Origin of the sequence: Paenarthrobacter nitroguajacolicus (genome assembly GCF_029952445.1) — a bacterium.
Classification (GTDB): Bacteria; Actinomycetota; Actinomycetes; order Actinomycetales; family Micrococcaceae; genus Arthrobacter; species Arthrobacter nitroguajacolicus_B.
In genome coordinates this window covers 1-115,343 of record NZ_JAQPPK010000002.1, presented here as the reverse complement: position 1 = coordinate 115,343, position 115,343 = coordinate 1, and the positions used below count along the sequence as shown (strand labels likewise).

At 63.6% G+C, this 115,343-nt stretch carries 96 protein-coding genes, 5 tRNA genes, 1 pseudogene and 2 riboswitches; of the genes and pseudogenes, 46 read left to right on the top strand and 56 right to left on the bottom strand.

Annotated elements, in window-relative coordinates; all coding sequences use genetic code 11:
• Positions 1 to 37: 37 nt before the first annotated feature.
• From PJL15_RS01900 to PJL15_RS22680, 6 genes and pseudogenes are all read left to right on the top strand, one after another.
• Positions 38 to 319, top strand: a complete 282-nt coding sequence (locus PJL15_RS01900) for a hypothetical protein (protein ID WP_026547649.1) — start codon at positions 38 to 40, stop codon at positions 317 to 319.
• A gap of 170 nt (positions 320 to 489) precedes the next feature.
• The gene (locus PJL15_RS01895) at positions 490 to 4,560 is read left to right on the top strand and encodes a DUF6531 domain-containing protein (RefSeq protein ID WP_281449516.1); all 4,071 of its coding nucleotides are present in this window, start codon (positions 490 to 492) and stop codon (positions 4,558 to 4,560) included.
• Positions 4,557 to 6,131: an RHS repeat-associated core domain-containing protein gene (locus PJL15_RS01890; RefSeq protein ID WP_281449515.1), complete on the top strand. Its 1,575-nt coding sequence runs from the start codon at positions 4,557 to 4,559 to the stop codon at positions 6,129 to 6,131. Before PJL15_RS01895 ends, PJL15_RS01890 begins: the two co-directional genes overlap by 4 nt.
• A complete protein-coding gene (locus tag PJL15_RS01885; protein ID WP_281449514.1) occupies positions 6,132 to 6,512 on the top strand; it encodes a hypothetical protein in 381 nt (126 codons plus the stop codon).
• 701 nt (positions 6,513 to 7,213) lie between these two features.
• Positions 7,214 to 7,774 carry a DUF805 domain-containing protein gene (locus PJL15_RS01880; RefSeq protein WP_281449513.1) on the top strand — a complete coding sequence of 187 codons (561 nt, stop codon included), beginning with the start codon at positions 7,214 to 7,216 and terminating at the stop codon, positions 7,772 to 7,774.
• A gap of 192 nt (positions 7,775 to 7,966) precedes the next feature.
• Positions 7,967 to 8,191 (top strand): annotated as a pseudogene (locus PJL15_RS22680) (alpha/beta hydrolase); the annotation flags it as partial.
• Positions 8,192 to 8,359: 168 nt separating this feature from the next.
• On the opposite strand, the gene PJL15_RS01875 reads toward PJL15_RS22680, so the two are convergent.
• The 4 genes from PJL15_RS01875 to PJL15_RS01860 form a co-directional block, all read right to left on the bottom strand.
• The gene (locus PJL15_RS01875; protein ID WP_281449512.1) at positions 8,360 to 8,932 is read right to left on the bottom strand and encodes a hypothetical protein; all 573 of its coding nucleotides are present in this window, start codon (positions 8,930 to 8,932) and stop codon (positions 8,360 to 8,362) included.
• Positions 8,932 to 9,813 carry an alpha/beta hydrolase gene (locus PJL15_RS01870; RefSeq protein ID WP_281449511.1) on the bottom strand — a complete coding sequence of 294 codons (882 nt, stop codon included), beginning with the start codon at positions 9,811 to 9,813 and terminating at the stop codon, positions 8,932 to 8,934. Before PJL15_RS01870 ends, PJL15_RS01875 begins: the two co-directional genes overlap by 1 nt.
• A 44-nt stretch (positions 9,814 to 9,857) precedes the next feature.
• Positions 9,858 to 10,631 (bottom strand): hypothetical protein, encoded by a 774-nt coding sequence (locus tag PJL15_RS01865; protein WP_281449510.1) that lies wholly within the window; start codon positions 10,629 to 10,631, stop codon positions 9,858 to 9,860.
• Between the two features lie 201 nt (positions 10,632 to 10,832).
• Positions 10,833 to 10,922: transfer RNA gene (locus tag PJL15_RS01860), tRNA-Ser, on the bottom strand.
• Between the two features lie 137 nt (positions 10,923 to 11,059).
• On the opposite strand from PJL15_RS01860, the gene PJL15_RS01855 reads away from it, so the two are divergent.
• The 4 genes from PJL15_RS01855 to PJL15_RS01840 all read left to right on the top strand — a co-directional run bounded on the left by PJL15_RS01855 (position 11,060) and on the right by PJL15_RS01840 (position 14,756).
• Positions 11,060 to 12,061 carry a zinc-dependent alcohol dehydrogenase gene (locus PJL15_RS01855; RefSeq protein ID WP_281449509.1) on the top strand — a complete coding sequence of 334 codons (1,002 nt, stop codon included), beginning with the start codon at positions 11,060 to 11,062 and terminating at the stop codon, positions 12,059 to 12,061.
• Positions 12,062 to 12,064: 3 nt separating this feature from the next.
• On the top strand, positions 12,065 to 12,463 hold the full coding sequence (locus PJL15_RS01850; RefSeq protein WP_281449508.1) for a 6-pyruvoyl trahydropterin synthase family protein: 399 nt from the start codon (positions 12,065 to 12,067) through the stop codon (positions 12,461 to 12,463).
• A complete protein-coding gene (locus tag PJL15_RS01845) occupies positions 12,464 to 13,465 on the top strand; it encodes a glycosyltransferase family 4 protein (RefSeq protein ID WP_281449507.1) in 1,002 nt (333 codons plus the stop codon).
• Positions 13,466 to 13,541: 76 nt separating this feature from the next.
• Positions 13,542 to 14,756 carry a DNA glycosylase AlkZ-like family protein gene (locus tag PJL15_RS01840; protein WP_281449506.1) on the top strand — a complete coding sequence of 405 codons (1,215 nt, stop codon included), beginning with the start codon at positions 13,542 to 13,544 and terminating at the stop codon, positions 14,754 to 14,756.
• Positions 14,757 to 14,774: 18 nt separating this feature from the next.
• Here PJL15_RS01840 and PJL15_RS01835 read toward each other — a convergent pair whose 3' ends face one another.
• Positions 14,775 to 15,155 (bottom strand): VOC family protein, encoded by a 381-nt coding sequence (locus PJL15_RS01835; RefSeq protein WP_281449505.1) that lies wholly within the window; start codon positions 15,153 to 15,155, stop codon positions 14,775 to 14,777.
• Positions 15,156 to 15,179: 24 nt separating this feature from the next.
• The gene (locus PJL15_RS01830; protein WP_281449504.1) at positions 15,180 to 15,740 is read right to left on the bottom strand and encodes a nucleoside deaminase; all 561 of its coding nucleotides are present in this window, start codon (positions 15,738 to 15,740) and stop codon (positions 15,180 to 15,182) included.
• A 22-nt stretch (positions 15,741 to 15,762) separates the two neighbouring features.
• On the opposite strand from PJL15_RS01830, the gene upp reads away from it, so the two are divergent.
• Genes upp through PJL15_RS01810 form a run of 4 tightly spaced genes read left to right on the top strand, consistent with a single transcriptional unit; the run spans position 15,763 to position 19,012 of the window.
• Positions 15,763 to 16,398 (top strand): uracil phosphoribosyltransferase, encoded by a 636-nt coding sequence (gene upp, locus PJL15_RS01825; RefSeq protein WP_026542238.1) that lies wholly within the window; start codon positions 15,763 to 15,765, stop codon positions 16,396 to 16,398.
• A gap of 45 nt (positions 16,399 to 16,443) precedes the next feature.
• A complete protein-coding gene (locus PJL15_RS01820) occupies positions 16,444 to 16,821 on the top strand; it encodes a VOC family protein (protein ID WP_281449503.1) in 378 nt (125 codons plus the stop codon).
• A gap of 45 nt (positions 16,822 to 16,866) precedes the next feature.
• On the top strand, positions 16,867 to 17,568 hold the full coding sequence (locus tag PJL15_RS01815; RefSeq protein ID WP_281449502.1) for an HAD-IA family hydrolase: 702 nt from the start codon (positions 16,867 to 16,869) through the stop codon (positions 17,566 to 17,568).
• Between the two features lie 52 nt (positions 17,569 to 17,620).
• On the top strand, positions 17,621 to 19,012 hold the full coding sequence (locus tag PJL15_RS01810; protein ID WP_281449501.1) for a pyridoxal phosphate-dependent decarboxylase family protein: 1,392 nt from the start codon (positions 17,621 to 17,623) through the stop codon (positions 19,010 to 19,012).
• Between the two features lie 31 nt (positions 19,013 to 19,043).
• Here PJL15_RS01810 and PJL15_RS01805 read toward each other — a convergent pair whose 3' ends face one another.
• The 7 genes from PJL15_RS01805 to PJL15_RS01775 form a co-directional block, all read right to left on the bottom strand.
• Positions 19,044 to 19,796, bottom strand: a complete 753-nt coding sequence (locus PJL15_RS01805) for a MerR family transcriptional regulator (protein ID WP_281449500.1) — start codon at positions 19,794 to 19,796, stop codon at positions 19,044 to 19,046.
• Positions 19,797 to 19,838: 42 nt separating this feature from the next.
• Positions 19,839 to 21,923, bottom strand: a complete 2,085-nt coding sequence (locus PJL15_RS01800; protein WP_281449499.1) for a glycosyltransferase family 39 protein — start codon at positions 21,921 to 21,923, stop codon at positions 19,839 to 19,841.
• 2 nt (positions 21,924 to 21,925) lie between these two features.
• On the bottom strand, positions 21,926 to 23,947 hold the full coding sequence (locus PJL15_RS01795; protein ID WP_281449498.1) for a glycosyltransferase family 39 protein: 2,022 nt from the start codon (positions 23,945 to 23,947) through the stop codon (positions 21,926 to 21,928).
• Entirely contained in the window at positions 23,944 to 25,293 is a 1,350-nt protein-coding gene (locus PJL15_RS01790) for a glycosyltransferase (protein ID WP_281449497.1), read from the bottom strand. Before PJL15_RS01790 ends, PJL15_RS01795 begins: the two co-directional genes overlap by 4 nt.
• A gap of 185 nt (positions 25,294 to 25,478) precedes the next feature.
• A complete protein-coding gene (locus tag PJL15_RS01785; RefSeq protein WP_281449496.1) occupies positions 25,479 to 26,345 on the bottom strand; it encodes a hypothetical protein in 867 nt (288 codons plus the stop codon).
• Between the two features lie 5 nt (positions 26,346 to 26,350).
• Positions 26,351 to 26,504, bottom strand: a riboswitch (cyclic di-AMP (ydaO/yuaA leader).
• 137 nt (positions 26,505 to 26,641) lie between these two features.
• Complete coding sequence (locus PJL15_RS01780) at positions 26,642 to 28,138, bottom strand: sensor histidine kinase (RefSeq protein ID WP_281449495.1); 1,497 nt, start codon at positions 28,136 to 28,138, stop codon at positions 26,642 to 26,644.
• Positions 28,139 to 28,141: 3 nt separating this feature from the next.
• Positions 28,142 to 28,882: a response regulator transcription factor gene (locus tag PJL15_RS01775; protein ID WP_281449494.1), complete on the bottom strand. Its 741-nt coding sequence runs from the start codon at positions 28,880 to 28,882 to the stop codon at positions 28,142 to 28,144.
• Positions 28,883 to 29,824: 942 nt separating this feature from the next.
• On the opposite strand from PJL15_RS01775, the gene PJL15_RS01770 reads away from it, so the two are divergent.
• From PJL15_RS01770 to PJL15_RS01760, 3 genes are all read left to right on the top strand, one after another.
• On the top strand, positions 29,825 to 30,877 hold the full coding sequence (locus PJL15_RS01770) for a hypothetical protein (RefSeq protein WP_281449493.1): 1,053 nt from the start codon (positions 29,825 to 29,827) through the stop codon (positions 30,875 to 30,877).
• A gap of 543 nt (positions 30,878 to 31,420) precedes the next feature.
• A complete protein-coding gene (locus PJL15_RS01765) occupies positions 31,421 to 32,287 on the top strand; it encodes a winged helix-turn-helix domain-containing protein (protein ID WP_281449492.1) in 867 nt (288 codons plus the stop codon).
• A 148-nt stretch (positions 32,288 to 32,435) separates the two neighbouring features.
• Positions 32,436 to 32,960 (top strand): SixA phosphatase family protein, encoded by a 525-nt coding sequence (locus tag PJL15_RS01760; protein WP_144661558.1) that lies wholly within the window; start codon positions 32,436 to 32,438, stop codon positions 32,958 to 32,960.
• Between the two features lie 6 nt (positions 32,961 to 32,966).
• Here PJL15_RS01760 and PJL15_RS01755 read toward each other — a convergent pair whose 3' ends face one another.
• Positions 32,967 to 33,878 carry a LysR family transcriptional regulator gene (locus PJL15_RS01755; RefSeq protein ID WP_281449491.1) on the bottom strand — a complete coding sequence of 304 codons (912 nt, stop codon included), beginning with the start codon at positions 33,876 to 33,878 and terminating at the stop codon, positions 32,967 to 32,969.
• Between the two features lie 72 nt (positions 33,879 to 33,950).
• Between PJL15_RS01755 and PJL15_RS01750 the strand changes: the two genes are divergently transcribed.
• The gene (locus PJL15_RS01750) at positions 33,951 to 34,874 is read left to right on the top strand and encodes an EamA family transporter (protein WP_281449490.1); all 924 of its coding nucleotides are present in this window, start codon (positions 33,951 to 33,953) and stop codon (positions 34,872 to 34,874) included.
• A 30-nt stretch (positions 34,875 to 34,904) separates the two neighbouring features.
• Here PJL15_RS01750 and PJL15_RS01745 read toward each other — a convergent pair whose 3' ends face one another.
• The 12 genes from PJL15_RS01745 to PJL15_RS01690 all read right to left on the bottom strand — a co-directional run bounded on the left by PJL15_RS01745 (position 34,905) and on the right by PJL15_RS01690 (position 49,062).
• Complete coding sequence (locus PJL15_RS01745) at positions 34,905 to 35,528, bottom strand: hypothetical protein (RefSeq protein WP_281449489.1); 624 nt, start codon at positions 35,526 to 35,528, stop codon at positions 34,905 to 34,907.
• A gap of 134 nt (positions 35,529 to 35,662) precedes the next feature.
• A complete protein-coding gene (locus tag PJL15_RS01740) occupies positions 35,663 to 36,295 on the bottom strand; it encodes a TetR/AcrR family transcriptional regulator (protein WP_281449488.1) in 633 nt (210 codons plus the stop codon).
• Positions 36,292 to 38,328, bottom strand: coding sequence for a YhgE/Pip domain-containing protein (locus PJL15_RS01735; RefSeq protein ID WP_281449487.1), 2,037 nt, complete (start codon positions 38,326 to 38,328; stop codon positions 36,292 to 36,294). The genes PJL15_RS01740 and PJL15_RS01735 overlap by 4 nt, the downstream gene beginning before the upstream one ends.
• The gene (locus PJL15_RS01730) at positions 38,325 to 39,095 is read right to left on the bottom strand and encodes an ABC transporter ATP-binding protein (RefSeq protein WP_281449486.1); all 771 of its coding nucleotides are present in this window, start codon (positions 39,093 to 39,095) and stop codon (positions 38,325 to 38,327) included. The genes PJL15_RS01735 and PJL15_RS01730 overlap by 4 nt, the downstream gene beginning before the upstream one ends.
• 70 nt (positions 39,096 to 39,165) lie before the next feature.
• Positions 39,166 to 40,623 (bottom strand): dihydrolipoyl dehydrogenase family protein, encoded by a 1,458-nt coding sequence (locus PJL15_RS01725; protein WP_281449485.1) that lies wholly within the window; start codon positions 40,621 to 40,623, stop codon positions 39,166 to 39,168.
• Positions 40,624 to 40,791: 168 nt separating this feature from the next.
• The gene (locus tag PJL15_RS01720; RefSeq protein WP_281449484.1) at positions 40,792 to 41,478 is read right to left on the bottom strand and encodes an N-acetylmannosamine-6-phosphate 2-epimerase; all 687 of its coding nucleotides are present in this window, start codon (positions 41,476 to 41,478) and stop codon (positions 40,792 to 40,794) included.
• Between the two features lie 9 nt (positions 41,479 to 41,487).
• A complete protein-coding gene (locus PJL15_RS01715) occupies positions 41,488 to 42,438 on the bottom strand; it encodes an ROK family protein (RefSeq protein ID WP_281449483.1) in 951 nt (316 codons plus the stop codon).
• Positions 42,439 to 42,467: 29 nt separating this feature from the next.
• A complete protein-coding gene (locus tag PJL15_RS01710; RefSeq protein WP_281449482.1) occupies positions 42,468 to 43,385 on the bottom strand; it encodes a dihydrodipicolinate synthase family protein in 918 nt (305 codons plus the stop codon).
• Positions 43,386 to 43,423: 38 nt separating this feature from the next.
• Positions 43,424 to 44,239 (bottom strand): ABC transporter ATP-binding protein, encoded by an 816-nt coding sequence (locus tag PJL15_RS01705; RefSeq protein WP_281449481.1) that lies wholly within the window; start codon positions 44,237 to 44,239, stop codon positions 43,424 to 43,426.
• On the bottom strand, positions 44,236 to 46,359 hold the full coding sequence (locus tag PJL15_RS01700) for a dipeptide/oligopeptide/nickel ABC transporter permease/ATP-binding protein (RefSeq protein ID WP_281449480.1): 2,124 nt from the start codon (positions 46,357 to 46,359) through the stop codon (positions 44,236 to 44,238). Before PJL15_RS01700 ends, PJL15_RS01705 begins: the two co-directional genes overlap by 4 nt.
• A gap of 3 nt (positions 46,360 to 46,362) precedes the next feature.
• Complete coding sequence (locus PJL15_RS01695; RefSeq protein WP_281449479.1) at positions 46,363 to 47,319, bottom strand: ABC transporter permease; 957 nt, start codon at positions 47,317 to 47,319, stop codon at positions 46,363 to 46,365.
• Positions 47,320 to 47,424: 105 nt separating this feature from the next.
• Complete coding sequence (locus tag PJL15_RS01690; RefSeq protein ID WP_281449478.1) at positions 47,425 to 49,062, bottom strand: ABC transporter substrate-binding protein; 1,638 nt, start codon at positions 49,060 to 49,062, stop codon at positions 47,425 to 47,427.
• A gap of 318 nt (positions 49,063 to 49,380) precedes the next feature.
• Here PJL15_RS01690 and PJL15_RS01685 point away from each other — a divergent pair, with 318 nt between their 5' ends.
• Positions 49,381 to 50,109, top strand: a complete 729-nt coding sequence (locus PJL15_RS01685; RefSeq protein ID WP_281449477.1) for a FadR/GntR family transcriptional regulator — start codon at positions 49,381 to 49,383, stop codon at positions 50,107 to 50,109.
• A gap of 85 nt (positions 50,110 to 50,194) precedes the next feature.
• Here the strand turns inward: PJL15_RS01685 and PJL15_RS01680 are convergent, their stop codons facing one another.
• Positions 50,195 to 50,827, bottom strand: a complete 633-nt coding sequence (locus PJL15_RS01680; RefSeq protein ID WP_281449476.1) for a TetR/AcrR family transcriptional regulator — start codon at positions 50,825 to 50,827, stop codon at positions 50,195 to 50,197.
• A gap of 152 nt (positions 50,828 to 50,979) precedes the next feature.
• Between PJL15_RS01680 and PJL15_RS01675 the strand changes: the two genes are divergently transcribed.
• The 3 genes from PJL15_RS01675 to PJL15_RS01665 are packed head-to-tail and all read left to right on the top strand — an operon-like array spanning position 50,980 to position 53,949.
• Complete coding sequence (locus tag PJL15_RS01675) at positions 50,980 to 52,218, top strand: MFS transporter (RefSeq protein ID WP_281449475.1); 1,239 nt, start codon at positions 50,980 to 50,982, stop codon at positions 52,216 to 52,218.
• The gene (locus tag PJL15_RS01670) at positions 52,211 to 52,996 is read left to right on the top strand and encodes a cyclase family protein (protein WP_281449474.1); all 786 of its coding nucleotides are present in this window, start codon (positions 52,211 to 52,213) and stop codon (positions 52,994 to 52,996) included. Before PJL15_RS01675 ends, PJL15_RS01670 begins: the two co-directional genes overlap by 8 nt.
• Positions 52,993 to 53,949, top strand: coding sequence for a fumarylacetoacetate hydrolase family protein (locus tag PJL15_RS01665; RefSeq protein WP_281449473.1), 957 nt, complete (start codon positions 52,993 to 52,995; stop codon positions 53,947 to 53,949). Before PJL15_RS01670 ends, PJL15_RS01665 begins: the two co-directional genes overlap by 4 nt.
• 133 nt (positions 53,950 to 54,082) lie before the next feature.
• On the opposite strand, the gene PJL15_RS01660 is transcribed toward PJL15_RS01665, so the two are convergent.
• Positions 54,083 to 54,156, bottom strand: a tRNA-Arg gene (locus tag PJL15_RS01660).
• A gap of 285 nt (positions 54,157 to 54,441) precedes the next feature.
• On the opposite strand from PJL15_RS01660, the gene PJL15_RS01655 reads away from it, so the two are divergent.
• Positions 54,442 to 56,268, top strand: coding sequence for a phosphoenolpyruvate carboxykinase (GTP) (locus PJL15_RS01655; protein WP_281449472.1), 1,827 nt, complete (start codon positions 54,442 to 54,444; stop codon positions 56,266 to 56,268).
• A gap of 136 nt (positions 56,269 to 56,404) precedes the next feature.
• On the opposite strand, the gene PJL15_RS01650 is transcribed toward PJL15_RS01655, so the two are convergent.
• From PJL15_RS01650 to PJL15_RS01635, 4 genes are read right to left on the bottom strand one after another with little or no spacing between them, the layout of a single operon-like run.
• Positions 56,405 to 56,872 carry an RrF2 family transcriptional regulator gene (locus tag PJL15_RS01650; RefSeq protein WP_281449471.1) on the bottom strand — a complete coding sequence of 156 codons (468 nt, stop codon included), beginning with the start codon at positions 56,870 to 56,872 and terminating at the stop codon, positions 56,405 to 56,407.
• Between the two features lie 22 nt (positions 56,873 to 56,894).
• The gene (locus PJL15_RS01645) at positions 56,895 to 57,350 is read right to left on the bottom strand and encodes a hypothetical protein (RefSeq protein ID WP_281449470.1); all 456 of its coding nucleotides are present in this window, start codon (positions 57,348 to 57,350) and stop codon (positions 56,895 to 56,897) included.
• Positions 57,347 to 58,261, bottom strand: a complete 915-nt coding sequence (locus PJL15_RS01640) for a hypothetical protein (RefSeq protein ID WP_281449469.1) — start codon at positions 58,259 to 58,261, stop codon at positions 57,347 to 57,349. The genes PJL15_RS01645 and PJL15_RS01640 overlap by 4 nt, the downstream gene beginning before the upstream one ends.
• Before the next feature lie 10 nt (positions 58,262 to 58,271).
• On the bottom strand, positions 58,272 to 59,690 hold the full coding sequence (locus PJL15_RS01635) for a phosphomannomutase/phosphoglucomutase (protein ID WP_281449468.1): 1,419 nt from the start codon (positions 59,688 to 59,690) through the stop codon (positions 58,272 to 58,274).
• Positions 59,691 to 59,830: 140 nt separating this feature from the next.
• On the opposite strand from PJL15_RS01635, the gene PJL15_RS01630 reads away from it, so the two are divergent.
• A complete protein-coding gene (locus tag PJL15_RS01630; RefSeq protein WP_281449467.1) occupies positions 59,831 to 61,996 on the top strand; it encodes a RecQ family ATP-dependent DNA helicase in 2,166 nt (721 codons plus the stop codon).
• A gap of 110 nt (positions 61,997 to 62,106) precedes the next feature.
• Positions 62,107 to 63,546 carry an MFS transporter gene (locus PJL15_RS01625; RefSeq protein ID WP_281449466.1) on the top strand — a complete coding sequence of 480 codons (1,440 nt, stop codon included), beginning with the start codon at positions 62,107 to 62,109 and terminating at the stop codon, positions 63,544 to 63,546.
• A gap of 94 nt (positions 63,547 to 63,640) precedes the next feature.
• On the opposite strand, the gene PJL15_RS01620 is transcribed toward PJL15_RS01625, so the two are convergent.
• Positions 63,641 to 63,728: transfer RNA gene (locus PJL15_RS01620), tRNA-Ser, on the bottom strand.
• Positions 63,729 to 63,792: 64 nt separating this feature from the next.
• On the bottom strand, positions 63,793 to 66,042 hold the full coding sequence (locus PJL15_RS01615) for a prolyl oligopeptidase family serine peptidase (RefSeq protein ID WP_281449465.1): 2,250 nt from the start codon (positions 66,040 to 66,042) through the stop codon (positions 63,793 to 63,795).
• Positions 66,043 to 66,102: 60 nt separating this feature from the next.
• Here PJL15_RS01615 and PJL15_RS01610 point away from each other — a divergent pair, with 60 nt between their 5' ends.
• Positions 66,103 to 68,040, top strand: a complete 1,938-nt coding sequence (locus PJL15_RS01610; RefSeq protein WP_281449464.1) for an FAD/NAD(P)-binding protein — start codon at positions 66,103 to 66,105, stop codon at positions 68,038 to 68,040.
• Between the two features lie 73 nt (positions 68,041 to 68,113).
• Positions 68,114 to 68,213: riboswitch (glycine riboswitch) on the top strand.
• A 54-nt stretch (positions 68,214 to 68,267) separates the two neighbouring features.
• On the top strand, positions 68,268 to 69,818 hold the full coding sequence (gene cycA, locus PJL15_RS01605) for a D-serine/D-alanine/glycine transporter (protein ID WP_432443784.1): 1,551 nt from the start codon (positions 68,268 to 68,270) through the stop codon (positions 69,816 to 69,818).
• 78 nt (positions 69,819 to 69,896) lie between these two features.
• Here cycA and PJL15_RS01600 read toward each other — a convergent pair whose 3' ends face one another.
• The 3 genes from PJL15_RS01600 to PJL15_RS01590 all read right to left on the bottom strand — a co-directional run bounded on the left by PJL15_RS01600 (position 69,897) and on the right by PJL15_RS01590 (position 76,067).
• A complete protein-coding gene (locus PJL15_RS01600) occupies positions 69,897 to 74,429 on the bottom strand; it encodes an ExeM/NucH family extracellular endonuclease (RefSeq protein ID WP_281449462.1) in 4,533 nt (1,510 codons plus the stop codon).
• Positions 74,430 to 74,612: 183 nt separating this feature from the next.
• The gene (locus PJL15_RS01595) at positions 74,613 to 75,104 is read right to left on the bottom strand and encodes a septum formation family protein (protein WP_281449461.1); all 492 of its coding nucleotides are present in this window, start codon (positions 75,102 to 75,104) and stop codon (positions 74,613 to 74,615) included.
• 177 nt (positions 75,105 to 75,281) lie between these two features.
• Complete coding sequence (locus PJL15_RS01590; RefSeq protein ID WP_281449460.1) at positions 75,282 to 76,067, bottom strand: VOC family protein; 786 nt, start codon at positions 76,065 to 76,067, stop codon at positions 75,282 to 75,284.
• 214 nt (positions 76,068 to 76,281) lie between these two features.
• Between PJL15_RS01590 and PJL15_RS01585 the strand changes: the two genes are divergently transcribed.
• Positions 76,282 to 77,028 carry a DUF3800 domain-containing protein gene (locus tag PJL15_RS01585; RefSeq protein WP_281449459.1) on the top strand — a complete coding sequence of 249 codons (747 nt, stop codon included), beginning with the start codon at positions 76,282 to 76,284 and terminating at the stop codon, positions 77,026 to 77,028.
• 290 nt (positions 77,029 to 77,318) lie between these two features.
• On the opposite strand, the gene PJL15_RS01580 is transcribed toward PJL15_RS01585, so the two are convergent.
• Positions 77,319 to 77,406, bottom strand: a tRNA-Ser gene (locus PJL15_RS01580).
• Between the two features lie 101 nt (positions 77,407 to 77,507).
• On the opposite strand from PJL15_RS01580, the gene PJL15_RS01575 reads away from it, so the two are divergent.
• From PJL15_RS01575 to PJL15_RS01545, 7 genes are all read left to right on the top strand, one after another.
• Complete coding sequence (locus PJL15_RS01575) at positions 77,508 to 78,491, top strand: NAD(P)H-quinone oxidoreductase (RefSeq protein ID WP_281449458.1); 984 nt, start codon at positions 77,508 to 77,510, stop codon at positions 78,489 to 78,491.
• Positions 78,492 to 78,519: 28 nt separating this feature from the next.
• Positions 78,520 to 79,077 carry a PadR family transcriptional regulator gene (locus tag PJL15_RS01570; protein ID WP_281449457.1) on the top strand — a complete coding sequence of 186 codons (558 nt, stop codon included), beginning with the start codon at positions 78,520 to 78,522 and terminating at the stop codon, positions 79,075 to 79,077.
• A 148-nt stretch (positions 79,078 to 79,225) separates the two neighbouring features.
• On the top strand, positions 79,226 to 81,496 hold the full coding sequence (locus PJL15_RS01565; RefSeq protein ID WP_281449456.1) for a carbon starvation CstA family protein: 2,271 nt from the start codon (positions 79,226 to 79,228) through the stop codon (positions 81,494 to 81,496).
• Positions 81,496 to 81,687: a YbdD/YjiX family protein gene (locus PJL15_RS01560; protein ID WP_281449455.1), complete on the top strand. Its 192-nt coding sequence runs from the start codon at positions 81,496 to 81,498 to the stop codon at positions 81,685 to 81,687. The genes PJL15_RS01565 and PJL15_RS01560 overlap by 1 nt, the downstream gene beginning before the upstream one ends.
• Positions 81,688 to 81,766: 79 nt before the next feature.
• Positions 81,767 to 82,432 (top strand): bacterial proteasome activator family protein, encoded by a 666-nt coding sequence (locus tag PJL15_RS01555; RefSeq protein WP_281449454.1) that lies wholly within the window; start codon positions 81,767 to 81,769, stop codon positions 82,430 to 82,432.
• 8 nt (positions 82,433 to 82,440) lie between these two features.
• Complete coding sequence (locus PJL15_RS01550; protein WP_189019073.1) at positions 82,441 to 82,881, top strand: hypothetical protein; 441 nt, start codon at positions 82,441 to 82,443, stop codon at positions 82,879 to 82,881.
• A gap of 130 nt (positions 82,882 to 83,011) precedes the next feature.
• Positions 83,012 to 83,851: an aldo/keto reductase gene (locus PJL15_RS01545; RefSeq protein ID WP_281449453.1), complete on the top strand. Its 840-nt coding sequence runs from the start codon at positions 83,012 to 83,014 to the stop codon at positions 83,849 to 83,851.
• 114 nt (positions 83,852 to 83,965) lie between these two features.
• Here PJL15_RS01545 and PJL15_RS01540 read toward each other — a convergent pair whose 3' ends face one another.
• The 8 genes from PJL15_RS01540 to PJL15_RS01505 form a co-directional block, all read right to left on the bottom strand.
• The gene (locus tag PJL15_RS01540; RefSeq protein WP_281449452.1) at positions 83,966 to 85,576 is read right to left on the bottom strand and encodes a sensor histidine kinase; all 1,611 of its coding nucleotides are present in this window, start codon (positions 85,574 to 85,576) and stop codon (positions 83,966 to 83,968) included.
• A gap of 8 nt (positions 85,577 to 85,584) precedes the next feature.
• Positions 85,585 to 85,908 carry a putative quinol monooxygenase gene (locus PJL15_RS01535; protein WP_281449451.1) on the bottom strand — a complete coding sequence of 108 codons (324 nt, stop codon included), beginning with the start codon at positions 85,906 to 85,908 and terminating at the stop codon, positions 85,585 to 85,587.
• A gap of 67 nt (positions 85,909 to 85,975) precedes the next feature.
• Positions 85,976 to 87,148 carry a Gfo/Idh/MocA family protein gene (locus PJL15_RS01530; RefSeq protein ID WP_281449450.1) on the bottom strand — a complete coding sequence of 391 codons (1,173 nt, stop codon included), beginning with the start codon at positions 87,146 to 87,148 and terminating at the stop codon, positions 85,976 to 85,978.
• A 28-nt stretch (positions 87,149 to 87,176) separates the two neighbouring features.
• Positions 87,177 to 87,992: a sugar phosphate isomerase/epimerase family protein gene (locus tag PJL15_RS01525; RefSeq protein WP_281449449.1), complete on the bottom strand. Its 816-nt coding sequence runs from the start codon at positions 87,990 to 87,992 to the stop codon at positions 87,177 to 87,179.
• Entirely contained in the window at positions 87,989 to 89,140 is a 1,152-nt protein-coding gene (locus tag PJL15_RS01520; protein WP_281449448.1) for a Gfo/Idh/MocA family protein, read from the bottom strand. Before PJL15_RS01520 ends, PJL15_RS01525 begins: the two co-directional genes overlap by 4 nt.
• A gap of 6 nt (positions 89,141 to 89,146) precedes the next feature.
• Complete coding sequence (locus tag PJL15_RS01515; RefSeq protein WP_189019066.1) at positions 89,147 to 90,133, bottom strand: ABC transporter permease; 987 nt, start codon at positions 90,131 to 90,133, stop codon at positions 89,147 to 89,149.
• Positions 90,134 to 90,136: 3 nt separating this feature from the next.
• Positions 90,137 to 91,645, bottom strand: coding sequence for a sugar ABC transporter ATP-binding protein (locus PJL15_RS01510; RefSeq protein WP_281449447.1), 1,509 nt, complete (start codon positions 91,643 to 91,645; stop codon positions 90,137 to 90,139).
• Between the two features lie 55 nt (positions 91,646 to 91,700).
• Positions 91,701 to 92,861 (bottom strand): substrate-binding domain-containing protein, encoded by a 1,161-nt coding sequence (locus tag PJL15_RS01505; RefSeq protein ID WP_281449446.1) that lies wholly within the window; start codon positions 92,859 to 92,861, stop codon positions 91,701 to 91,703.
• A gap of 324 nt (positions 92,862 to 93,185) precedes the next feature.
• Between PJL15_RS01505 and PJL15_RS01500 the strand changes: the two genes are divergently transcribed.
• Complete coding sequence (locus tag PJL15_RS01500) at positions 93,186 to 94,244, top strand: LacI family DNA-binding transcriptional regulator (RefSeq protein ID WP_281449445.1); 1,059 nt, start codon at positions 93,186 to 93,188, stop codon at positions 94,242 to 94,244.
• A gap of 20 nt (positions 94,245 to 94,264) precedes the next feature.
• A complete protein-coding gene (locus PJL15_RS01495) occupies positions 94,265 to 94,906 on the top strand; it encodes a DUF1345 domain-containing protein (protein ID WP_281449444.1) in 642 nt (213 codons plus the stop codon).
• Positions 94,907 to 94,984: 78 nt separating this feature from the next.
• Here PJL15_RS01495 and PJL15_RS01490 read toward each other — a convergent pair whose 3' ends face one another.
• Genes PJL15_RS01490 through PJL15_RS01480 form a run of 3 tightly spaced genes read right to left on the bottom strand, consistent with a single transcriptional unit; the run spans position 94,985 to position 97,924 of the window.
• The gene (locus PJL15_RS01490) at positions 94,985 to 95,566 is read right to left on the bottom strand and encodes a hypothetical protein (RefSeq protein WP_281449443.1); all 582 of its coding nucleotides are present in this window, start codon (positions 95,564 to 95,566) and stop codon (positions 94,985 to 94,987) included.
• Between the two features lie 12 nt (positions 95,567 to 95,578).
• Positions 95,579 to 96,727 carry a zinc-dependent alcohol dehydrogenase gene (locus PJL15_RS01485; protein ID WP_281449442.1) on the bottom strand — a complete coding sequence of 383 codons (1,149 nt, stop codon included), beginning with the start codon at positions 96,725 to 96,727 and terminating at the stop codon, positions 95,579 to 95,581.
• A 48-nt stretch (positions 96,728 to 96,775) separates the two neighbouring features.
• On the bottom strand, positions 96,776 to 97,924 hold the full coding sequence (locus tag PJL15_RS01480) for a glutathione-independent formaldehyde dehydrogenase (protein ID WP_281449441.1): 1,149 nt from the start codon (positions 97,922 to 97,924) through the stop codon (positions 96,776 to 96,778).
• A 404-nt stretch (positions 97,925 to 98,328) separates the two neighbouring features.
• Between PJL15_RS01480 and PJL15_RS01475 the strand changes: the two genes are divergently transcribed.
• Positions 98,329 to 99,993: an alkaline phosphatase D family protein gene (locus PJL15_RS01475; protein ID WP_281449440.1), complete on the top strand. Its 1,665-nt coding sequence runs from the start codon at positions 98,329 to 98,331 to the stop codon at positions 99,991 to 99,993.
• Between the two features lie 78 nt (positions 99,994 to 100,071).
• Complete coding sequence (locus tag PJL15_RS01470; RefSeq protein ID WP_281449439.1) at positions 100,072 to 101,028, top strand: Lrp/AsnC family transcriptional regulator; 957 nt, start codon at positions 100,072 to 100,074, stop codon at positions 101,026 to 101,028.
• Here PJL15_RS01470 and PJL15_RS01465 read toward each other — a convergent pair.
• Positions 101,009 to 102,469, bottom strand: a complete 1,461-nt coding sequence (locus PJL15_RS01465) for an amidase (protein ID WP_281449438.1) — start codon at positions 102,467 to 102,469, stop codon at positions 101,009 to 101,011. The two genes, PJL15_RS01470 and PJL15_RS01465, sit on opposite strands and share 20 nt — an antisense overlap.
• A 363-nt stretch (positions 102,470 to 102,832) precedes the next feature.
• Here PJL15_RS01465 and PJL15_RS01460 point away from each other — a divergent pair, with 363 nt between their 5' ends.
• Genes PJL15_RS01460 through PJL15_RS01440 form a run of 5 tightly spaced genes read left to right on the top strand, consistent with a single transcriptional unit; the run spans position 102,833 to position 108,325 of the window.
• Positions 102,833 to 103,492 carry a DUF5058 family protein gene (locus tag PJL15_RS01460; protein WP_281449437.1) on the top strand — a complete coding sequence of 220 codons (660 nt, stop codon included), beginning with the start codon at positions 102,833 to 102,835 and terminating at the stop codon, positions 103,490 to 103,492.
• Between the two features lie 54 nt (positions 103,493 to 103,546).
• Positions 103,547 to 104,284 carry a hypothetical protein gene (locus PJL15_RS01455; RefSeq protein ID WP_281449436.1) on the top strand — a complete coding sequence of 246 codons (738 nt, stop codon included), beginning with the start codon at positions 103,547 to 103,549 and terminating at the stop codon, positions 104,282 to 104,284.
• Between the two features lie 48 nt (positions 104,285 to 104,332).
• Positions 104,333 to 105,559 (top strand): amidohydrolase, encoded by a 1,227-nt coding sequence (locus PJL15_RS01450; RefSeq protein ID WP_281449435.1) that lies wholly within the window; start codon positions 104,333 to 104,335, stop codon positions 105,557 to 105,559.
• 16 nt (positions 105,560 to 105,575) lie between these two features.
• The gene (locus tag PJL15_RS01445; protein ID WP_281449434.1) at positions 105,576 to 106,817 is read left to right on the top strand and encodes a CaiB/BaiF CoA transferase family protein; all 1,242 of its coding nucleotides are present in this window, start codon (positions 105,576 to 105,578) and stop codon (positions 106,815 to 106,817) included.
• Entirely contained in the window at positions 106,817 to 108,325 is a 1,509-nt protein-coding gene (locus PJL15_RS01440; RefSeq protein WP_281449433.1) for a carboxyl transferase domain-containing protein, read from the top strand. Before PJL15_RS01445 ends, PJL15_RS01440 begins: the two co-directional genes overlap by 1 nt.
• Before the next feature lie 9 nt (positions 108,326 to 108,334).
• Here the strand turns inward: PJL15_RS01440 and PJL15_RS01435 are convergent, their stop codons facing one another.
• The 3 genes from PJL15_RS01435 to PJL15_RS01430 all read right to left on the bottom strand — a co-directional run bounded on the left by PJL15_RS01435 (position 108,335) and on the right by PJL15_RS01430 (position 110,054).
• On the bottom strand, positions 108,335 to 109,579 hold the full coding sequence (locus PJL15_RS01435; protein WP_281449432.1) for a HipA domain-containing protein: 1,245 nt from the start codon (positions 109,577 to 109,579) through the stop codon (positions 108,335 to 108,337).
• Positions 109,576 to 109,833, bottom strand: coding sequence for a helix-turn-helix transcriptional regulator (locus PJL15_RS22675; protein ID WP_432443783.1), 258 nt, complete (start codon positions 109,831 to 109,833; stop codon positions 109,576 to 109,578). Before PJL15_RS22675 ends, PJL15_RS01435 begins: the two co-directional genes overlap by 4 nt.
• A gap of 148 nt (positions 109,834 to 109,981) precedes the next feature.
• Positions 109,982 to 110,054, bottom strand: a tRNA-Thr gene (locus tag PJL15_RS01430).
• A 227-nt stretch (positions 110,055 to 110,281) separates the two neighbouring features.
• On the opposite strand from PJL15_RS01430, the gene PJL15_RS01425 reads away from it, so the two are divergent.
• The gene (locus tag PJL15_RS01425) at positions 110,282 to 111,013 is read left to right on the top strand and encodes an HAD family hydrolase (RefSeq protein WP_281449629.1); all 732 of its coding nucleotides are present in this window, start codon (positions 110,282 to 110,284) and stop codon (positions 111,011 to 111,013) included.
• On the opposite strand, the gene PJL15_RS01420 is transcribed toward PJL15_RS01425, so the two are convergent.
• From PJL15_RS01420 to tmk, 3 genes are read right to left on the bottom strand one after another with little or no spacing between them, the layout of a single operon-like run.
• Positions 111,010 to 112,647, bottom strand: coding sequence for an alpha/beta hydrolase (locus PJL15_RS01420; RefSeq protein ID WP_281449431.1), 1,638 nt, complete (start codon positions 112,645 to 112,647; stop codon positions 111,010 to 111,012). The genes PJL15_RS01425 and PJL15_RS01420 overlap by 4 nt on opposite strands.
• Before the next feature lie 8 nt (positions 112,648 to 112,655).
• Positions 112,656 to 113,807 carry a DNA polymerase III subunit delta' gene (locus PJL15_RS01415; RefSeq protein WP_281449430.1) on the bottom strand — a complete coding sequence of 384 codons (1,152 nt, stop codon included), beginning with the start codon at positions 113,805 to 113,807 and terminating at the stop codon, positions 112,656 to 112,658.
• On the bottom strand, positions 113,804 to 114,463 hold the full coding sequence (tmk, locus tag PJL15_RS01410) for a dTMP kinase (RefSeq protein ID WP_281449429.1): 660 nt from the start codon (positions 114,461 to 114,463) through the stop codon (positions 113,804 to 113,806). Before tmk ends, PJL15_RS01415 begins: the two co-directional genes overlap by 4 nt.
• Positions 114,464 to 114,546: 83 nt before the next feature.
• Here tmk and PJL15_RS01405 point away from each other — a divergent pair.
• Positions 114,547 to 115,343 (top strand): trans-sulfuration enzyme family protein (locus tag PJL15_RS01405; RefSeq protein ID WP_281449628.1); only part of this gene is annotated, 797 nt, incomplete at its 3' end.

Below are 115,343 nucleotides of genomic sequence, written 5' to 3'. Positions count from 1 at the left end.
TGGGTGTTGCGATTGTTCTTATTGGGAGGAAAGTTCTATGTCGCGTGTGTTGTCTACTGAGCAGGCCAAGGCTGCTATTGGTCAGGTGCAGTCGATTATTACTGGTGGTTTTACGGATCAGATTTCGGCGTTGGATGCGCAGGGTCGTGTGTTGTCGGATCCGAATGTGTGGGATGGGCCGTTGGCTGCTGAGTTCCGTGGTTCGACGTGGCCGGAGACGAAGGCTGCGTTGGATAAGGCCAAGGAGGAGTTGGAGCAGTTGCGGGGTCAGTTGCAGAAGATTTCGCAGGATATTTTCTCTGCTGGTGGCGGGGCCTGATTCCTTTTTAGGTGTGAGTGTCGGGGCCGGGTGATTGTGCCGCGTTAGTGCGGTGTGGTTGCCCGGCCGCTGCACTGTGGTGCTGGTGCTGGTGCTGGTGTGGTTGTGGCGTTGGGTTTGTGTGTGTTGTTGGTTTTGTTCGCGTTTTTGTGCTGTGGGGAGCTGTGGTTGTGACCGAGTTCGTTGAGGTGCCGTTGTTGCCTGATTCCGATGGGGCTCATGGTGGGCGGTTTGTGTATGGGGTTGCCGAGTCGGTGAAGGGTGCTTTTGAGTCCGCGGCCTCGCGGGTTCTGGAGCATTCGGGTTCGCGTGGGCCGTTGGTGTTGGGGGCGGGGGAGGAGTTCCGGGGGCATTTTTCGGAAGTGTTCGCGGCGAACGCGGACACGGCGTCCCGGGACGCGGATTCCTTGGCGTCGGCGTTGCGGAAAGTCGCTGAGTATGTGGGGTCCATGATCGATTATGCCCGGGTGGAGGATGACCGGCGGCGGAAGAACAACGAGTGGGTCAGGCGGCATAACAACCGGAACATTTTTGAGCTGATCGGGGATGCGTTCGGTGGTGAGGAGGCTCGCCCGAATATGGAGCCGGTGGACGCGCCGTCGTTCCCTTCGGAGGCCCCGGTACCGGGGTCGCGGGAGACTCCGGGCCCGGGTGGCGGGTATGGGGGCGGGGTGTCCTCGGCCCGTCCGGAGTCGTTGCGGGGGTTCGCGGCTGGTTCGCGTGGCCTGGACGAGGCGTTGGTGTCGGTGCCGGGGTCGTTGGAGGGCGAGTTGTCTTCGTTCGCGGGGCAGTGTTCGTGGGGCCGGATCGATGCTTCGGGTGCGGTTGGGGCGTTGCGGCAGTATTTGCATGCGAACGAGGCTGACGCGGCGTGGGCGGTGGTGGTCGCGGACGCGTTCGCTGCCGCCGGTGGTGAGGGCGTGGTTTCGACCCTGTCGGATGCGGCGGTGAACGAGGCGTTGGCCGCGGCGGGGGTTTCGGGGCACCGGACCGGGTTGGTCATTGACCCGCCCACGGCGGCGGGGGCTATGCCCTCGAGTGGGTATGCGAATGATCCGGTGAACACGGCCACGGGGAACTTCATTGAGCCCGAAACCGATCTCGGGTTCGCCGGGGCCTGCTCGGATCTGGTACTCACCCGGATGTATAACTCGCTGGCTTCCGGTCTGGCCGGTGACGGGGTGTTCGGTCCGGGGTGGGTCTCGGTGTTGGACCAGCGCCTGGTCCTGACTGATGAGGGCTGCCGCTGGGTGATGGCTGATGGGCGGGCGGTGGACTTCCCCCGTGAGGGCGCCGGCTGGGCGCGCGCGGTGGGGGAGAACTTTTGGCTCACCCGCGAACCCGTCAGCTCACCGTGGTTGGCGGGATTGTCTTCCGTGCCCGACGGTGCGTCCGAGGTGTTGGTCGTGCGGGATAACCAGGGCGGTTGGTGGTCTTACACCACCGCCGGGGTGTGGCTCGGGACCGGGGCAGGGCCAGGCCGGACCATCTCGGCCCACCGCGAAGCAGCATCAGGTCTCGACGGCGGCGGGCTGGGGGCGGTGTACCGGTTGGTGCATGTGCGGGGCCGGTTCTTGGAGATCGATCATGTTGACGGTGTGGTCGCAGTGGTCCGTGGTTCGGATGGGCGCCGGGTTCAGTACGGGTATGACGGCACGGGCAGGCTCGCCAGTGTGGGCACGGTGACCGGCACCCGGGTGTATCGGTGGAACGAGGCCGGGCTGATCGGTGCGGTGGTCTCGGCTGCGGGTGTGGTCGAGGCCGAGAACACGTATGACGAGGCCGGCCGTGTCATCATGCAGGTCACCGCGCATGGGCGGCGGACACGGTTTGCGTATTTGCCGGGCCGGGTCACGGTGGTCTCTGATGAGGATGGGTCCCGGTCGAACTCGTGGGTTGCTGATGGCAAGGGCCGGCTGGTGGGGGTGCTGGACGCGGAGGACCGGCGCCAGTCCATGTCCTATGACGGGCACTCGAATCTGGTGTCTTTGACCGAGCGTGACGGTGCTGTCACGGTCCACGGTTACGACGCCCGGGGTCGGAAGACCCGGACGGTGACTCCGGAGGGCGCGGACCTGACCTACGGGTGGGACGAGCACGACCGACTCACCACTCTGGTGACCGCTTCCGGTGCCACCGTGACCTATGAGTACGCCGATGAGCTCTCCCGGGACCCGTCCGTGGTCGTGGACCCGCTGGGTGGGCGCACCGTACTTGCGTGGCGGGACGGGCTCCTGACCCAGGTCACGGACCCGGCCGGGGTCACGATCGGTTTTGAGTACGACCGGTTCGGGGACCTGACCGCAACCCGCAACGCCGCCGGAGATGTGGCCCGGATCGTGCGGGACCAGGCCGGTCGTCCGGTCACCGCGGTGAGCCCGTCGGGAGCTGAGGCCCGGTTCGTTTATGACGGCGCCGGGGTGTTGGTGCGGCGGGTGGACCCGGACGGAGCAGTGGTCTCGTTCGAGCACGACACCGCGGGCCGGACCACCGCGATGATCGCCCCGGATGGGGGCCGGACCGTGTTCGAGTACGCCCCCAACGGTGAACTGGCCCGCACCACCGACCCGCTCGGCCGCAGTATCGAACGGGTGGTTGATGAGCTCGGGAACCTCACCGCCGCGGTGCTGCCGGACGGGGCGAAGTGGGGGTTCACCCACGACAACCTCTCCCGGCTCATCGCGGTCACGGACCCGGGCGGGTATGACTGGATGCGGGAGTACGACACGGTTGGTGCCCTGACCGCCGTCGTGGATCCGACCGGGGTCCGCACCGGGGCCGTCACCGACCGGAGGGCCGGGACTGCGTCCCTGACCGGCGCGTTCGCGGCCGCCACCTATAGTTTTGATGAGTACGGCCGTCCCACCAAGATCGAATCTGTCGATGGGTCCGCGGAGCTGGTGTCGTATGACGCGGCGGGGAACCCGGTCGAGTTGGTCGATGGTGAGGGCGGGTTGACGGTCCTGGGCCGCGACGCGGCGGGGAAGATCACCTCGATCACCTCCCCCACGGGGGCGGTGACCCGGTTCGAGTACGACCACTGCGGCCGGCCGTGGAAGAGCATTGACCCGGTCGGGGCGGTCACTGAACTGTCCTACGACCCGGACCAGCGCCTCACCTCCAGGAGACTGCCGACCGGGGAGGTCGAAACGTTCGCCTACGACCCGTGCGGCCGGTTGACCGCCAAGCACACCCCGGGGGAGGGCACGGCCCGGTACGGGTACGACAAGTGCGGGCGGCTGAGTTTCGCCCAGGATGCCTGGTACGGGACCCGCCGCTTCGCATACAACACCGCCGGCGAGCTGGTGTCCACGACGAACGGGGTTGGTGGCAGGACCGGGTTCGAGTACGACACCCGCGGCCGCCTCACCCGCATCATCGACCCCACCGGTGGGGTGACCACCCGGACGTACACGGCCACGGACCAGGTCGATAGCGTCACTGACCCGCTCGGGAGGGTCACCACCGCCACCTACGACCCGGCCGGCCGGCAGCTGTCCCAAACGGACCCGGACGGGCACACCACCACCTGGAGCTATGATGCTGCGGGCCGGGAAGCGTCCACGTCGGTGGACGGTGCCCTGATCGCCGCCATTGAACGCGACCTTCCCGGCCGCAGGGTTCTCATTACCGACCACACGGGTGGGGACGGGTACGCGGTGGAACACGAACTGTGCTTCGACCGCCGCGGCCACCTCACCCGCCGCACCCGCGGGAACGGGACCGGGACGCAGGTCTTGTCGTGGGAGTACGACGGCGACGGGAACCGGACCCGTTTCACCACCCTTGCCGGGACCACCACCTACACCCGCGACCCCGCAGGCAGGGTTGTGAAGGTTTCGAACCCGTTGCTGGGGGACGCCACCTTCACCCACGATGCCTCCGGCAGGGTCACGTCCGCGACCGCCGGCCAATACTCACAGGAATGGGTTTACCGGGACGGGGCACTCGTCGAGCACACCCGCACCACCACCGATACCCCCGGCAGAGCTGATGTGACCCTGATCGGCCGCGAGCCCGGCAGCGGGCGGATTACTGGCCTGTCCCGGGGTGGGGCCGTGACACGGTACGGGTACGACAACGCCGGGCAACTGGTCTCCGCCACCACCACTGACGCCACCGATGCGAACGCGAAGGTGTTGGGTGGGAGCACGACGCCGGTGGGCGGCTGCTCCGCGAAACCACCCCCACCGGGGCCCGAACGTTTGAGTACGACGCCGCAGGCCAGCTGTCCGCTGTGACGGAGCCTGATGGTTCCCGGACAGAGTATGTGTATGACGGTTTGGGCCGTCGGGTGCGGGTGATCGGGGCGGACGGGTCCTGGACCGAAGACGCTTGGGGACCCACCGGCCACCTCACCGGCACCATCGAAAAGGACCCGGACGGGGCCGAGGTATCCCGGCACCGGCTCCACGTTGACGCGCTCGGTGAACTCGCCAGCGTGGACGGCACCGCGTTGTGGTGGGACACCGCAGCACCCGTCCCGACCCTCGCCGGTGCCAACAGCACCCAGGTGTTGTCCCTGCCCGGCGGTGTCACCGGAATCGGCGACGCCTTCACCGCGCCGGGGTGGCGTGCCGCCCGCCCCACCGACCAACACGACCCCTGGGCCGTCCTCGGCACCCCCACCCTCACCCCCGGTAGCCCCGCAGCTGCCAACGCTGGTGTGGGTGGTGTGTTGCCCACCGGGATCGGCCTGACCGCCGGTGGCGGGATCGACATCGCCGGGCTCGAATGGCTCGGCAAACGCGCCTACGACCCGGCCACCCGGGGATTCCTCTCCACCGACCCCCTCGCCCCCGTCCTCGGCGCGGGCTGGGACGGGAACCCCTATGCCTACGCCGGAAACAACCCCCTCAACACCACCGACCCCACCGGCCTGCGACCCCTCACAGACGCCGACTTGAAAGCCTACGACGGCTCCTCCCGCGGCGCCCTCGCCGCAGCAGGAGACTGGCTCGGCGACAACTGGGAATACGTCGTCGGCGGTGCCGCTGTGGTAGGCGGGGCCGTGTTGATGTTCGTCCCAGGCGGACAACTCGCGGGCATGGGATTAATGAGTTTCGGCGCCGACGTCGTCATCCAAAAAGCAACCACCGGCCAAGTGGACTGGGGTCAAGCCATTGGGAGCGCTGCTATGGGTGTAGCGGGCGGTGCCGCGGGAATGTTCGTTGCTAAGTCTGCTTCTCTCGTTGTTGGAAGAGTGGTGGCAGGCCAGGCTGCGCGAAGTATGGCTTCAAATGTTGCGACTTCGACGTTGACTCGTGCCACAGGCAATGCCGCAGTCATTGCACGGAGATTCGGCGCTAATTTGTTGAAAGACATGGTCGGCAGTGGTGCGGCAGGAGGTGTAGCCGGAACCGTAGATTATGTCCGTGAACGCGTTCAAAAAGGTGGCCCCTGGACAGCCCAAGGATTGCTGGGTAGCGCGGCTGGAGGTGCCTCCACGGGTGTCATCAGCGGGGCACTGAGCCCTGCGGCTGGGCACGCTGCTAACAAGGGCCTCCAGTTTGGTTCGACGTTGGGCATCAATATCGGGGCTGGATTCGCGGGAGAAGCCGTGAAGAGTGGCGTGAATGGTGAAGCCTTCGACCCGATTAAGTCCGGGGTGTCGTCCGTCATGGCGGGCGCGGGGACTTCCACTTTGTCCGCAATTCGTGGCAAAATTCCACAGGGCTACGGGGATCTTATCGGACCCAGCGCACCTTCCCCGGTTGAATACTTTACCAAGAGCACGGTGATGACCGAGACTGCTAATGCGCTGATAGGAAGCGGTGCAAATTTTTACACCGATGAAATGTGGACGAAGTAAATGAAGAATAAAAGCGACAAAAAGGCAATCCTCAGCAAACGAGTCGCTCCGGAATGGTATTATTGGACCGGGGTTATTATACCGGGAATTCTCATGCTGGTTCTCTGCGTCAATAGGACTGAAGAGTTTGGAATATCCGTGTGGATTGCTAACGCTATTGTCCTTATTGCTAGCGCCCTTGGCATTGGATTTGCAACGTATTGGAAATCCAACTTTGCCGCCACGCTGTCGTTCGGTGCCACCATCATCTTAGGCAGTTTAGCCTTCGCGGCTCTTTCCAATGTTATTCCGGTGATTGGCTTGACAGGCGGTGCGCTGTGGACGGGCTGTCCTCTCGGTCTATTGGTTGGACTGACGCTGACCGCCGGAGAAGAGCGTTAGCGCTCAGCTGGTGACTGTTTGTTTGTTCGGGGCCCCAATAGCTTGAGCTGCCAAAAAGGAGGGTTTGGGGGGAGGTCTAATGGAAGGAAGCATTCAATTGGAGAAAAAGACAGTAACTACCTGGACGGCATGTGTCTATTGGGCGTCTTGGTGAGCCTTGGTATTACAACATTCGTCTTCATGAATGCTCCGTTTAGTGCCGAATTAGCCTATCACGGCGGGTCGATTCCTGCAGTCCTACTTCTACTAATGTGCGCACTGGGTATAGTCATGTTTTGGATTTGTGAACGGTTATTGGGGGCCCATCCTACTCGCGGCCAGGCGCGTGCGCTGGTTTTTATTTCGGGCCCGGCTACCATTCTGTTGTGTATTTCCTCCCAGGCCTTTCTAGCCGTGATTGTGCTGGATGAGAGTGGATATTTTAGGTGAGCATCACACTGCCGGGCATCAGTTTTCGAGGGTCGGGAGTCTTGCCCTGATGGCTGACGGGATGCTGGGATAGCTCGGGTCAAGGCGTGCCTAACCGGCGCCCAGGGCGGTTCTGGAAGCTCGTGGGATTTACAATTCTGATCAATGGTCTGTTCCTTCTGTTTATTCGTATTATCTTCTACGGATGAGATTATTGGGGCCCAGAGCATTTGCGTTTGAAGATACTTTTTTGCTGGTTTCTATAAGTAATTTCTGGAAGGACATGGAGTCAGATGGATATGAAGATTGTTGATCCTGCAGGCGGAGGCGTTGCGGAGATTACAGGTTCGGGCGTCCTGGATGGTCCTCTATATGGAGCGTCGTTTGGTAAGTCGGTGAAGCGGTTCTTTGCCAAGTATGCGAAGTTCGCGGGTCGCGCCTCGCGGAGTGAGTTCTGGTGGAGTCAGCTTTTCGTTTTCCTGGTGATGGTGGTCCCGTACCTCGTGACAACGGTCGGGCTCGTGGCCAGTATTGCCTGGGCTCAGCAGAACCCTAATGTGCAGTCCATGGGTTTCGATCCGGCCACCGGGCAAGAAGTGTTCTATGAGGCCCCTCCTGGGGTTGTGAACGCCCCGACTGGCAGTCTGATGGTAGTTGGATTCATTCTCGTCGCTGTTCTGGGGCTGGCCCTGTTAGTGCCTCAGCTGTCGTTGCTGTGGCGCCGACTGCATGATGCAAATCTGGCAGGTCCGCTCGCACTCGTTGGGCTTGTTCCACTCGTTGGCGGTCTGATTGTTTTCGTCCTGGCGTTGATGCCGACAAAGGCGGAAGGTCGGCGCTTCGACCCTCGCTGACGGGCGGGCATCAGAGGGGGAGTGTTGCTGGCCACTCTTTCGGCGACGGTGTTTGTGCCGAACGATCGGCTTCTGCTGGAAGTCGGGGTGTCAAAGGTCCACCGTGGGCCATATATGTCCTGATCGTGCTGGAAGTGGGGCTGCTCCTCTTGTTGCCCGCCCCGTGGCAGGGCCTCGCTCTGGTAAGCGTCCCTGTGTCGGCCATCGGTTACGTTATGGGCCGGGAGATCGCTGTCTGCAGTCCGCGGTGAGGGCGCGCCGCAACTCAGTATTGTGGCTCACTCGTACGGGAGTATCACTGCCGCGGTGGCCCTGACGCGGCCGGGTATCGAGGTGGATAACTTCGTCACTCTCGGCTCGGCAGGGCTGCCCGATAATGTCCATACCGCCGCTGACCTTAACGCAGGACACGTATACCCCGGTCATGCGCGCGACAAGATACCCGGCGAAACCGAAAGCGGGGACCAGTGGGCCTGGACTGGCCGGGAAGGGAGCCGTGACCACCACGTGAACCCGATCGAACCTGAGTTTAGTTCCCACGCCTTCGGCACTGATACCGGCGGCGACGCCCGGCAAACGGCGGGACTATCCCTTGCCCTGCGGATCAGGAACGCAGCGGCTATTGCCAGTGACAGTAGTGCCGAGATCGCCGGTATAAACCTGGAGAACCAGTCCATCGGGCCCGAAGCCGTTGGTTATGATGAGCTTGTTCGTGGCCGTTGATTGATCAAAGACCTTCACATCGTACCCGCGGGACTTGTAGAATTCCTCGACTTTTTGCCTGAGCACCTCGCGGTCCGTGACACTAAGGGGGCCTCTGGTCCTGGATCCGCCGAATTCTTTGCCGCTTCCAGTTCCCTGGAAGTTGCAGTAGCCACCTGCCGGAACATCCTTATTGGTCCAATCGCCCGGTGCCATCGCTTGGATCTCGTCGAGGAGTCCGAATAATTCGCTACTGGCTGCTTCTGGGGTCATCGTTGTTCCTGCTCCGCTGCTGGGAAGATTGCTCGTTGAAGTCGATTCTGAGGGTGAGGGGTTTGCCGTTTCACCATTGCTCTGTGGTGTGGAGAAGCATCCGGATACGAGCAGAAGGACCATGACGGCGGTGAAAACAGTTGCCGTTAGTCTTTGTCGGTTCAGCAATTGTGTCTCCTTCATTAGTGAGGCACCACAGGCTTCCCAGAGTTGGTCAGTCTATCTGTTAGGCCGAGCGAGACATTCGCTTGATTAAGGCTGGACTCGGTGCCTACGGAAGCGTATCCAAGTTTGCCTTCTGCCTGGAGCCAGCCGTGGTTTTCGGTTGGTAATGCTGACGCTTCGCCGGTTGTTCCGGTTCCGTCTGCTCCAAGCTGTGTCGCTCCGTACCCGGGTATGGGCACCGTGAACGATGGTCCACCTGGAGGAGCCTGAAACGTCTGGGTGTGGAAGCCCTGAATACGTTGCCTGCTCGCATTTCCAATTTCGGAGATATTGTCGACGGTGAATTTGGTTTGGTACACGTCGGCGCCAGGGTTCAAATGGAAGTCCTGCACGCCTGCTACACCCTTCAGTACGCCGATATCAGCATTGAGATTGACGCTGTCTACGGCCACACCTTCAACGGCGGCGGCCTGGGCCGTCAGCGTTCCGTAAGACAGAGCTGAAATGTTGTTGCTGGCTGTGTTTCCCAAACTGTTCTGAACGGCCGCGAGAGTGTTGATGTCCTTGCTCAGGAACGACCCGCCTGTCCGGGCATTGCCATCGTCGAAGACACCAGCCGCCGGGGCCGGTTCGAAAGCTAGCCATCCCACCACTGCCAACCGCGGAGGGTTTCCTGCCGTGGTCGAACTCAGCTCGGCAATGCGGTATTGCTCTCCGTATTGGCCATCGGCGGCCCGGACTAGATCCGGCATGCTCGTTGCCACCTTCGTGTCGACTCCCGGGACTTGGTAAGTGGTGACTTTGGCTGCATCGAGATCTCCCACACTGATGGCAGCGCCGGGCTGATTCAGATTGAGGCTGATTAGTTGCTTCTCAATTCCACTGCGGCCGGGCTCCATCGCACTCTTGACTCCTCTGAAGCGGTCGAGGTAGCCCGGCGTATTCAGCCATGCGGGTGGAGTCGGGCGAGTTCTTTGGCTGTCTCGCGCACGTAGACGTCGAATTCTTTCAGCATCTGCGTCAGTACCAGTCGGTTGGCCTGATTTCTTGCAGTGTAGGAAACCCCTTGAAGATTTCCGATGATCGCCGGGAACGTATTGATGAGGAGTTCCTGGGTTTCGCCGATGGTAACTTTGCCGGTGCCGGCATCTACTGTGTGGCCGAGGCTGGTCCACCATGCTGCGGTCACGGCAGGGTTGTATTCCTGGTTCTGCAGGAGTCCCTGGAGCCGTGCTTTGTTTGTAGGTACGGCGAGCCAGGTTGTCAGTTGCGCGGCGTTCAGGCCCGCGATGTCGTTCAAGCCGACTTGGTTTGGTGCTGCGTACTGGATGAAAAGCGCGTTGAGCATGCTGTCGGCTACGGCGCCGGCCCCTGCTGTTTCGAATGCGGTGGCGACCTGCTCTATCCAATCGGCATCTGCTGCGTTCGCGGCGAGGAGCCGCTCAAAACCAGCAAGAAAAGACTCAGCCTCGATGTTCACCCAGGAGCACGATGCTGTGAATGCGCTCCAGGCGTTTTTGACGCTGCTGAAGTGTGAGTTCAGGGTGTTCGTGGCGGTCCGGGACACTGTCGCGAAGCCGCGCAGTTTGCCTGGGTCAGCTGAGGTGGTTCCGGTTCCTGGTCCGCCGGCGAACCGGGGCCGGTTCCGCGGAGAAAACACCGCTGAAACAGCCGGTGGAGCGACCGGTGTGCTCTCGGGCATCGGGTCAAGGATCATGGTTGCGACTGTCGCGGATGCTTCCGCGATGTCACCGGAGAGCAGTTGCTGTTTGCGGATATTGTCGCGTTGCTGCCAGGCGTCTATGTTCTTTTGCCGGGCTTTCTCTTGCTGGGCGCTGTGTTACTGCTGGACAGGACCCGGGACATGAAGAAAGGCCCCGCCTCCCTCATAAACAAAGGGAAGCAGGGCCTTTCTCATTGGCGGTGACGGTGGGATTTGAACCCACGTTGGCTTTTACACCAAACAACATTTCGAGTGTTGCACCTTCGGCCGCTCGGACACGTCACCAACTGAAATAGGGTACCGGAGTTGGGCCCGGTTCCCCAAAACGAGGCCCCGAAACCCCAAGGAGGAACCAGCCAAAGGACCCGCGAAACCGCGCCAACTTCCATCCGGCGCGCCCCACAGATAGATTCGTAAGTACCATGACTATCTCGCACGAACATGTTCACGAAGCCCACGCCTACTGGGTCACGGAGTCCGGCGATGGTGAGCTGCGCCAAGAGGCCATCGCGACTCCAAAAGAAGGAGAAGCCCTGGTCAGGACCCTGTACTCCGGCGTCAGCCGGGGTACGGAGCGCGTGGTCCACGAGGGCCGCGTTCCGGAACGGGTGGCAGACCTGATGCAGGCCCCACATCAGGAAGGCGACTTCCCAGGTCCGGTGAAGTACGGCTACCTGAGTGTGGGGACAGTAGAGCAAGGGCCGGAAGATTGGCTAGGCAAAACAGTCTTCAGCCTGCACCCGCACCAAGACCTCTACGTCGTTCCCACGAGCAACCTCACCCCCATTCCCGCGGACGTCCCCGCCCGCCGGGCCGTCCTGACCGGCATCGTCGAGGTCGCCATCAATGCCCTCTGGGAAGCCGGACCGAGGCTGGGAGACCGGGTCGCCGTCGTCGGTGGCGGCCTGGTGGGCGGCGTCCTGGCGACGCTCCTGCGGAAGTATCCGCTCGGTCGCCTGCAGTTGGTGGATGCGGACCCGGAGAAGCGGAAACTCGCCGAAACCATACAAGTAGAGTTCGCCCATCCAACAGAAGCAAAGGACGACAACGACATCGTCTTCCACTGCTCCGCCTCCAACGAGGGCCTGAAGCTGAGCCTGCAACTGGCCGGCGACGACTCGGACGTGATCGAACTTTCCTGGTTCGCGGACAAGGAAGTCACCCTCCCGCTCGGCGAGGACTTCCATGCCCGCCGGCTGAACATCCGCTCCAGCCAGGTGGGTGCCGTGGCGCTGCCCAGAAGGCATCGGCGCACCAACGCCCAGCGGCTGCAGGAAGCAGCGAACCAGCTCAAGGATCCGGTGTTCGACACGTTCCTGACCAGCGAATGCCAGTTCCAAAACCTGCCCACCACACTCGCTAAATTGCTCGAACGGCCCGGCGGTTTCTGCCACGTGGTCGCCTACCCCACCCCGGAGGATTAATACATGTTCAGCCTGACCGTCCGACGCCATTTCATGGTTGCCCACAGCCTTCCCCGCGAGGCGTTTGGCCCTGCGCAAGGCCTGCACGGGGCCACGTTCGTGGCCGAAGTCAGCTTCCGCCGCCAGGATCTCAACGACGACGCGATCGTCCTGGACATCGGCGCCGCGGGCGGCATCCTCGAGGAAATCCTTGAAGACCTGAACTACAAGAACCTCGACGAACACCCCGCGTTCGAGGGCAAGCTGTCCACCACCGAGGCCCTCGCAAAGCACATCGCAGACGCCATGGCCACCCGCATTCAGGACACCCAGGATGGCCCGGCGCTGAGCGGCATCGACGTCGTCCTCCGCGAAAACCCCGACGCTTGGGCGGGCTACTCGCTGGAGCTCCCGGCCAAGTAAGTGCACCTCCGATTCCTTGTCCCCGGCAACGTCCGGCACGGCTCCGGCGGCAACAAGTACAACGCCAAGCTCGCCGAACACCTGACGGCCCTCGGCGCAACGGTTGAGACAGTAACCGTCGACGGCGATTGGCCGGTTGGCAGCACAGCGGACCGGCGGCGGTTCGCCCAGGCGCTCGACGGCGGCACAACAGTGGTTGCCGACGGCTTGGTGGCGAGCGGCGCACCGGATGAAATCGCCGGTGCCGCAGGTAAGGGAACCAAGGTGTGGATCCTCTCGCACATGGCGTTGACGGCCCACCACGATCTCGAGGCGAAGGCCCTGGCCGCCGCGACCGGGATCATCTGTCCAAGTCTTCACTCGCAAGCCCAATTACAGGCTCGGCACGGGATGTTGGACATCGTGGTGGCCACGCCGGGCGCGGAACCAGCAGACGTCAGCGCAGGTTCACAGCCCAAGCACATCGTTGCTGTCGCGGCGTTGCTGCCCAACAAGGACCAAACACACTTGGTGGAGGCTCTCAGCCAGATAAAGGACCTGCCCTGGACCGCAGCCCTCATCGGCTCGGAGGAAGCAGACCCGGCGTACGCCGCTGAGGTGAGGGCCGCCGTCGAACATCACGCGCTGCAAAACCGCATCCGTGTCACTGGCGAGTTGACTGGAACACCTCTCCAGGAGCAGTGGCACAAGGCAGACCTCAGTGTCCTGATCTCCAAATCCGAGTCCTTTGGGATGGTGGTGACGGAGTCGCTGGCCCATGGTGTCCCGGTCCTTGTCCGGCAAGGGACAGGTGCCGTGGAGGCGTTGGGCGATACCGGAGCTGGTGAGGCGCTGGACCTCAGCGACGCCAACAGCCTGACAGTGACTCTCCGGACTTGGCTCACCGACGCAACCTTGCAACAGCGCTGGCGCAGCAACGCAATCCAAGCCCGTCACCACCTCCACGGCTGGGACACTACAGCCCGGACTGTCCTCAAAGCGCTTGAGCGTCCGCCGAGATGACAGTTAATGACAATCCCGAGCGACCGGATTGTCATTAACTGCCATCTCGCGATGCCCACCAGTGCAGAATGGGGCCATGACCAGTATCGCGCCTGCCGCAGACACCCTGACCCCTGAACGGCTCCGGGCCTGGGCCTGGCACAAGCAAGGCCTGGATGGTTCGCTCCAAGGCAAGACCTCAGAGGAAGTCTTGGACCACGCCGGTTGGGCCCGATCCGTAGGCGGCGCCAACCCGTACCTGACGCTGTTCGCCAGGGCAGGAATCAGCCGCGAACAAGCGGACAAGGATGTCAAAGCGCTCAGAATTCACGAACTCCCCACCGCCCGCGGATGCACCTACGTCCTGGGCCAGGGCGACTATGCGTGGGCTCTCCAGATCGGCCGCGACGCCGCTATCGCCCCGTTCAAGGTGTTGGCGAGGCTCGGCGTGGAACGCGGCGAGATCACCCTCCTGGAAGGCGAAGTGGAGCACGCCCTCAAAGAGTCCAGTGAACCCATGGATCCCAAACAGCTCAGGGACGTGCTGGGCGATTCGGTTCGCAGCCTGGGCGAGGAAGGCAAGAAGAAGGGCGCGTCCACCACGCTGCCCACCGCCTTGGGACTCCTCCAAGCCGAGGGCCGCATCCGTCGGGTCCCCATCAACGGCCGCCTGGACCAACAGCGCTACGCCTACACGAATTGGGGCCTTTCGCCAAGCGATATGGACGACGACGGCGCCCGCCGCCTGCTGCTGGAGCGGTACTTGCGCTGGACTGGGGGAGCGACCTTCAAGCAGACCCAGTGGTTCACTGCCTTCACGGTGGCCCAGAGCAAGGCAGCGCTCGCCGCCATTGGTGCCATGGAGGTGACCACAGCCAGTGGCGACGTGCTGTGGATGCTGCCCGCCGACGTCGAACGTTTGGCCGACTTCGAAGAGCCGGGCGAAGAGCAGATCCAGCTGCTGGCCGGGACGGATTCACTGGTCCTCCACAGGCGGAACTCCGCGGACATGTTCGCCGACGCGGACAAGGGCAAGAAGGTCCTGGACACCACTTTGGCGCTTCAGGCCGACCTGCCGGACCACCCCATCCTGGATCGCGGGCGGATCATCGGACTCTGGCAATACGATCCCGGCGAGGAACGGATCGCGGCGTGGACTTTTGAGGCTCCCACCGCAGCTGTGAGCCAAAGGATCGCGCAGGTGGAGGCCTGGATCCGAGATGAACTCGGCGATTTCCGTTCGTTCAGCCTGGACTCCCCGGCATCACGGCAGGTCCGGATAGGCGCCTTGGACGCGGCGGCAGGGCGCTGATGCTTGCAGTGACCCAGCTCAGCCCGAACCGTACGGCCGCGTGATCGCCTCCAGGAAATGCCCGTCCGGGTCGGCGAAATAGATGCCGCGGCCGCCGTCGTTGTGGTTGATCTGTTGCGCGCGGGAACGGGCGGGGTCGGCCCAGTAGGGCACATGTTCCGCGGTGATCCTGAGGAAGATCTGGTCGAACTCTTTTTCACTGACCAGGAAGGCGTAGTGCTGGGGAGCTATCTCTCCGGACGCCTCAAGAAAGTCCAAGGTGACGCCGTTTTCCAAGGACACCGTGACGAAGGACCACATGGGCTGCGGCGCCGGGAGCCCGAAGATCCGGGCAAGGAACTCTGCGGATCGCTGCTTGTCCGTGGCGTAGACGATGGTGTGATTGAACGAAACTGTCATGGCTTGCTCCCGTGAAGGAAGGGATCAGGATGGGCGGTGCTCCACAGCGTGCTCCGCTGCCGTGTGCTCCACTGCGGGGGCACGGTGCGAGGCAAAGAAGTCCTTGAGGAGAGCCGCGCATTCTTGCTCGCGAACCCCTGCGTAGACCTCCACCCAGTGATTGAGGCGGCGCTCGCGGAGGATATCGAATACAGATCCCACCGCTCCTGCCTTCTCGTCCCACGCGCCAAAAACGACGCGGGGAATACGGGCCAGGACAATCGCCCCGGCACACATGGCGCACGGTTCAAGGGTGACCACCAGCGTGCAGTCTTCCAACCGCCAACCGTCGCCGTCCGTGCCGGTTTCAGCGGCCCGGCGACGCAGCGAAACCGCCGCCTGACGGATCGCCACCACCTCGGCGTGGGCGGTCGGGTCCCCATGCGCCTCGCGTTCGTTGCGACCGGAACCCAGCACGCCGCCGTCGGGCCCCAGGACGACGGCGCCGATGGGCACGTCGTCCGTTTTCAACGCCAGCCGGGCCTCGTCCAGGGCAAGGCCCATCCAGGCCAGGTGATCTGCGTGATACGGCTCGGTGGCGCTCATGTCTCAATGATAGTTTTGGGGGATGCGCACACTCGTCGTGGACCACCCGCTGGTCGCTCACAAGCTCACCGTTCTGCGGGACAAGAACACCCCTTCACCGGTCTTCCGGCAACTCACTGAAGAACTCGTCACCCTCCTGGCCTATGAGGCAACCCGCGAGGTCAAGACGCAGCCGGTAGAGATCGAGACCCCCGTCACCAAGACCATCGGAACGGCTTTCACCAAGCCCACACCGTTGGTAGTGCCCATCCTGCGCGCCGGACTGGGCATGCTGGAGGGCATGACCAAGCTGGTTCCCACCGCTGAGGTCGGTTTCCTGGGCATGGCCCGCGACGAAGAAACCCTGGACATCATCACCTACGCCGAGCGCCTCCCCGAGGACCTCACCGGCCGCCAGATCTTCGTCCTTGACCCCATGCTTGCTACCGGCGGCACCCTCCGCGAGGCCATCAAGTTCCTCTTCAAGCGCGGCGCATCGGACGTCACCTGCATCTGCCTGCTGGCTGCCCCGGAGGGACTGGCAAAGCTGGAAGAAGAGCTCTCGGACGCCAACGTGAACATTGTCCTCGCCTCGATCGACGAGAAACTCAACGAAAAGTCCTACATCGTCCCGGGCCTCGGCGACGCCGGAGACCGCCTCTACGGCGTGGCCGGCTGACACAACCCCTACCGGTTTCCGGTCCGCGCCGCTAGCCTGTGGCGCATGGACTGGAAACTTGAACTGGTATTTGTCCCTGTCTCCGACGTCGATCGCGCGAAGGATTTCTACGTCAACAAGGTTGGCTTCAACGCCGACTACGATGAGCGTCCCACCGACGGCATCCGTTTCGTGCAACTGACCCCGCCGGGTTCGGCGTGTTCCATCGCCATTGGTGAGGGGCTGAACGACGCGCCTCCGGGCACAGCACCAAGCCTGCAGATCGTGGTGGCGGACATCATCAAAGCACACGAGCAACTCAAGGCCAACGGTGTGGATGTCAGTGACGTCGACATCCAGGATTGGGGCCACTTCGTGTACTTCGCGGATCCGGACGGCAACAAGTGGGCGCTCCAGTACCTGCCGCAAAGGCCCAACGGCTAAGTCACACTCATGCACCGCAGCACGGTAGTGCGGCAGGATGGACCCATGAGCCATTCTGCTGCACATGCTGCCACTGAACCGCCGGTAATCACCGTCCGCGCCGTCCTCTTCGACATGGACGGAACACTGGTTGATTCCACGGCGATCGTGGAACAGGTGTGGCTGGAGTTCGCCGAACGCTACGGCTTGGACTACAACGAGATCCTCCGCACCTCCCACGGCGTCCAAGCGGGAGACACTGTGCGCCGTTATGCGCCTGAAGGTGCCGACTTTGACGCGCTGACCGCCGAACTCGGTGAGATGGAGCGCACCCGGACGGACGGCGTGATCGCGCTTCCCGGCGCTGAAACCCTGCTGGCGGGACTGCCCGATGATGCGATCGCCCTGGTCACTTCAGCGGACCGCATCCTCGCAGAAATCCGGATGAAGGCGGCCGGGCTCCCGATGCCCTCCACTACGGTCACCGCCGAGTCCGTCACGCGTGGCAAGCCGCATCCGGAGGGGTACCTCAAAGCGGCGGCGCTGCTGGGAGCCGATCCGGCCGACGTCGTGGTTTTCGAAGACGCACCGGCAGGTATCGCGGCTGCACGTGCCGCGGGCATGCGGACGGTTGTGGTGGGCAAGGCCGCTGCCAGGCACAATGCGGACCTTGAAGAGGGCATGTGGCGGATCCCGGACTACTCGGCCGTGACGGTCACCGCAGTGAAGGATGACGACGGCGGTTACCTCCTCACGCTCACTCTTTAGTACTGTTCGGCCCGGTCTGTTCCCGCCGGTAAACCGGGAGTACGCTGTGCGCATGTCTGCGATGCCGGAGGCCTACGGTGCTGCACTGGAACGGGCCATGGTCCATGCCGGTGCTTGGCTCACGTCAGTGCCCACTCGTCCCGTCCGCCCTTCATCCGACGCCGACCAGGTGGCCAAAAGCATCCTGCGGAGCCTGCCCGATGAGGCCACCGACGCCGCCGAGGTAGTGGACGAGCTCGCCGCCTTGGCTGAGCCCGGCCTCATGGCCATACAGTCCGGTCGGTTCTTTGGGTGGGTCATGGGCGGGACTTTGCCCGCGGCCATGGCCGCCGACTGGCTCGTCTCGGCCTGGGACCAGAACACGGGGCTTCGCTTCGCGACGCCAGCGGCTGCTGCCATCGAGGAATCCGCAGCCGCCTGGCTGCTGGACCTTCTTCACCTTCCCCCAACTGCCGACGTCGGATTCACCACTGGCGCTACCACCGCCAACTTCGTGGGGCTGGCAGCGGGACGCCAGTATCTGATGGACGAGGCAGGCTGGGACCTGGAGTCACTGGGCCTCAACGGCGGGCCACGCATTACGACCTTTGCGGGCAGGGAACGCCACGCTGCAGTGGACCTGGCGTTGCGGTACCTGGGTTTGGGTGCGTGCGTCCCCGTTGACGCCGACCGACAGGGCAGGATCCTCCCAGATGCCCTGGCGGCAGCCATGGATGAGCAGCCCGGTCCATCGTTGGTCTGCCTTCAGGCCGGCAACCTGCACTCCGGCGCCTTCGATCCCATGGAAGAAGCCATCGCGGTGGCCCACGACCGTGGAGCATGGGTCCATGTTGACGGTGCTTTCGGCTTGTGGGCTGCCGTAAGCCCCACCTTGAGAGAGCGCCTGGCCGGCGTGGAGGATGCCGACTCCTGGGCAACGGACGCCCACAAAACCCTGAACGTGCCTTACGACTGCGGATTGGCGATCGTCTCACGGCCGGAGTCACTCCGGCGTGCCTTCAGCGTCCACACCAGCTATCTGATTGCCACTGAAACCAGCCTGGGCGATCCTTTGGAGAAGGTCCCGGAGATGTCGCGCCGGGCACGCGGCATCCCAGTGTGGGCGGCCTTGCGGCAGCTGGGCCGGTCCGGGGTGATCTCCATGGTGGAGCGGCTCGCTGCCAATGCCCGTGCTTTGGCCGAGGGACTGGCCGCGATCCCGAGGGTGGAAGTCCTCAACGATGTGGTGTTTACCCAGGTCTCGGTGAGCTTCGGCAGCGACGACCGCACCCACAGGATCACGCAGCGGCTCATGAACGAAGGTGCGGTGTGGATGTCCGGCTCTTCATGGCGTGGCCGGGAGATCCTCAGGATTTCGGTGAGTAACTGGACCACGGACGCGGCGGATGTGGCGGCGTCCATCGCCGCGGTCCGGGGCGCGGTTGAGGCGGAACCGGAAGGGTAGGCCGCCCGGATCCGGGTGCGAGAACTGGGACTTAGCTGCGGGCCTTTTGCAGGTAGCCCATAAGCCCAGCCATTTGTTCCGCGCTCCAGGGCAGCCCCGCGCTGATCGATTGGCTGTTCTCCTGCCACGCGGCACGGGCTGCAACTTTGGTGTCTTCGCCGGAGTGGAACATGGATCCGATGCCATCCCATGAGCGGACCCATTCCTGGACTGCCGGGTCTGAAACAGCGGTATCTGCCTGGACGTATCCCAGGCCTTCCTCCACGAGTTCGGCGAACCTCGTCTTTGCGGCTTCGATTTTTTCGGCGCCGAGTTCGTCGCGCTTATCCGCGAGCTGCTGCTGTTGTTCCGGGGTGAAGTGGTTGTCGAGCACTGCGATCATCTCCAAAGTGGTCAGGAATTGTTCGGATGTGGGCATGGCGGGTCCATCGATCTGCATCAGGAGATCCCCCAGGCGGTTCTGAAGGGCCTGGACCTGTTCGGCATGTTTCCGGATGTGGGCCAATTGCTCCTGCAACAGGTTCCGGAGGGATGTGGGATCGTCCGCGGGATTTTCCAAGGCTGCGCCTATCGACGCCAGCGGCAGGCCCAGCATTTGCAGCGCCTTGATGCGGTAGAGCCGCCGAACGTCGCCCTCGCCATAGCGCCGATGCCCGGCCGCTGTCCGTTCGCTCGCGGACAGCAGCCCGATCCCGTCATAGTGGTGCAGCGTGCGGACACTGACGCCACATGCCGCGGCCAGTTCGCCCACGCTCCACGGTCCGTTGCCCGTTGTTCCCGTCATGGGTATAACGCTAGATCGTCACGTAACGTCAGGTGCAAGGCCTCACTCGGGAAGTTCATACACCGTGGTTCCACCGATCGTTTGCGCCTGGTAGTTGGCGGCCACCCAGGTTGCGATCTCGCTGGCGGCATCCGAGCCACCGTTGCCTTGCATGAGGCGTCCGGCAATGAAGTAGTGGATCTTGCCGTCGGCCACGAGCTGCTGGAATTGCGCCAAGGTAGGAGAGGGATCCGTGCCGTTGAACCCGCCGACAGCCATCACTGGCAAACCCGTGGCCAGTTGGTAGCCCGCAGCATTGTTCGAACCCACGACGGCGGCCGCCCAGGTGTAGTTGCCGGCGTCGGCTTTGAGGGCGGTCACCAACTCGGACGACGGCGTGGTGGCCGTCAGCAAACCGCCCATTCCGCCGGCTTGCCCGCCGGCCTGCCCGCCGCCACCGGCGAAGGCCTGCTGGCTTGTACCCTGCTGCCCAGCACCCTGCGTGGTTGGTCTCCGGACACCTTGAGCCGCGGCGTTTCGGCCTTGGCCCGGGCCAAATCCGGCGGTGGTGGCCGGTCCGGCGGTCACGATCGCGCCAGTGTGCGGCACAGCGGCCGTCGCCACCGAGTAGGCCAGCGGTCCGGCAAGGGACACCGCTACGGCGAGTCCCGCCGTCGTGCGTGTTACCCAACGAGGTGTCCAGCGGCCGCTGAGCACAACGGCGGCGGCCAGCAACACTGCGCCCACCAGGACTACCCAGCGGAGCCACGGCAGGAAGCTGGGAGTGCGCACCAGAATGGCGAAGGCAGTGATTCCGGCAGCAAGGATCGCGGCCCCGAGCAGGAGGGCCAACGGCAACTGGGAACGCCGTTGCCACAACACAGCACCGCCCAGCCCCACCAGCCCGGCAATTCCCGGCGCGAGGGCCACCGAATAGTACGGGTGGATGATGCCCTGCATGTAGCTGAACACCAAGCCCGTGACCAGCAACCACGAACCCCACACCACAACGGAGGCCCGGACCACGTCCGTGCGCGGAGCCAGCCGCCCGAGCCAGAGCAGCGCACCGCCCAGGATCAACGCCGACGGGATCAACCAGGCAATCTGGCCGCCAAATTCCGTACCGAACATCCGGAGCAAACCAGGAGTGCCCCAACCGTTCCCGCCACCCCCGACACTCCCTGTTTCCTCGCCGTTGAGCCTGCCCAGTCCGTTGTAGCCGAACGTCAGTTCAAGGATTGAGTTGTTTTGCGAACCACCGATATACGGCCGCAGGTTTTCGGGCACAAGCTCGACGGCGGCAATCCACCACCCGGCCGATGCCACCAGCGCGCCACCGGCGGCCAGCAGATGGAGCAGCCGCCGGCCGGGCTTGGGGTGCGCCGCGACGAGGTAGGCGAGCGCGAACCCGGGAAGCACCAGGAGGACCTGGAGTTGCTTGGCCAGGAATCCGAAGCCCAGGAACACTCCCGCGAACACGAGCCACCGCAGCTTCTGCTCCTGAAGGGAACGGATCACGGCATACCCCGCTGCGGTCATCAGGAGGACCAGGAGCGCGTCGGGGTTGTTGAAGCGGAACATGAGCGTGGCCACGGGGGTGAGCGCCATGGTGGCTGCGGCGAGCAGGCCGGCCCGGTGGGCCAAACGTGCATTGCCGGTGGCAGGCAGGGCCGCGCGTCGGACGGCGAGGTAGAGGAGCCACGCGGTCGCCACCCCCATGAGTGCTTGCGGGACCAGGATGCTCCAGGAACTCAGCCCGAACAACCGCACCGACAAGCCGGTGATCCACAGGGCTGCAGGTGGTTTGTCCACGGTGATGGAGTTGGCGGCGTCCGAGGAACCGAAGAACCACGCTGTCCAATCCTGCGAACCAGCCTGGGCCGCGGCGGAGTAGAACGCGTTGGCCCAGCCGGAGGCCGCGAGTCCCCAGAGGTAGAGGACGGCGGTTCCGGCCAGGACAATCCCGAGTTCGATGCGGGGTTGGAGCTGTCCGCGGGTCTTGGCGCGGGTCTTGGCACGGGTCTTGGCCCGGGGATTGGTTTCGGGGCTCGTTCCCGCGCTCGCCGGCTCAACTGCCGCCGGGTTAACTGCCGCCGGGTTACCTGCTGCCCTCGGGGCCTCTGTGGGCGGTTGGAAGTACGTGGTCATTCTCAGTTCACCAGCTTGTAGACGGTGGTGCTGCCGACGGTCTGGGCCTCATAGTTCGCCGCCACCCAGGCTGCGACCTCGGAGTTGCCGCCACGGCCACCTCCAGCCATGCCTCCGCCACCCATGCCACCTCCGGCGATGAAGTAGCTGACTTGGCCGTTGTCCACCATCTCCTGGAACTGCGCCAGGGTGGGGTACGGGTCGCCGCCGTTCCACCCTCCGAGTGCGATCACGCTGGTGTTCGTCGCGAGTTCCAGGTCAGCAGCCTGGGTTGCTCCGGAGACGATCGCGGACCACTTGGTGGTGGTCGACTTCAGCAACGCCGTCAGTTCGGTGCTGGCTGTGCTTCCACCGCCAGGTCCGCCGCCGAGCCCGTTCTGCGTGGCTCCAGGATCCCGGGTCCGGCCGTCCGTTCCGGCCCGGGCACCAAAGCCACCGCTGGCCGCGCCGGCAGGTCCCGACGTCGGAATTGAACCGGAGTGGGGAGTCGCGGCGGTGGCGACGGTCCACGCGCCGGTCCCCAGTCCGCCCGCCAGCAACGAAACAACCACGACGGCGGCAGCAGGCAAACGCCGCAAGGTGCCCTTGAGCGTGGAGGCGCCAAGCTGATCGACGCGGAGCAGCAGGGCGAGGGCAGCGAGCACGCCGAGGACCACCACGGTGATCCGCAGCCACGGCAGCCACGCAGTGTCGCGTCCCAGCAGCACGGCAGACCAGAGCGCGCTTCCGAGAACCACCACGGCCAGGACGATCCGAGCGGCCCAGGAGGACCGGCCGCGCCACAGTTCAACGCAGCCAATGCCAACGAGCGCAGCGATGGCCGGTGCCAACGCAACGGCGTAGTACGGGTGGACGATGCCGCTCATGAAGCTGAAGATTCCAGCCGTTACCACCAGCCAACCACCCCACATCAGCAGGGCTGCGCGGCTCTTGGAGGTCCTGGCTTCGCGGCGGGTAAACCACAGCCCGGCGATGAGCAGGATCAGCGCCGCCGGCAGCAGCCAGGAGATTTCACCGCCGAAGCTCGTTCCGAACATCCGGTCCAACCCGGCGGCGCCACCGAAGCCTCCGTTGCCACCACCGGCGCCACCCGCACCGCCCGGCATGCCACCCGCACCGCCCGGCATGCCACCTGCCCCACCCTCGCCCGAACCGGTGATGCGTCCCAATCCGTTGTAGCCGAACGTAAGTTCAAGGAAGCTGTTGCCCTCCGAACCAGCCATGTACGGTCGGGCCGACGCAGGAGTCAGCTGGAAGATCGAAACGTACGTCCCGGCCACTGCCACGATCCCCGCAGCCGCGGCAAGGAGGTGCAGGACCCTGTTGCGGAGGGTCGTCGGGGCCGCCCACAGATAGGCGAGCGCGAGCCCGGGCACGATCAGGAAGCCCTGGAGCATCTTGGACAGGAACGCCAGGCCAATCACAGCGCCCGCGGCAGCCAGCCATTTCCAGCCCGCCTTTTCAATGGCGCGGGTGGTCAAATAGGCAGCCAGTACCAAGCAGAGGGTGAGCATTGCGTCGGGGTTGTTGAAGCGGAACATCAGCGCGGCCACAGGAGTCAGGGCCAGCGCGGCCCCGGCGATGAGACCCGCTGCGGGTCCGGACACGCGCTTGACCGCCAGATACAACAGTCCGACGGCGGCAACCCCCATGAGTGCCTGCGGAACCAACATGCTGGTGGGCGAGAAGCCGAAGATCCTGCCGGCGAGCGCGGGAATCCAGAGGGACGCTGGTGGTTTGTCCACTGTGATCGCGTTGCCGGCATCCAACGATCCGAACAGTAGCGCGGTCCAGTCCTTGGTGCCTGCCTGGATGGCGGCGGCATAGAAGGAGTTGCCGTAGCCGGTGGCCGCCAGGTTCCAAAGGTAGAGGAATCCCGTGGCCACCAAGAGTCCGAATGCCGAGGGGCGTACCCAGCGGGCCTGCCCGCCGAACAGGATCCCTTGGAGCCGCGATTGCGTTCGGTCGCTGCGCACAGGCTCGTTGCTTGCGGTCGTATTGCCTGGCTGGAGGGCTGTGATCATTTCGCTGCCACCTCGGTGGTCTTGTCGGTGATGGTGGTCGCGGGCGCAGCTGGCCGGCGGAAGACCCACAGCCGGAACAGCAGGAACCTGGCCACGGTTGCGGCGAGGTTGGCACCAACTACAGTGGCCACCTCAAGCCAGCGGTCCGGCGTCGTGGTTCCATGCACCAGGGCTAGCGCACCGGAGGTGAGCGCCAGGCCGATGCCGAACACGATCAGTCCCTCAAAGTGGTGCCGTGCAGCGTTTCCGCCGTGGATGCCGAAGGTGAAGCGGCGATTGGCTGCGGTGTTGGCGATCGCGGTGATGATCAGCGCCAGGAAGTTTGCCAGCTGCGGGTCCAGGAAGCCGCGGCAGAACAGGAAGATCAGCAGGTACGCCACCGTGGAGGCGGCCCCGATGAAACCGAAGCGGACCAGCTGTCCGAACAGGCTGGTGCGTGGCGTCGATTCGGAGGTACGCGAGGACGCCGGGAGGGGACCGCGGGCCAATGCTGCCCGGAGCTCGGGGACCGGGATGCGTCCTGTGACGAGGTCGCGCGTCAGGCGCGCCATGCCGCGGAGGTCGGCCACGGCGGTCCGTACGACGTCGACACTTGAGTTGGGATCGTCCGTCCAGTCGACGGGGACCTCGTGGACGCGCAGGCCGCAGCGTTCGGCCACGACGAGGAGTTCGGTGTCGAAGAACCAGGCGTTGTCCAGGGTGTGCGGCAGCAGTTGATGTGCCACGTCCGCGCGGATAGCTTTGAATCCGCACTGTGCGTCGGAGAAGCGTGCACCCATCAGGGTGTGCAGGAGGACGTTGTAGCTCCGGGAGACGAACTCGCGCTTGGGTCCGCGGACCACGCGGGACGTGCGGGCCAGCCGGGTGCCGATGGCCAAATCCGAATGGCCGGAGATCAAGGGCGCCAGGAGTGGCGCCAGCGCAGCGAGATCAGTGGAGAGATCCACATCCATGTACGCCAGGACCGGGGACGGCGAGGCCAGCCAGACTTGGCGGAGGGCGTTGCCGCGGCCCTTCTCCTCGAACCGCTTGACCGTAAGTTCGGGCAGCTCGCGGGCCATGCGCTCGGCGATCTTGAGCGTGCTGTCAGTGCTGGCGTTGTCCGCCACCGTAATGCGGAACGTATGCGGAAAGGTGTCCACGAGGTGGCCGTGGAGGCGACGCAGGCATTCCTCGAGGTCCTTTTCCTCGTTGTGGACGGGGATGGTGACGTCCAGGACGGGAACCGTGGTCCGGGTGTCCACGGGAGAGCGCCGCGGCTGCCGAAGGGGCAAGGCAGGAGCGGCGAAGTGCCCCGCGTGGGCGGGGTTCGGCAGCGCACTGGTGGCGGGATCGATGAGCGTCATGGATCCAGAGTGGGGCTGCCGATTGTGAGGGCTTTAGGCGGAAGCTGTGACGGGACTGTGACTGTGGCGGGTTCGTGGCTGTGACGGGTCCGGACACGCGAAAGCCGCCCCCGTTCCCGCTGTCCGCACCAGTTGGGGTTGGTGCGGAAGGCGGGACCGGGAGCGGCTGTTCGGAACTTTTTGGCTTAGTACCAGTTGTTGGCCAAGTGGAAGGCCAGGGCAGCCGACGGGGATCCGTAGCGTTCCTTGATGTAGTTCAGGCCCCACTTGATCTGGGTCTGGTAGTTGGTCTGCCAGTCAGCGCCGGCGCTCGCCATCTTGGAGGCAGGCAAGGACTGGACAATGCCGTATGCACCGCTGGAAGCGTTGGTTGCCGTGGTGCGCCAGTTGGATTCCTTCTCCCACAGGGCGTTCAGGGCTGTCATCTCAGAAGCACTCCAGCCATAGCTGCCAAGAATGCTGGCAGCGTAAGCCTTGGCGGCAGCGGGATCGTCAACTGCTACAGGAACAGCGGCAGCGGCTGCAGCCTGGGCGGCAGCGGCGTCGGCTGCTTGCTTGGCGGCGGCGTCAGCTGCGGCCTTTTCGGCTGCGGCTTGGTCTGCAGCGGCCTTTTCAGCAGCTGCCTGCGCAGCGGCGGCCTGGTCAGCAGCGGCTTTATCGGCGGCGGCCTTTTCAGCTGCAGCCTTGTCAGCGGCGGCCTTGGCGGCAGCAGCCTTTTCGTCCGCTGCCTTCTTGGCAGCAGCAGCCTTCTCATCGGCAGCCTTCTTGGCGGCCGCGGCTTCCTCAGCTGCCTTGTTGTTGCTGGTTTCGGCAGCGGTCCGGGCTTCAGCCACGCGGCTGGCCTCGGGAAGCGTAAGAGCGGCGTTGGCGGCGGTACCCAGTGATGCAACGCCCAGTGCGGCAGCGATAATGCCGGCCACAACGTTCATGCGGTTACGGGACTTGCCCTCGCGGGCGGCCTTCTTGAGGACGGACTGCGACTTGGTCAACGTGGATTCGTTCTGGTCGCGGTGACGCGCCGAAGGGCGCGTCTGATCGTTAAGTTCAGACATGTGTGATTACCTCTCAGCGCCTGCGGAGTTAGCTGTCGGGTTCGGATGAGGCCATCCGGCCGCGCGTCACGCTGCGGCTTCACCCCTAGGGCCGGCAAATGCCTGGGCCCGGAGACTCTGGGTCCCCCGTCTCTGCCTCGGAGTAGGAACGGACTCCGGGAAGTGGCAGAGCTCGGCGCATCCCGGATGTGGGCCATTTGGGGCGACCCACCCTTTCGACGGTACAGGAGGTTTCCGCAGAAGTCACATTTAGGTAACAGAGATCACGACGCCGGTGAGTCGCCTTGCCGGAGTCGTTACATTGATTCGCTCTTGACTGTGGGAAGGTGCACGGCAAACTCCGTGCGTCCCGGCCTCGAGGTCACTTCCACGCTTCCGCCGTGCGCTTCAACGATGGATTCCACAATCGACAACCCCAGTCCCGAGGTGCCCTCGGACCCCGATCGCGCGGCATCGGCACGGGCAAATCGGGAGAAAATCCGGCCCTGGAAATCCTCGGGAATGCCTGGCCCGTTGTCCGTTACGGTCACGATGGCGCTGCCGTCGGCTGACAGCATGACGCCGGTGACCACCTTGGTGCCGGCGTCCGTGTGCTTCCGGGCGTTCGAGAGCAGATTGGCCAACACCTGGTGCAGCTGCGTGGCGTCACCGCGGACGGTGATGGGTTCGTCCGGCAGCATGAGTTGCCAGATATGGTCCGGGGCCATGACTTTCTCGTCGCTTACGGTCTCGATCACCAGCTGCGTCAGGTCCACGTCCGTGACTTTCACGGGCTGGCCTTCATCCAGCCGTGCCAGCAGCAACAGGTCTTCTACCAACGTGGTCATCCGTTCGGACTGGCTTTGGACCCGGGCGAGGGACTTCCTGCCATCGTCCGTGAAGGTCTCGGTCATCCGCAGCAGTTCGGTGTAGCCGCGGATGGCCGTCAGTGGCGTCCGCAGTTCGTGCGAGGCATCGGCAACAAACTGCCGCACCTTGGTTTCGCTCTCCTGCCGGGCTTCCAGCGCACTGGATACGTTGTTCAGCATGAGGTTCAGGGCGTAACCAACGCTGCCAACTTCAGTTCCCGGGTGGGAGGCCGACGGCGGTACCCGCACCGCAAGTGCCACTTCACCGGCGTCGAGCGGTAATCGCGAGACCTTTGTCGCGACCTCGGAGAGCTGCTCCAGCGGCCGCATGGTGCGCCGGATGATCACGGTCCCCACCAGGCCGATCACCACCAGGCCGCCCAGGGAAACCAACACCATGGTCCAGACCAGCGACGCCTCCGCGCTCTGCTTGTCGGACAACGGCAGGCCAGTGACGATCACGTCTCCGTTCGTTTCCACGGCAACCAGGCGGTAGTCGCCGTTGGACAAGGACCGGTCTACTGGCCGGTTGTCCCGGGGGAGCGACAGCAGCAGCTGCTCATCGGCGTCGGAAAGGGAACCTCGGTTGCCTTGGGCGTCGATCAGGCCCGAGCTGCGCACGGTGGATCCCACGATCCGGGCGTTCAGGGTGCCTGCTGCCTGGCCGCGTGCTTCCAGCGGGTCCGGCCTTCCGGTCGGCGAATTCGGAAAGCCCGAGGGCGGCCTGCCGAAGTCGTTGGCGCGACTGGACGCCTCCTCCAACTGCTTGTCCAGCTGCCTGTTGAACACCATGTCCATTGACGCGTAGCTGACAAGGCCCACGGCGCCGCAAATTGCCACCAGCAATGCCATGGCCACCAATACCAGCCGGGTGCGAAGGTGCCACGTGGAGGGGTTCAGCCAACTCCGTTTCGTGTTCCGGGCAACCCCTGAGAGGGAACTCAACGCCTAGTCCGCAGGTTTGATGACGTATCCGGCACCACGGACGGTGTGGATCATGGCTGGGTGGTTTGCCTCGATCTTTTTGCGGAGGTAGGAAATGTACAACTCCACGATGTTGGCTTGTCCGCCGAAGTCGTAGTCCCAGACGCGGTCCAGGATCTGGGCCTTGCTGACCACGCGTTTGGGGTTTTCCATGAGGTAGCGCAGGAGCTCGAACTGGGTGGCGGTGAGGGTGATGTCCTCTCCGGCCCTTGTCACTTCACGGGTGTCCACATTCAGGGTGAGGTCGCCCACCACCAGTTCTGCGGTGTCCATGGCTGCCACGCCGGAACGCTGGACCAGGCGGTGGAGTCGCAGGAGCACCTCTTCCATGCTGAAGGGCTTGGTGACGTAATCGTCGCCGCCGGCAGCCAGGCCAACAATGCGGTCCTGCACGGCGTCCTTGGCGGTCAGGAACAGCGCGGGAACTTCAGGGGCGAAGGCGCGGATACGGTTCAGGACCTCCACGCCGTCGAATCCGGGCAGCATGACATCGAGCACCAGGACATCGGGGCGGAAGTCCTTTGCGAGCTTCACGGCTGCGGGTCCGTCGCCAGCAACAGCCACCGACCACCCCGCCATCCGAAGCCCCATGCTCATGAGTTCGGCAAGGCTGGGTTCGTCATCCACCACCAGGGCGCGGATGGGGGAGCCGTCCGGGTGGGAGAGCTGGGGAAGGTTGTTCGTCATGGAGTGCGAGGAGGCCATGGGACAACTCTCCGTTCTGCTGGTTTGCCGGCGCTTTGCCGGTCCTGTGAGGACGCTGTGAAGTCAACACTAGCGAGGTAGGAGTCCTCCGTGCGTCCCTTCGCCACCGTATTTGGACTCTTCTTGGCCCTGGGATCAACCTTTTTGGGTTACTTTGCGGGTTTGGCGGCGGCAAAGTGGGTGGTGAAGGTACAGAACCCTCGACGCCGGTCCCTGCCCGGGCACCCGGTCCTCCCCGGGGCGGCCGACGTACCGTCACCACCTTCTTTGGACTTGGAACGCCCTGTATTCAACCTTTTTGGGGTTACTTTGCGGGTTTGGCGGCCGCAAAGTGGGTGATGAAGGTACAGAACCCACGACGCCGGTCCCTGCCGGGGCGGCCGGTCCTCCCCAGGCGCCCGGTCCTCCCCGGGGCGGCCGGTCGCTCATCCTTCGGGAGCCTGTTGGGTGGGAACAGGGAGTTGTGCCGGGTGGGCGTACCGTCACCACCCTCTTTGGACTTGGAACGCCCTGTAGTCAACCTTTTTGGGTTACTTTGCGGGTTTGGCGTCGGCAAAGTGGGTGGTGGAGGTACAGAACCCTCGACGCCGGTCCCTCCCCAGGCGCCCGGTCCTCCCCGGGGCGGCCGGTCGCTCATCCTTCGGGAGCCTGTTGGGTGGGAACAGGGAGTTGTGCCGGGTGGCCGTACCGTCACCACCTTCTTTGAACTTGGAACGCCCTGAATTCAACCTTTTTGGGTTACTTTGCGGGTTTGGCGTCGGCAAAGTGGGTGGTGAAGGTACAGAACCCTCGACGCCGGTCCCTCCTGAAGCGGTAATCCTCGCCTCATGGCCGGACTGCTTTTCGCAGGTCACAGGCCGGCCATTTCTGCAGCACAGCCTCCGCACAGTAACGGGTTCGACTCTGGTGCGTACACAGACATGAAGAAACTTGGAGAACACCGTGAATCAGCAGAACCAGCCCGCCAACCCCGACGACGCAAATCTGGACCGCAGTAGCTTGGATGGTACGAACCAACCCGCAAAGCTCGACGGCGGGTCCCGGGCCGCGTCGAGCACGCCCAGCCCGGAGACGCCGACGCAGGCAACACCCGCCCCGGCAACACCCACCCCCGCATCGCCAAGCCCTGTCGCTCCTGCGGAACCTGGCGGGGGCTCCTCGTGGGCGTGGTCGGAACCTGCCCACAGTGAGCCGAACGACGGGACCCAGCCGAGCCAGCCTTCCCACCAGCCCACCACGACCCAGCCGACCGCAGGGTGGGGAGCGCCGCCGTCGGACGCCCAAGGATGGGGAGCCAACAACACAACCGCGCTGAAAACCGGCGCAGGCAACAACCGCTGGGGAACCAAGCGCACGCTGATGGTCGCAGGAATCGCAGTGGTGGTTGCGGCCGGAACGGCAGGTGGCTTCTATGCCATGGGCAGCGCAAGCTCGGCCAACGCAGCGAACACTCCACTCGGCCAGGCCGGCGCCGGTGGATTCGGCGCGCAGCAGGGCCAGACCCTTCCCGGAGGAGGAACGGGCCAGGGAGGAACAGATCAGGGCGGGACGGGCCAAACGCTTCCCGGGGGTGGGACTGGCCAGATGGGGCCGGGGCAGATGGGCGGTATGGCTCCCGATGGGCTGGGCATGGCCGGCGGGCTCAACGCGGCCATTCATTCCGAGTATGTGGTGCTTCGGAATGAGGAATACGTGACCATGGCGGATCAACTTGGCACGGTCAGCGACGTTTCCTCGACGTCCTTGACCGTCAAAAGTGAGGATGGTTTCACCCGGACCTATGCCCTGAACAGCGACACCGCCGTGGCACAAGGCACCCGCCAGCGAGGCAGCACCACCAGCACCCTCACCCTGGCCGATGTAAAAGCAGGGGCAACTATCCGCGTCACCGCCACCAAGTCAGGTGATGCCTACACGGCCACATCAATCCGCCTGACCACCACAACCTCAAGCCAAGGTTCCACCTCGAGCCAGGGTTCAGGGACGTCGTCGTAAGCAGTTTCTACCGCTTGTAGCAGATTTTGAGAAAAAAATTCGAGGACGAGGAGCATCCTGATTGGACAACATATGTTTCAGATCGTGAGATTCCGAAGTCTGTACCTCGCGGGTCGTGACGGTGCGAATCATGCCCGATCTGCCGAAGAAAATTCACTGGAAGGCTAATATTTCTTCCCGTTGACGAATGAAATGGCATTCATTTTAGGGCTCCACGGAATTGTGATTTGCAGCACAATAGACCTCTACGTCTCAAAATGTGGACGGTTCGACGCTTTGTTACTTGCGTGTTGCCATTGTTACGTTGCACACTTCCAATGTGAACAAGAACTCAACAGCACCTGCAGCCGCAGCAACCTGGTCCAGCACACCCGCTGGCCATGATGACCGCTGTTGTCGAATGCAAGCCTAACTTTCCACCCCAAGAAGTTTCAGGCATTCGCCCCCTAGCCCAGCGTTGGGCGCCCCTCCCCAAACTCATTGCGGGGACATTCAGCATTCGAAGCCGCGATGACGGCTATTCACTTTTGAGGTAAGCACTCCATGTCAGTTGCATCTGGATACGTCCACATCTCCGTCCGTAACGCCAACAAGGCCGCGTCGAACGCAGGGCTCCGGCCCGGCTTCGGCAACCGCCCCGGCTATGCTCCCGCTCCGCAAGGCGCCGGCCAGCAGGCTCCCGGGTACGTGCCGCAGGGTTACAACCCCAACTCTTATGGCCAATTGCGCGCAGTACCCACCGCAGAGCCGGCGCCCATGACCGCGCCCACTCCGGTGATCGCGCAATCGGACAGGCTGCGCCCCGTTGCCAACGACAACGTAGCCCGCGGCTTCGTGCTCTACATGGGTATTGACGAAGAGACTGCAGCTGCAGCCGGCACCTCCATTGCCAAGCTTGCCCAGGAAATCCGGGCCTACGCCCAGTCCCTGGTGACCGGCGCCGAGAGCTACGCGGCCGTCGCTGTCGCCCCCGCCGGGGCACCCGGGTCCGCACTCGACGTCGTTCGTTCCACCTTCGGGGACCCGACCGTGGCCTCCCGCCAGCGCGCAGAAGCCGCACGTCCGGCCCCGCAGCAGGAAGCGCGCCCCTCCGGCGTCCTGATCGACCTTGCCCGGCGTGAAGTGCACCTGGATGGCGAGTCGCTGAACCTGACGTTCAAGGAATTCGAACTGCTCAACTACCTCGTTGAAAACGGCACCCGCACGGTTGGCCGCGACGAACTGCTTGAGGGGCTGTGGCGCAATGCCGAAGAGGTGCCGAACGAGCGCACCATCGACGTGCACATCCGCCGCCTCCGTTCCAAGCTGGGCCGCCTGGCCAACACGGTCCGCACGGTCCGAGGCCAGGGCTACCGGTTCTACGAGCACCCCGAGGTCATCGTTTGGGCCGCTCCGGAATACTCGATCTGATCTTGTGAAACGCCGAAAGGCGGCACATCCTCTGCGCCTGCGCTCGTACCTCACGCAACAACGGCGCTGCCGGGATGTGCCGCCTTTCGTCTTGCCTGGTCAGTGAGCATTGGCCTCCACGGCTAAGGAGGGCGGATAGGGTTGGTTCATGAGTGACCACCACATCAAGCGACTCGTGATCATGCGGCATGCCAAGGCCGATTGGCCGGTGGGTGTGCCCGATCATGAGCGTCCCCTTGAGGAGCGTGGTCACCGCGAGGCGCCTCTTGCCGGCAAATGGTTGCTCAAGCACGGCGTGGTCCCCGATTTCATCCTGTGTTCGTCGGCGCTAAGAACCCGGCAAACCTGCACCTGGGTGTGTGACGAGCTGGGGGAGAAGGCACCTACTCCCAAGCTTGAAGACGGTCTGTATTCCGCCTCTGCCAACCGCATGCTGACCGTGATCAACCACGTTCCGGACACCGTGACCACCCTCATGGTGATCTCGCATATGCCAGGCGTGCAGGATCTTGCCATGCATCTGGCCTCACGCGACTCCGACCACGACGCCTACATGGACGCCGCCACCCGTTACCCCACCAGCGCGTTGACGGTCATGGAAACGGAAAAGTCCTGGGCTGAACTCGACGGTCAGGACGCGCGGCTGACGCACTTCACGGTTCCCCGCCACTGACTGCTGCTATCCCGGCAGCTCGTCGGTAGCGACTTCCCGGAGCAATCCGACAACGTGCCGGATGTTGGGGCTGGCCGTCATGGTCTTCCGATACACGATCCCCACGGACCGCTGCTGCACGGGCTTGATCACCGGAACAGCAACAACCCCTGGCGGCAGCGGGGGCCTGCCAAGCCGGGGGACCAGTGCGATGGCCACGCCTTGTTCCACCATGGCGATGTGGGTGGAAAAGTCGGGATCGTAAATCCGGATGTCAGGGATACGTCCGAGCCCTGCGAAGATCTGCAACAGTGCTTCGTTGCAGATGGCCCCCGCCGGGGTGCTGATCCAGGTCTCGTCCAGCAGGTCTTCACGCTCGACGGCGGTACTCGCGGCGAGAGGGTGGCTGCTGTTGAGGAGGACATCGGCTTGGTCGACGCAGAGGTCCTCGTGCGCCAGGTTCTCAGGAATCACCAGCGGGACTGAGTTCCAGTTGTGCACCACTGCGAGCTCGGCTTCGCCAGAGGCCACACGTTGGACGGCTTCACGGGGATCCTCCGCCAGGACGGTGATGTCCAAAGCGGAGTGTGCGGCAGCCATCCGTCCAAGGACGGGCCCCACCAAACCGCGGCACGCCGTGGAGAATGCCACAAGCCGCAACAGCCCGGACGGCTTGGCGGGATCAGCCAGGAGGGTTGCCTGGAGTTCTTCGAGTTCGCCCATGATCCGCCGGCCGTATCCGGCAAGGGCCAGCCCACGTTCGGTAAGCAGCACGCCGCGGCCATTCCTCTCCAGGACAGCCACGCCCGTTTGCTTCTCCAGCTTCTTGATCTGCTGGGATACCGCGGAGGGGCTGTAGCCCATGACATCCGAAGCGGCCACCACCGAACCGTGCTGCTCCACAGCAACAAGCGCCCTCAAAGCCGAAATATCAATCATGAAGTAAATCTACCGGGTTGACCGTTGAATTCAATGCTGGTGCTTCATGCAAAAGAGGGTCAGAGTTGAGCTGTGAACCTTCGCCACTCTGCCCTTGCCGTCCTTGTCGCCATTCTGTGGGGCATCAACTTCGTAGCCATCGACCTCGGACTGCACACGAACGGCCGGGATGTACCGCCGCTGCTATTCGTGGCTATGCGATTCCTGCTCGTCGTCTTTCCGTTCATCTTCTTCATCCGGAAACCGGATGTCGGCTGGAAGGCGATCATCGGCGTCGGACTCTTCATGAGCGCCGGGCAGTTCGGCCTCCTGTACCTTGGCATGGCGCTCGGGATGCCCGCCGGCCTGGCGTCGCTGGTGCTGCAGGCGCAGGTTCTCTTCACGGTCCTGCTCGCAGCCAGGTTCCTTGGCGAGAAGCCTAATCGGAGGCAAATGGTTGGGGTCGTGCTCGGCATCGCCGGCTTGGGCGTCGTTGCCCTGGGCCGCAGTGCCGTGGCACCCGTGCTGCCACTGATGATCGTGCTGGCGGCGGCGTTGTCCTGGGCGATCGGCAACGTGGTGGCGCGGCATTCGAAGGCAGCATCCGGCCTGGGCCTGGTGGTGTGGTCCGGGGCAGTGGTGCCTGTTCCGTTGGCGGGGTTGTCACTGCTGGTGGATGGGCCCGACGCGGTGTGGGCAACCCTGAGTGATCTGCAGCCGGCAACTATCCTGAGCGCGGTGTACACGGCCGTGTTTGCCTCGTTGGTGGGTTACGGCATCTGGAACCGGCTGTTGTCGCTTTACCCGGGCTCCGACGTCGTGCCGTTCACGCTCCTGGTCCCGGTGGTTGGCATGACGGCGGCGTGGCTTGTCCTGAACGAAATCCCCACCCCGGCCGAGGTCATGGGTGGCCTGATCCTGCTCCTCGGCGTGGCCACCGCCGTACTCGGCTTCTCCCGAAAGCGGACCAAAACAGACGTTGTCAGGCCCGTTCTGCACCCTTCGGAGCCGAAATAGCACGCAGAGCCGGCCCTGCAACAGAGGATTTCAGCGCTTGGAAGCCGGCTTGCGTTGGGAGGAAGAGTTCGACGTCGGCCGCTTGGCTGCCGTCGCCGGCGTGCGGGACGTTGCGGGTCGCTTTGGAGCAGGCGGCTTCGCAGCGCCCGTGGGTCGTTGGGCGGGGGCAACCGGGCGCTTGGCCTGTGTTGCCGGACGCGAGGCAACCTTACGGGGCGCCGGATTCTTCCGTGCTGCAGGGGTGGCCCGTTTGGCCGGAGCCGCAGTCCGCGAACCGAACGAAGGCACCACGGCTCCGAGGAACATCACGGCCAGGGTCCCTACGCCTGCTGCAGCGGCCAGATAGAAGTAGATATCGGAATCCTTGGTGCTCACTGCGCTGCCCAAGGCGTTGGCATCCTGGGTGAACGCGATGCCCCACATCCTAAGGAAGGCGATGCCGCAACCGATGAACAGGCTGGTTCCGGCGGCGCCGAGCAGGATCACAAAGTAGCGCCGACGCTTGAAAAGCTGCACCAGGGAAGCCAGGTAGCAGAGCGCGACACTTCCAAGGAACAGATACAAAACGAGTTCCTCGAGCACCACGGCGGCAAGTACCAGCAGCCCCATCGACACGAAGGCGGCCACCACCGCAAGCTTCCCGCTGTTCCCCATGTGACGCATGAGGTTAATCATCGCCGACCAAGTGGCCACGCCACGCCGTCGTACATTGCAGTTCCATACCGTTGCGGGGCCTGCTCTGCGTCCAATGGCCATGCCATGGAACGCAGAGCAGGCCGCACAACGCGCTACTTGATGACGTAACCGTGCATGATGGTCATCACCGCAGCCACGCTCTGTTCGCGCGAACGTTCCGGATTGTAGGTTTGCCGGTCCAAGCCCACCACGAAGATGGCCCCGAAGATGGCGGCTTCCAGGCTGCCTCGGATGATGTTCTCGTCCACCGTGTAGCCGGCCGCGACGCGTTCCACCGCGGACCCGATCACCGCCAAAAGCTCGGCCCGGAGTTCGGCAAAGACAGCGCTCCATTCGCCGGGCGTTCGCCAGTTCTCGCTGACCCAGAGCCGGGCGAATGAAGGGTAGTCGTCCATGAATTCCATGGCCTGGCCCACCATGTTCTTCATGGATTCCAGCGGATCATCGCTTTGTCCCTGGACATCCTGGAGCCTGACAAGCATGATGTCCACGCCGTGCCGCAGAAGCTGGGCGATCAGGTCCGACTTGCTGCCGAAGTTGTAATACACCGTCCCCTTGGACACCCCTGCGGCAGCCGCGATTTCGTCCACGGTCACTCCCGCAGCGCCACGTTCGCCGATCAATTCCATGGACGCCTCAAAGAGGCGCTGCTTGGTGGCGTTGGTCCGGCCGGGGCGGAGCTTCTTTTCTCCAGTACCGGTGGCGGCAGGCTCGGTGGTGCTCATACTGCAATCTCCGGCTTCAGGGTCTTGAGGGTCCACATCTTGTGCTTGCGGACGGCCAGCGTCGACAGCGCCGCTCCCAGCAAAGTGTATCCAAGCAGCCCCAGGACCGTAGGCCAGATCATGCTGAGTTCACCGCCGTAGATCAGGTGCCGCATACCAGTGACCACGTACCCCATCGGCAGGACCTCGTGCACCACATGCAGCGGCATGGGGGTGGTCTGCCACGGGAAGGTGCCGCCCGAGGATACGAGCTGCAGGACCAACAGGATAAGCACCACGAACTTGCCCGGGGTTCCCATCAGCGCCACGATGCCCTGGATGATCGCACTGAACGCCATCACGGCTGCCAGCATGAACAGCCACATCCCGATCGGGTGGGCCGGATTCAAGCCGAGGCCGAGGTCCACCACCAGCGTGAGGATGGTGGCCTGCAGCACCGAGACAACGAAGAACGGCAGCCAGCCTCCGACGGCGATTTTCCAGGCGGGGGCGTTCGAGGCAAGGGCCCGTTGGGTGATGGGCCGCATCGCCTGGACCAGCATGAAGACGCCGATCCACAGGGCCAAGGTGAGGAAGAAGGGCGCGAGGCCGGCGCCGTAGGAACCTGCCTTTGCCTGGGAGACGTTGTTCACTGCTACCGGATCCGCGATCACTTTGGAGACGCTGCTCTTCTGCTCATCGTTCGGGTTGGGGATATCTCCCGCGCCCTTGGCGAGCTCGGTAGCCAGCGTGTGCGAACCATCGGAAGCGGTCACTGCGCCGCTGGCAAGTTGTCCGGCGCCGTCGTCGAGTTGGCGGGCGCCGTCGTCGAGCTTTGCTGCGCCGTCCAGGGCGGTCTGCTGGCCGGCGGCCAGCGTTGCCGCGCCGCTGTTCAACTGTCCGGCCCCGGCAGCTGCCTGCGAAATGGCATCGGTCAAGGTTGGCGTTGCCGCAGCGAGCTTCTGGGCGCCGGCACTCACTGCAGCCGAGCCGTCCGAGAGCTGCTGGATCTTGGCAGCGTCACCCGAGATTTTCGCCTTGGCATCGGTGACCGGACTCGACGCTGCTGCGGCATCGAAGTCGGCCAGCACCTTGTCGGCCTGCTCCTGGGTCAGCACGCCGGCGGTGACGAGTCGGGCGTTGGATTCGACCACGCGGTTGCGCAGGCCCTTGTCCGCGGCGTCCAGCTGCCCAACCACTTCCTGGACCTTCGCGTTCAGCTCCGCGTTGCCAGCTGCCACCTGGGCGGCGCCATCGGCGAGCTTCTGCGAATCCGCGGGGAGGGTCGCCGTCTTGTTCTTGAGCTCAGTAAGGCCCGAACTCAACTGGCTGGCTCCGGTGTTCAGTTGCACAGCGCCATCGCGCAGTTGGGTTTGGCCTGCAACAAGTTGGTCCGCGCCAGTGACCAGTTGGCTGGTACCGGTGTGGAGCGTGGCGGCGCCGTCGCTCAGTTTTCCCACACCCGTGGCCAACTCGGAGGCGCCGTCGGCGGCCTTCACGATGGACGCGTGGATGGTGCCGAAGCCGGTGAGCAGCTGATTGGCAGTTTCTTCGCCCACTTCCTTGGCCACGGTGGAATGCACGGCAGTCGTGAGCTTGTCCACGATGGTGCTCAGGAGGTAGTTGTTGGCGTCGTTGGTGGTGACGTGCAGCATGGCTTGGTTGGCGGCGTCGAAACTTCCGGGGGAGACCAGGTTCGAGGAGAAGTCCTTGGGGATGCGCAGCGCAAAGGCGTACTCGCCGGTCTTCACGCCCGCGTCCGCGGCCTCGGCGCTGGAGACCTGCTTCCAGTTGAAGACGTGGCCTTCCACCAGGCTGTCGGCCACCTTCTTGCCAGCCTGCAGCTCGCTGCCGTCCTTCGACGTGGCACCGGTGTCCTCGACCACCAGGGCGGCGTCGATCTGGTTCAGGTTGCCGTACGGATCCCAGTTAGCGTAGAGGTACACGGCGCCGTACAACAACGGAACCATGGTCAGGGCGAGGATGGTCAGCTTGGGCAGGAGCCCGCCGGTCATGCGCTTGAGTTCGGAGCGGGCGAGCCGCAGAACAGTCACTTTGCAGTCCTTTGGAGGTTTTCGATTTCGGGTTCTTCGGCCGTTTCAGGCGCGGTGTCGGCGGCGTGTTTCGCCTTGGGTTCGACGACGGCGGCCGGCGTCGTGGGGGAAGGTGCAGGCTCCGCTTCCGGTTCGGGAGGATACGCGACGGAGTTGCCGATCACCGCTGCGGGGCCGGTCCAGTTGTCCGGAAGGGCACCGACGACGGCGACGACGGCGAGCGGCCGCCCGGCGTCGGACGCCAATGCCTGAAGACGGGGCAACCAGGTCCCGGGATCCGCGCTGTGGCGGTCGGGGGAGTCGATGACCAGGAGGTCCGTGGCCGGATCCGCCAGGGCCAGGGCCGTCAAGAGTTCAAGGCGGCGACCGGCGGGAAGCTGTTCGATCCAGAGTTCCGCGAGGTCCTCGAAGCTGTTGACTTTGAGCCATGGTTTGCTCAGCAGGGCGCCACGGTAGCGCCGCGGGATCAGGGAAAGGTCTTCGGTGACGAGGTCCCGGACGCTGAGGTGCTGTTCGGGTTCGTTGACTCCGGGGGAGTCCACCAGGGCGCTCGCGAGCCGGATCTTCTTGGTCTTGGTGGTGTTGTCCCAGCTGAGGACCCCGTTGCTGGGCTTCATGCGGCCGCTCAGGGCCAACGCCAGGGCGGTGCGCTGGTCCTGGCCTTCTCCGGCGACGAGCATGAGTTCGCCGCGGTGGACCTGGAGCGATGTTGCCGGGAGGAGATCGTCCCGGCGGCCGTTGATCTGAAGTTGCTGTACGGACAGCACAATGAAGCCTTTCGCAGAACTGTTGTCTGCTGAAAGTCTAACTGAACTGACTGGTCAGTTCAAATAGGAATCAGAGGCCATATTTTTCCAGGAGTCGAAGCCAAACCTCGCTAATGGTCGGATAGGACGGAACTGCGTGCCAAAGCCTATCCAAGGGGACTTCTCCCACAATTGCGATCGTTGCTGAATGGAGGAGCTCGGCGACGCCCGGGCCGGCGAAGGTAGCCCCCAAAAGCACCTTCCGGTCCTCGTCCACCACTATCTGCGCCCAGCCCTTGTAATCCGGGGAGTACAGCTGGGAGCCGGAAACGTTGATGGGCAGTTCCACGCCCGTGACGTTCTTCCCCTGCAACAGCGCCTGCTCCAGTCCCAGGCCCACCGACGCCACCTCGGGGTCCGTGAAGACGACGCTGGGAACGGCGTGCTCATTCGCCGTGTGCGCCCAAGGGCTCCACGGCTCTGGGCTGCCCTGGAGTTCGCCGTTCGCGCGGGCAACAATGGCGTCGCCCGTAGCCCTGGCTTCGTATTTTCCCTGATGTGTCAGGAGTACCTTGCCCGCGGCATCCCCTGCGGCATAGAGCCAGAATCCGCTGGTGCCATCGCTGGCCGGCCCTTCCACCAGCCCGCTGGCATCCGTCGAGAGCCGGAGTGGTTTGCCGTTGGGCGCTTCGACTCCAACGCTTTCCAGGCCCAGATTGGCCAGGGCCGGATGCCGCCCGGAAGCGACCAGGAGTTGGTCGGCGTCGAGTGTTTTGCCTTCGATCGCCACGGTGATTGAACCGTCGTCGTTCTTCTCCACTCTTTGGACGTCGGTGTGGAGGTGGACCGTCACGCCATCGGCGCGAAGACCGGCCAGGACCAGGGTCGCCGCCTCCTCGGCGTAACTGCTCAGCAGTCGTCCCCGGGCCACGAGCGTCACATCCGAACCCAGGCGCGCAAAAGCCTGCGCCAGCTCCACGCCGGCAACGCCACCGCCGAGCACCACAAAGCGCTTGGGAATTTCCTTGGCTGCAGTGGCTCCCCGGGTGGTCCAGAAGGGCACGTCCTTGAGGCCTTCGATGTCGGGGCGTATGGGCGTCGAGCCGGTGGCGATCACCACCGCGTGGTTGGCTTTGAGGGCGTAGCTGTTTCCGTCGAGGCCATCCACTTGGACTTCGCGGGGGCCCGTGATCCGGCCGCGCCCACGGATCAGGTCAATGCCGGCACTGTCCAGCCATTCAGCCTGGCTGCCGTCCTGCCAGTTGTTGGTGAACCAATCCCGGTGTTTCAGTGCGGCCCCAGCGTCAATGGTTCCCGTGATGGCCTGCGTTGCGCCTGGAATTCCTTGCGCAGCATGGAGTACACTTCCCGGGCGGAGGAGCGCCTTGGAGGGGATGCAGGCCCAGTAGGAGCACTCGCCGCCCACCAATTCGCTTTCGACGATCACCGCCGACAGGCCGCCGCGAACCACCCGGTCCGCCACGTTTTCCCCGACGGCGCCTGCGCCGATCACAATTACGTCGTACTCGCGGGAGCTTTCGGCAGTCATGGGGAAAGCCTACGCCGAGTGCCTGCGCGGTGTGAGGCCCTCTATGCGCGCTTGGTGGTGGGTTTGGGGCGCAGAGTGGGCCCCGCATTTTGGGGGTCTGCGTTGTGGGGCCTGGTGTGCGCGCTTGGTGGTGGGTTTGGGGCGCAGAGCGGGCCCCGCAAGGCAGGGCTAAGCGTGCATCGCTCCCTTGAACCAGCCCGTGATGGTGGCCGGGTGCGTGATCGCGGTGCCAACCACCACGGCGAAGGCACCGGCGTCGTGGGCCAGTCGGGCCTGGGCAGGAGTATGGATGCGGCCTTCTGCGATGAGCGGCTTTCCGAGGTTGGCGGAAGCGATCTGCTCCAAAAGCTCCAGATCCGGACCGTCGGTCTTGGGGCGCTCCCCGGTGTAGCCGGACAACGTTGTTCCGATCATGTCCGCGCCGGCCTCAACAGCTGCTACGGCGTCGTCGAACGAGCCGCAATCGGCCATGACCAGGGCGTGGGATTCCGCGTGGATTCCGGCCACGGTGGCAGCAAGCGTCAGCCCGTCCGGCCGCTCCCGCCGCGTCCCGTCAATGGCTACAACGTGTGCACCGGCATTCGCTACCGCCAGGGCATGCCGAAGCGTAGGAGTGATGAAGACGCCGTCGTGCCCGTCTTTCCAGAGCCCAATCACGGGAACCTCGACGGCGGCACGAGTGAACTGCACGTCGGCAAGCCCCTGGACACGGATCGCCGCCGCACCACCAATAACAGCCGAAGCCGCAACCTGGCCCGTGGTCCGGGGATTGCGCATGGGTTCACCCGGGTACGCCTGGCAGGAAACAATGAGCTGGGAACGGAGGGCCTCCAGGCCATCAAGTGTGAGGATCACGGGTTCGTCCTAACTAAGTACGAGTTTCGCGGCGCCAACAATGGCCGCGGAGTTGCCCAGGGTGGCCCGGACAACGGGGACGGCGGATAAGGGTGCCAGCAGCTCCTGTCGCAGGGCGGCCTCCATGGGTTTCCACCAGGGTTCACCGGCGTCCGCCAAACCGCCTGAGATCACCACGGTTTCCGGGTCCAGGATGTTGATAAGGCCGCCGACCGCTTGTCCGGCGGCACGTGCACCGAGTTCGACGGCGAGCCGGGCCGCGGTGCCGGCCGCACCGCCGTCGTGGGTTCCTTGGGCGAGCTTAAACACGCCACGGGTGTCCGTCGCTTCCGCGACCGAACCCTCGAACCGCAGGAACGACTCATGGATGGCCGGCCCGGAAGCGACGGCCTCAACGTGCCCGGCGGAACCGCAGACGCACGGCAGAGGAACCCCATCAACAACAGCCAATGGCGAAGCAAAGTGGCCTACATGCCCGCCCACATAACGGTGCCCCAGGAGAGCTGCGCCGTCCAGAACAAAGCTGCCGCCAACACCTGTCCCGAAAGCAACCAGCAAGGAGCTTGAGGATTCCGCGGCCGCGCCAAGCCAGGCTTCCCCGAGGGCATGGGCGTGGACGTCGTTGACGGCCCGGACCGGCAGCCCCAAGCGGGAATGCAACCCTGAAACCAGGGCGGTCCCGGCCCACCCACGAATCGCGTCGGTGGCCGAAACAACAGTCCCGGCAGAAGCGTCGATGACCCCGGCAGAGCCGATGCCGACGCCGGACACAGTATGTCCGGCGTCGGCGGCACGCGCCACCAAGCCCGAGATCAGCGCTGCGGTGGCGTCGAGGATCGCTTGGCCACCTGCCCGGTTGAGGGTCGGAATGGTGTCCGACATCAACACTTCTCCAGAGGAGGAGACAACCCCGGCGGCGGTCTTGGTGCCGCCGAGGTCAACGCCGATTACACAGGTCATTGAAGCGGGCATGGAAGCGGTCACTGAAGCTAGACCAGCCCGTTCCGCTCCAGGATTTCGCGGATCGCTGCGGTCTCGGAGTCATTGAGGGACAGCATCGGCGAGCTCATGGTGTTGGACTCGATGACGCCCATGATCTGCAGTGCGGTCTTGAACGCGCCCAGGCCGGCAGCGCCTCCGGAGACGCGGCCGTTGGGGGTGTAGACGATCTCGAAGACGTCAGCCAAGCGGTCCTGCTCGCGCGCGGCACCAGCCCAGTCGCCGGCCTGGGCGGCGTCGAACAGTCGGCGGTAGCCCGCCGGATCGACGTTGCCGAGACCCGGAACAACGCCCTGCGCGCCGCCCAGGAGGGCGCCGTCCACTACGACTTCGTGGCCGGTGAAGATGTCGAAGTTGGGGATGTCCTTGGCCGCGAGCAGCAGCTGGCGGAAGGAAACGTCGTCGCCGGAGGAGTCCTTGACGCCGGCAATCACGCCGTCGCGGCCGAGGCGGACCAGGAGGTCGGTGGGCAGCTTGAAGTGCGTGCGGACGGGAACGTCATACGCGAAAATCGGCTTCTCGATGGCGGCGTGGATGTCGCGGAAGTGCGTTTCTGTTTCCGCGGCGTTGCCGATCGCGTAGTACATGGAGGTAACCACGATCGCGTCTGCTCCAAGGTCAACCACCTTGCGGGCTTCCTCGATGACGCGGTTGGTGGTCTGCTCATTGGCGCCCACGATCAGCGGGACGGCTCCCGCATTGGCGTCGGCGATGGTGGAGACCACCAGCTCGCGCTCATCGTTGGTGAGGTAGGGGACTTCGCCGGAGGAGCCCAGGACGAACAGGCCGGACACACCGCCGTCGATCAGGTGCTTGGTGACGTTCTTCAGCGACGCGGTGTCGATGCTGCCATCGGCGTGGCGGGGAGTGATGACCGGGGGGATGACGCCCTGGAATTGAGTGGACACAGAAATCTCCGTTGTTGGTAACTTGCGAAAGGAAAAAGCTAGATGTGAAGCAGGCTCGGCGCGGCGCCCAGCAGCTTCTTGGTGTAGTCGTTGCTGGGGTTGTCGAAGACCTGCGCGGCTGTGCCCTGCTCGACGATCTTGCCGAAGTACATGACGCAGATGCGGTCCGAGACGTACCGGACGGTCTGGATATCGTGGGAAATGAACACCATGCCGAGGTTCAGCTGGGTCTTGAGGTCGGACAGCAGGTTCAGGACCTGCGCCCGGACGGATACGTCCAGGGCCGACGTCGGCTCATCGGCCACGATGATGTCCGGCTCCAACGCCAAGGCGCGGGCGATCGCCACACGCTGGCGCTGGCCGCCGGAAACTTGCGACGGCGTTACCTCGGCGGCCGATTGCGGCAAGCCAACCAGCGCCAGCAGTTCCTTGACCTTGGCAGCGCGGGAGGCTGCGTTGCCAATGCCGTGGATCTGCAGCGGATCGGTGAGGATGTCCTGGATGGTCATGCGCGGGTTCAGTGCGGTGGCCGGGTCCTGGAAGACCACGGAAACGGATCGGCCGAACTCCTTGCGCATGGCCGCGTTCCGCTTGATGGCGGGCTTTCCGTGGAACAAGACCTTGCCCGACGTCGGCGGCTGAAGTCCCACGAGCACTGAGGCCAGCGTGGACTTGCCGCAGCCGGACTCACCCACGATGCCCACGGTTTCGCCGCGGCTGATGGTGAAGTCCACGCCGTCGACGGCTTTGACGATGTTCGGCCGGAAGAGGCCACCGGTGCGGGCGCGGTGGTAGACCTTGACGTCCTTGAGCTCGATGACCGGCTTTGGCTCCTGTTGAATTGACGGGCTCATTTCGCGTCCTCCTTCAAGTGGCTTGCCCAGTAGTGGTCGGCATCGTCGCCGTTGACGGAGTCAACCGAAGAAACCGTCGTCAGGACCAGCCGTTGGTGGGGATCGGCGTCGGGCCGCAGCGAGCGGGGCGCAAAGCGGTCCCCTGTGGCGAAGTCCCTGGGGGAAGGAACGGTGCCGGGTATCTGGTGCAGCCTTGCAGCGTCCGCTTCGATGGAAAGCACTGCGCCAAGCAGCCCCCGGGTGTACTCGTGCTTGGGGTTCTGCAGGAGTTCGGACGCCTGTGCGGATTCCACCACCTGGCCGGCGTACATGACAGTGATGCGGTGCGCCAGGGAGGCAACCAGGGCGAGGTCGTGGCTGACGAACACCATGGCGAAGCCGAGCTGTTCGCGCAGTTCGTTCAGGAGGTCCACAACCTGCTTCTGGACTGTGACATCCAAAGCGGTGGTGGGCTCATCGGCCACGACGATCCTGGGCGAGCGGGACAACGCCATGGCGATCAGCACACGTTGGCGCTGGCCACCGGAGAGCTCGTGCGGATAGCTGGCCAGCGTCCGGACGGGATCCAGCTTCACCATTTCCAGCAGCTCGGTGGGTGTCTTGCGGCCGCCGCGCTTGGTGAGCTGCTCCATCTGTTCCTTGATCTTCATGGACGGGTTCAGCGAGCTGAGTGCATCCTGGTAGACCATGGCGATCTGCTCGCCGCGGAGGCCCACATAGGCCTTCGGGTTGCTGTGCTTGGTGGCCGGATCAAGCAGTTCCTTGCCGTCGAACGTGATGGATCCGGTCACCTGCGCGGTCTTCGGGAGCAGTCCCATGACGGCCAGGGAGGTGATGGACTTGCCACAGCCGGACTCGCCCACGAGGCCCATGGTTTCTCCTTCGCGGACCGTGAAGGAAACGTTGTCCACGATCGCGATATCGCCGAAGCGGCCGGGGAAGCGGATGGAGAGGTTCTTCACCTCGAGGACGTTGCGTGCGCCTGCAGGTACCTGCGGAAGGCGGTCGGTGCGCTTCGCCTCGATTGCTGCGAGGAGCTCCAGTTCGCGGTCCAGCGAGAGGTTCGGGTTGCTGGCCGCGATCCGGACGTCGGTGAGCACGGCTGACTGGTCACGATCGCTGGTGACGCTGTCACCGGAAGCCGTGCGGACGCCGTCGAGCTCGTGTTCCTCAAGTACGGAAGGCTGGGCCACGGACGTCGCTACTTCGGTGTCAACGGCGGACACGGCAGCGGTAGCACCGTCGTCGTCCTTCACCGCAGGCGCACGCCGGAGCCTGGGGTTGACCATGGCGTCGGTAAGACCCTCGGCGAGGATGTTCAGCGAGAGAACGGTCAACAGGATGGTCAGGCCAGCGAAGGTGGTGGCCCACCAGCCGCCGGATAGGACCAGGTTGCGGCCGTAGGAAATCACGTTGCCCCACGACGGCGCGGGATCCTGGACACCGGCCCCGAGGAAGGAAAGCGAAGCTTCGAGGATGATCGCGTCGGCCACCATGACCGTGGCGAACACGAGCACCGGGGCAGCAGTGTTGCGGACGATGTGCTTGACCAGGATGTAGAAGCGGCCGGCACCGATCACGCGCTCAGCACGGACGTAGTCTTCGCCGTACTGTGCCAGGACGTTGGCGCGGACCACACGGGCAAGTTGCGGAGTGTAGATAATGGCGATCGCGATGATGATGGTCGGGACCGAGTTGCCGAAAGCCGCGAGCAGTACGGCGGCCAGGGCGATACCCGGGAACGCCATGAGGATGTCCATGAGCCGCATGATGATCTCGTTCACGGACTTGCTCGAGGTGGCGGCGAAGGAGCCAAGGAGCGCACCGGCGAGGATCGCCAGGCCCACAGCGCCGAGGCCGATCATCAGCGAAGACTGCGCGCCGAACAGGAGGCGCGAGAAGATATCGCGGCCCAGGCGGTCAGTGCCAAAGAAATGTTCGGCGCCCGGGGGAGTGGCCGGGATGAACGTTTCGAGGGGATCGTGCGGGGCAATGACCGGGGCGAAGATTGCTGCCAGGACAATCACAATGAGGAAGAGCAGGGCGATACGGGAGCCCCAGGGCAGGGCCTTGAAACGAAGGCCCGGAGCGCTTAGCCGTTCTGCGAGCTTGCTGCGCATGAGCTATACCGTCCTGATTCGGGGGTTGATGAGCAGGTAGAGAAGGTCCACCACGATGTTCACCAGAACAAAGGTGACTGAGATGGTGAGCACCACGCCCTGGACCAGGTTCACGTCCAGGTTGGTGATGCCGTTGAGGATGAGCTGGCCCATGCCGGGCAAGGCGAAAATCATTTCAATCACGACGGCGCCACCCAGCAGGTAGCCAACGCGCAGTCCCAGCACGGTCACCGGAGTGACCAGTGCGTTGCGAAGGACGTTCTTGGAGACCACCTCGCGGTATGGGACCCCGTTGCCGATGGCGGTACGGACGTAGTCGCGGTCCAGTTCTTCCACCATGGATGTACGGACCACGCGGATCAGCGATGCGGACACGGGAATGCCGAGCGCCAAAGCCGGGAGGGCCATGGAGTTGAGCCAACCGCCAAAGCCGGATTCCGGCGTCGCAATTCCGCCTGAGGGGAACATTGGGTTCTCACCGAGTGCGAACCACTGGATCAGCAGGATGCCGAGCCAGAACGACGGCGTGGCGATCGCGGCGATGGAGAAGACGCGGACCAACTGGTCCTGCCACTTGTCCCGGTACAGAGCGCCGAGGACGCCGAACGCCAAGGACAAAACGATCGCGATGAGCACGCCGAGGAAAGTCAGCTGCAGCGTCAAAGGGAAAGCTGAGCCGATCATGGAGGCCACCGACTTGGCCGGCGGGGTGGTGGTGCCGAGGTCGAACTGAAGGAGCCTGCCGAGGAAACGGAAGTACTGCAGGACCAGGGGATCGTTGAGGCCATTGTCCTGGCGGTACTGCTGCTTCGCTTCTTCGCTGGCACCGTCGCCGAGGGCTGAGCTGGCCTGGTCGCCGGGAGCGGCCTGCAGGACCATGAAGACGAGCAACGTGATGCCCAGGATCATTAATGGCAATGCTGCAAGCCTGCGGCCAAGCAGACGCAATATCGTGACCAATGTGTTCTCCGGTTGTTAGGGGTGAAGCTGGGTTGCGGGGCCCGCTCTGCGTGCAAAGTGGGGGCTTTAGGACGTAAAGCGGGCCCCGCAACGTTGGGGGACCGCCTAGGCGGTGCGTCCGACGTCGATGAAGGACAGGCCCGTGGTGGGCAGGGGCTGGAAGCCGTTGAGCTTCTTTTCATCCCAGGCGCTGGGCAACTGGCGGTGGAAGACGGGGTACAGCGGAACTTCCTCCGAGACCATGTCCACGATTTCGCCCACGATCTTCTTGGCTTCCTCACCGGAGGCCTGCGAGCCCTTGTCCATGAGTCCCTGGAGCTTGGTGCGCTCCGGCGTGGTCCAGAACGCGCGCTTGTCCATCCACGTGGCGCCGGAGTAGAACCAGCTCAGAAGCAGGTCGGCATCGTTGCCGAACACTGAGGGATCACCGGGTGCAGCCACCACGGTGTAGTCGCCCTTGCCAACACGGTCGCTGTACAAGGCGCCGGACTGGAGGCTCTTGACGGTGACCTTGACGCCGGGGATCTTGTTCCAGGATTCGAGGATCAGCGGTGCAACGTCCTTGACCCAGGCGGTGTCTGTAGTGAGCAGTTCGAATTCGAGGTTCGTCACGCCGGCCTGCTTGAGCAGGTCTGCGGCCTTGGAGGTGTCAAAGCCGTAGACATTCTTGGCCTTGACGTAGTCCGGGTGGCCCTCCTGGAAGTACGAGCTGGCAGCCTTGGCGTTCCCGAACAGGGCCTTCTTGATGATGGCTTCCTTGTCCAGGCCATAGTGCAGGGCCTGGCGGACAAGCTTGTTGTCGAAGGGGGCCTTGGCGCAGTTGAACATGAGGAACAGCAGCCCGAAGGACTGGACGGATTCAACCTTGACCTTGGACTTCAGGCCGTCAACATCGAGGTAGGGCACGTCTTCAATTGCCTGGACCCGGCCGGACTGGACGGCGGTCACGCGGGCTGCGGCGTCGGAGAGCAGCAGCCAGGTCATGCCCTTGGCCAGGGCGGGCTTGGGGCCATTGTAATCGGCGAAGGCCTCAAAGACGATCTTGTCGTCCTTCACCGCGGAGATGAGCTTGTAGGGGCCGGAGCCCACGGGCTTGGCATCGAAGGCCTTCAGGTCTGTTGCAAGAGCCTTGGGGACGATCTTCACCACGGAGATGCGCGGTCCGAAGCCCGGGAAGGCGTACTTGAGCGTGAACTCCACCGTCTTGGCATCAACAGGCTTGACGTCCTGGATGAACGGGATGAACTGGGAGAAGAGCGACTTGTTGGCCGGGTCCATGACGCGGGTGAAGGAGAACGCCACGTCCTCGGTGGTGACGGGGGAGCCATCGTGGAACTTCGCGCCGTCGCGGATGGTCACCTGGTAGGTGGTGTCGTTGATCTTTTTGGGATCCGTGGCTGCCAAGGCGTTGTAGGGCTGACGAGTAGCCGGGTGAAGCTCGATGAGGCCTTCAAAGATGTGCAGGTTGGCCGCCATCGGCGTGGCGCCCGAGGAGCTCAGGGGATCGAAGCCCGTGGAGAGCGCGTAGGAAATGCCTGCCTCGATGGTGAGGTCCTTGTTGACCGCAGCGGTGTTCGTTGCGTTACCCGTGGTGGTGCTGGCAGCGCCGCCGCACGCAGAAAGGGTTGCCGTGAAGGCGGCTGCTGCACCAACTGCGCCGCTTAGCTTCAGGAAGTTCCGGCGGCTGGCGTCGTTGACCAGCGGCAGGCTTTGGATCGTCTTGCTCATAGGGTGCCTCACCATTCGCGTTTCGTGGGTTATCGGATGTAGGACGTCCGATGCTCGTATGGAAACTGTAAGGGCGGTCACAACGGAACGTCAAGCGGGATTCGATGGCTAGGGCGCGCTCCGCGCGCCTTCGGCTTGCCGGCTGCGGCCGGTCCGAGGGGGAAATCCCGGGGAGAGATCTGAAGAAATCCCCTCCATGGCTATGAAGGAGATGGGACATCCGATATTGTATGTTGCGAGCTACTCATCACGAGGTGGACGCTAAGCTCACTTCAATATTAATACCGCACCCCTTCGCAACCATGGGGGCTGGTGCTCGGCAAGGAGAAAGCCATGACAACTTCCGGTGTGGTTCCGCAGGCGCGGTTCAGCGCACAGGCCCGGCTGCGTGCACTGCAGTCGGACATTATGGAACTGATCCTTGAACGCGAGCTGGAAGCAGGCGATCCCTTGCCCACGGAGAGCGAGTTGTCAGTTGCCCTCGGCGTTGGCCGGAACACTCTCCGTGAGTCGCTGAAGGTGCTCCAGGCTTTGGGGGTCATCGAGATCCGCCATGGCTTCGGCATGTTCGTGGCGCCCAGCAACTTCGATGCGCTCGCCGACGGGCTCACCTTCCGCGGGAGGCTTTCCCTCCGCCATCAGGGGCTTGAGGCATTGCAGTTGGTCGACGTACGCCAGGCCCTGGAATCCGGACTCATTGGTTCCTCCATGGACGTCATGACCAAGGAGCAACTGGCCACCATCGAGGAATCGGTCAAGCAAATGGAGGAGTTGGCCGCGGCTGGAGAGAACTTCGTTGCCGCGGATGCCGAGTTCCACCGCCGCCTGTTCGAGCCGCTCAACAACGAGCTCCTCATCAACCTGATGGGCGTTTTTTGGAAGGTGTACCGCAAGATCCACGTGGAGATCGGCCCGGGCAACGAGGACCTGGCCAAGACCGCGGCCATGCACCGGGACATCTACGCCGCCGTCGCCGCAGGAGACAAAGCCGCAGCGGCTGAGCTGCTCAACCGGCACTTCGATGGCATCCGCCGCCGCATCAGCGAAGCGGTCGGCGAGTAACAAGCGCAACGCAAGGGCCGCCGTCGTGCCCAACTGAGTAACAGCACATGCTCTACTGCGCCGTCAGTGGAGCGTTATCTGTTACCTACTTGGGTCCGGCGCCGCGCCAGCCGGCGATGAGGACTGTCCGCAGGTAGTCGTAGCGGAAATCGTTGATGTTGGTGACGTCGGACAGGGACGCGATGCGTTGGGGGAGCGCCGTCCCGGTCAGGGCCCCAACCCCGAACATGTAGGCCCACTCGTGAAATCCCTGCGGTTTGTCGGGCAGGGCCTTGCGCATCACTGCGATGAAGTCCCTGGCCATGGGGTCGAAGTATTCGGCGAGGATGCCGCGATCGTGCGCCGAGGGGTCCGAAGCTTCCCGCAGGACGAGGCGGGCGAACAGCTTCCCGTCCGCTGTTTCCTGTGCCTTCAGTGTGGGCATGAGGAAGGCGTCCACAATTCGTTCGACGGCGTCACTCGCTGAGGGGTCGACCGCCAGTACTTGCCGCCGGCGTTCCTCGTTGAGGTGCTGGTACCGGGCGAAGACGGCCCTGTAGAGCTCCAGCTTGGTGGCGAAATGGTAGATCACCAGGGGAGCAGTGGTGCCGATTTCCTCCGCTACAGCCCGCATGGTGGTGCTTTCGAAGCCGCGGTCGGCAAACATCCCCACGGCGACATCCAAAATCTGTTCCCGGCGGCGGGTGCCGGCTGTGTTTCCCTGTACTTCCGTGGACATGAGTCCCACCCTATCGGCCCCAGGGCGCATGAAGCCTGTGAGCATTGACACAAATTGAATGGGTGTATAAATTCTATTCCAACAGAAACTGAACGTGTGTATAAGTTCTAGTTTCCGTTTCGGGCAACGTCGCCCCCATCGGAAGGGATCCCATGAAACGTGGAACCAAGTGGTTCATCCTTGTTGGGTCGTTCATCATCTATCTTTTTGACGCCCTGGAAATCGCGGTGCTCTCCTTCGCGCTCCCTGCCATCAGTGCAGAGCTGAAGTTGACGCCGATTGCCGGGGGTCTTCTGGCCACAGCCACCCTGCTTGGCATGGGATGCTCCAGCATTATCACTGGGTGGGTAGCGGACAACCGGGGCCGCCGCATCGCCCTCATCGGGTCCATGGTGGTATTTGTCGCCCTGACCTCGGCGCTCTTTGTGGTGCCGAACTACGGGGTGTTCGTGGCCCTCCGGTTCCTGGCCGGCATTGGCCTTGGGGGAGTGTGGTCAGTTTTGTCCACCTACATTGTGGAAACCTGGCCGGCCGAACAGCGCGGGCGGGCGGTGGCTTTCGTGCTTGCCGCGTATCCGCTGGGCGGCGCAGGAGCAGCACTGATCGCGGGCGCCTTCATGCCCGATTGGCGGCTGCTCTTCCTGGTCACCGGGTTGTCCGCACTGCTGCCGCTGCTGATGGTGGTCTTTTTCTTTCCCGAATCCAAAGCGTGGCTTGCAGAGCGTGCGCAGCAGGAGGTGGCGCGCAACGTCACCGCCAAGGAACTGTTCACCGGCAGTTATCGGCGCCGCACCATCATCGCCACCCTGGTTGCTGTTTGCGCGTTCGTTGGTTTCTATGGCGCGTCAACGTGGATGCCCAGTTACCTCTCCAGCGAGCGCTGCCTCGATCCCCGGCAGGTCAGCCTCTTCATGACCATCCTCAACCTCGGCATGTTCGCCGGCTATATCGTGTTCGGCTGGATCGCGGACAAAATCGGCCGCCGCAACGCCATCATGCTCTCCCTCACCGGCACCGGATTTTTGATGCCGTTGTATGGTCTGGTCACCAACCAGGCGGCACTGCTGTGGATGGGGCCTCTCTACGCCTTCTTCATGACGTTTGCCGGACTTTTCGGCTCCTACCTTGGAGAGCTCTACCCCACCAGGATCCGCACCACGGGCGCCGGCTTCTGCTTCAACATCGGCCGTGGAGTGGCGGCCTTCGCACCTCTTGCCATGGGCGGGATTGCGGCAGCCTGGGGCTTCTCCTCCGGGCTGATCCTGTCCGGTGCGGTGTTCCTCGTGGGTGGGGCCCTCATGCTCTTCCTGCCACATACCCATCGCGGCGCGTCCACGGACGACTCCGTGTCCCCGTCCTACCTCCAGAAGGAACCCGTCAACAATGCCTGACCTTATTGACCTCTCCGTCAGCCTTCGTGCTGGTATCGCCTCGGACCCACCCGGGATGACGCCGCAAATTGAGTACCTCACCCACCGCGAAACCGCCAAGGACCTGGTGTCCTACTTCCCGGGGATGGCTGAGGAGGATCTTCCGGGGGAGGAAGGCTGGGCGATCGAGCGCATCAACGCAACCACCCATACAGGTACACATCTGGATGCCCCGTACCACTACGCCTCCACCATGGACGGAGGTGCGCGTGCCATCACCATTGACGAGGTGCCGCTCGAGTGGTGCTTCGGCCGCGGGGTGAAACTGGACTTCCGCCAATTCGAGGACGGCTACGTTGCCACAGCTGCCGACGTCGAGGCCGAGCTTGACCGGATCGGCCACCAGCTGGCCCCGGGAGACATAGTGGTGGTCAATACTGCGGCAGGCACACGCTACGGCTCGGACGACTACCTCACCAAGGGGTGCGGGATGGGCCGCGAAGCCACCCTTTTCCTTACCAGCCGTGGCGTCCGTGTCACCGGCACCGATGCGTGGAGCTGGGACGCTCCTTTCATCCATACGGCCAAGCGGTACGTGGAAACCGGCGACAACTCACTGATCTGGGAGGGCCACAAAGCCGGGATGGAGATCGGCTACTGCCATATCGAGAAACTCAACAACCTTGAAGTACTGCCGTCCACGGGGTTCCGGATCTCGTGCTTCCCCGTGAAAATCCACGGAGCCTCCGCCGGCTGGACGCGGGCGGTCGCGATCCTGGATGCGGGGTCGGTGGCGTGAAATTCTTCCGGTTAATGCTCGACGGCGTTCCCCGCCTTGGGCTGGCGAATCCTGACTTGGTTTCTGGCCGGCTTTATCCGGAAGGACTGGACGCTTTTGAAGTGATTGCCCGCCCGTGGGTCCCGGTGGACGGCGAACTTGTGGAGTTCGGTGCCGTCGAACTGCTGCCTCCTGTTGACGTCACCACTATCCGGGACTTCATTACTTTTGAGCAGCACACGGAGGGGGCATTGAAATCAGTAGCCCCCGATAAGGGCATTCCGCCCGCCTGGTTCGACGCGCCGTCGTTCTATTTCACCAACCCGCACGCGGCGATAGGCCACAACGCCACCGTTCCCATGGCGCCGGGATCGCGGCAATTCGACTTCGAGTTGGAAGTGGCAGCGGTGATCGGCGAGGACGGGAACAACCTTTCCGTGGCGGAGGCCGGGAATCACATTGCCGGTTACATGATCCTGAACGACTGGTCAGCCCGGGACCTGCAGCGCAGTGAAATGACGGTCGGGCTGGGGCCGGCCAAGGGCAAGGACACTGCGACGTCCCTGGGGCCCTTTTTCGTGACGAAGGACGAACTTGCCGACGTCACTTCTGACGGCTTTTTGAATGTCACCATGAGTGTCTCCGTGAACGGACGGGTATTGGCCACGGATTCCCTGGCCAATATGGCGTGGAACTTTGCCGAGCTCGTTTCCTACGCCAGCAGGGGTACGTGGGTTCGTCGCGGCGACATCCTGGGTTCCGGCACCAGCGGGGGTGGCTGCCTGTCCGAGTTCTGGGGGTGGTACGGGTCAATGGCTCCGCCATCGCTGGAACGGGACGACGTGGTGAGCCTGACTGTGGAGCGACTGGGAACGTTGACCAATCTGGTGGGAGGAGCTGCTCCGGTGCACGGGATCCCCAAGGCGCGGAGGCGTTCTTACGTTCCGCCGATGCCGTTCACTCCGGGCATCTAGGCCCGCCCTCACCGAACTGGGTAACAGTTCAGGTCGTTTTGAGCGCTCAAAACGACCTGAACTGCTACTTAGTTGGGTTCATTCGGGGAAAACAAAAGACCCGCACCGGCGAACCGGTGCGGGTCTTGATTTGTGCGCCCAAAGGGATTCGAACCCCTGACCTTCTGTTCCGTAGACAGACGCTCTATCCAGCTGAGCTATGGGCGCATTTCGCGTGATTCTCGGCGGTCTGTTTCTCTGACCCCCTCGAACCTCAATAAACTTTACAGAAGTTCATGTGAAGTTCCAAATCGAAAAGCTGTAATCTGCGCAACTAGACCGGTCTACGTGACCTTAGTCACTTAAAATCAGCTCCCAGGAATCGGGAACCTTGAATTCTAGGGGTTTTTTAGTTTTCAAGCAGGTGGATGTCCGATGTCTGACAGCGGATTGGTCTGGTCCGCGGCCCCTATCGTTTAGGACACACCACTGAACCCGAGGAAGGGAACCGCAATGGGCGATCTGGCGCGACTGCCGCTGCTTGAGAAGGCACCTACTACGCATGCACGCCTGCTGGCCTGGGTTGAGGAAGTTGCCGAGCTGACTCAGCCGGACCGCATCCACTGGGTTGATGGCAGCGAAGCAGAAAACAAGAAGCTCACAGACGAACTCGTCGAGGCCGGCACCCTGAAGCGGCTCAACCCGGAAACGTTCCCGAATTCCTTCGCGGCGTTCTCCGACCCCGCTGACGTTGCCCGCGTTGAAGAGCAGACCTTCATCTGCTCCGAGAACGAGCGTGACGCAGGCTTCACCAACAACTGGATGGCTCCGGCCGAAATGAAGCAGAAGCTGCGCGGACTGTTCGCCGGCTCCATGCGTGGCCGCACCATGTACGTCATCCCGTTCGTCATGGGCCACCTCGATGCAGAAGACCCCAAGTTTGGCGTTGAGATCACCGACTCCGCCTACGTCGTTGCCTCCATGCGCATCATGGCCCGCATCGGCACTGACGTCCTGGACCGCATCACCCAGACCGATGCCTTCTTCGTTCCCGCCCTCCACTCGCTGGGCGCGCCGCTGGAAGCCGGCCAGGCCGACGTCGCATGGCCCTGCAACCCGGACAAGTGGATTGTCCACTTCCCCGAAGAGCGCTCCATCTGGTCCTTCGGCTCCGGCTACGGTGGAAACGCACTGCTCGGCAAGAAGTGCTACGCGCTGCGCATCGCTTCGGTCATGGCACGTGATGAGGGTTGGCTCGCTGAGCACATGCTCATCCTGAAGCTGACCTCCCCCGAGCAGAAGACGTACTACGTCTCCGCGGCCTTCCCGTCCGCTTGTGGCAAGACCAACCTCGCGCTGCTCGACCCGACCATTAAGGGCTGGAAGGTTGAGACCCTGGGTGACGACATCACCTGGATGCGCTTTGGCAAGGAAGGTGAACTCCGCGCCGTCAACCCCGAAGCCGGCTTGTTCGGCGTCGCACCCGGCACGGGTTGGGGCACCAACCCCAACGCCATGCGCGCCATCGCCAAGGGCAACAGCATCTTCACCAACGTAGCCCTGACCGACGACGGTGGCGTCTGGTGGGAAGGCATGACGGAGGATACTCCGGCACACCTGACCGACTGGCGCGGTGAGTCCTGGACTCCGGACTCCGACGCGCCCGCCGCACACCCGAACTCACGCTTCTGCACGCCGATCGACCAGATCGACATGTTGGCCGAAGAGTACTTCAGCCCCGAGGGCGTGGAGCTGTCCGCGATCCTGTTCGGTGGCCGCCGCAAGACCACAATCCCCTTGGTAACCGAGGCCCGCAGCTGGTCGAACGGCATCTTCATGGGTTCCACTTTGTCCTCGGAAACCACCGCCGCTGCCGCTGGCGCCGTCGGTGTTGTCCGCCGCGACCCCATGGCCATGCTGCCGTTCATCGGCTACGACGCAGGCGACTACCTGAACCACTGGGTCAACCTGTCCTCCAAGGCCAACGCGGAGCGGTTGCCCAGGATCTTCCTGGTCAACTGGTTCCGCCGCACGGCTGAGGGTGGCTTCGCTTGGCCTGGATTCGGTGACAACGCACGCGTGCTCAAGTGGGCCATCGAGCGCCTGGAAGGCAAGGCTGACGCCGTCGAAACGCCGATCGGCTTTGTTCCGACCGGTGAATCCATCGATCTTGAGGGCCTCGACATGACGCCGGCCGAGGTTGAGGCCGCGGTCCGCGTCGACGCCGATGAGTGGGCAACTGAACTGGCATCCATCGAGGAATGGTTCGCGAACTTCGGCGAATCCCTCCCGGCGGCACTCCAGTCCGAGCTGGACGGTCTCAAGACCCGTCTGGGCTAGACCTCTTGGGGACAATGGCGTCCTTAAGTGAACGACGACGGCCTGTCACCTTTCGTTTGAAAGGTGGCGGGCCGCCGTCGTTCCTGGCTTGGTTCCTGGGCGACCGAACGATGGATGCCGTAGGTCCGCCGGGTTGCTACTGCACTGCAGGTGTGCGGAACTCAGGCCGGAGCCCGATTGATTCGAACACTGGTTCCATTTGCCGCGCGTGGGGGAGCGAAGAAATGACCACGGTGTCCAACTCGCGGTAGAAGGCTTCCCTGGCGCGGGTCATGGCGTGACGCAGTCCGCATTCGGTAATGAGGGGGCAGTTCTTGGTGGGGGACTGGCACTCCGCAGGATCCTGCCGGCTGTCCAGGTGACGCAGAACCTCACCCACGGTGGCCTGCCGACCGGCGTCGTTCAAGCGTGACCCACCCAGCCGTCCGCGTTCGACGTCGATAAGTCCCAGTGCGCGCAAGCGGACCATCGCCTTGCTGACGTGGTTGTAGGGGGTTCCGACGGCGTCTGCGACGGCCTGCGTGGTCAGCAGTGAACCCTCCGGGGCAGCAGCCAACACCATGATGGCCCGAAGGCTCACATCTGCGAAGGCGTTGATCTTCATGGAATCAGTTTAGATCGTCGGTCTAGTCCACCCAGATGGATGGCTCGTTGGTATCCGGCTCCATGGCGGCGAAGGTGAAACCGCCAGCTCCCGGGACATAGGGAATGATGGCAGCCCGGACAGCACCATCACGGTGCTCCGCTGCGCCATGGATGCCATCCGAACCGTGTTCGGGCAGGCTGACATCGCTGACGATGGCAACGGCCCGGAAGTCTTCGCGGCCTTGGCGCAACAGTTCGTGGAGGTCGGACAGCATTTGCCCGGCGTCGACGTGGCCGTCCTCGTCCGGTTCCCCCGGAGTTACCATGACGATCCGGAGTTCACCATCGTTCGCCAGCGTGATGGCGAAGGGAAAGAAGCCGCCATTTTGTTGGAGATGTTCCTGGGCAGTACCAAGACCAGTGCCCAAGGTCTCCCTGAGCTCGCGGTCCTGCGCCGATTCTTCCGGGGAGGTTGTGCCGGCGGATTGCTCGCTCATGCCGACCACACTCTTGCCTCGGCGGGTATTACCGCTGACTCCCCGAATGCGACCGCTTGGTGTTCTCCCACGAGTTCGTAGGGTTTCAGGATGTGCATCGACAGTCCCTCGGCGTGCTCAATGTGCAGCCTCACCGCGTCCACGACTCCGCCGTCGTCAGCCTGGATGCTGATATCGGCCAGGATGCAGGTCCCACGGAGCCCTTCCCGGTCCTTGCGGAAACCTTCTGTCATCAGCTGAACCGCCTCCGCGGAATCCACGTCGCCGTCTTCGTTGGGCTCCAGATAAGCCATGCTGTGCCCCACCACGCCCTCAAGATCGGTGGTGATCCCGTAGGGGGCAAGGACGCCGTTCTTAGCCAGCTGATCCTGGGCGAAAGGAACAGCGACGCCCACCAAGCTGAACACATCCTGGATGGCCTGCTCGGAGAGGCCCTCGTGCCACCATTCCTCCGCCGGGCTCGGGGACTCGCCGGTCCACACGTGGGCAGTCTGTGCCTCCACGCGGGGTTCGCTGAACGTGGGGTGCTTCAGGAACTTCTTTCGAGTGAAGTCCACACGGATGATCTGGCTTATGCCACTGCGGTGTTCAGCCCAAAGGTGGAGGGTGTCCTCCGTCTTGCCGGACTGCGGATCCAATACGGCAACCATTGCGAGGAGGTTATCGGCATGGCCCGAAAAGAGATCGATGGTCAGCTTCACGGCCACCAGCGGGTCCGGCGGCATGCTCCCCTGGATTTCCTGGGGGACTTCACCGCGGTGGATGGCGCCGTCATGGTCGAGCATGAAGACGAACGGAGTAAAGCCCTTGTTGATCACCAACTGCGCGTCGGCCAATTTAAGGGCCTCGGCCACGACTGCGGCCAGTTCGGTGTCAGGGGAGATCCGCGCCTCGGAGGGAAGCTGCGTCATGGCTGTAAGCCTAGCCCCGGACCAGCGCCAGGACGCGGTCGCGGATCTTCTCCATGGTGGCCTGGTCCTTGGCTTCGGCGTTCAACCGCAGGAAGGGCTCGGTGTTGGAAGGACGCAAGTTGAACCACCAGCTACCGTCCTTTGCCGTGAAGGTGCTGCCGTCCATGTGATCGATGTCGATGTCTTCGGTTTCAAAGTCCGCGCGTACGCGTTCCACGGCGCCGGCCTTGTCTTCGATCTCCGAGTTGATCTCGCCCGACGAGACGTACGGTTCGTACTGGCGGCCGAGCTCCGAGAGCGGGCCGTCCTGCTCACCGAGGGCGGCAAGCACGTGCATGGCTGCGAGCATTCCGGTATCGGCGTTCCAGAAATCCCTGAAGTAGAAGTGCGCCGAGTGCTCTCCGCCGAAAACGGCGCCTTCCTCCGCCATGACAGCCTTGATGAAGGAGTGTCCCACACGGGTCCGCACGGCACGGCCGCCGTCCTTGGCCACGAGTTCGGGAACGGCTTTTGAGGTCAGGAGGTTGTGGATGATGACGGGGGTTTCTTCCCCGGACATCCGGGCCCGGGCAATCTCGCGGCGGGCGACCATCCCTGTGATGGCCGACGGCGAGACAGCGTCACCCTTTTCGTCTATCACGAAGCAACGGTCCGCGTCGCCGTCGAAAGCCAATCCGATGTCCGCGCCGTGCTTGACTACTGCCGCCTGGAGGTCGCGAAGGTTTTCCGGTTCCAGCGGGTTGGCGGGGTGGTTCGGGAAGGAACCATCCAGTTCGAAATAGAGCGGGACGATCTCGAAAGGCAATGCCGGAAGCAGCTTGTCGCCAAGGACTGCCGGAGTGGTCAGGCCGGCCATGCCGTTGCCGGCGTCGACAACGATCTTCAGCGGACGGGAACCTGAGAGGTCCACCAGTTTGCGCAGGTACTCGGAATAGTCCTTCAGGACATCGTGGACTCCGATCTCGCCGCGGGTGGCGGCGGACGGGATGCTTCCGGCGTTCAAGTACTGCTCGGCGAGTGCCTGGATTTCCTTCAGGCCGCTTTCGGACGAGATGGGCTGGGCGCCGGCCTTGGCCATTTTGATGCCGTTGTATTCGGCGGGGTTGTGGCTGGCGGTGAAAGTTGCGCCGGCAGCGTTCAAGGCGCCGCACGCGTAGTAGAGCTCATCTGTGGAGATCAGATCCAGGAGCTGGACGTTGGCTCCCCGGGTTGCCGCGCCGTTTGCGAAGGCTTGGCTGAACTCCGGTGATGAAGGACGCATGTCGCCACCAACGAGGACAGTTTCCCCTTCAAGGCCAAGGACGTCGATGAAGGCGGCGCCGACGGCCTCGACGATTTCAGCCGTGATGGATTCACCCACGATGCCCCGGACGTCATACGCCTTAAAGGATGCCGAGAGGTCGAATGTCTTGTTCTGCTCGCTAGTCACGGGCTCAATCCTACTGTGGCTACCCAGCGCGGCAGGAACCCGTGGGCGCTGTATGTGGATAGTCGTTATCCATACAGCTGTTATCCACATAGCGGGACCCGCCCGTTCTGGCTGTCAGGGGCGACTGGAATACTGGGGACATGGCCAACATTTCCCCAAACACTGCCGTTCCCGTGCAATCAGCAACCAAGCAGGAGGCGCTGGCGTGCCTTCGCGAACTGGTTGGCCACCCGGAGGCACAGTTCCACGATGGCCAGTTTGAAGCGATCGAGGCGTTGGTGGATGCGGGCCGCAGGGCGCTCGTGGTCCAACGCACCGGCTGGGGGAAGTCTGCCGTCTACTTCGTCTCGTCCTTGCTTTTGCGCAGACGGGGAGCGGGGCCAACGTTGATCGTCTCACCCCTGCTGGCGCTCATGCGTGACCAGGTGGCCGCAGCTGCACGGGCAGGGGTCCGGGCGGTCGCGATTAATTCCGCGAATGCGCTGGAATGGGACACGGTCCTGGCGCAGTTGGCCGCTGACGACGTCGACGTTCTGCTGGTGTCGCCGGAGCGCCTGACCAATCCGTCGTTCAGGGAGAACCAGCTTCCCGAGCTCATCCGGCGGACAGGGCTCCTGGTGATCGATGAAGCGCACTGTATTTCCGACTGGGGGCACGATTTCCGACCCGACTACCGCCGGATCTCGGACCTCATCGCCCAATTGCCGGAGACCGTTCCCGTCCTGGCGACAACAGCCACTGCCAACTCCCGGGTGGTCCATGATATTGAAGAGCAGCTCGGCGCGGGAGTGCTGACCATCCGCGGGGGCCTGGGCCGGGAGTCGCTGCGCCTGGGTGTCCTCAACCTTTCCGACTCCCGGGACCGGCTCGGCTGGCTGCTGACCCACCTCGCGGATATGCCGGGGAGCGGCATCATCTACACGCTCACTGTCTCCGCTGCAGAAGACACTGCCCGGCTGCTTTCCGAAGCCGGGCACAACGTGCTTGCTTACACGGGTCGAACAGACCCGGGCGATCGTGAGCGGGCAGAGCAACTCCTCAAGGACAACCAGGTTAAGGCACTGGTGGCAACCTCTGCCTTGGGCATGGGGTTCGACAAACCCGATCTGGGCTTCGTGATCCACCTCGGCGCCCCGTCATCGCCGGTTGCCTACTACCAGCAGGTGGGACGCGCCGGCCGTGGCGCAGCCAACGCAGATGTCCTCCTGCTGCCGGGATCAGAGGACCGCGAGATCTGGCAGTACTTTGCCACGGCGTCGATGCCTTCCGAGGAAAAGGCGGCGGCGGTGCTGGCTGTTCTGGGCGACGCTGGCTCTGCCATGTCCACCGTCGCGTTGGAAGCCCGGGTAGACCTCCGCCGTACGCCTCTGGAGCTCCTGCTGAAGGTCTTGGCCGTGGACGGTGCAGTAGAGCGCGTTGGCGGAGGTTGGCGGTCAACCGGGCGGCCGTGGCACTACGACGCCGAACGCTACGCCCGCATTGCCGAGGCCCGTGTGGACGAGCAGGATTCCATGGTGATCTACCAGGACACGGCCGGCTGCCGGATGGAGTACATCACCTCGGTCCTGGATGACGAAACAGCAGCCGCCTGTGGACGCTGCGACAACTGCGCCGGACGATGGTTCCCTGTTGATATCGCGGACTCGGCGGCAGACGCCGCGGGCCAGACGCTCCGCAGGGCAGGAATTGCCGTGGAGCCGCGGCTCCAATGGCCCAGCGGCATGGACCGGCTGGGCGTTGCGGTCAAAGGCAAGATCAAGCCGGACGAGAGCATTGCCGAGGGACGCGTTCTGGCCAGGCTGACAGACCTGGGTTGGGGTGGGGCCCTCCGGGAATTGTTCGCAGCCGGAGCGCCGGACCGTGCGGTGGATCCTGCGATGCTGCAGGCCTGTGTCCAAGTACTGCGTGAATGGTCCGGTGCCGAAGGCGGGACCCCGTGGAGCGGTGCGGGCCGACCCGCCGCTGTGGTCAGCATTCCTTCCCGGAGCAAGCCGGCGCTGGTTGATTCCCTGGCTCAAGGGATAGCCAGCATAGGCAGGATGCCGTACTTGGGCCAACTTCAGCCGGCGCACGGTGGGCCCACCGGAGCGCGCGGAGGCAATAGCGCCTACAGGCTTGCCGGGGTGTGGGATCGCTTGGTTATCGGGCCGGAACTTGCCCAAGCGCTGTCAGGGATCGGGAGCCAGCCAGTGTTGTTGGTGGATGATTTGGTCGACAGCCGCTGGACCATGACGGTTTCGGCCCGGGCTTTGCGGCAGGCGGGCGTCGCGGCAGTTCTCCCGCTGGCACTTGCGCAGGCCGGGTAGGCGCGGTAGGAAAGCGTCATGTTGTGATCGCTCCCACACCAGGTCTATAGGATCGAGGAAACACCCTTGCTGCCTATCGCTGAGCACCAGCTCGAACTTGGACCGGAGTCATGACCACAAGACCTAGTGCAGATATCGCAGAAGCCAGCCAAACCAGCTGGCGGCCGCGATTGGCCCTGCTGGTGGCAGCAACGTTCTTCATGGAGTTCCTGGACGGGACCATCCTGACCACAGCCATTCCCAGCATCGCCTCGGACTTCCGTGTCGCGCCAGCCGACATCAACATCACCATGACGGCCTACTTGGTAACGGTGGCGATGGGAATCCCCCTGAGCAGTTGGCTTGCTGAACGGTTCGGGGCCCGACGGATCTTCTGCCTGGCCATTTCCATCTTCACCATCGCTTCCCTGCTCTGCGCAGTGAGCACCGACTTGACCATGCTCACTCTCAGCCGGGTGGCCCAGGGGATGGGCGGGGCCATGATGGTTCCTGTCGGCACTCTGGTGGTCCTCCGTGGAACGCCCAAATCCGAACTGCTCCGGGCCACGGCGTACCTCGTGTGGCCCGGGCTCCTCGCTCCAGTTCTGGCTCCGATGGTGGGCGGAGCGCTCACCAGCTTCCTTTCGTGGCACTGGATCTTCATCATCAACGTTCCCCTTGGCCTGGCAGCGTTCATCGCCGCCCTCAGGCTGGTTCCACGCACACAGTTCGACGGGCGACGCCGCCTGGACTGGTTTGGTTTGCTGCTGACCACCCTGGGTGTCGGCGCCCTGGTGGTGGGGCTCGAAACCCTGGGCGGACACTCGTCCAACCTACTTGCCGTACTCGTGGTGACAGCAGGGGTGCTTTCCCTGGCGGGGGCCCTCTGGTGGATGAAGAAGGCCAGAGTGCCGCTGTTCAACCTCGGTGTTTTTGGCACCAGGACGTTCCGCGCGACGTCCACCGGCGGGTTCATTTACCGGCTGACCATCAGTTCTGTGCCGTTCCTGCTGCCCTTGATGTTCCAGGACGGGTTCGGCTGGGATCCGCTCAAGGCCGGCATCATGGTTGCTGCAGTCTTCGTGGGCAACATCGGGATCAAGCCCGCCACTACGCCCCTCATCAGGCGCTTCGGGTTCAAAGCCGTTCTTGTCTTTGCCTCCTTCGCCTCTGCAGTGACGTTCGCTTTGTGCGCCTTCCTCAACGCACAGACTCCCGAGCCTTTGATCTTTGCGTTGCTGCTGTTCAGCGGCGCCTTCCGCTCCATCGGCTTCTCCGCGTACGCATCAGTTCAATACGCGGACATCGTTCCTGGCCAGTTGCCTTCAGCCAACGCAATCTCGGCGACGCTAGTCCAGCTGGCTGCGGCCGCCGGGATCGCCGTCGGGGCCTTGTTCCTCCGCCTCTTTGAGGCAACCGCCGTGTTTGGAGCGGATCACGTGGGAGCCTACAAGGGAGCATTCATCGCCATGGCCATCCTGATGCTGATCAGCACCGTGGACAGCTTGACCCTCCACCGGCACGCTGGCGCGGAAGTCAGCGGCGTGGCAGCCGGCGCCAAGCGCCCCTGAGCCAAGCTCACCGGCGCCAAGCGCCCCTGAGCCAAGTCCCAAACACCGCGCTTTAAACGCAAAAGGTCCCGGTTCGAAAACCGGGACCAATTCGCGGAGACGGGGGGATTTGAACCCCCGGTGGAGTTGTGCCCCACACTTCATTAGCAGTGAAGCCCATTCGGCCGCTCTGGCACGTCTCCAATCGCTATTGCTAGCCCACCAAGGATACGCAGAACCTGCCGTCCAGCGCAAAACAGCTGTTGGTCAGTTGCTCCCGGCCAGCGAAAGCCACAGGAAGTGGTTGCTCCGGGCCTGCAGTGCTGCGGCCTGCCGGTTGTCCGAAGCTCCGGCGTGCCCACCTTCCAAGGCTTCATGGAACCAGACGTTCGGAATCCCCATGGCCTGCATCCGGGCGGCCATCTTCCGGGCCTGTACCGGCCCTACCCGGTCGTCGGAAGTGGCGGTCCAGATGAAGGTCTCCGGGTACTCCACGCCATCCCGAAGCAGGTGGTAGGGCGAGAAGGTGCGGATGAAGTCCCACTGCGCCGGAACGTCCGGGTCGCCATATTCGGCGATCCACGAGTAACCAGCAGAGAGCTTGGTGTAGCGGCGCATGTCCAAGAGCGGCACACCACAGGACACGGCACCGAACAGTTCCGGGTATTGGGTCAGCATGTTGCCCACCAGGAGGCCTCCGTTGGAGCCGCCCACGCAACCCAGCCTGCGGCGGCTCGTGACGCCCCGCGAGATCAGGTCACGGGCTACGGCGGCGAAGTCCTCGTAGGCGCGGTGCCGGTTCTCCTGGAGCGCCGCCCGGTGCCATGAGGGGCCGTACTCGCCGCCGCCGCGGATGTTGGCCACAACGTAGACGCCACCGCGTGAGTGCGCGGCAGCGCCGTCGTCGGACGATGTACCCACGGTGCGTCGCTCCAACCAGGCCCGCCCAATGGTCCCGCTGTACGCCGGAGTCCGGGACACCTCGAATCCGCCGTAGCCGGAAAGCTGGGTGGGGTTCTCGCCGTCGAGCACCAGGTCCTTGGACGCAACCTGGAAGTAGGGAACCTTGGTTCCGTCCTCGGAAACCGCGAAGTGCTGTTGGACTTCGTAGCCGGCTTCGTTGAAGAACGACGGCGACCGCTTCACCACTGCGTGTTCGCTCGCAACGCCGCCGGCCTCGGCGCCGGACGATGGAGCAGAAAGCGTTCCCCGGGTCAGGGTGGTGGGCGTCGTGAAGCCCGTGGCTACCAGCCAGAAGTCGTTCCCGGCGCCCGAATCAGAGATGTCTTCATCGTCCACGGCGTACGCGTTGACGTCGTGCAGGGGAGGGCAGGCATTCAAGACCGTGGATGCCCACGCTCCGCCGGCATCCACGATTGATGGGTCCAGCACGCGGATCTCAGAGGAAACATCCCGCAGGAGGTTCAGCAGCAGGTAGTCCTTGGTCCAGCTCCAGGACTGCAGGGACGTGCGCGCATCAGGGGTGAACAGAACCAGCAGGTCACGTGAACCCGCCAAGTAGCTTTCGAAATCCGCGGCCAGCAGGGAACCGGCAGGATGGACCTCGCCGGCTACCTCCCAGTCACCCTGGGGCCGGAAAAGCAGCCAATCCCGGTGGACGCTGATGTTGACGTCGGTGGGCACGTCAACGGCCACCCACGAGTCGTCGCGCAGGAGCCACGTACTGCGGTTGTAGAAGTCGATGTAGTCCACGGCGAATGTCCGCTCGAACCCGGGAGTGGAGTCGTGCGCCACCATGGCCAGCATGTGGTTTTCAGGAATCTCGAAGAGCCGTTCGGCGTCCGCGAGCGACTGGCCCCTGTGAAGCTTGACGCCGGTCCGTGCGTAGGAGGACGACGTCGCGGGCAGGCCCTCGGCTGTGCTGGACACGAGCAAGGTGTCGGCATCGAGCCAGCTGATGTTGCCCTTGGCGGTTGGGATGTCGAAGCCACCGGCTGCCGGGTCCACGAAGGTGCGCGATTCGACGTCGAACTCGCGGTGGCGGTCGGCGTCACCGCCGTCGGGGGAGAGCGAAACCATGGCCAGGCGGTACTCCGAGTCGTCCGCGGGGCGGAGGAATCCAGCCCCGTGGAAGACCCATTCGACGCCTTCGGCAGCAGCGAGGGCGTCGATGTCGAGCAGTACATCCCACTCTGGATCCTCGGTGAGGTAACTCTCCCAGGTGGTGCGCCGCCAGAGGCCCTTGGGGTGCTCCTGGTCCTTCCAAAAGTTGTAGTAGAAATCGCCGCGCTTGTTGACCATGGCGATCCGGTCCGTGGAGTCGAGGACTTCCAGGATGCCGGACTCGACTACCGCGTAGTCGGCGTCTTCCAGCAGCTCTTCGGTGCGGGCGTTTTGTTCCCGCACCCAGGCCAGCTGTTCTTCGCCGTGGATGTCTTCAAGCCAGGCGTTTTCGTCCGTGGGCTCAGGCGCGGACTCCGCCGCATGGCGCGGCCCGGAAGTTGGCGCGGTGTCGTTCTCGGAACGTGGCGACTGATCAGCTGCTGTGGTGGTCATCGCCCCATCCAAGCAACACAGTTCGACGGTAAGCAAGTCACGCAGAAGTTAGGCTGGAGCGTGGCTAAATCGCAAACCAACCGTGTTGCCCTGCTGGGGGCCGGCCCCCGGGGCACCAGTGTCCTTGAACGGTTGCTCGCGAATTGGGCTGCGGAGAGCACCCCGGGAACCACCCTCCACATCCATGTTGTGGATCCGTTCCCCGCCGGTTCGGGCCACGTGTGGCAGCCGGAGCAGTCGCGCCTGTACCTGATGAACACCCAGTCTTTCTATCCCACTTTGATCCCTGAAGACCCCCGGCTCGCAACGCCGCTGGCGGGGACTTCCTTCGATCAGTGGCGCGAGGCCCGGCGTCGGGATGGCGTTGGCCTGAACGACGCCGAAAAAGCCGAGCTGGCCACCCTGGATTCCCACGACTTCCCCAGCCGAGCGCTCTACGGCCGATACTTGCGGCAGACCCTGGCGGAGCTGCTGGAACGGATGCCCGACGGCGTCGAGGTCACCTTCCATGAAACGCTCGCCGTGGCTGCGCGGCCGGTTGACGGGATGTTCGACGTCGAGCTTGTCGACGGCGCGACGCTCACCGTGGATTCCGTGGTGCTGGCGTTGGGGCACATTGAATCCCGGCTGAATCCGGAGCAGAAATCCTTCAAGCGTGCCGCTGACGAGTTGGGCCTTCTGTACTTTCCGCCGGCACCTCCTGCCGACGTGGACTGGCAGGCGGTTCCGGACAGCCAACCAGTTCTTGTCCGCGGCATGGGCTTGAACTTTTTCGACGTCATGGGCCAGCTGACCGAGGGTCGCGGCGGCAAGTTCGTCGAAACCGGGGCGCCAGGTGCAGGGGTGCTGGAGTACAAGGCATCCGGCCGTGAGCCCAGGATCATCGCGGCTTCCCGCAGGGGTACCCCGTACCGGGCCAAGGCGGGATTGGACGGCTACTACCCACGCAGTATCACCATGCGGTACCTGACGGAGGACGCGGTTGTCCGCTTCCGGGCCGCGGACATCCAGCCCGGTTTCGACCACGACCTTTGGCCGTTGCTGCATCGGGACGCGTTGTGGGCTTACTACTCAACGCTTTCCCGCTCCCAGCCTGCGGCGATCAAGGATCCGGCACAGTTTTTGGCCGATCTCGAGGACGCTCTCCAGCCGCATGCCCACACCACGGCGAACTGGGAAAGCGACGTGGAAGTCCTCGTTGAAAAGCACGTGGTGGCTTCACGCCGGTTGAACCTGCGGGGACTCGCGGCACCCTTGGCGGGGCGTACCTTCGCGTCACGGCGTGACTTGGACGCCGCGATCACCGCGTATCTGGATGACGACGCGCGGCGTTCGGCGCTCGGTGAAGCGGACCCCGTGAAAATGGCTATCGGAGCCCTGCACACCGGCCGGGCCATCCTCAAGACCGTCGTAGCCGATGGCGGCATCACGGACGAGTCGTGGCTGGCAGGATTGCGTGGCTGGTTCGAATCGTTCGTCGAAGGACTGGCCAGCGGACCTCCGGCCCTGCGTTCGGAGCAGTTGGCCGCGTTGGCGCGTGCCGGCGTCGTGAGTTTTGTTGGACCGGACCCCAAATTCAGCGTGGACCGTGGCGCCAAGGTGTTCCGGGCCGCCTCGCCCTGGGTTCACGACGCGCCCGTGGAGGCGCCGACCCTCATTGAGGCGATGTCGCCGGCGAACAGGGTTGGCATCAACATTTCGCCCCTCCTCGAACAGCTCATGGCTGATGGCCTGGTGCGGACCAAGATCATGATGAGCGTGGAGGGCACACCCATGCAGACCACGGGCCTGGACGTCGAGCCACACCCGTACCGCCCCCTGGCCGCCAATGGTTCGATCACGGAAAACATGTACGTCCTGGGCCTGCAGTTGTCCTCTTCGCAGTGGGGCAACGCCATCGCGGCGGAGGCCCGTCCGCGCTCCGGGCCCGCCTATGCCAGCGGCCAGCGGACCCTTCGGGATGCCGACGAGATCGCGAGAAGCATTCTGGGTCTCTAAGGACGCGGGCTTGCGTCACTTGCCAGCCTTCGTTACTGTGTGAGCTGCATCACCCGTTGGGTGTGCGCGCTTTTGATCTGCGGCGGGAGAGTCCTGCCGGGTACATTTCGTCAGGCGCCGTAGGAGCAAACCCTCCCCAGGAATCTCTCAGGCCCATGTACCGCCGCGGCGAGGCAACTCTGGAAAGCAGTCCGGCCACCGGACTCACCGAAGGTGCAAGCAGGCCCATGCCTGCGGAAACTCTCAGGTCCACGTACAGAGCGGGGAGGAACCCGAATCAATGTGGCACCCTGTGCCGCCTGAACGACGGAGTTCCTTTGACGATTCATCCCACCACCGGCACCGATTCACCACATCTCGAACGCCAGCTCAGCAACCGCCACATCCAGCTCATCGCCATCGGCGGAGCGATTGGCACCGGCCTCTTCATGGGCTCGGGCAAAACCATCTCCGCGGCCGGCCCGTCGGTCATTTTCGTGTACATGATCATCGGCTTCATGCTGTTCTTCGTCATGCGGGCAATGGGCGAACTGCTCCTGAGCAACCTGAATTACAAGTCCTTCAGCGACTTCGCCGCCGACCTCCTGGGCCCTTGGGCCGGGTTCTTCACCGGCTGGACCTACTGGTTCTGCTGGGTCATCACCGGCATCGCCGACGTGATCGCCATCGCCGGGTATTCCCAGGAGCTATGGCCCTCCCTTCCCTTGTGGGTACCGGGACTGATCACCATCGGCATCCTCCTGCTTCTGAACCTGGCAACCGTGAAGGCCTTCGGCGAAACCGAATTCTGGTTCGCGCTCATCAAGATCGTGGCCATCGCAGCGCTCATCATCGTTGGCCTGTTCATGATCTTCAGCGGCTTCCAGTCCGACGCAGGGCCGGCCAGCTTCACCAACCTGTGGAGCCACGGCGGCTTCTTCCCGAACGAGTTCATGGGCTTTGTTGCCGGCTTCCAGATCGCGGTCTTCGCGTTCGTGGGCATCGAACTGGTGGGCACCACCGCTGCTGAAGCCAAGGACCCCGAGAAGAACCTCCCCAAGGCCATCAACTCCATTCCCATCCGCGTGCTGCTCTTCTACGTCGGTGCGCTGATCATCCTCATGTCCGTGACCCCCTGGACGCAGTTCGCCGCCGGCCACAGCCCCTTCATCGCCATGTTCTCCCTGGCGGGCCTCGGTGCAGCGGCCACCATCGTCAACCTGGTGGTGCTCACATCCGCCATGTCCTCGGCCAACTCCGGGATCTACTCCACCTCCCGCATGGTCTTCGGGCTGGCACAGGAGGGTGACGCGCCGAAGGTGTTCGGCGCGCTCTCCGGCCGCAAAGTACCCCGCAACGCCCTGTTCCTGTCCTGCGTCCTGCTGCTGTCCGGCGTCGTGCTCATGTACGCCGGCCAGGACGTCGGCAAGGCCTTTGACATGGTGACCACTGTGTCTGCGGTCTGTTTCGTGTTTGTCTGGTCGATCATCCTTGCCAGCTACCTGGCCTTCAGGAAGCGCCGGCCGCACCTGCACGACTCTTCGGCGTTCAAGATGCCCGGTGGCGTGGCGATGGTGTGGGTGGTGTTTGCCTTCTTTGCCTTCGTGCTGTGGGCCCTGACCACCCAGCCGGACACCCTGCTGGCCTTGCTGGCAACGCCCTTGTGGTTCGTGATTCTTGGCGTTGCGTGGCTCATCATCCGGCGTCGCCCAACGCACCTGGCCCGTTACGCGGCGTTCCAGGCTGAGTTGCAGCGCGATGCCGAGCGGACGGCGGAGCTGGAACCGGCCGACAAGTAGGCTTTCCAGCGCGATAAAGCAGGCCCTTCACGCTGGCTACGTGAAGGGCCCTGCTTTTTTGGCCTTATCTGGGAGTGCTTAGCCCCTCAGGCACTTCTGGTACTCCAACCAGGCGAAGGCGTACCGCAGCCAGCCCACGATGTCGTACCACTTTGACGGCTTGGTGGGCGCGGTGCACTGGGGCGGCTGGGGGCCGCTCGCGGCCACCTTTACCAGGGCCTTCACCACAGTTCCGCTTTCGACGGCGGTCAGCACCAGGGTGCCGGCGCCTTGGGCCGCCGCCGCGGGAACCTTGAGGTTCACCGTGGCCGCGCCCGCTGTGACGGGTACATCCCCGAGCACTACGGAAGCACCTTTGGCGTCAGTGAAGACCGCCTTGAGCGAGGTGTTGGCCGGGCTGCCGATCGAGGTGAGATTCAGCTTGGAGACAGCCAAAGTGATGGCCTCTCCGGGCTTGACCTCGGCCGCCGTGGTGTTGGCCACCGCAACGGATCGGCGCGCAAAGTCAGGCGACACAGGGTTGTGTTCGCGCAGGTACTTGATCCAGGCATCGCGGTCCACCAGGCCGGTGTCCTTGGTGTTGCTGCCTTCCTTGAACACCCGGAAGTTGTCGCCGCCGGTGGCCAGGAAGCTGAAGGTGCCCAGCCTGTACTGCTTGGCGGGATCCATTACGGCGCCGTTCACCCAGATTCCGGTGATGCGATCGCCTGCCGGGCGGGCGGCGTCGTAGGTGTAGTTGACGTTCTTGGACAGGCCCAGCTGCTGGTACGGGCGGCTGGGTACAGTGCCGTCAGGGTTGGTCTGCCACTGCTGCTCCAGGAGCGTCTTGAACTGCGCGCCTGTGAGGGACGTCGTCCAGAGGTTGTTCACGAAGGGCAGGACGGCGTTCGCCTCCGCGTAGGTGATGGTCCCGTCGGGTGCGTAGTAGAGCTCGTTCCGCAGCCCACCGGGGTTCACGACGCCGATCTCCGCCGCGCCCAGTTCAGGCGCCTTGAGCGTGTCCACCAGGGAGTCCGCCACAAGGTTTCCCAGCGTGGATTCGCTCGCGCGGTCGTCGCGCTTCGGGGCACCGCCGGCTGGATCCGGGGTGAAAGCGGTGGTGATATCAGCGGTCACTGCGCCCACCGGCTGGTTGCCGATCTCGGCGGCCTGGGCCAGGGCCTTGTCCACGATGGTTTTCACTGCCGCAACCCGGGGGTAGCTGGCAACGAGGCTTTCAGCGGTGTCCGTTGTCCGGTCCACGACTGCTGCTTTGTACGCTGTGACGGATTTACTGGCGGTGTCTACCGTGAGGGTCACACTGCCCACGTTTTCGCCGTAGTTACCGGTCTGTACGATGGGCCGGGTCTTTCCCGTGGGCTGGCCGTTGGCGTCCAGGATCGGAGCGTCCCAGGCATATTCCTTGTGGGTGTGGCCGGTGAAGATGGCCGCTACATCGGGAGTGGTTTCGTTGACCAGTTTGGCAAACGGACCGCCTGCGGCGACCTCCTGCTCCAGTGTGGCGCCCTCCGGCGTTCCGGAGGCGGCGCCGTCGTGGTTCTCCACAATGATGAGGTCTGCCAGGTTTTCAGCCTTGATCTTCGCGGCAACCCGGTTGATGGCCTCCACCGGATCCCCGAACTCAAGATCGGCAATTCCGGCCGGGGTCACCAGTGAAGGAACTTCCTGGGTCACGGTGCCAATGACGGCCACGCGCATGCCGTTCATGTCCAGGACCTTGTACTCCGGGAGAACCGGGGTGGTAGTGCCCTTTTGGTAGACATTTGCGCCCAGGTAGGCGAACTTGGCGTTGGTACCTCCAGCGATGACGCGGTCGCGCAGGTCCGGCCAACCGCCGTCGAACTCGTGGTTGCCCACTGCGGAAGCCTGCAGCTCCAGCGCGTTCAGGACATCGATGGTGGGCTGGTCTTTCGCCACTGAGGACGCGAACAGGGACGCGCCAATGTTGTCACCTGCAGAGATGAATGCTGTTGCGCCGGGTGCGGCTGCGGCCCGGAGCTTCTCCACGGTTCCGGCGAAGAGCACGGTGTTGGTGTCGATGCGGCCGTGGAAGTCGTTGATGCCCAGGAATTGCAGGTCCACTGTGGCCGGTGCGTCGGGGGCCAGGTTCAGGCCCACCACCACGGGGTCGTGGTCGCTGGCCCTGAACTCGTCCGCGGCATAGTAGTTGGTCACATTGTTGTTATACCTGCTGTACTCCAGGGCCACCGACTCAACGGAGTTGATGTTCCAGATGTCGGTTCCCGTGACTTTTCCTGCCGCCGACGGGGACGCCAGAATGTGGTCCAGCGAACCCACCATGCCGCCGAACAGGTAGGAGTGCTTGCCCGTTCCGACTTCAAGGTCGGTGTACCCGGCACCGGTGAGGACGTTGATGGGATCTTCCTTGGCGTAGGCGTTGAAGTCGCCGATCAGGAATACCTTGTCCGTGCCCTTGGAAGCCTGGAGATCCTTGGAGAACTGAAGGAGCGATTCGGCCTGCTTGGTGCGCGCAAGGTTGGAGGCGCCCTGGCCCTTGTCGGTATCGTCCGGAGTGGCCGCGGAGCCCTTGGACTTGAAGTGGTTCACGATTGCGATGAACTTCTTGTCATCCGCCGCACCCACGGGCTTGAACACCTGTGCCAGCGGCTTGCGCGCACTTGCGAAGGCCACGGTGTCATTGTGGATGATGGACTCGCCGACGGGCTCTGCCGCGGCCTTCTTGAAAATGAAGGCGGTGCGGATCATGTCCTCGTCGCTCAGCGGGGGAGCGTTGGCGGGAGTGCGCACGTAGTCCCACACGCCCGGCGTCTTGACGTTGAGCGCGTCAACCAGCCTGGAGAGGGCATCATCCCGGTTCTTGCCGAACTGGGCTGAGTTTTCGATCTCTTCAAGGGATACGACGTCGGCGCCGGACTTGGTAATGGCCGCGACGATCTTGGCCTGCTGGCGCTCGAAGTTCTCAGCGTTGGCCGCACCGCGGGCGTTGCAGCCCTCCTTGACCGTGATCGGGTTGCCATCGCGGTCGGTGTAGAAGACGCAGCCGCTCAGCTGGTCGCCTGTGGTGGGGAAGTAGTTGAGGACGTTGAAGGACGCCAGCTTGAGGGTCCCTCCGACGTCGGCGGGACCATTGGGCCGGGTACCCGTGAAGGACGCGGGTTGGACGGAGTCGGCGTTGGCAGGGGTGAGGGCGGTCAACGGCTGGAATTTCCAGGAGTTGTTGCCGTAGCCCAGGATCACGTCGGTCTTGAACTTCGCGGGCGAACCCACGCGGACAGGATCCGAGGTGGTCAGGTACGGCAGCTGCTGGGCCTTTGTGGTGGCGTCCTTGAGGAAGTTCGTGGACGCGCCGTCGTCGAGCTTGATTCCGCGCAGGGCATTGTCCGCGACCACAGCGGCGTACTCCGGCGAACCGTAGGTGGCCACCGCCGTCGGCTGTACCAAAGGCGAGGTGCCTGCAGCGAGGCCGATTTCGCCATACTGGTTGAGGGAGTAGTTATCGGTGACGGTGAAGTCGCCTTGCGGGGAGACGAGCATGCCCTCGAGGCTCTCGCGTGCAGCTTCATTGGCCGGCAGAGCGAAGGGGGTGGACTTGACCTCCGGCGCCGCCTCGCTGAGCTTCTTGAGCCCCGCGGCCTCAACGGTGAGCTGGGTCTGGTTGGCGAATTCGCTGACCGCTCCGGTGAGTTCCAGGTAGTCGCCCGGCTGGACCGCTGCCGCCGTCGTGGGTGAGTAGACGAACAAAGCGTCCGACGCCGTCCTGGCCGCCCCGCCGGTATCGCCGCCGGTTCCGGGGGTCTGGACGTAGTAGCCGTTGAATCCGCCGGATGCGTAGACGGCGGTGACCTTGCCGCGCGTCGTCAACGTGCTGCCGACGAACGGGCTGGCGGCACCGGTGCCCTGGACTTCGGCGATGCTCTTTACCCCGGGCTGCGGTTCAGGATCTGTGGGCGGGGTTCCGCCGTTCGAAGCGGTGGGAGTGATGGTGGCGCTGAGGCTGAAATCCGCGGCGTTGGAGTCCGTATCTGCGCCGTTGGTCCGGTTGAGGCTCTTGACGTCGGCGTTGCTGGTTGGTGCTGTGGCCGCTGCCGTCTCAAAAGTGTTGGAGGTGCCGTAGCCCAGGAGGTCTGCAATGGCAGCGTTTCCGGTGACCGAACCGGCAGGAAGCGGCGAAACCGCGGTGCTCTGTTTGGCCAAAACAAGCGTCCCCGTGGTTCCGCTGGGGTTCAGTGTTCCGCTTGCCTGCACGTCCGGAGTCGGCAGTGCGGGGGCCGTTGAAGTGCCACTGTTGGTGGCTCCTTGAACGAGGTAGTAGCCCTTGGCCGGGATGCTGCCGGTGAGGGGAGTGATGCCCGTGGGCGCCGTGGTGGCGGTAGCGGACCTGTACTGCAAGGACCACCCTGCCAGGCTGACCGGTGCGTCCGAGGAATTGTAAAGCTCCACGAACTTGTTCTTGAAGGCGGCGCCGATGCTGCCGCCGCTCAGGTACGCCTCGTTGATCACCACCGGCGAGTTGCTGGTGGTGGCGGCCGGATCGTCCGCCGCGAAGGCGGGTGCCGCTGTCAGTGCGGCTGCGAGCAACCCGACTGACAGGACTGTTCCCGCCGCTGTTTTCCAGTGTTGTTGATGCATCCGCTCTAACTTTCATTAGGGAGCCCTGTGGGGCCCTGTGGACGACGCCCGCTGTCTTGTGAAGTGGGCGATGTGCCCGGAAGTTACTCCGGGGTAAAGCTGCCTCGGGCATAGCTGAACACGAACGGATGAATGGGAAGTGGCCCCGCGGTGGCCGGAGGGTTTGCCGGCCAGCACGGGTCCTTACTTGGCGGCGCCCTTGAGGGTGCCGGTGGTAGCGGCTCCGGCGGCAGCACCAATCAGGCAGACGACCTCACGGTCGCCGGTCTTCCAGGATTCGCTGGTGGGGTGGAGGTACGTGACTTCCAACGCGGATTCTTCGATGGGCAAGCCCACGAACCCGGCGAACTGTGCGCCGCAGAACTCTTCTGCCTTGCTACCAACCTCCGTGGTTCCCGGGAACGCGGAGCTGTCGAGGTTGGTCACGGCGTAGGCTTCCAGGTCATGGCTCTGGTCGCAGGGAATGATGGTGACGTCCATGACTTCATCGGTGTCAGGGTTGGCGATGCAGTCGCCCAGCTTCACCTTGAAGGCGTCAGCTTTGGACGATTCCGTCGGTTTGCCGGATTCGTCCCGCTTGGCGTCCCCGCTGCTGATGAGCGAACATCCCGCCAGCGCAAGCGATGCCATGGTCAGTACGGCAGCAGCCCTGATGGTCTTTGGAAGGTGGAGCATTCTGGTCCTCATTCGGGAAGGAACACAGGATTTCGGTTGAACGGCGCCTGTGGTCAGTGATGAGGGACGCAACAGTTATTCTCACGCCGGTCGATCCCCCAAGGCCGACGAGTGAGAGGCCCCGGCCGGCCGCCCTTGGGTAGGGGGCAGCCCTGGCCGGACCCGAATTTTCATAGTCTAGGCCGTCTGCCCCTGGTCCTGGATCACCTTGAACACGGCACCGGTCGGATCGGACAGCGTAGCCAACCTGCCAAAGGGTGTGTCCTCCGCTGCCTGCATAACGGCGGCACCAAGGGCTGTTGCCTGCTCAACAGTGGCGTCAGTGTCCGCAACGGCGAAGTACACACTCCACATCGAGGGGACCTGCTGAGGCAGGAAGCCGGAAGCGTCCATGATGCCGGCCTTTGCGGTGTCTCCGGAGCCGAGGGTGGTGTAGCGGAATTCCGGGGTGTCGCTCATGACGTCCGTTTCCCAACCGAACACCTTCTGGTAGAACGCGACGGCGGAGTCGTAATCCTTCGACAGGAGCTCATGCCACGCGGGAGCACCTGCCTCCGCCGCGACCTCAAAGCCCTTCATCTCCCCGAACTGCCAAGCGCCGATCGAGGCACCTGAGGAGTCACCGTACATGGCCATGCTGCCTTGCTCCGGAACCTCCATAGGCTCCATGTACACCCGGCCACCGCTGGCGGCTACGGCTTCCGTGGTGGCTTTGATGTCGTCCGTCCGCAGGTACGTGGACCAGACGTCCGGCATGGCCCCCATGTCCTCCTGCTTCTGCATGATCCCAGCAACCATCCGGTCGTCCTTGGAGGCCGTGATGTAGCCGCCGTATTTCTCCTGGTCACCGGTCTGGAAGGTCCAGCCGAACAGCTCGCCGTAGAACTCCTTGGCCTTCCCGGTATCGGAAGTCATGAGGTCGATCCAGCAGGGTGCTCCCGGGGTGATGTCAGGCGTAGGCATATGTTGATGCTCCTGTGTTGTTGTTCCGCCGTGAAATCAGCGGCTGATGTCGGTGGTGTGGAGACAGTCAGAACACTATGCCGGGGGTCTGACAGTTTCAATGATCTTCTGGTTGTCAGTTCTCAGATCCGGGAAAACCGGCTGTTGGAAAACAAAATAATGTCAGTCCCTCACGGCAAGGTGGAGAGTGCGTCCCGTCTACCCGAAGGCAGTTGTGCATATTCTTTTTTCCGATGAGTCAGGCAGCCCGAAGCCGCCGGACAAAGTCCAAACCGGCGATCTGTTCGTTCTGGGCGGTGCCATCATCCCCGAGGAGGTCTGGCACAGCGTGAATCGGTCCATGAAGACCCTGCAGGACGAGTACGAAGCACCTGGCGAACTGAAGTGGCGGCACTTCTTCAATCGTTCGGGGGACAGCCCGCTTTCGCATCTGACACCGGCCCGCAAAGACGAGATGCGCGAGAAGCTTTACAACGTCATCACGTCAACGAAATCCATCCGACTGCTGGCTGTGGTGGTGGACCAGCCGCGAGCGTACGCCCTGCCCGGCGTTAACTGCTTGGATGACATTTATCAGCGCGCCTACAAAGTCCTCTGTGAGCGCTTCCAGTACTTCCTTCAAGACATGCAACGGGCGAGTGGCGTTTCCATCAACGGCATGATCGTCATGGACAACCGAGGACCCCGCGATGACAGGTTGCTTCAGGACTTCCACAGCGCCTTGGTCAACGGTGACGGGGCGAACCTCAGCACGTACAACAACTTCGTTGAAGGGCTTTTCATTGCGCCATCACACCACAGCGTAGGGATTCAGCTTGCCGACATGGTTGGCGGCGCCGTATATCGGGCCGAAACCAAAGGAGACAGGCGGTTCCTTGACCCGCTCCTGCCTTCCTTCAGGCAGAGCCCCGAGGGGCGGGTGGATGGCTATGGCATCGCGCGCGTTCCCCATGGGCGTTAAATCAAAGACGCCGTGTCGGGGGTTTCCCCCCAAACCTGCGATTATCGACGCAGTCACGGCGTACCACTATCTTTGCACGAATTGCACGAAATACCCACAAATCAGGTGAAGTACGCACTACACGCGTATGCCAAGGGGTACGACCCGGTTGGCAGGCAAAGGGCGGAACGAAGGCACTCCACGATCAAGCTGACCGTCGATTCCGACGGCAGATCCTGGTTGAGGACAAGAAAGAGGCCGGCTAAACCAACCTCTCGATTGACTCAACCGGCCTCTAAACTGCGTAAACGCGGAAGGTAAGGGATTTGAACCCTTGGTACGGGGTTACCGCACACTGGTTTTCAAGACCAGCTCCTTAGGCCGCTCGGACAACCTTCCTCGCCTAGTAGTGTTTCATAGGGAGTTGGCTGTTCCAAAACATCACGTCCTCCAGTCCCTGTCCCGGGGCAGGCGGACAAGCAAGAAACCGGGAGTTCGTCATGAAAGCCGTCTACATTTCAGAGCCTGGCGGGCCCGAAGTCCTCGAAGTGCGCGAGGTCGCCTCGCCGGTGCCGGGCCACGGCGAGGTGCTGATCGACGTCGTTGCTGCGGGACTGAACCGTGCGGACGTCCAGCAGCGCCGCGGTTTCTACCCGCCACCGCCCGGGGCGTCGGAAGTTCCTGGACTGGAAGTTTCCGGCCGCATCTCGGCATTCGGCCCGGGCGTCACCAAGGCTTTCTCCGTGGGGGACAAGGTAGTGGCGCTCCTGTCCGGCGGCGGCTATGCGCAGCAGGTGGCCGTCCCCGCTGAACAAGTGCTCCGAGTTCCCGAAGGCGTGGACCTGATCACCGCCGCAGCAATTCCCGAAGTAGCCGCCACCGTGTATTCCAACCTGATCATGACCGCACAGCTGCAGCCCGGCGAGACGGTACTCATCCATGGCGCCACCGGCGGCATCGGCACCATGGCCATCCAGTTGGCCAAAGCCTACGGCGCAACAGTGGCCACAACGGCCGGGACGGACGAGAAGGTGGGCACAGCCAAGGCGTTCCTCGGCGCCGACATCGCCATCAACTATGCCGAAGAAGACTTCGTTGAAAGCCTCAAAGCACAAAACGGCGGAAAAGGCGCAGACGTAATCCTCGACGTCGTGGGTGCCAAGTACCTCCAACAGAACGTCGATGCGCTCGCCGAGTATGGCCGTCTCATCATCATCGGATTGCAGGGCGGCGCCAAGGCAGAGATCAACCTGGGCCAGCTCCTCAGCAAACGCGCAGCCGTGATCGGCACCGCCCTCCGGCCGCGTTCGGTTGCTGAGAAAGGAGTCATCATGACGGCGGTGCGGGAGTCCGTCTGGCCCATGCTCACCGACGGCCGGATTACGCCACTGGTTGCCAAGTCGTTCCCGCTGGACCAGGTCCAACAGGCTCATGAGTACTTTGACTCGGGGGAGCACGTGGGCAAGGTCCTGTTGCTTCTCTGACCACCCGCCGCGCGCAGCAAGGAGCCTTATGTCCATCCGGCACAGCCTGCTGGCCCTGCTCCAGGACCAGCCCAGGTACGGCTATGAGTTGCGCGTGGAATTCGAAGACCGGACGGGTGCCGCCTGGCCGCTGAACATCGGCCAGGTTTACACCACCCTGGACCGCTTGGAGCGCGACGGCTTGGTCAGCAAGGACGGCGACGACGGCGGTGGCCACGTGATTTACAGCATCACTTCCGCCGGGGTTGAGGAAGTCGCTGCCTGGTTCTCAGGGGCGGTGGACCGTGGCAATCCACCCCGGAACGAGATCGCCATCAAACTGGCGCTCGCAGTGACTCTTCCCGGAGTGGACGCCTCTGAGGTGATCCAGTCACAGCGCGAGGTCTCAGTCAAGGCTCTGCAGGAGCACACGCAGGCGCGCAAAGCGGTGTCCGCCAACCAACGCTCCTCCGATACTGCCTTTCTGCTGGTGCTCGATTCCTTGGTGTTCCAGGCAGAAGCCGAAGTGCGTTGGCTGGACCTTTGCGAGGCGCGTATGGTGCAGGGCTTGGGCAAGGGCGGCTTGGGCAACCCCGGCGCCAGCTAGCCAACCGTTGGCCGCAGCAGCGGTACCGCTCAACGCAGCCGTTCACTCCAGAGGTGTTTTCAAACGATGCCGCTGGGTACCTCCTTGCTAGCTTGCCCGTGACGTACGTCCGAGCCAAGGGCAGCACAGCAGTTCTCAAGGAGGAGATATGGGCAAGAATCCTGACCAGACCGGACTCGTGGAAGGACTTGATCCCACGCTCCCTCCAGTCGCAGTAGACGATTCGGCACGCGAAGCTGAAGAACGCAACTGGACTCCTGCGAAGATCGCTCTTTGGGTGGCGATTTCGCTGCTGGGTGCAGTGGCGTGGTTCATGCTGGCCCTGGTTCGCGGCGAAACCGTGAACGCCATCTGGTTCGTTTTCGCCGCTGTGTGCACCTACCTGATCGGCTACCGGTTCTATTCCAAGGTTATTGAGCGGTACCTGCTCAAGCCGGACGACCGCAGGGCTACTCCTGCCGAGTACAAGGCCGACGGCAAGGACTACGTCCGCACGGACAGGAACGTGCTGTTTGGCCACCACTTCGCGGCCATTGCCGGCGCGGGTCCGCTGGTGGGTCCGGTTATCGCGGCTCAGATGGGTTACCTGCCCGGCACTATCTGGATCATCATCGGCGTCGTTCTTGCCGGTGCCGTGCAGGACTATCTGGTGATGTTCTTCTCGATGCGCCGTGGCGGCCGTTCGCTGGGCCAGATGGCCCGTGAGGAACTTGGTGTCATCGGAGGCACCGCAGCCTTGGTTGCCACCCTGCTGATCATGATCATCATTGTTGCCATCCTCGCGCTCGTGGTTGTCAACGCCCTGGGCGAGAGCCCGTGGGGCGTGTTCTCCGTAGGGATGACCATTCCCATCGCCTTGTTCATGGGCGTGTACTTGCGGTTCATCCGGCCCGGCAAGGTGATGGAGGTGTCCATCATCGGCTTTGTGCTCCTCATGGCTGCCATCATTGGCGGCGGCGCGGTGGCCGGAACCGAATGGGGCGCGGCGTTCTTCCACCTGGACAAGGTGACCATCGCGTGGGGGCTGATCATCTACGGTTTCATTGCCGCGATCCTGCCGGTCTGGCTGCTCCTTGCGCCGCGCGACTACCTTTCCACGTTCATGAAGATCGGCGTGATCGTAATGCTCGCGCTGGCCATCATCGTGGTGCGTCCGGAAATCACCGTGCCTGCGTTCAGTGAGTTCGCCAGCCGCGAGAACGGCCCGGTCTTCTCCGGTGCCATCTTCCCCTTCCTGTTCGTCACCATTGCCTGCGGCGCCCTGTCGGGTTTCCATGCCCTGATTTCCTCGGGAACCACCCCCAAGCTGATTGAAAAGGAACGCCAGACCCGTTTCATCGGGTACGGCGGCATGTTGATGGAGTCCTTCGTGGCCATCATGGCGCTCGTGGCAGCGATCTCGATCGATCGTGGAATCTACTTCGCCATGAACGCACCCCTGGCACTGACCGGTGGGAGCGTGGAGTCCGCCGCGACCTGGGTGAACAGCCTGGGCCTGGCCAATGTGAACATCACCCCGGACGTCCTGGCCCAAACGGCGAAGGACGTGGGGGAGGAGAGCATCATTTCCCGTTCCGGTGGTGCGCCGACGCTGGCCGTGGGATTGGCGCACATCATGCAGCAATTCATCGGCGGCCCCGGCATGATGGCCTTCTGGTACCACTTCGCCATCATGTTCGAGGCACTCTTCATCCTCACTGCCGTAGATGCGGGCACGCGTGTTGCCCGGTTCATGCTGCAGGACTCCATCGGTAACTTCGTCCCCAAGTTCAAGGAAGCCTCCTGGCGGCCGGGTGCGTGGTTGTGCACCGCCATCATGGTGGCGGCCTGGGGTGCGGTGCTCCTGATGGGTGTCACGGATCCCCTCGGCGGCATCAACACGCTCTTCCCGCTGTTCGGCATCGCCAACCAGCTCCTGGCTGCCATCGCCCTGGCCGTGTGCATGGCCATTGTGGCCAAACGGGGCACGTTCAAGTGGCTGTGGATCGTCGCTGTCCCGCTGGCGTTTGCCGCCGTCGTCACCATTACGGCGAGCTTCCACAAGATCTTCTCGCCCGTCCCCGCAGTGGGCTACTTCGCCAACAACCAGGCCTTCTCCAAGGCCTTGGCTGATGGCAAGACAGAATTCGGTACTGCCAAATCGGTGGCGGCCATGGAAGCTGTGGTCCGCAATACCGCCATCCAGGGCTGGTTGTCGGTGATTTTCGTGGCCTTGAGCATCATCGTTATCCTCGCGGCAGTGATTGCCACCATCAAAGCCATCCGGGCCGGCGGGGGACAGGACCACGAGGATCCCGCCGTGCCGTCCAAGGTCTTCGCCCCTGCCGGGCTGATTCCAAGTGCAGCCGAGAAGGCCTTGCTCGCCGAATGGAACGCCCTGCCCGCCGAGAAGCAGACCCAAAAAGCCGGGCATCACTAATGAACGCGGTCATCAAGGGCTTTCGGAGCTTCGCGGCCTACATGGGCTCCCTTATGGGCGCCGACGCGTACACGAAATACCTTGAGCACTTCACCGCCACCGGCCATGCCGGTCCTGCCATGACCGAACGCGAGTTCTGGCGGGACCGGATGGACCGGCAGGACAGCAACCCCCAAGGCCGCTGCTGCTGACGTGTAGTTTCGCTACGAACGAAGTCCAAAATCCGGCTGTGGCCGAAGGATCACGGGAACCACATGAGAGTATGAACGAATGAGCGATCTGAACGACATTCAGCCCACGGATGAGGCTTCGGACGACACCCCCGTGGAAGGAACCACACTGGACGGCGATAGTGCCGCCCCCGACGCCGCGTCGGATGGGCGGCAATCCTTGCCAGCGGAGGCCGGGAAGGACGGCAAGCCCAAAGGCGGCAGCCTCCAGGAACTGGTGGACGAACCGGCCAAGGTAATGCGGATTGGCACCATGATCCGGCAGCTTCTGGAAGAGGTTAAGGCTGCCCCTCTGGATGACGCTGCCCGCGGACGCCTTGCGGAAATCCACGAGCGGTCCATCAAGGAACTCGAAGACGGGTTGGCGCCGGAACTCATCGAAGAGCTGGAACGCATCAGCCTGCCATTTCCCGAGGACAAGGCGCCGTCGGATGCTGAGCTTCGCATCGCGCAAGCACAGCTGGTTGGATGGCTGGAAGGTCTGTTCCACGGGATCCAAGCCGCCATTGCCGCGCAACAGGCTGCCAAGGAACACGCTGCCGCCCAGATGCAGCTCCGTCAGCTTCCGCCCGGAACGGTCATCGCTCCGGGCATCGTGATCGGCGAAAACGGGCAACCGCAGCGGGCCGCAGCACCGGGCGCGCCTGGCGCCGCCGCTAATGGCCGCCCCGAAGATCCCGACCATGGCCCGGGCCAGTACCTCTGAGTTTGCAAGTGGGCTTCTTTGGGGCCGTCCGGCAAGGGCGGAAGGACGATCTTGAGCTCGGCAAGGGTCTGTGGCGCCGCGCCCACGACCGCTTTCATCGCGGGCTGGACCGGTACCACCAGGTCCTCGAGGGTGTGGACGATGAGCAGTTGTACAACGAGCTCGTCCAGATCGCCAACGAACTGGCGGAGCTGTCACCCAGGGTCCGGAGTATCTGCGTAGAGGCACAAAAGCGCTCGCCCAGCGATGGGCTTGACGTGCCGGGGGCACTGGCGGGCGTGCACCGTGCGCTTTCCAAGGCAGGAAACTCGCTGGCGACCACCGCCGAAGCTGCGGCCATGTTGCGGTTGGCGGTTGGCCCGGTTCCCGTTGGAGCGCTGTCTGTCCGGCGTCGGGCGGAGTCTGTTTTCGAGCAGGTAGCCGACGCTGAGCGCCAGTTGAATCCGTAAGCCTGCAAAATGCGAGGCGTTCGCAACTACCCGCGTGCGCCGTTATTCCCTGCATGCAATAAGTTAAGCGGATAGCTGATCTTCGTCATAAAGGGTCCGATCTGCCGCATCGGGCTGGCAGGATAAAAACATGACTTCGTCACCAGAACTTACTTTCAACGACGGCAACACCATCCCCCAGCTCGGCTACGGGGTATGGCAGGTTGAGGACGATGTAGCCGAAAAGGTGGTGCGCCAGGCTTTCGACGCCGGGTTCCGCCACATCGATACTGCCAAGATCTACGGTAACGAGGCCGGCGTGGGCCGTGCCATCGCCTCCTCGGGCCTTTCCGCAGAGGAAATCTTCATCACCACCAAGCTGTGGAACGCTGACCAGGGCTACGAGTCCACGCTCGAGGCCTTTGAGAAGTCGCTTGACCGCCTCGGTCTGGAAACCCTGGACCTTTACCTGATCCACTGGCAGCAGCCCAAGCAGGAAAAGTACGTCGATACTTGGAAGGCCCTCATCGAGCTGAAGAAGCGCGGCCGGGTTAAGTCGATCGGTGTCTCCAACTTCACCAAGGAAGGCCTGCAGCACATCATCGACGAAACCGGTGTTGTCCCGGCCATCAACCAGGTTGAACTGCACCCCTTCTTCAACCAGGCAGAACTGCGCGAGTTCAATGCCTCCAAGGGTATCCTCACCCAGGCATGGTCCCCGCTGGGCCAAGGTGGCGAGCTGCTGGAGAGCGCAACGATCGCCGAGATCGCCGCCAAGCACAGCGCCACGCCTGCCCAGGTTGTCATCGCCTGGCACCTGGCCATCGGCAACGTTGTGATCCCCAAGTCGGTCACGGAGTCCCGCATCCAGGAGAACTTCGCCGCCTTGAACGTCACGCTGGACGCTACCGACGTCGAGGCCATCAACAGCCTGGACCGCGGCGCCGAAGGCCGCATCGGCCCGGACCCGGCAGTCTCCGACTTCGCCTGAGCCCCACGCATTAAGCAGGTGCCCCGCTCCCGTCATGGGTGCGGGGCACCTGTGGTTAACGTTCGACGGCGGGTGGCGGGTTTGGAGGGCGGCGACCGCAAACCGCCGGAGGCCTTAGCGCGGGATGGTGATGGTCACGGTCGTTCCGGACTGTGGCTTGCTTTCCAGCCGGATGGTTCCGCCGTGCGCTTCGATGATGGCCTTGCTCAGGGGCAACCCAAGGCCTGCTCCCGGTATTGCTGTCTCCATCGCATGGTTGGCCCGGAAAAACGTGGTGAAGGCCTCGTCCTGTTCTTGTTCTGTCATGCCGACTCCTTGGTCGGAGACGGTCAACTCAATCCCGCCCTCAGTGTCACGAAGATCTGCCCCCACGCTTCGGCCCTCGGGGGAGAACTTGATGGCATTGGAAAGAATCTCGTCGATGGCTTTGCCGAACTGATGAGGATCGACGTCGGCGGCAGTTGCTCCCTCGATCTCCATGGTGATGGTGATGCCCCTGGCGGCCGCCTCGGATTTCGCGGACTTGACGGACTCTTCGAGCAAGGATGCGACGTTGGTAGGCCGACGTCGGAGTTCCAGGTCCTCGGAGGCCACCAGCAGAAGATCGTTAATGAGAGTGAGCAGGCGTTCAGCGTTCCGTTCGATGACGCTGATGTGTCGAGGGTCGGGACGCTCGCCGAGGATCTCCAGGTAGCCCAAAATGCTCGTCAGCGGGGTGCGGAGCTCGTGGGAGATCGTGGCAACGAATTTGTCGCGGACCGTCTGCGCCTTCACCAAAGCGGTGACATCGGTGAAAGCAAGGACCGAGCCCTTCAGCTGTCCGGTCTCCTCGTGGAGGGGCCTGGCTGCGGCGGAAAAGGTGCGCTGCTGGGGATCATCCGCTCCTACTCGGACCAGCGTGTTGGTGAAGGTCGCGCCCCGGGCAGCCAGCTCGGCAGGGCCCGGTTCTGCGGCCTCCCCGGGATCCAGGACGAACGGGTTCCTTTCGCTTGTTCTCTCCTGGGTCCACAAGCGATCCGACCGCAGACGACGGTTGGTCAGGATGTCTCCGCCGTTGCTGTCCATGGCCCAGACTCCGACGTTGACCGTTTCAAGAACGGTATTCATGAGTTGGGCGTGGTCTGCGGTGGCCTGGTGGAGGAGCTCCAGTTCACGTTCGTTGCTGCGCAGCCTCTCACGGTGCTTGATGAGCCCATGTGCTACGGCGTGCCCCGTCAATGCCAAGCCGGCCATGATGGTGGGGAAAACGATCATTCGGATCAGTTCGATCCGTTCGACCGCGTGGCCCAGGACGAGTGGCGATGCGATGGTGGCGACCGCAGGCGCCATGATTGCCAAAGCCAGGCGGATGCGACTGACGCTTACGGACAACCAAATGACCGGGAATGCCATCAGCAGTCCCACCACGCTCAGGAGGGGGCCGCCGGTCTCCCGCAACAGTCCCACAGCCAGACACTCGGCGACGGGGACCAGGACAAAACTCCAGGCAGGAAGACGGCGCCACGGCGCAACGAGACACAGCGCAGGGATCAGCAGCTGCACTAACGGGACAAGGAAGACTCCCGGGTCCCAACTGTCCGCGGGTCTGAAAAGGACGGCGAGGAAGACGATAAGGCCCATCATGACTGTCAAAGGCAGCTGGCATAAAAGAACTGCCTTGCGTATCCCGATTCGGCAGAAAGAGTCTTCCAAGGGCAGGAAAACAGGTTCGTCAGCAGCCTTCACGCTCTCCATCAATCGAGCGGGGCCAGTGTGGTCACGGAGAAGGGCTTTTCCAGCAGCGGCCTAACTGCCTCCACGAAGTCCTTGACGTGCTGTTGCTGGTTGTGGGCTTCGAGGTCCTCATGACAGGTCCAGCCTTCGAGCATGACGAATGTGCCGGGCCGCTGCACATCCGCGTAAACGGTGTACTCCAGGCATCCACAGTCCTGTCGACTGAGGGTTTGAAGGGAGCGGAGGGCGTTCCGGAGCTCGGTTTCGTGCCCCGCCTTGGCGGTGAAAACCGGCATGAGCCACACTTCCGCGGTCTCATTGCCAGGTGGCAGGGGAGTGGACATCTTGGGTTCCTTTGCAATGGTCGGGAAGGAGGGAGGGACGGATCGTGCCCGTCCCTCCCACAACTGATCAGGCGTTGATCTGCGGGACCTCCACCCACGATTCTTTTGCCGCAGATTCGACGATTGCGTCGTCGATGAGGGCTACTTGATAGCCGTCTGCGAAGTTGGGGTTTACGCTTCCGCCTTCGGCGATGGCTTTGAAGAAGTCGTACGCTTCGATGATCTTTGTCTCTCCATACCCGATGCCCAGGGCAGGAATGGGCCAAAGACCTTCTCCGTAGGGGTGGGCCGGGCCGGTGTAGACGGTACGGAACCCGCGACGGTCCGCCTGGTCTGAAGCAAAGCAGACCTGCAACTCGTCACGTCGCTCGTAGTTGAAGACGATGCTGCCTTCAGTACCGTGGATTTCGAACGTGATGTAGTTGTTCCTGCCGTGCGCGTTACGTGTCGCCTCTACGGATCCAACGGCTCCGTTGGCGAACCGGATCATGGTCATCACTTCGTCATCGACATCGACCTGGCCGCGCGGGCCTTCACCACCGCGTACAGTGCCAAGTGCGTCGGCCCCGCCGGTTTGGAGCGGTCGTTCGGGGATCCACGTCGACAATACGGCGTTGACAGCGCTGAACTCTCCCACGAGGTAGCGGGCCATGTCGATGACATGTGTCGCGATATCGCCCAAGGCGCCGGAACCTGCGATTGACTTCTGGAAGCGCCATGACAGCGGAGAGTTCGGGTCGGCGCTCCAATCCTGGAGATAGGTTCCCCGGAAGTTGAGGATTTGGCCGATTGCGCCTTCTTCGATGTATTTCTTGGCCAGTGCCACTGCGGGGGTGCGCCGGTAGTTGAAGGCCACCATGTGCACGAGGTCCTTGTCCTTAACGGCGTCGTACATGGCCTTGGACTCTTCGCCGGTGCGGGCGAGAGGCTTCTCGCAGATGATGTGCTTGCCTGCTTCGGCGGCTGCAATGGCGATTTCGGCGTGCAGGTGGTTCGGCGTCGCGATGTCGACGACGTGGATGTCGGGATCGTCGATGATGGACCGCCAGTCCGACGTCGAGTTTTCGAAACCGAAGCGCCTGGCGGCTTCTGCAGCCAGCTCGGGGTTCGCCTCGGCGATGACTTTGCGGACCGGCAGTGCCGGGGCAGGCCAGAAGAACATGGGCATGGCGGCATAGGCCAAGGAGTGGGCCTTGCCCATGAAGCCTCCACCGATGAGGCCAACGTTGAGGTTTTGCATGTGGATCAGGTCCTTCCGTAAGGATTGCTTAGAGGAGTGTCTCGAGGTATTTCTTGCTGATTTTTGCTGCGTCGGCGGGGTCGCCGTCGTAGTTGTCGAGTTCGACCATGAGCCAGCTGTCGTAGCCGCTTTCCCGGATCGCAGCGATGATGTCCGGGAAATCGAGCTCACCTTCGCCCAGGGGGAGGAAGTTGAACGGGTCTTGTTGGAAGTCCTTGAGGTGGACATGCTGGATTCTGTCGGAGTACTTGCGGATAACCGCGGCCGGGTCCGCCCCGCCTGCCGCAAGGTGCGCCGTGTCGGGGCAGAACCCGATCCTGGTCAGCGGCATGAGCTTTTCCAGTTCGTCCGGGCTCTCCACGATGGTGCTGAGGTGCGGGTGGTAGCTCGCGGACAGGCCGAAGCTCTCCGCGATGTCCGCTACGCGGTCCAGCGCGTGGCCCAGCAGGTGATAGTCCTGTTCGGTGGTTCCGGCAGCCCGGCGCGCGCCGCCGCCAACCACCAGCCGTTCAGCTCCGAAGTTCGCAGCCAGTTCTGCGGCCTTGTGGATTCGGTGCATCTCGTCGGGAAGGATGTCGGCATAGATGAAGTTGGCCCCCGTGTAGACACTCGTCAGCACGACTCCGTTGCTGCTGAGGATCTCTTTGAGTTCCTCCGGCTTGTCGGCATATTCGGCCAGGTTTCCGTCGAACATCTCCACGCCCTCATAGCCGACGGCGGCGATGTCACGCACGGCGCCGCGCATGGATCCGTGGGTCATGTAGAAAAGATCCTTGACGCTGGTCACGCCTTGCGGGTGTCCGACGACCCCGCCCCAGGTGATGGAACAGTAACCGAGTTTCATTGCATTTGCCTTTCAACTGCCGGAGAAGAGCTGGGAAAATCGAAGAGGTTGCCGGTGGGAACGTCCACCCATGACTGTCGTGCCGCGGAGGTAACCACCGCGTCCGTGAGGAGTGCTGCCCGGAGACCATCCCGGAAGGTGGGCAGGCCCTCGGGTTCGTGTCCTTGGACAGCTGCATAGGTGTCAGCGACGAAAGCGTTGAAGCTGTCCTGGTACCCCTGCGGGTGACCCGCCGGGAGCTTGGCATAGTGCCGGCCGCCCGGGGTGGAAAGGGTCTCCGGCCCCACAGGAATGTGCGAAGTGGAATCCACGCGTCCGATGTGCAGGGTGTCCGGTGTTTCCTGGTTGAAGCTGAACGATGCCGCAGTTCCATCGAAAGAGAACCAGAGGCGGTTTTTTCTTCCTGGACTGACTTGGCTCACAACCAACGAACCGGTGGCCCCCTTGTCGGTTTCGAAGAGCAGTGTTGCCCCGTCCTCAGTTGATACCGGGGACAACTGGCCAAGGTTTTCGCGTTGTTCATGGGCTCGGCTGGTACTGGCCATGATCCTGGAGATGCGGTGTCCCGTGGTGAACTCCATCAGGTCGCACCAGTGCACTCCGATGTCACCGAAGGCCCTGGACGCTCCTCCGAGCCTGGAGTCGACCCGCCAGTTTGTTGCCGCTGCACCTGCCAGCCAGTCTTGCAGATAGGATCCGTGCAGCAGCCAGAGGCGGCCTGCCTCCCCGTTGTGGATGCGCTCGCGGGCCTCCCGGACTGCCGGATAGAACCTGTAGACGAAGGGCACAGCGGTGACCACATTTGCCTGTTCTGCAATGTCCGTCAGTTCCTTGGCGTCCTCAAGGGTGGTGGCCAGGGGTTTCTCGCAGATAACGGCCTTGCCGGCGGCGATGGCCAAGCGTGCAAGGTCCGCATGGGTGGCGTTTGGGGTGCAGATGTGGACGACGTCCACGTCGTCGCGGGCGATCAGGGCTTCGGGGGAGCCGACCGCGGCCTGTGCACCCAATCGGGCCACAGCGGCCTCGGCACTGGCCGAACTACTCCCGGCTACTGCACTGACCGTGCTTCCTGCGGCCCGGACAGCATGGGAGTGGACTGTGCCCATGAATCCTGTGCCGATAATCCCGGCACGTGGTGTGGAGGCCATGGACCGTCACTTCTTCCGGGCGAGGGCGACTGCAAGGATGATGATGGCTCCACGCACTACTTGCTGCTGGCTGCTGTCGAGGCCTGCAAGGATCAGTCCGTTGTTGATCAGGCCGATCAAAAGGGCGCCGAAAAGGGTTCCGATGATGGAGCCGAAACCGCCGAAGAGGCTGGTCCCACCCAGGATGACCGCAGCGATGGCGGAAAGTTCGTCACCGGCGCCCCACTGGAACCGTCCGGACTGGAGGCGGCCCGCGTAGAGCATTCCGGCAACGCTGGCAACCATGCCGGAGATCAGCAGCACCTGGAACTTGATGCGTTTGGTGTTGATGCCAGTGAATTCGGAGGCGTTGCGGTTGCCACCCGTTGCCAGGACCTGCCGGCCGAATTTGGTCCGGTTCAGCACGACGGCGCCGATGGCTACGAAGATGCCGCTCCACACCACAAGGCCGGGAATGGGGCCGAAGTTCCCGGATCCGAACACCGTGTTGAAGGTGTCGTTCAGGATGGGCTGGGGCGCTGAAGCGGTGATCCACTGCGCGACGCCCACGGCAATGCCGAGCATGCCGAGTGTCACGAGGAAGGAAGGGATGCCCAGGAGGCTGACCAGTGCGCCGTTGACCGATCCGACCACGAGGCCCACGGCCAGGCCGGCAAGTATGCCCGGGACCAGGCCCCATTGGGACAGGGCCATAGCGGTGCAAACGCTGGAGAGGCCGGCGACGGATCCCACGCTCAGGTCGATCTCGGCGCAGGCAATGACGTAGGTCATGCCCACTGCGATGACGGTGATGGTGGCCGTCTGCCGGAAGATGTTCAGCAGGTTGTTCGGCGACAGGAATCCCTGGTCGCGCAGCAGGACCGCGAAGATCAGGAAGACGACGACGAAGCCGATGTAAATGACGTAGCGTCGCCAGTCGAGGTCCTTCAGGATGGTGCCGACGTTGCGGGGTGCCCCGGTGTCCCGTGGCGCGATGGTGTTTGTCTTGCTCACTGTTCAGACTCCCTGGACTGCAAGTTGTAGATATTCCTCGTCAGCGATGTCGCTGCGGGGGATGTCGCGGATGATGGAGCCGTCCTTGAGGACGAGGACGCGGTCGCTGACCGCGAGTAGTTCGGGATACTCGGAGGAGATGACGATGATGGCTTTGCCATCGCTTGCCAGTTCGCGGATCATGTCCAGGATTTCGCTCTTGGTGCCAATGTCGACGCCGGCGGTGGGCTCATCGAGGATCAGGATGTCGGGGTCGGTGCCCAGCCACTTGGCGATGACCACCTTTTGTTGGTTGCCGCCCGAGAGCAGCCGCACGGGCCGGTGGGGGTGGGCGACCTTGACTGCGAACCTCTTGATCAGCGACGCGGACAACTCGTTGCCCTTGGCGCCATCAAGAAGGGGGCCACGCTGAATTTGCTTCAGGAGCGGCAGCAGCAGGTTGTCCTGGACCGAGTGTTCCAGGACGAGGCCTTGGGCCCTGCGATCCTCCGGGACAAGGGCAATACCGGCGTTGATGGCCTGCTGCGGAGATGCCAGGGTGACTTTCCTGCCCCGGATGAGGACCTGCCCGCTGTCCAGTTTGTCGATGCCGAAAAGTGCCCGCGCGAGTTCTGTCCGCCCGCTGCCCATGAGCCCGGCCAGGCCGAGGATTTCGCCGGGCCGCAGTGCGAAGGAAACGTCCCGGACCCGTTGGCCCGCGTTCAGCCCGCGCACTTCCAACAGTGGCTCGACGTCGGTGGCCACATCGTTCCGCGCCCGATAGGAAAGTTGGCCCTCGACCTTCTTGCCCACGATTCCTTCGACGATTTGTTCGGGAGTGACCTCCGTCAACGGCTCGGTGAAGAGGTGCCTTCCATCGCGCAGGATGGTGATCCGGTCCGCCAACCTGTACACCTCATCCATGCGGTGGGAGATGTAGATGATGGAGATTCCGCGCTGCTTCAAGCGGTCTATCAATTCGAAGAGCGCCTCGGACTCGTGCCGGGCCAAACTTGCCGTGGGCTCATCCATGATCAGCACTTGTGCGTTCTGCGCGAGGGCTTTGGCGATCTCGGTCAGCTGCCAATAGGCGGTGCCAAGCCGCGAGACCTGGGCGCCGGCGTCGACGTCGACCTCCATCTCGGCGAAGACTTCCTTGGCCCGTCGCACCGCGGCGCGGTCATCGATGAGGCCGCCCCGGCCGAGCGGCTCTGCGCCAAGGAAGATGTTCTGGGCAACGCTAAGGCTGGGTACGAGGCTGAATTCCTGGAAGACCATCCCGATTCCGGCGGACTTCGCGTCCTGGATCGAGTTGATGGCGGCCGGTTTGCCGCCAATGAGGATTTCTCCGGCATCCGTTTGGTAGACGCCCTGGAGGATCTTCATGAGGGTGGACTTGCCGGCCCCGTTGCCCCCGGCCAGTGCGTGGACCTCGCCCTTGCGGACATCGAAGCCGACATCCTTCAGAACGGGCACGCCGTTGAAGGCCTTGGATATCGAGCGCATCTCGACGACATTGTCTGCGGTGTTCATTTCCCGCCCTTTCGGCGCGGTGCGGGGGCCTGGGCCCCCGCACCGTAGGATCTGGCTACTTCTTGTAGGAGTCCTGGATGTCCTTGGGAGCGTCCTCGTGGTAGACCTGCTTCCAGGCATCAAGGACGTTCGAGTGGTCAACAGGGAGGGCGCTCAGCGCCACGTACGGAGGTGCCTGCTTGCCAATAAGTGCTCCTGCCGCGAGCCGGGCTTCGGTGACACCCTGGTCGAACGGAACCTGGGCGCCGAGGCCGACGACGAGTTCGTCCTTGGCCAAGGCGATGGCCACGTTCTTGCCGAGGTCCTCCGTGGCGATTTTCAGGTCCTGCCGGCCGGCCGCGCGGGCCGCCGCCATGACGCCTTCAGCCGGGACGTCCCACACGGCCCAGATGCCGGCCAGGTCGGGGTACTTGCTGATCATCGCGTTGGCAGCAGCCTGTGCGTCTCCAGCGAAGTCCGGGCCCGCGATGCCCTTTTCTTCGACGATCTGGATGTCGGGGTATTCCTTGGCGATAGTGTCCTTGAAGCCTTCGTGGCGCTGCTTGGTCACGAAGAAGTCGGCTTGGTGGAACACGAGGCCGATCTTTCCCTTGCCGCCCAGGGCTTTGGCCATCTGGTGCGCGGAGACCACGCCGTTGCCGTAGTTGTCAGCCGAAACAACTGAAACGTAGTCCGTGCCGGGAGTCAGGCCCTGGGGGACGTTGTCCATGAAGACGAGCTTTGTGCCGGCAGCCGCAGCCTTTTTGTACGCGGAGGCGGTGGCTACAGGGTCCGTGGGGATGGAGACGATGACATCCGGGTCCTGCGTCATGACGGTCTCGATATCCGAAACCTGCTTGTCCGGCTTGAAATTCGCGTCCGTTGTAGCGATGACCTTGATGCCGAGCTTTTCGAATTCACTCTTGAGGCCGTTAACCTGGGCCGTTGCCCAGTCGTTGCCGCCGTAGTGCATCACGATTGCGGCCTTGGCGTTGAGTGCCTTGATCTTCTCGATCTCCTCCGGCGTCAGGTCTGACACGGATGCCGGGGAGGGGGATTCGCCGTTGGGGCCCTTGCTCAGGACCTGGCCCTTGATCTTGTCGAGGGCCTGCTGGGCCTTTTCGGACACGCCGGCATCGGGTGCGTTCGACGTGCTCGCCGCCGAGCTGCTGCACGAGGCTACGGAAAGTGACAGGACAGCGGCCAAAGCCACGAGGGGAAGCCTGCGGATCATCATTGTTCTCCAGTGCTTATGAGGGGATGTGGTGGTGGGGGCGGGAACGAGCGCGCCTGGAACCGGTGCAAGTGCGGACCCTTCCCGGCGGAACCGTCGATGGTGGACGCCGAAGAGCCTGCGGGGAGCGGTCCGCTTCATCCTTGGTGAACCCGGACCGTAATCGCTTACGGGAGTTCCGTGAACGTTTACGGAACCGATCGTAAACGTTTACGGTAGAGGTGTCAAACATCACTTCCGCCCGGTTTCTGGGTAACCGGAGAGGGCGTACGCACGTAGTATTGGTACGCATCGGCCCGGTTGGACGGTGCGGGGACAGGAGAGAGCGTGTCAGGCATAACGGGTCCACATGGAGCCAACGGGCAAGCAGGAGCCACGTTGCGGCGGAAGCCGACCATCAACGACGTCGCGGAGATCGCCGGTGTGTCTTTTGGCACCGTCTCGCGGGTCCTGAACAATGCTCCCGACGTCAGCGCGGCCACTCGCGAACGCGTCCTGCAGGCCATCAAGGACATCGGGTACCGCAGGAACCGCGCGGCAACGGCGCTGGTCACCAACCGGTCGACGTCCATTGGACTGCTCTCAGACGGCTCCCCGCGGTTTGGCCCGGTCGGGACGCTCATGGCCCTTGAAACCGTCGCGCGGAAGAAGGGCTACGCCACCACCGTCATCAGTGTCGAGCAGCCCTACGGGGAATCCGTGCAGGCAGCCCTGGACACCTTGGATGACACTGGCGTCGGGGGAATCATCGTCGTTGCACCCTTGGTCGATATGGCTTCTGCGGTCTGGAATGCCTCCTGCCGGGTACCGGTCGAGATGATCGCAGCCGGAGCATCATCAACTCCGAACGTCTTCACCTATTCGGAAGACCAGGAGCTTGGGGCCCGGCTGGCCACCCAGCACCTCATAGACCTGGGACATACTGACATCGCCCATCTGGCCGGCTCCATGGATTGGTTCGACGGGCGCGTGCGCAAGAGCGGCTGGGAAGCTGCGTTGCGTGGCGCTGGCCTTCCGCAGGGTCTTTGCCTGGAGGGAGATTGGAGTCCCCGCTGGGCCTACGAAACCGGCCTTGACCTTGTCCGGGAGGACAGGGTTCCCCAAGCGGTTTTCGCGGCGAGTGACCATACGGCCCTTGGACTCATCCGCGCGTTCACCGAAAACGGGATCCGGGTGCCGGAGGACGTCAGTGTCGTCGGCTTCGACGACATTGAAGGTTCGGACTATTTCCTGCCTCCGCTGACCACCGTGCGCCAGGACTTCACTGCCCTGGCCCTGATGAGCATGGAGGTGCTCCTGGGTGCCATGGAGGGCAGGGAAGTTGACCGCACTCCAATCGCACCCACACTTGTTGTGCGCAACAGCTCCAGACGCGTAGCCTCGTAGGACCCACCCGAGGAGCAGTCATGAACGGTCGGATCCTCTCAGCCCGCCGTGCCCTCGTCTGCGTGGGATTCGGGGTCCTGGCCGGCACAGCAGCCGGGCTCGCCCTGGCACCCGCCCTTGCGCCCTTGGTTGCCTGGTGCACGGCCGGCATCATAGCCCTGGCCTGGGCATGGCGGATCTGTTGGCAGCAGGACCCGCCCGGGACTGAACGCATTGCACGCGAAGAATCAACCTCACGGTTGACCGACAACGCGATCATCACAGCGTGCCTGGCAAGCATCGCCGCCGTGGGAGTTGCGTTGATCCAGTCGGGAAACCGGGACGATGATCCGGTGTCAGTCGCTCTGGTCGTAGTGGGGGTGCTCGGCACCATAGTCGCCTGGGCCCTGGTCAACACGGTCTATGCCTTGAAATACGCCCGAATGTACTACGTCGACCGTGACGGTGGCGGCTTTGACGACAAGGACGGCAGGCAACCGGCTTACAGCGACTTCGCGTACTTCGCCTTTACGGTGGGTATGACCTACGCCCCGCCTGAAGTCGAGACGGGAAGCACCGAGATCCGCCGTAAAGCCCTTCTTCACGCCCTCTTGTCGTATTTCTTTGGAACAGTCCTGATCGCCGTTTCCCTCAACGCGATCACCAATCTCAGCCAAGGGTGACGTGCAAGGGCCACCAGCAAGTGAGTTGCTGGTGGCCCGTGCAGTCTTCCGCCGGTCAGCGCGGGGGAGTCGTCAGGCTCACCTGCGCTTCCGCAGCCCGCGGAGGACGACGACGGCGAGTCCGCCCGCCGCCAGCGCCCACGGGGCACCGACGATGATCGGATCCATCCACTGGTGGCTGAGGTCGGCGCGCTTTTGTCCCACCCGGGAACGGACACCTCCACGGGAGAACTCGCTGAGCACGCCCGTCTCGGTAATAGGGTTGTCCGGCCGCAGCGTGGCGAACGAGCGAAGGTGGTGTTCCCAGGCGTCCACTCTGTCTGCTGCTACGAGCAGCAGCCAATGGGCAGCCCGGCCCTCACTGTACTTGTAGGCGTACTTCCGGATGGCGCCCGAGATCCCGGCAGGAGGAGTGGAGGTTCCAAAGACGGGAGGCAGGAACGCGTGTTCCACCGACCGTTCCCTGGGCCACTTCTCTGGCTGGCGCTCCGGGAAGTCCCAGTGTGCGCCGGTTTCGATGCCGGGTTGTTCGCGGGGGTAGGAGGGCCGGTCGGCGGGGTCGAGGTCGGCGCCCCACCCCGGAATCCGGGCCCGCAAGGCCTCCGAAGACTCCCTCTTGGCAGTCTTTTCGGCGACGTATGGCGTGGCTGTTTCAGTCAAGGTGTGCTCCCTTCAGGACTGCCCGGTGATAACCAGCGGCTTGATGATGTTGTCCAGTTTGGCGGAGAACATGTGGTAGCCCTCGGCGATGTGTTCAAGCGGAATCCGGTGGGTGACGATGTCACTTGGTTTCAGGTACCCGTTCCGGATGTGCTCGAAGAGCCTTGGCCATTGTCGCTTGACCGGGCATTGGTTCATGCGCAAAGTCAGGCCCTTGTTCATGGCGTCGCCGAACTTCACGGCGCTGAAGATCGGGCCGTAGGCGCCCACCACGGACACGGTCCCACCCTTCCGCACCGAGTCGATCGCCCAGTTCAGTGCGATGGGCGAGCCGCCCTGCAGCTTGAACTTGCTGCTGGTGACGTGCTGCAGGAAGTTTCCGTCAGCTTCGGCCCCGACGGCGTCAATAACGACGTCGGCACCCAGGAAGTCGGTCTCCTTCTTGAGGTGGACCACAATGTCGCCGTACTCGGCAAAGTTGTACGTCTCGGCGTGGGCGAAGCTGCGTGCCTTCTCCAGCCTGTATTCCAGGTGGTCAATCACGATCACGCGACCGGCACCCATCAGCCAGGACGACTTTGCGGCAAACAGCCCCACAGGGCCCGCACCGAACACCACCACCGTGTCACCTTCTACGATGTCCCCAAGCTGGGCGCCGAAGTAGCCGGTCGGCAGGGCGTCGGTGAGCAACACCGCATCCTCTTCCTCCAGCCAGTCGGGGATCTTTGAAGGCCCCACGTCCGCGAACGGAACCCGCACGAATTCTGCCTGGCCGCCGTCGTAACCGCCGCAGGTGTGAGAGTAGCCGTAAATGCCGCCCACCGCCGTCGCGTTCGGATTCACGTTGTGGCAATTCGAGTAGAGGCCGCGGGAGCAGAAGTAGCATGAGCCGCAGTACACGTTGAACGGCACCATGACGCGGTCGCCCACCGAGACGTTCTGCACGGAAGAGCCCACCTCGTGGACCGTGCCCACGAACTCGTGGCCGAAGGTCATGCCGACCCGGGTGTCCGGCATCATGCCGTGATACAGGTGCAGATCGGAGCCGCAAATGGCGCCCGCACTGACCTTGACGATCGCATCGTTCGGATGCTCGATTTTCGGAATGTCCTTCTCTTCGACCCTGACTTTGTAGGGGCCGCGGTAAACCATTGCCTTCATCAGTGCCTCGTCCTGTTTCTGGTTGGTCGTCTCATGGGAAGCTCCCTCTCAGGCTCCGGCCGGGTGCAGGACGACCTTGGTCCAGCCGTCTTCGCGGCTGTCGAAGTTCTTGTAGCCCGTAGGAGCATCGTCGAGGGACAGCTCGTGGCTGACGATAAAGGAGGGGCTGGCCTTTCCGCCGGCAACGAGGTCGCGGAGAGCGCGGTTGTACTTCTTGACCGGACACTGGCCGGAGCCCATGGTCTGGCCTTTGAACCAGTAGTTTCCGTAGTCAAAAGCGATCTGGCCCTGCTTTTCGAGTTCGTCGGGGGAACCCGGATCCTGCGGCAGGAAGACGCCCACCACGCCGATGCCACCCACGAAGCGGACCGAGTCCACCAGCCGGTTCAGGGTTTGGTTTGGATGTTCGTTGCCTTCGGGATCGTGGGCCTGGTAACCAACGCATTCGCAGCCTCGGTCTGCGCCAAATCCCATGGTTTGGTCCTTGACGAATTCCACGGGATCCACTTCCGCATCATTCACGGCAATGGCGCCGATCTGTTCGGCCAGCTTCAGGCGGTCCTGGTGGCGGTCCACCACCATCACTTTGCCGGCACCCTTGATGATGGCGGAGTAGGCGGCCATGAGTCCCACCGGTCCACCACCGTAGATGACCACGGAGTCGCCGGGGTACACGCCGGCCATCTCGGTGGCGTGCCAACCAGTCGGGAAGATGTCCGCCAGCATGACGTAGTCGAGCTCCTTCTCGACGGCGTCCTCACCCAGCCGCAGGCAGTTGAAGTCGCCATATGGAACCCTGAGGTACTCGGCTTGGCCGCCCTGGTACGGGCCCATGTCCGCGAAGCCGTAGGCGGCGCCCGCCAGCTTCGGCTCGGGTTGCATGGTCAGGCAGTAGTTGGTGAAGCCGCGTTCGCAGTTCTTGCAGAAGCCGCAGGCGATGTTGAAGGGCAGGACCACGCGCTCGCCCACTTTGACTTTGCTCACCGCGGGGCCGACCTCCACCACCTCCCCGAGGTTCTCGTGTCCGAAGGAGCGCCCGGGTTCGAAGCTCGTCCGGCCCTCGTACATGTGGAGGTCCGAACCGCAAATGTTCGCTGAGGTGATTCTTACCAGTACGTCGGCCGGGTGTTCGATCTTGGCATCGGGGATTTCCTCGACGCTGACATCGTTCGGTCCTTTGTAAACTACTGCCTTCATGTTCCGCTCTTTTCTTCTGCCCATGCCGATTCGACCAAGTCGTGGTGGCTGCCAGGGCGCAGAATGCCCCACGCCACGGACCTAAGGTGGTGGCGCTGGTGGTCGCATAAATACGAGAGGGTGAATCAGCGAGGAAATAGGGAATTCAGGATTGTGGCCCGTATGAGTCAGCCCGAAAGCTTGGAGGGCCGGAGGCTTTCAGCCGCAGGTTGTCCGGGAACGCACTGCCGGTCTGTCTGCAAAAGCGGTGCTGCACGACCCATGCTAAGCATACTTATCATGCATGTCGAGGGGTAACCGGAAAGGTTGCCGTAACTCCAGCCATGCTTCGTCGAGAAGCAACCCGCAAGAACCTTTACCCCACCCTCACCTTCCGTTCATGACGGCCGGAAAGGGTGGATGCCATGACCGACTTCTCCCGCCGCACCCTCGTCAAGTCCTCCCTCGCCGGCCTTTCGCTGGCCGGCCTCACCATAGGGGCCGCCACCCCTGCGGGCGCAGCACCCGCAGCCATCCCGCTGGTCCGCAAGCGACTCACCCTCCCCACGGGCATTGCCACCGGGGATGTCACTATGGATTCGGGCGTCCTGTGGTCGCGCGCCTCAGGACCCGGCCGTCTCACCGCCACCCTCAACGCCATCGACGACGCCGGGGAGCTCCTGCGCGGGCGGTACGGGTTCAGCCGGACCATCCGTGGGCCCCTGGCCACAGAAGCCAGTGACTTCACCGCGAAAATCCACGCCAAGGGACTGCCCCCGGGCACCAGGTTCAGGCTGGAGCTGAACTTCGAGGATGAGAACGGCACGGGAGAAGCCGCGCAAGGCACTTTCAGCACGGCGCCCGGAAACAAGGACGCCAACGACGGCGGCACATCCGGCGGCCGCGGAGGCGGCAGGCCGGCGTCGTCCTCCCAGTCCTTCGTCTGGACCGGCGACACCGCAGGCCAGGGCTGGGGCATCAACGAGGAGATCGGCGGCATGCGCGGCTACAAGGCCATGCACGACGTACACCCGGACTTCTTCATCCACTCGGGAGACACCATCTACGCCGACGGCCCCATCGCGGAATCCGTTACCGAGAAGGACGGCCAGGTGTGGCGCAACATCGTCACCGAGGAAGTGTCCAAAGTAGCCGAGACCCTGAAGGAATTCCGCGGCCGGCACCGCTACAACTCCCTCGATGCCAACATGCGGTCCTTGTTCGCCGACGTGCCAGTCATCGCGCAGTGGGACGACCACGAGACCCACAACAACTGGTACCCGGGCCAGGTCCTGGACGACACACGCTACACCGAACGCAACGTCAACGTCCTCGCCGCGCGCGGGCGGCAGGCGTGGCAGGAAAACATGCCGATCGCGGACTCAGCGGCGCTGTGGCGCCCCGGAACCTACGACGCCGGCCAGTACCAGCCCGCGCGTATCTACCGCAAGATTCCGCGCGGCCCGCAACTGGACATCTTCTGCTTGGACATGCGGACCTACAAGTCGCCGAACACCAACGGCAAGGAGCCCTACACCACCAACATCCTGGGCCAGGAGCAGGTGGATTGGCTGATCAAGGAAGTCCGGCAGTCCAAGGCCACCTGGAAGGTCATCGCCGCGGACCTGCCTTTGGGCATCGTGGTGCCTGACGGTCCCGTGAACCAGGAGAGCCTGTCCAACCGGGACGCTGGTGCGCCGCTGGGCCGGGAACTGGAGATCGCCGGGGTCTTGAGCGCCTTCAAGAAGTATGGAGTGAAAACCACGGTGTGGCTTACGGCCGACGTCCACTACTGCGCCGCCCACCACTATTCTCCGGAGCGGGCCTCCTTCAAGGACTTCCAGCCGTTCTGGGAGTTTGTTGCGGGGCCCATCAACGCGGGCTCCTTCGGCCCGAACGACATGGACGGGACCTTTGGCCCGGACGTTGTGTTTTCCAAGGCAGGCCGGTTCCCGGGTGAGTCTCCGCGCGACGGGGAGAACCAGTTCTTCGGGCATGTGGAACTCGGTTCGGATGATTCGTTCACGGTGAGCCTGCGGAACGCCAATGGAGCTGCGGTGTTCTCGAGGGTGCTCAGCCCCGAACGCTGACCGTCGCCGCGCTCCGCCGCTCCGCATCGATGCCGCAGTCCATGGTGAAATTGAGCGACGCAAACGGACGGAGTTGGCATGGTGGTGTTCGACGCATTGGAGCGGCAGATCGTTGCTGCCCTGCAGCTGGATCCCCGGTGCCCCTGGCGGAAGATGGCGGCTGTCCTCGGCGAAGCCGAGCGCACTGTAGCGCGCCGCGGTGCGCAGTTGCTGGAGTCCGGCGCGGTCGCCGTCGTCGGGATTCGTCCAAAACCCGCCGTGGTGCTCGTGCAGATGCGATGCATGCCGGGAACGGTGCGTGCGGCCGCGCAGGCCTTGTCGCAACGGGCAGACACCACGTTTGTTTACACCACCACGGGCACAGGCGACTGCGTCTCCGAGATTCTCACCGATTCGTCCCGCCTGGCCACTGTCTTGTCCGACGAATTGCCCTCCACGATTGGTTTGCGAGATGCCACCAGCTACCCCGTCCTCCGATATTTCCGGACGATCCGGGGCTGGCGCCCGGAGATCCTCACAGCCGACAAGGCAGAGGCCCTCCGATCGGCCCTGACTCCCGACTCGGGCATCCTGGTGCCGCGGCAGGACCTGAGCCGGCAGGACAACGAACTCATTGAGGCCCTGTGCGCCGATGGCCGGATGAGCTTCGAAGCCCTGGGGCGCCGGATTGGTGTTTCAGAAGCCACAGCCCGGCGGCGCAGCGAGTGGCTGCTGGCCAATAACCAGGTCCACTTGCGGGCAATCGTTGAGCCGGCGGCTTTCGGGTTGAACGTCGAGGCCCTCCTCTGGATCCGCGCCTCGCCGCACCACGTTGAACAGCTGGGCAAGAGCCTGGCGGAACTTCCCACGGTCCGCTATGCGGCCGCCATTGCAGGCGATTACCAGATCATGGCCGATGTCACTGTGGAGGATATGTCCGCCCTCTACCGGTTCATTACGGGCTCGGACTGGGCGCAGTATGCCTCCGGTGTTGACGTTTCCATCCTGTTGGACGCCCGCAAGCGCGGCGGACGGTTCATGCGGGCACAGTCGTAAGGAATGGCGCGCCGGCTGCGGCGCCGGCTTCAACAACGGGCGCGACGGCGGCGTACCCCGTTTGCTGCTCGAAGGCGCGCCCCCAGCGCAGAAGCTGCATGTCGGTGTAGTGGTTGCTTGCCAGCTGGAGTCCGATCGGCAGCCCTGCAGCGCTGAACCCGGCGGGCACACTCAGGACGGGGAGACCGGTGGCGGACAGGACGCAGGCTGAACGCATCCAGTCGAGGTACGTTTCGGAGGCAACTCCTGCCACTGACTGCGGATAACGCAGGGTTGCGTCGAAGGGCAGTACTTGTGCGCAGGGGCTCGCGAAAAGGTCGTAGCGGCCGAAGAATGACTGCACCCCTGCTTCCAACCGTGTGCGGGCAGCTGTGGTTTCGATCAGGTCGCGCGCGGTGAGGGCGAGCCCCTTGTTCACGTTCCAGTGCACCTCGGGCTTGATCACGTCCCCTGCCCTTTCCAGGATCGGGCCCAGGCCCGCCGCGAAGTCCATGGCCCGCGTGTTCCCGAAAACGAGGTCGGCTTCGCTGAAATCAGGAGTGGCTTCCTCCACGATGGCCCCCAGGCCCTCAAACACTGCCAGCTGCCGTTCCAGGTGCTCCAGGATGCCGCGTTCCACCGGCACTCCGATGCCAAAATCGGGTGACCAGCCGATTCGCACGCCACGCATGTCCGTTTCCAGGGACGAGCGGAAAACCGCCGGATCAAGCCCTGCAGGGTGTGGGACGCGCGGGTCACTTCCTGCGGTGACGGACATGAACAGGGCAATGTCCTCCACGCTGCGGGCCATCGGCCCGGTCCGTCCCAGCCACGCGTAAGCGTTGACGTCGGACGGCATGGGGATCACCGCCGTCGACGGCCTGAAACCCACCACATTGCAAAAGGAAGCCGGGATGCGGAGCGAGCCGCCCATGTCGCTGCCGTCGCCGATGCTTTGGACGCGGGAAGCGACGACGGCGGCCACCCCGCCGCTGCTGCCACCGGCGCTCAACGCTGGCGCGTACGGATTGGTGGTTGTTCCGAAGAGGTCGTTGAAGGTGTGTGATCCTGCGCCGAACTCGGGCACATTGGACTTGCCCGTACTGACGACGCCGGCTGCCTTGAGCCGCGCAATGATGAGGTCGTCGGCGTCGGGTACAAACTCGCGCAAGGCGAGCGAGCCCTGGGTGGTGCGCATCCCCGCGGTGTTGTTGGTGTCCTTGTGCGTCATGGGCAGTCCGTGCAGCAGCGGCAGTTCGGCCCCGGACGCAGTCAGTTCGTCGGCCTGATGCGCCAACTCCTGCGCGCCTTCAGGGTCCAGGGTCACCACGGCGTTGATCACGGGATTGACCTCAGCGACCCGATCAAGATGATCGGCAAGGGCTTCGCGCGCCGAAATTTCCTTCTTGCGGATTGCGGTGGTGAGTTCGACGGCGGATAGCTCGCCAATGGTCCCGGGCATGGTGCTCCTTTGCTGGATGTTCGCTGCCTGAAAGTGTGCCGCGTCACATTCCCCCGACGGAAGCGCCGAGCACCGACAAGGCGCGGTTTGACTGTTTCGGCCATTCATTTGGCTGATTCCGTCAGCTATTGTGTGTGATCCGGCTCATAGCGGAAGGTGTTCCTAACCCGCTGGCCGATCTGGTCGATGGGTGTGGATTAGCCCCCGGAGCAGGAAGCAGCCGCAACAACGTGGCTGGGATGTGGACTGAACGGGGCTTCAACCGGAGGTTTCAATGTACCAACCCCTGGCACTTCAACGCTTGCATCCAACAGCTCAGCCGACATCCTGGCCGTCGCCAACAACCCGGTCCTGTGGATCTGCGTGGCCGGCGTCTTCGGAGTCATCATCATCCAGTCCATCATCTTCATGAAGGCGGCACGTCGCGCAGCTCCCTCGGTGGAGATGAGCGCGCAGGACATCAAGACATCCTTCCGCTCCGGTGCCGTCTCGGCGATAGGACCTTCCTTGGCGGTTTCGCTCGTAGCTATTGCGCTGCTTGGCCTGTTCGGAGCGCCGGCGGTGTTGTCCCGGATCGGCCTGATCGGCTCGGCTGCCTACGACGTTTCCGCAGCCGGCATCGCCGCGGGTTCCATGGGCGCCAAGCTTGGGGACGCCAGCTACACGCAGAGTGTCTTCGCAGTTGCCTTCTTCGCCATGAGCATCGGCGGGGCCATGTGGATGCTTGCCACCCTCATCCTGACTCCGCTCCTCCGCAAGGGCGACGCAAAGATCCGTTCCGTGAACCCCGCCGCGATGGCAATCGTTCCGGCCGCCGCCCTGATCGGCGCGTTCTCCTGCCTTGGCCTCACGGAACTCCCCAAGTCCGGTATCCACGTCTTGTCCTTCGTTGTCTCCGCCGCGGTCATGGGCCTTTGCCTGCTGCTCGCCAAGAAGCTCGGCAAGAGCTGGCTGCGGGAATGGGGCCTTGGCTTCTCCATCGTCATCGGCCTGGGCGCGGCCTTCTTCGCCGCCGGCGTCTGAGGCCCCCAACGCACTCGCGTCCCCAACACTGAGCAAGAGACAAGGAACATTCCCATGACTTCCACAACTTCTGCCGCCACCGCTCGCACCGCCAGCTCGACGATGGCCGACTTCAACCGGACCACCTCCCGCTGGGGCCAAATCACTATGATCGCCGGTTTGCTGATTTCCGTGGCCGGCCCGCTGTACCTCGTGTTCGCCGGCGGCCTGGACATTGCCCCGGCCCAACTCTGGATAGCCTTCGCGGCTGTGGCGGCCACCTTCGGGATCATCTGGATCGTCGAACCGCTGACCTACTTCCCGATCCTTGGTCCCGCCGCCATGTACCAAGCGTTCATGATCGGCAACATCTCCAACAAGCTCCTCCCGGCCGCGCTCATCGCCCAAACCAACATCGGCGCAAAGCCGGGCAGCAAGCGCGCCGAGCTTGCCGCCGTCGTGGCCATCTGCGGCGCTGCGGTTGTCCACCTGACGTCCCTCGCCGTTTTTGTGGGGCTGCTGGGCAGCTGGTTGATCAGCGTCATTCCGCCGTCGGTGCTGACTGTCACGCGGCTGTACGTTCTTCCGACCGTCCTTGGCGCCGTGCTGGTTCAGGCCATCGTGTCCATGAAACAGCCCCGCACCACCGTCTTCGCGCTCCTGGTTTCGGCCGTCGTCGTCTTCGTCGTCCTGCCGCTGGTGCCGTCGCTGGCCATGGTGTCCACGGCCATCGCGGTCCTCGCCACCATCCTGCTGGCGTGGTTCTTCCGCGGCAAGCAGGTGGCGGCGGCCAAGCCCATCCACATCGAGTAACCCCGAGCTGCACGGCAACCCACAGAACGCACCAGAAAGAAGATCACCATGACGCAAACAACCACCGCCCTGGAACTCGACAGCGAACAGACCACCAAGCTTCATGCCCTCTACCGCCGCCTGCATGCCCACCCCGAACTGTCCATGCAGGAGCACGCCACGGCGCAGCTCATCGAAGAACAGCTCGACAGCCTGGGCGTGGAGCACTTCCGTTGTGGTGGCACCGGTGTTGTGGGCATCATGCGCAATGGCAGCGGTCCTGTGGTTGCGTTCCGTGCAGACACCGACGGACTGCCCATCGAGGAAGCAACGGGATTGGAGTACGCCAGCACGGACAAGGGCACGCTGGATGGCGCCGAAGTTCCAGTGATGCATGGTTGCGGCCACGATACCCATGTGGCGAGTCTCCTGGGGGCTGCCCAAATCCTCGTCGGCAACCGGGACGCGTGGGCCGGGACCTTGGTGCTGATTTTCCAGCCCGGCGAAGAGACCGCGGCAGGTGCCCTTGCCATGCTCGACGACGGGCTTTGGGATAGGGCTCCACGGCCGGAAGTGGTCTTCGGCCAGCACGTCATGCCCCGCCCCGTGGGTACCGTGTCCATCTCCAGCGGACCGGTCGCGGCCATGGCGGATTCGCTCAGGGTCACTGTCCACGGCCAACAGTCCCACGGCTCACAGCCGCAGGACTCCATCGATCCGATCGTCATGGCCGCCCACATGGTCACACGGCTGCAGACCATTGTTTCCCGTGAGCTCGACCCGCGGAAGTCCGCCGTCGTCACGGTGGGGACCTTCCACGCCGGCCTCAAGGAAAACATCATCCCGGCCTCGGCCGAGTTCACCCTCAACATCCGTACCTTCGACGAGGACGTCCGTGGCCAGGCCCTGGGCGCCGTTCGCCGGATCATCGAGGCCGAGGCCGCCGCTTCGGGCGCCCCCACCCCGCAGATCGAGGAGCTGTACCGTTTCCCGCAGTGCTTCAACGATCCCGACGCCGTTCCTTCCGTTCTGGAGGCACTGCGCGGTGCGCTGGGGGTTGAGTCGGTCGAGGTCACCCCGCCGATGATGGGGAGCGAGGACTTCGGGCACTTGGGCACCGCAATCGGTGTGCCATCCGTGTTCTGGATGTTCGGCGGCACACCCGCCTCCGTCTTTGAAGGACCGGGCGCCGTCCCCGTCAACCATTCACCCTTCTTCGCACCCGAGCTTGAAGGCTCCCTCGCCGGGGGAGTCTCTGCCGCCGTCGCCGTCCTCTTGTCCCGCCTGGGCAACTGAGTTTCGAGGAATGTCCATGACTTCAGCATTGACCGAAAGCCGAGCCGCGGAAGTACCCAAGCCTGTTCCCCAGGAAACAGGTGGTCCGCTGTCCGGCCGCCTCGTGGTGGACCTGAGCCGGGCCTTGGCGGGACCGCATGCTGCCATGATGATGGGCGACCTGGGCGCCAGGGTGATCAAGATCGAGAACCCGGGCACCGGGGACGACACCCGCGGTTGGGGCCCTCCCTTCGTTGGCCCCGAAGATGATCCGCAGGCCACGTATTTCCTGTCCTGCAACCGCAACAAGGAATCGCTCGCCCTGGACCTCAAGAGCGACGACGGCCGGACCATCCTGCGCCAACTCCTGGAACGTGCGGACGTGGTGGTGGAGAACTTCCGTCCGGGCGTACTCGAACGCCTTGGCTTCAGCACCGACGCCATGCACGCGGTCAACCCACGGCTCGTGATTCTGTCCATCACCGGCTTCGGCCACGACGGCCCCGAATCCCACCGCAGCGGCTACGACCAGATCCTCCAAGGCGAGGCGGGGCTGATGTCGCTTACCGGCTCCGGACCCGACGATCCCCAACGCGTGGGCGTACCCATCGCCGATCTCCTGTCCGGCATGTACGGCGCCTACGGGGTGGTGGCCGCCCTGCTGGAGCGTGAACATACTGGCCGCGGGCAAGTGGTGCGGACGTCGCTTCTGGCATCACTGGTGGGAGTCCACGCCTTCCAAGGCACAAAGGTCACGGTTGCAGGGGAAGACCCGGAGGCGCAGGGCAACCACCACCCGTCAATCGCCCCCTACGGACTGTTCCGATGCCGGAACGGAAGTGTCCAGATCAGCGTAGGCAGCGAAAAGCTGTGGGCTGCCTTCACCTCCGCGTTCAGCATCGATCCCGGCACCGAAGGCCTGGCAACCAATGCCGACCGGGTCCGGAACCGGACCCGCGTCATCGAAGTGGTGGAGGCCGCCTTCGCCGGCTACGAGCCCGAGCCGCTGCTGGCAAAGCTCGCAATGGCAGGAGTGCCCGCCGGCAAAGTGCGAACCCTCAAGGAAGTCTACGAATGGCCGCAACTGGCATCCCAAGGTTTGCTGGTGGACGTCGAGCATCCTTTGCTCGGGTCGGTCACCCTGCCCGGGCCCCCGCTGCGCTTCTTCGACAACGTCGACGGCGCCGAATCCACCAAGCGCGCGCATACCCCGCCGCCGCTGCTGAACCAGCACGGCGACGGCGTCCGGGAGTGGCTCGCGGCCACGGAGGTGGACTGATGGCGGCCACTGCCACACGCCGTCGGCTCGGTGCCCGGGAACTGCTGGATCACCTGCTCGACGCCGGGACGTACGTTTCGTGGGACAGTCCGGTTCAGGGTGTGGCTGAGGGTTCCGGAAACGACGGGTACGCAGCCGACCTGGCCTCGGCCCGGGACAGGTCCGGCAGCGACGAATCCGTCCTCACGGGCGAGGGCCGCATACGCAACCATCGCGTCGCCGTCGTGGTGTCCGACTTTGCTTTCCTGGCCGGTTCAATCGGGCGTGACGCCGCCCACCGCTTGGTGTCCGCCGTCGAACGTGCCACGGACCTTGGCCTGCCGCTGGTGGCCATGCCGGCCTCGGGAGGGACGCGCATGCAGGAGGGAACGCCCGCGTTCCTTGCCATGGTGGAGATTGTGGCTGCGGTGCAGGCGCATCGAACCGCGGGCTTGCCATATCTGGTGTATTTGCGGCACCCGACCACCGGGGGAGTCATGGCGTCGTGGGGCTCCTTGGGGCACGTGACCGCTGCAGAACCCGGTGCACTCCTCGGATTTCTGGGGCCGCGTGTCTACGAAGCCCTGCACGGTGAAGCGTTTCCGGCCGGAGTCCAGACTGCCGAGAACCTCTTCGACCATGGTTTGGTTGATGCCGTGGTTCCGCCCGAAGGGTTGGGGGACTACTTCGGACGGATTCTGGACCTGCTGCAAGCCGGCACTTGCTCCTTGACCGACGATGCGCTTCCAACGGGTCCGCTGATCCGTTCCGAGCCGGTGCCCGGAACCGCATGGAACTCCGTCCTGCGGTCAAGGGACCCGCTGAGGCCATCCACTGCCGAACTCCTGGAGCACGCTGCCAGCAATGTGGTGTTGCTGCGCGGCGCCGGAGACGGCACGAAGGACGAAGGAATGCTGGTGGCCCTTGCCCGGCTCGGCGCCACACCTTGCGTAGTGGTGGGGCATCAACGGAACAATGCGATGGGGCCGGCCTCGCTGCGGGACGCACGCCGCGGCATGCGGTTGGCGAAGGAACTGCGGCTGCCTCTCGTTACCGTCATCGACACGCCGGGCGCATTACTGTCCCGGGAGGCCGAGGAAGGTGGGCTTGCCGCCGAAATCGCCCGCTCCCTGTACGACCTTCTCGGCCTTGCGGTTCCTACGTTGTCAGTCCTGCTGGGACAAGGGACAGGGGGAGGGGCGCTTGCCCTCCTGCCCGCCGACCGCACCATCGCTGCCCGGAACGCCTGGCTGGCTCCACTTCCGCCCGAAGGCGCATCGGCGATCGTCCACCGGACCACTTCGCGGGCCGCCGAGCTTGCTGAGAGTCAGGGAATCACCGCCGCCGCGCTCGCGGCCAGGGGAGTGGTGGACGTCGTGGTGGATGAAGTGCCGGATGCGGCCGCCGAACCCGTGGAGTTCTGCCGCCGCCTCGGCGAGGTGATCGGCGTCGAACTTTTCGGTCAGGTCAGACGGGGCGTGCCCGGGCTACAAGCGCGGCGGTCCAAGTACCGGGCGTTGATCCGCTAGGTGCGGGAGTCACTGCCGCCTGGCCGTGCCGCCGATCAGTAGGTCCTCCACTCGCGCTGGAACCAGTTTTCGCAGGAATTCCAGTCGTTCCGGTGGTTGGGAAGTGGAGGCGGCGGACCCCAGTGCCTCCAAAGCCGAAACGGCGGTCTGCCGGGCATCCTCTTTGTCCATGCCCCAAGCCGCACCTTCACGAACCAAGTGTTCCAGGGTGATGTAGCCCAACCGGATCTGCCCGCCGACGGTGTGACCCGCGTTGTTACTTGGTGCATACAGCAGCAAGGTCGGAGCTACGTCGTAGAGCGGGGCAAGGCGCAACTCGCCGCCGTCAAGGAGCGTGAGGGAATAGTTTTTCGAGTGTGCATCACCGTTTCCGATTGCCACGTTGAAAGTGACAGCCCTCAGCAGTGCCCTTCGGAATGCGGCGTCATCGCGCGTGTGGAGAGCGGCCGCGTTCGCCAGCCGGGTAAGTCGCGAGGGCGGGGTCGATGTGCCTTCGTACTTGGCCCCACTTCCGAGCGCCAATGCCTGGGTGAAATCTTCCTGATGGATTCGGCTGCCATCGGATGCCCGGTCAAAGCGGTCCACGATGATTGCTTCCCGGGATCCAAAAATTTGAAGGCGGCTCTTTGCTGCGGTGAGCCCCGTGGCGGCTGCGACTTTCAATGCCCAGTCTTCCGAGGCCAAAAGATCTGGGATGGCGGACTCCAGTGGAGCCGGTTTGATGATGTGGGTGGACGCTGCTCCTCGGCCAGGCCATGCCCAGCCTTCACCTTGGCGGGTGAGGAGCACTTTAGAGTGGATGCCGCCCAGGGATGCAGTCACGAGGAAATCATTCGGCAGGTCCCACGTGGGGAGTGATTCCACCACTGTTGTGACCTCATCGTCGGTCATCGGAATGGCTGCGCCCGGGACTTCAGGTGATTCGCCGGGCCGGAGAACCTGGACTGCCCCGGCGCAGTCAGCCCCGAGCACGCGGAGCAGGCCGAAAGCATCGGGCGTCGAGAGGCCGTTTTCCTTCGCAAGGTGTGAGCGTACCTGCCCCTCGGGCAGGAGTCCGTCGAAGAAGTCGTAGACCACGGGGCCCTCAAACTTCCTTCGGCTGAGGGGCATCGAAAGTGAAAGCAGTATGGAACCAGCGCCGTATTCCGACACAATTTCGGGGTCGTACTGGAACGCGAGCTTAAGCCCGTTTCCCGTCAGTTCGCCAACCTTCCTCGAGCGAAGAAAGACATCCAGCTTCTTACGGGGAGTCATGGGCGGACCTGAAGCTTCGAGAACCGCGGTACCAGTGCAACATCGCGCCCTAGAGTCCTGATTGCGTTCATGGCGACCACCAAGGATACGGCTTCTCCGCGTTCCAATCGGACGATGGTTCCCCGTGTGACCTTTAGTCGGTCCGCAAGCTCCTGTTGGGTCAATCCGGCTTCCTTGCGCGACTCGCTGATGGCGCGGCCCAACGAAGCCCCATCTACAGCACGATAAAAGGGGGTGGCCTCGGAATGTTCCATATATCGATCATATGGCCACACGGCGTCTATGTTCAATATTTCGTACATACAGACAGTCGGGATAAATGTTCGATATTTCGATCACCGCCCTGAATCCTGGGGTAAAAAAGAACCCCCAGAAATCCGTAGATTTCCGGGGGTTCAACCGAGCTTCCTATCAGAATCGAACTGATGACCTTTTCATTACGAGTGAAACGCTCTACCGACTGAGCTAAGGAAGCACCGCGTTCATCCCCGGTTTCCCGGGCGATCACGCAAGACATAACTGTAATAGAGGCACCGCACCCGGGTCAAAACGAACGCTGGGGTCGCCGTTGCGGGGATGTTCACCCGGGCGTCGGGCCGGGTTCAGGAGGGCGTTTCCCGGTCCCCGGAAGCTGGGGAATCAACTGTGGCGCCATGGCGCCACGCCAACAGCCGAAGGAGCCGCCCAATGACCGGGGACGAAATGACCGGGGACGCACTGACCAGGGACGCCAACCACACACCCAACCGGCTGCGGCTGGCAGTCGTGGACATGGTAGGCACCACCATTACCGACGATGGCCGCACCGAACGGGCCATGTCCCAGGCTCTGGCCGAACACGGCATCGAGCCAGGCAGCAGCCGGTTCGAAAGCATGCTCGGCTACGCCCGGGACACCATGGGCTTCTCCAAAATGACCGTCTTCAGCCACCTCTTCGATGATCCCGCCGCGGCGGTAAGCGCCAACAAGGTCTTCGAGCGGGCTTTCGACGAACTCATCGAAGACGGCGGCGTCCGCGCCATTCCCGGCGCAGAAGACGCCATCCTGTGGATGCGCGAATCCGGCATGCAGATCTGCCTGGCCACGGGTTTCGGGCGCCACACCCAGAACATGGTGCTCGAATCGTTGGGCTGGATGGGCCTTGCCGACCTCAGCCTTTGTCCCGCCGATGCCGGACGCGGACGACCCCATCCGGACATGATCCTTACGGCAGTGCTCGCCCTGGACCTTGATGATGTGCGGGAAGTCGCCGTGGTGGGAGACACCAGCTCGGACATGCTCTCCGGCGTCCGATCGGGGGCCTCACTCATCGCGGGCGTGCTGACCGGCTCACACTCAGAGGCGACCCTGCGCGCGGCCGGCGCCACCGCCGTCGTCGATTCCATCAAGCAGCTCCCGCTCCTAGTGGAGAAGCGCGAAGCCCGGCACCTCTAGCAGGTGAGGCCGTCCTGCGGCAGCTTTCCGTCAACAAAGTAGTCGTCGACGGCGGTGCTGACGCAAGAGTTCGAGCGGCCGTAGGCGGTGTGCCCCTCGCCTTCCCAGGTGACGAGCGATGCGTTCTCAAGCTGTTTGCGCAGCGACTGGGACCAGGCGAGGGGAGTGGCGGGGTCGCCGGTGGTGCCTACAACCACGATGGGGGCTTGGCCGGTGTATTTGACGGGTGCCGGTGTGCGGGTGTTGGGGTAGGGCCAGTCCTTGCAGTTCACGCCACCGTAGGCAAAGAACGAGCCAAACGTGGGCGACTCCTGCAGAAGCCGGGCCTCCTCCGCACGCATGCCTGCGGTGTCCATGACCATGGGGTAATCGAGGCAGTTGATGGCTTGGAAGGCGAAGGCCGAGTTGGAGCTGTACGTGCCGTTGGGCTCGCGGTCAGCCCCAAGATCGGCAAGCCGCATCATCTGGGAAACGTCTCCGGAGAAGGCGCTGTCCAGGGCCTGCGTGAGCGCCGGCCAGCTTTGGTCGTTGTAGAGCGGCAGGATGAGGCCGTTGACGAAGTCGTTTCCGGTCACGAGCCGGCCATCCTTGGCGGTTTGCGGGTTCTGGTCCACAGCGCTGATGAGGTCCCGGATTTCCTGCACGCCGTTGTCCACGGACCCGCTCATGGGGCACTGGTTCTGTTTCTGGCAGCTGGCCACGTACGTGTGGATGGCCTTTTCGAACGCACGGGCCTGGCCCGCGGTCAGTTCCTCGTTGCTGATGGAGGGGTCCACGGCTCCGTCAAGAACCAGGTGGCCCACGTTGTCCGCGAAGAGCGAGGCATAGGTTGATCCCAGGAACGTTCCGTAGGAGAAGCCCAGGTAGTTGAGCTTGGAGTCGTTGACCACAGCGCGCAGGATGTCCAGGTCCTTTGCGGCGCTTACGGTGTCGATGTGTCCCAGGATGGGGCCAGTCTGCTGGGCACACTGTTCGGCAAAGGACTTGTTGAACGCGATCGCTTCTGCCAGTCCCTCATCGGTGTCCTTGCGGAACACCTTCTCCCGGGCGGCGTCACGTTCTGCATCGGTCATGCATTTGACCGGTGCGGAATCCTTCACTCCGCGGGGATCGAAGCCCACGATGTCGTAATTGGCCCGCAGTTTCTCCGTGAAGTGTGTGGTCCCGGCATCCTTGATGAAGTCCACGCCCGAGCCCCCGGGGCCGCCGGGGTTGACCAGGATGGATCCCTTTTTGTCTCCGGTGCTTGGCAGCTTGATTGCTGCGAGGGTGATTTCATCGGAACCAGGCTGGGCGTAGTCCACGGGAACACGGACTTTCCCGCATTGGAGGCCATCCCCGCAGGAACTCCACTCCACTGCCTGCGAGTAGAACTTTTCCAGGCCCTCGGGAGCTGAGGCAGCGATGGATGGATCCACCGTGCTGGTGGAGGGCTTCGCCGTGGGCGCCGGCAGGAAAGGTACCGTGCAGGCGCTGAGGATCAACATTGAGGCCAAAGCAACACAAACTGCTGCGAACCCGCGGCTGCGGGTTCCACGCCGGGCAGCGCCCTGACGGGCAGCATCACCCGCAGAAAGCTGGGCAGACCGGTCCCTTGAAGGGCTACCGGCGGGCCGGCGTGGTGCGGACGTCATGCGTTCTCCTATTGCTGGATGAGGCTGGTTGCCATGGACTCGACCGCCAACAGCGGCGCCACGTTGGTGGTGGTGATTCGTACCCGGGCTTTATTGATGGCGTCCATCCGGGCCAAGGTGGTCTCCGGCGTTGAGCGACCGGCGTATTCCTCCAGATCGCCCCTCAGCTCAACGTTGACCAGCTCAACGGCGTTCCCCAACTGGATGATCAGCACGTCCCTGTAGAAGGACAGGAGATCGGTCAGGGTGCGGTCCAGCGAGTCGGTGATGGAGCGTTTGGCCCGCCGTTTCTGGTCATCCTCAAGCTGCCTTACCTGGCTGCGCATGGAGGGCGGCAATGTCCCGGATTCGGGGGCGCCGAGACTTGCGAGCAGTGCGATCTTTTCCGCGGCGTCACGTTCGTCGTTGGAGCTGTTGGCTTCTTCCGTGGCGATTTTGACCAACTTTTCGGCCATCATGACGGCGGCGGTCACTCCCCGCAGTCCCAGGGGGATGCGAACGGTCTCGAGTCGACGCTCCCGGGCGTCGGCGTCGCGGGCCAGTCGCCGGGCGATGCCAATGTGGCTTTGGGCTGCACGCGCGGCCCGCTCGGCGAGCTGGCGGTCGACGCCGTCGCGCCTCACCAGAAGATCCGCGACGTCGGCGGCCGGGGGAAGCCGAAGGCTCACCGGGCGGCAGCGGGAACGAATGGTGACCAGGACATCTGCGGGCGAAGGGGCGCACAGCATCCAGATAGTTCGCGGGGTAGGTTCTTCGATGGCCTTCAACAGGACGTTCGTGGTGCGCTCGGCCATGCGGTCCGCGTCCTCCACCACGATGATGCGCCAGCGGCCGGTGGCGGGTCGGTCTCCTGCTTTGGACACGAGCTCGCGGGCTTCATCAATGGTGATGGTGACTTTTTCCGTCCGCACGAATGTCACGTCCGAGTGCGTTTCACCCAGGATGGTGTGGCAGGCCGCGCAGACTCCACAGCCCCGCTGGGTGACATCGTCCTGTTCGCAGTTCAACGCAGCGGCGAAGGCCTTGGCAGCGTTCGAACGGCCTGAGCCCGGGGGACCGGTGAACAGCCAGGCATGGGTGAGCCCGGAGTCGCCCTGCGCCGCTTGCTTCAGCTGCGCGACAACCGGAGCCTGCCCCTGGAGATCGTCCCAGACGCTCACGGGCGCAGGCCGGGAACTCGGTCACCCAACAGTGACTCCACACGCTCCAGGATCCGGGCGGCCAGTGCGTCGATCTCCTCGCTGGCAGGCAGCACCAGGTAGCTAGACGGTGCGGCCTGGGCCAGGTCAAGGAAAGCGTGGCGGATGGCCGAGTGGAAATCGTCGGGCTCGGATTCGAGCCGGTCCTCGGTGGCATCGCCTGCGGTGCGGCGCTGGCGGCCGTCCGCGGGATCGACGTCGAGCAGGACCGTCAGGTGCGGATGGAGGCCTTCGGTGGCCCATTCGTTAAGGGACAGCACGCCTTCAGCGCCCAGGCCGCGACCGGCACCCTGATAGGCAACGGAAGAATCGATGTAGCGGTCAGTGATGACCACCGTTCCACTGGCCAGGGCGGGGCGGATTACCTGGTGGGCGTGGGCTGCCCGGGCTGCCGCGAACATCAGGGCTTCAGTGCGGGCATCGATGGTGCCGTGCCCATGGTCCAGCACCAATGAACGCAGTTTCTCGCCAATCGGGGTGCCGCCCGGTTCCCGGGTGCGCAGTACGGAAAGTCCCCGGGATTCAAGGGCGTCGGAGAGCCGGGCAGCCTGTGTGGACTTGCCCGCTCCATCCCCGCCCTCGAACGCGATGAAAAGACCTGTGCTCTGAATACTCACGCGTCTAGCCTACCGAGCTTCCCTGACAGCAAAGGCGCGTAATGCCTTTCATCCACAGCATTCTCCGCGACTACGCTGAAACCATGAGCCTTTCCGATCAGCACGCAGCCGAATTGTCCCCTGAAACCGTTGTGGTTGCTGCCGGCCGCCCGGAGCGCGCCCACGATGAGCCGGTGAATCCGCCCATCGTCCTGTCCTCCACATACTTCGGAACAGGCAGCCTCGGAGACGGAGACCGGGGATACGGACGCTACGCCAACCCCACCTGGGATCCCTTCGAGGACGCACTGGCCAAGCTGGAGGGCGCTACGCTCCCTGGACTGCTCTACGCCTCAGGACTGGCAGCGGTCAGTTCGGCACTGTCACTGGTGCCCGCCGGCGGTGTTGTCGTGATGCCCACCCACAGCTACGCAGGATCGCTGGTGATGGCTACGGAACTGGCAGAGAAGGGTTTCCTGGAGCTACGCACCGTGGACATCACCGACACGGAGGCCGTCAAGGCACTGATCAGCCCGGAACACGGCAGGAAAGCGGACCTGCTCTGGCTTGAAAGCCCCACCAACCCCATGCTCGGAATCGCCGATATCCGTGCCCTCACCGACGCCGCCCATGCCGCGGGCGCCATCGTGGTCACCGACAATACTTTCTCCACGCCCCTGGTGCAGCAGCCCCTCAGCCTGGGTTCCGACGTCGTGCTTCACTCGGTGACCAAATACCTGGCCGGGCATTCGGATGTCGTCCTCGGCGCCCTGGTGACGTCGAATCCGGAGCTGCGCGCCGCGCTACTTCACCACCGCATCATCCACGGCGGCATCGCCGGCCCGTTCGAGGCCTGGCTGGCGCTGCGCGGCCTGCGCACCCTGGCGCTGAGGATCGAGCG

Coding starts and splice junctions, on each gene's coding strand:
- PJL15_RS01480 (WP_281449441.1), bottom strand. CDS start 97,924: ATGAAGGCAGTAGTTTACAAAGGACCGAACGATGTCAGCGTCGAGGAA.
- PJL15_RS01485 (WP_281449442.1), bottom strand. CDS start 96,727: ATGAAGGCAATGGTTTACCGCGGCCCCTACAAAGTCAGGGTCGAAGAG.
- PJL15_RS01680 (WP_281449476.1), bottom strand. CDS start 50,827: ATGTCCACGGAAGTACAGGGAAACACAGCCGGCACCCGCCGCCGGGAA.
- PJL15_RS01865 (WP_281449510.1), bottom strand. CDS start 10,631: ATGATCCTTGACCCGATGCCCGAGAGCACACCGGTCGCTCCACCGGCT.
- PJL15_RS01440 (WP_281449433.1), top strand. CDS start 106,817: ATGGCGGCCACTGCCACACGCCGTCGGCTCGGTGCCCGGGAACTGCTG.
- PJL15_RS01760 (WP_144661558.1), top strand. CDS start 32,436: ATGAGTGACCACCACATCAAGCGACTCGTGATCATGCGGCATGCCAAG.
- PJL15_RS01855 (WP_281449509.1), top strand. CDS start 11,060: ATGACTATCTCGCACGAACATGTTCACGAAGCCCACGCCTACTGGGTC.
- PJL15_RS01690 (WP_281449478.1), bottom strand. CDS start 49,062: ATGGTGAGGCACCCTATGAGCAAGACGATCCAAAGCCTGCCGCTGGTC.
- PJL15_RS01465 (WP_281449438.1), bottom strand. CDS start 102,469: ATGCCCGGGACCATTGGCGAGCTATCCGCCGTCGAACTCACCACCGCA.
- PJL15_RS01740 (WP_281449488.1), bottom strand. CDS start 36,295: ATGAGCACCACCGAGCCTGCCGCCACCGGTACTGGAGAAAAGAAGCTC.
- PJL15_RS01595 (WP_281449461.1), bottom strand. CDS start 75,104: ATGCTCCACCTTCCAAAGACCATCAGGGCTGCTGCCGTACTGACCATG.
- PJL15_RS01555 (WP_281449454.1), top strand. CDS start 81,767: ATGAGCGATCTGAACGACATTCAGCCCACGGATGAGGCTTCGGACGAC.
- PJL15_RS01675 (WP_281449475.1), top strand. CDS start 50,980: ATGAAACGTGGAACCAAGTGGTTCATCCTTGTTGGGTCGTTCATCATC.
- PJL15_RS01565 (WP_281449456.1), top strand. CDS start 79,226: ATGGGCAAGAATCCTGACCAGACCGGACTCGTGGAAGGACTTGATCCC.
- PJL15_RS01655 (WP_281449472.1), top strand. CDS start 54,442: ATGGGCGATCTGGCGCGACTGCCGCTGCTTGAGAAGGCACCTACTACG.
- PJL15_RS01510 (WP_281449447.1), bottom strand. CDS start 91,645: ATGAACACCGCAGACAATGTCGTCGAGATGCGCTCGATATCCAAGGCC.
- upp (WP_026542238.1), top strand. CDS start 15,763: ATGCGCACACTCGTCGTGGACCACCCGCTGGTCGCTCACAAGCTCACC.
- PJL15_RS01545 (WP_281449453.1), top strand. CDS start 83,012: ATGACTTCGTCACCAGAACTTACTTTCAACGACGGCAACACCATCCCC.
- PJL15_RS01630 (WP_281449467.1), top strand. CDS start 59,831: ATGGCCAACATTTCCCCAAACACTGCCGTTCCCGTGCAATCAGCAACC.
- PJL15_RS01645 (WP_281449470.1), bottom strand. CDS start 57,350: ATGAGCGAGCAATCCGCCGGCACAACCTCCCCGGAAGAATCGGCGCAG.
- PJL15_RS01745 (WP_281449489.1), bottom strand. CDS start 35,528: ATGGGGAACAGCGGGAAGCTTGCGGTGGTGGCCGCCTTCGTGTCGATG.
- PJL15_RS01880 (WP_281449513.1), top strand. CDS start 7,214: ATGGATATGAAGATTGTTGATCCTGCAGGCGGAGGCGTTGCGGAGATT.
- PJL15_RS01640 (WP_281449469.1), bottom strand. CDS start 58,261: ATGACGCAGCTTCCCTCCGAGGCGCGGATCTCCCCTGACACCGAACTG.
- PJL15_RS01715 (WP_281449483.1), bottom strand. CDS start 42,438: ATGACCTGTGTAATCGGCGTTGACCTCGGCGGCACCAAGACCGCCGCC.
- PJL15_RS01455 (WP_281449436.1), top strand. CDS start 103,547: ATGACTTCCACAACTTCTGCCGCCACCGCTCGCACCGCCAGCTCGACG.
- PJL15_RS01535 (WP_281449451.1), bottom strand. CDS start 85,908: ATGTCCACTCCCCTGCCACCTGGCAATGAGACCGCGGAAGTGTGGCTC.
- PJL15_RS01785 (WP_281449496.1), bottom strand. CDS start 26,345: ATGTCTGAACTTAACGATCAGACGCGCCCTTCGGCGCGTCACCGCGAC.
- PJL15_RS01505 (WP_281449446.1), bottom strand. CDS start 92,861: ATGATGATCCGCAGGCTTCCCCTCGTGGCTTTGGCCGCTGTCCTGTCA.
- PJL15_RS01450 (WP_281449435.1), top strand. CDS start 104,333: ATGACGCAAACAACCACCGCCCTGGAACTCGACAGCGAACAGACCACC.
- PJL15_RS01820 (WP_281449503.1), top strand. CDS start 16,444: ATGGACTGGAAACTTGAACTGGTATTTGTCCCTGTCTCCGACGTCGAT.
- PJL15_RS01765 (WP_281449492.1), top strand. CDS start 31,421: ATGTCAGTTGCATCTGGATACGTCCACATCTCCGTCCGTAACGCCAAC.
- PJL15_RS01700 (WP_281449480.1), bottom strand. CDS start 46,359: ATGCGCAGCAAGCTCGCAGAACGGCTAAGCGCTCCGGGCCTTCGTTTC.
- PJL15_RS01520 (WP_281449448.1), bottom strand. CDS start 89,140: ATGGCCTCCACACCACGTGCCGGGATTATCGGCACAGGATTCATGGGC.
- cycA (WP_432443784.1), top strand. CDS start 68,268: ATGCCTGCGGAAACTCTCAGGTCCACGTACAGAGCGGGGAGGAACCCG.
- PJL15_RS01590 (WP_281449460.1), bottom strand. CDS start 76,067: ATGCCTACGCCTGACATCACCCCGGGAGCACCCTGCTGGATCGACCTC.
- PJL15_RS01420 (WP_281449431.1), bottom strand. CDS start 112,647: ATGACGTCCGCACCACGCCGGCCCGCCGGTAGCCCTTCAAGGGACCGG.
- PJL15_RS01795 (WP_281449498.1), bottom strand. CDS start 23,947: ATGATCACAGCCCTCCAGCCAGGCAATACGACCGCAAGCAACGAGCCT.
- PJL15_RS01885 (WP_281449514.1), top strand. CDS start 6,132: ATGAAGAATAAAAGCGACAAAAAGGCAATCCTCAGCAAACGAGTCGCT.
- PJL15_RS01470 (WP_281449439.1), top strand. CDS start 100,072: ATGGTGGTGTTCGACGCATTGGAGCGGCAGATCGTTGCTGCCCTGCAG.
- PJL15_RS01725 (WP_281449485.1), bottom strand. CDS start 40,623: ATGACTGCCGAAAGCTCCCGCGAGTACGACGTAATTGTGATCGGCGCA.
- PJL15_RS01530 (WP_281449450.1), bottom strand. CDS start 87,148: ATGCAAAACCTCAACGTTGGCCTCATCGGTGGAGGCTTCATGGGCAAG.
- PJL15_RS01495 (WP_281449444.1), top strand. CDS start 94,265: ATGAACGGTCGGATCCTCTCAGCCCGCCGTGCCCTCGTCTGCGTGGGA.
- PJL15_RS01775 (WP_281449494.1), bottom strand. CDS start 28,882: ATGGCCTCCTCGCACTCCATGACGAACAACCTTCCCCAGCTCTCCCAC.
- PJL15_RS01755 (WP_281449491.1), bottom strand. CDS start 33,878: ATGATTGATATTTCGGCTTTGAGGGCGCTTGTTGCTGTGGAGCAGCAC.
- PJL15_RS01435 (WP_281449432.1), bottom strand. CDS start 109,579: ATGACTCCCCGTAAGAAGCTGGATGTCTTTCTTCGCTCGAGGAAGGTT.
- PJL15_RS01810 (WP_281449501.1), top strand. CDS start 17,621: ATGTCTGCGATGCCGGAGGCCTACGGTGCTGCACTGGAACGGGCCATG.
- PJL15_RS01875 (WP_281449512.1), bottom strand. CDS start 8,932: ATGAAGGAGACACAATTGCTGAACCGACAAAGACTAACGGCAACTGTT.
- PJL15_RS01870 (WP_281449511.1), bottom strand. CDS start 9,813: ATGGAGCCCGGCCGCAGTGGAATTGAGAAGCAACTAATCAGCCTCAAT.
- PJL15_RS01425 (WP_281449629.1), top strand. CDS start 110,282: ATGACCGGGGACGCACTGACCAGGGACGCCAACCACACACCCAACCGG.
- PJL15_RS22675 (WP_432443783.1), bottom strand. CDS start 109,833: ATGGAACATTCCGAGGCCACCCCCTTTTATCGTGCTGTAGATGGGGCT.
- PJL15_RS01830 (WP_281449504.1), bottom strand. CDS start 15,740: ATGAGCGCCACCGAGCCGTATCACGCAGATCACCTGGCCTGGATGGGC.
- PJL15_RS01575 (WP_281449458.1), top strand. CDS start 77,508: ATGAAAGCCGTCTACATTTCAGAGCCTGGCGGGCCCGAAGTCCTCGAA.
- PJL15_RS01800 (WP_281449499.1), bottom strand. CDS start 21,923: ATGACCACGTACTTCCAACCGCCCACAGAGGCCCCGAGGGCAGCAGGT.
- PJL15_RS01525 (WP_281449449.1), bottom strand. CDS start 87,992: ATGAAACTCGGTTACTGTTCCATCACCTGGGGCGGGGTCGTCGGACAC.
- PJL15_RS01840 (WP_281449506.1), top strand. CDS start 13,542: ATGACCAGTATCGCGCCTGCCGCAGACACCCTGACCCCTGAACGGCTC.
- PJL15_RS01705 (WP_281449481.1), bottom strand. CDS start 44,239: ATGAGCCCGTCAATTCAACAGGAGCCAAAGCCGGTCATCGAGCTCAAG.
- PJL15_RS01650 (WP_281449471.1), bottom strand. CDS start 56,872: ATGAAGATCAACGCCTTCGCAGATGTGAGCCTTCGGGCCATCATGGTG.
- PJL15_RS01600 (WP_281449462.1), bottom strand. CDS start 74,429: ATGCATCAACAACACTGGAAAACAGCGGCGGGAACAGTCCTGTCAGTC.
- PJL15_RS01560 (WP_281449455.1), top strand. CDS start 81,496: ATGAACGCGGTCATCAAGGGCTTTCGGAGCTTCGCGGCCTACATGGGC.
- PJL15_RS01670 (WP_281449474.1), top strand. CDS start 52,211: ATGCCTGACCTTATTGACCTCTCCGTCAGCCTTCGTGCTGGTATCGCC.
- PJL15_RS01445 (WP_281449434.1), top strand. CDS start 105,576: ATGACTTCAGCATTGACCGAAAGCCGAGCCGCGGAAGTACCCAAGCCT.
- PJL15_RS01790 (WP_281449497.1), bottom strand. CDS start 25,293: ATGACGCTCATCGATCCCGCCACCAGTGCGCTGCCGAACCCCGCCCAC.
- PJL15_RS01685 (WP_281449477.1), top strand. CDS start 49,381: ATGACAACTTCCGGTGTGGTTCCGCAGGCGCGGTTCAGCGCACAGGCC.
- PJL15_RS01805 (WP_281449500.1), bottom strand. CDS start 19,796: ATGACGGGAACAACGGGCAACGGACCGTGGAGCGTGGGCGAACTGGCC.
- PJL15_RS01625 (WP_281449466.1), top strand. CDS start 62,107: ATGACCACAAGACCTAGTGCAGATATCGCAGAAGCCAGCCAAACCAGC.
- PJL15_RS01475 (WP_281449440.1), top strand. CDS start 98,329: ATGACCGACTTCTCCCGCCGCACCCTCGTCAAGTCCTCCCTCGCCGGC.
- PJL15_RS01815 (WP_281449502.1), top strand. CDS start 16,867: ATGAGCCATTCTGCTGCACATGCTGCCACTGAACCGCCGGTAATCACC.
- PJL15_RS01900 (WP_026547649.1), top strand. CDS start 38: ATGTCGCGTGTGTTGTCTACTGAGCAGGCCAAGGCTGCTATTGGTCAG.
- PJL15_RS01850 (WP_281449508.1), top strand. CDS start 12,065: ATGTTCAGCCTGACCGTCCGACGCCATTTCATGGTTGCCCACAGCCTT.
- PJL15_RS01570 (WP_281449457.1), top strand. CDS start 78,520: ATGTCCATCCGGCACAGCCTGCTGGCCCTGCTCCAGGACCAGCCCAGG.
- PJL15_RS01615 (WP_281449465.1), bottom strand. CDS start 66,042: ATGACCACCACAGCAGCTGATCAGTCGCCACGTTCCGAGAACGACACC.
- PJL15_RS01835 (WP_281449505.1), bottom strand. CDS start 15,155: ATGACAGTTTCGTTCAATCACACCATCGTCTACGCCACGGACAAGCAG.